This window comes from Allorhizobium sp. DMC15 (genome assembly GCF_056314065.1).
Map to the genome: position 1 here is coordinate 57,672 of NZ_JBQUZB010000007.1, position 82,547 is coordinate 140,218.

At 57.1% G+C, this 82,547-nt stretch carries 80 protein-coding genes and 3 pseudogenes (1 of these 83 only partly in view); 38 read left to right on the forward strand and 45 right to left on the reverse strand.

Going from position 1 to position 82,547, the window contains the following annotated elements; translation table 11 throughout:
- From ACT53S_RS22380 to ACT53S_RS22415, 8 genes and pseudogenes are all read right to left on the reverse strand, one after another.
- A protein-coding gene (locus ACT53S_RS22380) for an ABC transporter ATP-binding protein (RefSeq protein ID WP_476068647.1) crosses the window boundary here: on the reverse strand, positions 1 to 417 show its 5' portion. It extends 573 nt beyond the left edge of the window; only the first 417 of its 990 coding nucleotides appear in the window; the start codon lies at positions 415 to 417; its stop codon lies off the left edge, out of view.
- Between the two features lie 330 nt (positions 418 to 747).
- Positions 748 to 1,247 (reverse strand): annotated as a pseudogene (locus ACT53S_RS22385) (IS21 family transposase); the annotation flags it as partial.
- A 125-nt stretch (positions 1,248 to 1,372) separates the two neighbouring features.
- On the reverse strand, positions 1,373 to 2,365 hold the full coding sequence (locus tag ACT53S_RS22390; RefSeq protein WP_476068648.1) for a pyridoxal phosphate-dependent aminotransferase: 993 nt from the start codon (positions 2,363 to 2,365) through the stop codon (positions 1,373 to 1,375).
- Positions 2,349 to 3,515 carry a helix-turn-helix transcriptional regulator gene (locus ACT53S_RS22395; RefSeq protein ID WP_476068649.1) on the reverse strand — a complete coding sequence of 389 codons (1,167 nt, stop codon included), beginning with the start codon at positions 3,513 to 3,515 and terminating at the stop codon, positions 2,349 to 2,351. Before ACT53S_RS22395 ends, ACT53S_RS22390 begins: the two co-directional genes overlap by 17 nt.
- 842 nt (positions 3,516 to 4,357) lie before the next feature.
- On the reverse strand, positions 4,358 to 5,329 hold the full coding sequence (locus ACT53S_RS22400) for a hypothetical protein (protein WP_476068650.1): 972 nt from the start codon (positions 5,327 to 5,329) through the stop codon (positions 4,358 to 4,360).
- A 28-nt stretch (positions 5,330 to 5,357) separates the two neighbouring features.
- A complete protein-coding gene (locus ACT53S_RS22405) occupies positions 5,358 to 6,329 on the reverse strand; it encodes a hypothetical protein (protein WP_476068651.1) in 972 nt (323 codons plus the stop codon).
- 6 nt (positions 6,330 to 6,335) lie between these two features.
- On the reverse strand, positions 6,336 to 6,809 hold the full coding sequence (locus ACT53S_RS22410; protein ID WP_476068652.1) for a hypothetical protein: 474 nt from the start codon (positions 6,807 to 6,809) through the stop codon (positions 6,336 to 6,338).
- A 16-nt stretch (positions 6,810 to 6,825) separates the two neighbouring features.
- Complete coding sequence (locus tag ACT53S_RS22415; RefSeq protein WP_476068653.1) at positions 6,826 to 7,164, reverse strand: cupin domain-containing protein; 339 nt, start codon at positions 7,162 to 7,164, stop codon at positions 6,826 to 6,828.
- Between the two features lie 171 nt (positions 7,165 to 7,335).
- On the opposite strand from ACT53S_RS22415, the pseudogene ACT53S_RS22420 reads away from it, so the two are divergent.
- Positions 7,336 to 7,605, forward strand: a pseudogene (locus ACT53S_RS22420) (IS6 family transposase); the annotation flags it as partial.
- Positions 7,606 to 7,702: 97 nt separating this feature from the next.
- Here ACT53S_RS22420 and ACT53S_RS22425 read toward each other — a convergent pair.
- From ACT53S_RS22425 to ACT53S_RS22455, 7 genes and pseudogenes are all read right to left on the reverse strand, one after another.
- A pseudogene (locus ACT53S_RS22425) lies at positions 7,703 to 7,855 on the reverse strand (integrase core domain-containing protein); the annotation flags it as partial.
- A 181-nt stretch (positions 7,856 to 8,036) separates the two neighbouring features.
- Entirely contained in the window at positions 8,037 to 8,813 is a 777-nt protein-coding gene (locus tag ACT53S_RS22430) for an ABC transporter ATP-binding protein (protein WP_476068654.1), read from the reverse strand.
- Positions 8,814 to 8,903: 90 nt separating this feature from the next.
- A complete protein-coding gene (gene fhuB / locus ACT53S_RS22435) occupies positions 8,904 to 10,844 on the reverse strand; it encodes a Fe(3+)-hydroxamate ABC transporter permease FhuB (RefSeq protein WP_476068655.1) in 1,941 nt (646 codons plus the stop codon).
- Positions 10,841 to 11,722, reverse strand: a complete 882-nt coding sequence (locus ACT53S_RS22440) for an ABC transporter substrate-binding protein (RefSeq protein WP_120278078.1) — start codon at positions 11,720 to 11,722, stop codon at positions 10,841 to 10,843. The genes fhuB and ACT53S_RS22440 overlap by 4 nt, the downstream gene beginning before the upstream one ends.
- Before the next feature lie 44 nt (positions 11,723 to 11,766).
- Entirely contained in the window at positions 11,767 to 14,187 is a 2,421-nt protein-coding gene (locus ACT53S_RS22445; protein WP_476068656.1) for a TonB-dependent siderophore receptor, read from the reverse strand.
- Positions 14,188 to 14,299: 112 nt separating this feature from the next.
- The gene (locus ACT53S_RS22450; protein WP_476068657.1) at positions 14,300 to 15,292 is read right to left on the reverse strand and encodes a FecR family protein; all 993 of its coding nucleotides are present in this window, start codon (positions 15,290 to 15,292) and stop codon (positions 14,300 to 14,302) included.
- Between the two features lie 157 nt (positions 15,293 to 15,449).
- On the reverse strand, positions 15,450 to 15,905 hold the full coding sequence (locus tag ACT53S_RS22455) for an RNA polymerase sigma factor (protein WP_476068759.1): 456 nt from the start codon (positions 15,903 to 15,905) through the stop codon (positions 15,450 to 15,452).
- A 781-nt stretch (positions 15,906 to 16,686) separates the two neighbouring features.
- Here ACT53S_RS22455 and ACT53S_RS22460 point away from each other — a divergent pair.
- Both ACT53S_RS22460 and ACT53S_RS22465 read left to right on the forward strand, forming a co-directional pair.
- Positions 16,687 to 17,637, forward strand: coding sequence for an MFS transporter (locus ACT53S_RS22460; protein ID WP_476068658.1), 951 nt, complete (start codon positions 16,687 to 16,689; stop codon positions 17,635 to 17,637).
- On the forward strand, positions 17,634 to 18,695 hold the full coding sequence (locus ACT53S_RS22465; protein WP_476068659.1) for a siderophore-interacting protein: 1,062 nt from the start codon (positions 17,634 to 17,636) through the stop codon (positions 18,693 to 18,695). Before ACT53S_RS22460 ends, ACT53S_RS22465 begins: the two co-directional genes overlap by 4 nt.
- Before the next feature lie 163 nt (positions 18,696 to 18,858).
- Here the strand turns inward: ACT53S_RS22465 and ACT53S_RS22470 are convergent, their stop codons facing one another.
- From ACT53S_RS22470 to yhhA, 5 genes are read right to left on the reverse strand one after another with little or no spacing between them, the layout of a single operon-like run.
- Complete coding sequence (locus ACT53S_RS22470) at positions 18,859 to 19,917, reverse strand: glycosyltransferase family 2 protein (protein WP_476068660.1); 1,059 nt, start codon at positions 19,915 to 19,917, stop codon at positions 18,859 to 18,861.
- Between the two features lie 27 nt (positions 19,918 to 19,944).
- Positions 19,945 to 20,415: a GNAT family N-acetyltransferase gene (locus ACT53S_RS22475; protein WP_476068661.1), complete on the reverse strand. Its 471-nt coding sequence runs from the start codon at positions 20,413 to 20,415 to the stop codon at positions 19,945 to 19,947.
- Entirely contained in the window at positions 20,415 to 21,398 is a 984-nt protein-coding gene (locus ACT53S_RS22480) for a hypothetical protein (protein ID WP_476068662.1), read from the reverse strand. The genes ACT53S_RS22475 and ACT53S_RS22480 overlap by 1 nt, the downstream gene beginning before the upstream one ends.
- Before the next feature lies 1 nt (position 21,399).
- The gene (gene yhhB / locus ACT53S_RS22485) at positions 21,400 to 23,538 is read right to left on the reverse strand and encodes a cyclophane-forming radical SAM/SPASM peptide maturase YhhB (protein WP_476068663.1); all 2,139 of its coding nucleotides are present in this window, start codon (positions 23,536 to 23,538) and stop codon (positions 21,400 to 21,402) included.
- 16 nt (positions 23,539 to 23,554) lie between these two features.
- Positions 23,555 to 23,734 carry a YhhA family cyclophane-containing RiPP gene (yhhA, locus tag ACT53S_RS22490; protein ID WP_476068664.1) on the reverse strand — a complete coding sequence of 60 codons (180 nt, stop codon included), beginning with the start codon at positions 23,732 to 23,734 and terminating at the stop codon, positions 23,555 to 23,557.
- 497 nt (positions 23,735 to 24,231) lie between these two features.
- Between yhhA and ACT53S_RS22495 the strand changes: the two genes are divergently transcribed.
- Positions 24,232 to 25,314, forward strand: a complete 1,083-nt coding sequence (locus ACT53S_RS22495; RefSeq protein WP_476068665.1) for an AAA family ATPase — start codon at positions 24,232 to 24,234, stop codon at positions 25,312 to 25,314.
- A gap of 121 nt (positions 25,315 to 25,435) precedes the next feature.
- On the forward strand, positions 25,436 to 27,661 hold the full coding sequence (locus tag ACT53S_RS22500; protein ID WP_476068666.1) for a S8 family peptidase: 2,226 nt from the start codon (positions 25,436 to 25,438) through the stop codon (positions 27,659 to 27,661).
- Between the two features lie 343 nt (positions 27,662 to 28,004).
- On the opposite strand, the gene ACT53S_RS22505 is transcribed toward ACT53S_RS22500, so the two are convergent.
- Together ACT53S_RS22505 and ACT53S_RS22510 are read right to left on the reverse strand one after the other, a co-directional pair.
- Positions 28,005 to 28,967 carry a DUF4238 domain-containing protein gene (locus tag ACT53S_RS22505; RefSeq protein ID WP_476068667.1) on the reverse strand — a complete coding sequence of 321 codons (963 nt, stop codon included), beginning with the start codon at positions 28,965 to 28,967 and terminating at the stop codon, positions 28,005 to 28,007.
- Positions 28,967 to 29,740, reverse strand: coding sequence for a hypothetical protein (locus tag ACT53S_RS22510; protein ID WP_476068668.1), 774 nt, complete (start codon positions 29,738 to 29,740; stop codon positions 28,967 to 28,969). Before ACT53S_RS22510 ends, ACT53S_RS22505 begins: the two co-directional genes overlap by 1 nt.
- 68 nt (positions 29,741 to 29,808) lie before the next feature.
- Here ACT53S_RS22510 and ACT53S_RS22515 point away from each other — a divergent pair, with 68 nt between their 5' ends.
- On the forward strand, positions 29,809 to 30,069 hold the full coding sequence (locus ACT53S_RS22515; RefSeq protein WP_476068669.1) for a hypothetical protein: 261 nt from the start codon (positions 29,809 to 29,811) through the stop codon (positions 30,067 to 30,069).
- Between the two features lie 297 nt (positions 30,070 to 30,366).
- On the opposite strand, the gene ACT53S_RS22520 is transcribed toward ACT53S_RS22515, so the two are convergent.
- Genes ACT53S_RS22520 through ACT53S_RS22530 form a run of 3 tightly spaced genes read right to left on the reverse strand, consistent with a single transcriptional unit; the run spans position 30,367 to position 33,624 of the window.
- On the reverse strand, positions 30,367 to 30,831 hold the full coding sequence (locus ACT53S_RS22520) for a Mov34/MPN/PAD-1 family protein (protein ID WP_476068670.1): 465 nt from the start codon (positions 30,829 to 30,831) through the stop codon (positions 30,367 to 30,369).
- A complete protein-coding gene (locus ACT53S_RS22525) occupies positions 30,816 to 32,498 on the reverse strand; it encodes a ThiF family adenylyltransferase (RefSeq protein WP_476068671.1) in 1,683 nt (560 codons plus the stop codon). Before ACT53S_RS22525 ends, ACT53S_RS22520 begins: the two co-directional genes overlap by 16 nt.
- Positions 32,491 to 33,624 (reverse strand): CBASS cGAMP synthase, encoded by a 1,134-nt coding sequence (locus ACT53S_RS22530; protein WP_476068672.1) that lies wholly within the window; start codon positions 33,622 to 33,624, stop codon positions 32,491 to 32,493. The genes ACT53S_RS22525 and ACT53S_RS22530 overlap by 8 nt, the downstream gene beginning before the upstream one ends.
- Positions 33,625 to 33,750: 126 nt before the next feature.
- On the opposite strand from ACT53S_RS22530, the gene ACT53S_RS22535 reads away from it, so the two are divergent.
- Positions 33,751 to 34,746, forward strand: a complete 996-nt coding sequence (locus ACT53S_RS22535; RefSeq protein ID WP_476068673.1) for a CBASS cGAMP-activated phospholipase — start codon at positions 33,751 to 33,753, stop codon at positions 34,744 to 34,746.
- Between the two features lie 121 nt (positions 34,747 to 34,867).
- Here the strand turns inward: ACT53S_RS22535 and ACT53S_RS22540 are convergent, their stop codons facing one another.
- Complete coding sequence (locus ACT53S_RS22540; protein WP_476068674.1) at positions 34,868 to 36,010, reverse strand: RHE_PE00001 family protein; 1,143 nt, start codon at positions 36,008 to 36,010, stop codon at positions 34,868 to 34,870.
- Between the two features lie 187 nt (positions 36,011 to 36,197).
- Here ACT53S_RS22540 and ACT53S_RS22545 point away from each other — a divergent pair, with 187 nt between their 5' ends.
- Genes ACT53S_RS22545 through ACT53S_RS22555 form a run of 3 tightly spaced genes read left to right on the forward strand, consistent with a single transcriptional unit; the run spans position 36,198 to position 37,985 of the window.
- The gene (locus ACT53S_RS22545; RefSeq protein ID WP_148169330.1) at positions 36,198 to 36,437 is read left to right on the forward strand and encodes a type II toxin-antitoxin system prevent-host-death family antitoxin; all 240 of its coding nucleotides are present in this window, start codon (positions 36,198 to 36,200) and stop codon (positions 36,435 to 36,437) included.
- On the forward strand, positions 36,434 to 36,853 hold the full coding sequence (locus ACT53S_RS22550; RefSeq protein ID WP_476068675.1) for a type II toxin-antitoxin system VapC family toxin: 420 nt from the start codon (positions 36,434 to 36,436) through the stop codon (positions 36,851 to 36,853). Before ACT53S_RS22545 ends, ACT53S_RS22550 begins: the two co-directional genes overlap by 4 nt.
- Positions 36,837 to 37,985: a site-specific integrase gene (locus ACT53S_RS22555; protein WP_476068761.1), complete on the forward strand. Its 1,149-nt coding sequence runs from the start codon at positions 36,837 to 36,839 to the stop codon at positions 37,983 to 37,985. The genes ACT53S_RS22550 and ACT53S_RS22555 overlap by 17 nt, the downstream gene beginning before the upstream one ends.
- A gap of 183 nt (positions 37,986 to 38,168) precedes the next feature.
- Here the strand turns inward: ACT53S_RS22555 and ACT53S_RS22560 are convergent, their stop codons facing one another.
- The gene (locus ACT53S_RS22560; RefSeq protein ID WP_476068676.1) at positions 38,169 to 38,297 is read right to left on the reverse strand and encodes a hypothetical protein; all 129 of its coding nucleotides are present in this window, start codon (positions 38,295 to 38,297) and stop codon (positions 38,169 to 38,171) included.
- A gap of 334 nt (positions 38,298 to 38,631) precedes the next feature.
- On the opposite strand from ACT53S_RS22560, the gene ACT53S_RS22565 reads away from it, so the two are divergent.
- The 7 genes from ACT53S_RS22565 (at position 38,632) to ACT53S_RS22595 (ending at position 46,171) form a co-directional block, all read left to right on the forward strand.
- Positions 38,632 to 39,168 carry a hypothetical protein gene (locus ACT53S_RS22565; protein ID WP_476068678.1) on the forward strand — a complete coding sequence of 179 codons (537 nt, stop codon included), beginning with the start codon at positions 38,632 to 38,634 and terminating at the stop codon, positions 39,166 to 39,168.
- Between the two features lie 596 nt (positions 39,169 to 39,764).
- Positions 39,765 to 40,466, forward strand: coding sequence for an ABC transporter ATP-binding protein (locus ACT53S_RS22570; RefSeq protein WP_476068680.1), 702 nt, complete (start codon positions 39,765 to 39,767; stop codon positions 40,464 to 40,466).
- Entirely contained in the window at positions 40,463 to 41,662 is a 1,200-nt protein-coding gene (locus ACT53S_RS22575) for an ABC transporter permease (protein WP_476068682.1), read from the forward strand. The genes ACT53S_RS22570 and ACT53S_RS22575 overlap by 4 nt, the downstream gene beginning before the upstream one ends.
- A complete protein-coding gene (locus ACT53S_RS22580) occupies positions 41,662 to 43,155 on the forward strand; it encodes a TolC family protein (RefSeq protein WP_476068684.1) in 1,494 nt (497 codons plus the stop codon). Before ACT53S_RS22575 ends, ACT53S_RS22580 begins: the two co-directional genes overlap by 1 nt.
- Before the next feature lie 255 nt (positions 43,156 to 43,410).
- Positions 43,411 to 44,517 carry an efflux RND transporter periplasmic adaptor subunit gene (locus ACT53S_RS22585; RefSeq protein ID WP_476068686.1) on the forward strand — a complete coding sequence of 369 codons (1,107 nt, stop codon included), beginning with the start codon at positions 43,411 to 43,413 and terminating at the stop codon, positions 44,515 to 44,517.
- 188 nt (positions 44,518 to 44,705) lie between these two features.
- Positions 44,706 to 45,401, forward strand: a complete 696-nt coding sequence (locus ACT53S_RS22590; protein ID WP_476068688.1) for a hypothetical protein — start codon at positions 44,706 to 44,708, stop codon at positions 45,399 to 45,401.
- Between the two features lie 224 nt (positions 45,402 to 45,625).
- Positions 45,626 to 46,171: a recombinase family protein gene (locus ACT53S_RS22595; protein ID WP_476068690.1), complete on the forward strand. Its 546-nt coding sequence runs from the start codon at positions 45,626 to 45,628 to the stop codon at positions 46,169 to 46,171.
- A gap of 722 nt (positions 46,172 to 46,893) precedes the next feature.
- On the opposite strand, the gene ACT53S_RS22600 is transcribed toward ACT53S_RS22595, so the two are convergent.
- From ACT53S_RS22600 to ACT53S_RS22635, 8 genes are all read right to left on the reverse strand, one after another.
- Entirely contained in the window at positions 46,894 to 47,343 is a 450-nt protein-coding gene (locus ACT53S_RS22600) for a DUF411 domain-containing protein (RefSeq protein WP_476068692.1), read from the reverse strand.
- Positions 47,344 to 47,396: 53 nt separating this feature from the next.
- Complete coding sequence (locus tag ACT53S_RS22605; RefSeq protein ID WP_476068694.1) at positions 47,397 to 47,681, reverse strand: copper-binding protein; 285 nt, start codon at positions 47,679 to 47,681, stop codon at positions 47,397 to 47,399.
- 25 nt (positions 47,682 to 47,706) lie between these two features.
- The gene (locus tag ACT53S_RS22610) at positions 47,707 to 48,183 is read right to left on the reverse strand and encodes a cupredoxin domain-containing protein (RefSeq protein WP_476068696.1); all 477 of its coding nucleotides are present in this window, start codon (positions 48,181 to 48,183) and stop codon (positions 47,707 to 47,709) included.
- A 29-nt stretch (positions 48,184 to 48,212) separates the two neighbouring features.
- Positions 48,213 to 49,571 (reverse strand): multicopper oxidase family protein, encoded by a 1,359-nt coding sequence (locus tag ACT53S_RS22615; RefSeq protein WP_476068698.1) that lies wholly within the window; start codon positions 49,569 to 49,571, stop codon positions 48,213 to 48,215.
- Positions 49,572 to 49,584: 13 nt separating this feature from the next.
- Entirely contained in the window at positions 49,585 to 51,045 is a 1,461-nt protein-coding gene (locus ACT53S_RS22620; protein WP_476068700.1) for a TolC family protein, read from the reverse strand.
- Complete coding sequence (locus ACT53S_RS22625; RefSeq protein ID WP_476068702.1) at positions 51,045 to 51,266, reverse strand: hypothetical protein; 222 nt, start codon at positions 51,264 to 51,266, stop codon at positions 51,045 to 51,047. The genes ACT53S_RS22620 and ACT53S_RS22625 overlap by 1 nt, the downstream gene beginning before the upstream one ends.
- A gap of 87 nt (positions 51,267 to 51,353) precedes the next feature.
- Positions 51,354 to 51,749, reverse strand: a complete 396-nt coding sequence (locus ACT53S_RS22630) for a hypothetical protein (RefSeq protein WP_476068704.1) — start codon at positions 51,747 to 51,749, stop codon at positions 51,354 to 51,356.
- 109 nt (positions 51,750 to 51,858) lie between these two features.
- Positions 51,859 to 52,353: a hypothetical protein gene (locus tag ACT53S_RS22635; protein ID WP_476068706.1), complete on the reverse strand. Its 495-nt coding sequence runs from the start codon at positions 52,351 to 52,353 to the stop codon at positions 51,859 to 51,861.
- Between ACT53S_RS22635 and ACT53S_RS22640 the strand changes: the two genes are divergently transcribed.
- The 5 genes from ACT53S_RS22640 (at position 52,324) to ACT53S_RS22660 (ending at position 57,803) form a co-directional block, all read left to right on the forward strand.
- Positions 52,324 to 53,001 carry a response regulator gene (locus ACT53S_RS22640; RefSeq protein WP_476068708.1) on the forward strand — a complete coding sequence of 226 codons (678 nt, stop codon included), beginning with the start codon at positions 52,324 to 52,326 and terminating at the stop codon, positions 52,999 to 53,001. The two genes, ACT53S_RS22635 and ACT53S_RS22640, sit on opposite strands and share 30 nt — an antisense overlap.
- Positions 52,988 to 54,349, forward strand: a complete 1,362-nt coding sequence (locus ACT53S_RS22645) for a sensor histidine kinase (RefSeq protein ID WP_476068710.1) — start codon at positions 52,988 to 52,990, stop codon at positions 54,347 to 54,349. Before ACT53S_RS22640 ends, ACT53S_RS22645 begins: the two co-directional genes overlap by 14 nt.
- A 391-nt stretch (positions 54,350 to 54,740) precedes the next feature.
- A complete protein-coding gene (locus ACT53S_RS22650; protein ID WP_476068712.1) occupies positions 54,741 to 55,451 on the forward strand; it encodes a response regulator in 711 nt (236 codons plus the stop codon).
- A gap of 1,555 nt (positions 55,452 to 57,006) precedes the next feature.
- Entirely contained in the window at positions 57,007 to 57,471 is a 465-nt protein-coding gene (gene copM, locus ACT53S_RS22655) for a CopM family metallochaperone (RefSeq protein ID WP_476068714.1), read from the forward strand.
- Positions 57,471 to 57,803: a four-helix bundle copper-binding protein gene (locus tag ACT53S_RS22660; protein WP_476068716.1), complete on the forward strand. Its 333-nt coding sequence runs from the start codon at positions 57,471 to 57,473 to the stop codon at positions 57,801 to 57,803. Before copM ends, ACT53S_RS22660 begins: the two co-directional genes overlap by 1 nt.
- A 59-nt stretch (positions 57,804 to 57,862) precedes the next feature.
- On the opposite strand, the gene nirK is transcribed toward ACT53S_RS22660, so the two are convergent.
- From nirK to ACT53S_RS22680, 4 genes are all read right to left on the reverse strand, one after another.
- Complete coding sequence (gene nirK, locus ACT53S_RS22665) at positions 57,863 to 58,936, reverse strand: copper-containing nitrite reductase (protein ID WP_476068718.1); 1,074 nt, start codon at positions 58,934 to 58,936, stop codon at positions 57,863 to 57,865.
- 628 nt (positions 58,937 to 59,564) lie between these two features.
- Complete coding sequence (locus ACT53S_RS22670; protein WP_476068720.1) at positions 59,565 to 59,750, reverse strand: DUF2933 domain-containing protein; 186 nt, start codon at positions 59,748 to 59,750, stop codon at positions 59,565 to 59,567.
- Positions 59,747 to 61,954, reverse strand: a complete 2,208-nt coding sequence (locus ACT53S_RS22675) for a copper-transporting P-type ATPase (RefSeq protein ID WP_476068722.1) — start codon at positions 61,952 to 61,954, stop codon at positions 59,747 to 59,749. Before ACT53S_RS22675 ends, ACT53S_RS22670 begins: the two co-directional genes overlap by 4 nt.
- 11 nt (positions 61,955 to 61,965) lie before the next feature.
- Positions 61,966 to 63,414 carry a multicopper oxidase family protein gene (locus ACT53S_RS22680; RefSeq protein ID WP_476068763.1) on the reverse strand — a complete coding sequence of 483 codons (1,449 nt, stop codon included), beginning with the start codon at positions 63,412 to 63,414 and terminating at the stop codon, positions 61,966 to 61,968.
- A 578-nt stretch (positions 63,415 to 63,992) separates the two neighbouring features.
- On the opposite strand from ACT53S_RS22680, the gene ACT53S_RS22685 reads away from it, so the two are divergent.
- The 3 genes from ACT53S_RS22685 (at position 63,993) to ACT53S_RS22695 (ending at position 65,919) form a co-directional block, all read left to right on the forward strand.
- Entirely contained in the window at positions 63,993 to 64,271 is a 279-nt protein-coding gene (locus tag ACT53S_RS22685; protein WP_476068723.1) for a metal/formaldehyde-sensitive transcriptional repressor, read from the forward strand.
- Entirely contained in the window at positions 64,268 to 65,221 is a 954-nt protein-coding gene (gene dmeF / locus ACT53S_RS22690; RefSeq protein WP_476068724.1) for a CDF family Co(II)/Ni(II) efflux transporter DmeF, read from the forward strand. The genes ACT53S_RS22685 and dmeF overlap by 4 nt, the downstream gene beginning before the upstream one ends.
- A gap of 416 nt (positions 65,222 to 65,637) precedes the next feature.
- The gene (locus ACT53S_RS22695; RefSeq protein ID WP_476068725.1) at positions 65,638 to 65,919 is read left to right on the forward strand and encodes a hypothetical protein; all 282 of its coding nucleotides are present in this window, start codon (positions 65,638 to 65,640) and stop codon (positions 65,917 to 65,919) included.
- A gap of 24 nt (positions 65,920 to 65,943) precedes the next feature.
- Here the strand turns inward: ACT53S_RS22695 and ACT53S_RS22700 are convergent, their stop codons facing one another.
- From ACT53S_RS22700 to ACT53S_RS22725, 6 genes are all read right to left on the reverse strand, one after another.
- The gene (locus ACT53S_RS22700) at positions 65,944 to 66,366 is read right to left on the reverse strand and encodes a hypothetical protein (protein WP_476068726.1); all 423 of its coding nucleotides are present in this window, start codon (positions 66,364 to 66,366) and stop codon (positions 65,944 to 65,946) included.
- A gap of 9 nt (positions 66,367 to 66,375) precedes the next feature.
- A complete protein-coding gene (locus ACT53S_RS22705) occupies positions 66,376 to 66,786 on the reverse strand; it encodes a hypothetical protein (protein ID WP_476068727.1) in 411 nt (136 codons plus the stop codon).
- 178 nt (positions 66,787 to 66,964) lie between these two features.
- On the reverse strand, positions 66,965 to 67,369 hold the full coding sequence (locus ACT53S_RS22710; RefSeq protein WP_476068728.1) for a hypothetical protein: 405 nt from the start codon (positions 67,367 to 67,369) through the stop codon (positions 66,965 to 66,967).
- On the reverse strand, positions 67,370 to 68,074 hold the full coding sequence (locus tag ACT53S_RS22715) for a thermonuclease family protein (RefSeq protein WP_476068729.1): 705 nt from the start codon (positions 68,072 to 68,074) through the stop codon (positions 67,370 to 67,372).
- A complete protein-coding gene (locus ACT53S_RS22720; protein WP_476068730.1) occupies positions 68,071 to 68,607 on the reverse strand; it encodes a thermonuclease family protein in 537 nt (178 codons plus the stop codon). Before ACT53S_RS22720 ends, ACT53S_RS22715 begins: the two co-directional genes overlap by 4 nt.
- Positions 68,604 to 69,212: a hypothetical protein gene (locus ACT53S_RS22725; protein ID WP_476068731.1), complete on the reverse strand. Its 609-nt coding sequence runs from the start codon at positions 69,210 to 69,212 to the stop codon at positions 68,604 to 68,606. The genes ACT53S_RS22720 and ACT53S_RS22725 overlap by 4 nt, the downstream gene beginning before the upstream one ends.
- Positions 69,213 to 69,370: 158 nt before the next feature.
- Here ACT53S_RS22725 and ACT53S_RS22730 point away from each other — a divergent pair, with 158 nt between their 5' ends.
- The 13 genes from ACT53S_RS22730 to ACT53S_RS22790 are packed head-to-tail and all read left to right on the forward strand — an operon-like array spanning position 69,371 to position 82,361.
- Entirely contained in the window at positions 69,371 to 70,345 is a 975-nt protein-coding gene (locus ACT53S_RS22730; RefSeq protein WP_476068733.1) for a lytic transglycosylase domain-containing protein, read from the forward strand.
- 10 nt (positions 70,346 to 70,355) lie between these two features.
- Entirely contained in the window at positions 70,356 to 70,703 is a 348-nt protein-coding gene (locus ACT53S_RS22735; RefSeq protein ID WP_476068735.1) for a TrbC/VirB2 family type IV secretion system protein, read from the forward strand.
- On the forward strand, positions 70,703 to 71,002 hold the full coding sequence (locus ACT53S_RS22740) for a VirB3 family type IV secretion system protein (protein WP_081950740.1): 300 nt from the start codon (positions 70,703 to 70,705) through the stop codon (positions 71,000 to 71,002). The genes ACT53S_RS22735 and ACT53S_RS22740 overlap by 1 nt, the downstream gene beginning before the upstream one ends.
- 3 nt (positions 71,003 to 71,005) lie before the next feature.
- Entirely contained in the window at positions 71,006 to 73,465 is a 2,460-nt protein-coding gene (locus ACT53S_RS22745; RefSeq protein ID WP_476068739.1) for a VirB4 family type IV secretion/conjugal transfer ATPase, read from the forward strand.
- The gene (locus ACT53S_RS22750; protein ID WP_476068765.1) at positions 73,462 to 74,553 is read left to right on the forward strand and encodes a lytic transglycosylase domain-containing protein; all 1,092 of its coding nucleotides are present in this window, start codon (positions 73,462 to 73,464) and stop codon (positions 74,551 to 74,553) included. The genes ACT53S_RS22745 and ACT53S_RS22750 overlap by 4 nt, the downstream gene beginning before the upstream one ends.
- Positions 74,554 to 74,567: 14 nt before the next feature.
- Positions 74,568 to 75,266 (forward strand): type IV secretion system protein, encoded by a 699-nt coding sequence (locus tag ACT53S_RS22755; protein ID WP_476068741.1) that lies wholly within the window; start codon positions 74,568 to 74,570, stop codon positions 75,264 to 75,266.
- Between the two features lie 10 nt (positions 75,267 to 75,276).
- A complete protein-coding gene (locus ACT53S_RS22760) occupies positions 75,277 to 75,495 on the forward strand; it encodes a hypothetical protein (RefSeq protein WP_246251533.1) in 219 nt (72 codons plus the stop codon).
- A 4-nt stretch (positions 75,496 to 75,499) separates the two neighbouring features.
- Positions 75,500 to 76,528: a TrbL/VirB6 family protein gene (locus ACT53S_RS22765; RefSeq protein ID WP_476068743.1), complete on the forward strand. Its 1,029-nt coding sequence runs from the start codon at positions 75,500 to 75,502 to the stop codon at positions 76,526 to 76,528.
- A gap of 33 nt (positions 76,529 to 76,561) precedes the next feature.
- On the forward strand, positions 76,562 to 77,254 hold the full coding sequence (locus tag ACT53S_RS22770; protein ID WP_476068745.1) for a VirB8 family type IV secretion system protein: 693 nt from the start codon (positions 76,562 to 76,564) through the stop codon (positions 77,252 to 77,254).
- On the forward strand, positions 77,251 to 78,063 hold the full coding sequence (gene virB9 / locus ACT53S_RS22775; RefSeq protein ID WP_476068747.1) for a P-type conjugative transfer protein VirB9: 813 nt from the start codon (positions 77,251 to 77,253) through the stop codon (positions 78,061 to 78,063). The genes ACT53S_RS22770 and virB9 overlap by 4 nt, the downstream gene beginning before the upstream one ends.
- Positions 78,063 to 79,274 carry a type IV secretion system protein VirB10 gene (gene virB10 / locus ACT53S_RS22780; RefSeq protein ID WP_476068749.1) on the forward strand — a complete coding sequence of 404 codons (1,212 nt, stop codon included), beginning with the start codon at positions 78,063 to 78,065 and terminating at the stop codon, positions 79,272 to 79,274. The genes virB9 and virB10 overlap by 1 nt, the downstream gene beginning before the upstream one ends.
- Positions 79,255 to 80,277: a P-type DNA transfer ATPase VirB11 gene (gene virB11, locus ACT53S_RS22785; protein WP_476068751.1), complete on the forward strand. Its 1,023-nt coding sequence runs from the start codon at positions 79,255 to 79,257 to the stop codon at positions 80,275 to 80,277. The genes virB10 and virB11 overlap by 20 nt, the downstream gene beginning before the upstream one ends.
- On the forward strand, positions 80,274 to 82,361 hold the full coding sequence (locus ACT53S_RS22790) for a type IV secretory system conjugative DNA transfer family protein (RefSeq protein ID WP_476068753.1): 2,088 nt from the start codon (positions 80,274 to 80,276) through the stop codon (positions 82,359 to 82,361). Before virB11 ends, ACT53S_RS22790 begins: the two co-directional genes overlap by 4 nt.
- The last annotated feature ends 186 nt before the right edge of the window (positions 82,362 to 82,547 follow it).

Sequence of the window (82,547 nt, forward strand, 5' to 3'; positions counted from 1 at the left end):
GTTCAGATTCTTCTGAAAGCGCCTGTCATCGATTTGATAGATCGCTTTATGTAGCTTGAATGAATCAATGACTGGCAGATCCCACCAAAGTTGACTGCGCTGGCCGAACACCACACCAATTTCCTGAGCATTGCGCACTCTTTCAACGTACGGCGTACGCCCTAGCACCTTCACATCACCGGCTGTTGGGACCAAAACGCCTGTCAACATCTTGATCATGGTGGATTTTCCAGCGCCGTTGGCGCCGAGGTAGCCAACGGCCTCACCTTCCGCGAGTGAGAAAGAGGTGTCCTCAACAGCAACAACATCATCGTAGGAAGTGGTAATCAACGACTTCAATGCGCCACGAAATCCTGGATATCGGCGGTATTGCCGGAATTGCTTGGAAAGGCCGCTTACGTCGATGATCTTTTCCACTACGCCCACCCTACAGCTACCGCACCAGAAACTGGCACGTACCAGCGTCGTCTGATCTTCACACATCCGCCGGCGAGAACTTAACACGCCAAAACGCTGTCGCAGGGCAATTCACAGCCATAGCGAATATCAAAATTTCTGATTTAAATTGGCAATGCCTCATCTAAACGTACTCAAGATACGCACTAATATTGGTTTTGCAACCACGTTCTTCGTCTCATAGTTGCTTTCCCACGGAAAATCGACCTGAAACAGATCTATATCTATTTTACTGATATGGACCGCGCCGATAAAAATGCCGTCTTCTTCTCCGTGAAGGTGTCCCACCGGATGCTTACACAGAAGATAAGCCCGGACGATAAAGGCTCCCGAGTTGCTCAACTTCGTATGAGCGACTTGGAGCTTGGTGCGCTCATTGCCGATGATCTCCCAATCTGCCGACCAGTCGAGCTGGAAGGCTTCGCCAGGTTCGAACGCCGTGGAACGAAGGTGCCACGCAGCTCGTCTGCAGGTCTCGCTGTCGATCATCACTCCATTCCAGAGCAAATGCTGCCACGCGATTGTAGGCCCCCTCGTAGCCGAGGCTGACTAGTTCGGCGTGCAACTGCTTCATGTGCGCTTCTGCTTACGGCCCTTATTCCATTCCGTCTTCAGGCAGGCCGACACCCTATCCGCAAACAGATCAAGCTTGCTCGGTCTCTCCCGCACCTTGAAGGTTGGCTCTACGCCGCAGCACGCAGATTTTCTGGTATAGGCCGGTCCTGCGGCAAATCTCCCGGATCGATAGATGCTCTCGACAATTCCAGCGGGATCACGCTCAGTAACGCCATTTCGATCACTCCAGAGCCCACGCTGAAAACATGCGAGGGACGGTTAAAACATGGGTCAATTTTCAATGGAAATATGGGGCTGCGCTGGGTCAGCTTTCAGTGGGAATCACCAATTAAGGGCTCTATTAAATCACGGCATCGATCGCAGCTAGCAACCGTACCAGATCGGCCCGCGCCGGAACCGTGATACGCAACCAGTTCCTGGTCTCCGGGTAATCGAAGTAGCGGACGGCAACCTTGTGGCCTTCAAGCCCTAGCCTGATTGCCTGAGCCGGCTGTGTTGAGTGGCTGACGAGTAGAAAATTTCCATGAGGATCGAGGACTTTGAACCCGCGTTGCGTGAGACTTTCCTTCAAAACGGACCGGACTTCTATCATGGCGTCGGCGAACCGCCGGTAGTCCGTCGCGGCCTCCAGCGCCATAGCGGCAAAATGCTGCGCCACGGCATTGACGTTGTAGACCTCCTTGATCTGCTCAAGGGCGGAAACCATCGAGGCAGTGGAAATGCAGTAGCCGATCCGCAAACCCGCGAGCCCATAATATTTGGAGAAACTTCTGACCACGAAGCATCGTTCCAGTTTGCCAATGTCAAGGCTGGGTTGCTCGAAATCTCCGTAACAATTGTCCCAGACCACGACTGCATCCGGGTGCTCCGAGAGCCGGTGGATCAATTCGCTTGAAAAAAGCCGGCCGGTTATCGCGTTGGGGGAATCGATCAGCCAGACGCCTGCACCTGGAGTGACGTGTTCCGACCGAGCATCATAGCGTGAAACGCGAAACGGATAGCGTCGGGCGAGAATATCGTATACCTTGTAGCCGACGTCTGGCAGATGGACCGTATCATGCAACGGATGCAATGCGGTGAGGACGTCCGCCACAACGCCGTCGGAACCATTGCCTATGTAGATGTTCTTGGAGTCTACTCCGTATTGTCTTGCGAGGCGGCTTCGCAGTTCAATCGCCTGACTGTCGGGATAGCGCGCAAAGTTCTCTATGGCTTCGCCGCTATCGAACCTTGAGCGCAAATATTCCCTCGGCACAAAGTGGTTTTCATTCTTATGGAGACTAAGCCAGTCACTGCCTCCGAAAACAGCTCCTGCATCATAGATAGCGTTCATTATCCACCTCAAGATTTTGTCTATTATTCTCCGCGTTGCCGGGCTTCACGCCGCGCGACGCTGCCCCGACTTCTCGTATCGATGTGTCGAACAGGTAACTGACGAATTGGGAAAAGATCTCGCGCTCGGTTGTAATATCGAGCTTGCAATAAATCCGCTTGCGGTGGTTGCGGACTGTTCCCTCGCCAACCTTTAGAATTCCGCCAATCGCAGCAGATGGATAACCGAGCAGGATGAGCCGTACGATCTCTCGCTCGCGCGTTGTCAGGCATGAACCGAGGAAAGTCTCAATTGCCTCATGGAGACTAAGACGCGTACTAGACCTGTATCCGTGGTCGAACAGGAATACACGACCGCCTGCGCACAATGTGTAACTTTCATCCAGTGAGGCAACATGAAGTACTCCATGGGCCAGCCGGATAAAACTGCCATCCGCTGACTTGGCAAGATCCGCCAGCGCGCGGTGAAATCCGACCTCGGACCGAGTGATATTCCTAAGTTCCCGACTGCGGTACACTTCATGGCCATTTTCGTCGACAACGATCATCGATCGATGCCAATCATCCCGATTGAACCCCGTACTCATCCTGGTAAGCAATGCACTTTCATGCGAGCTATGGACGCCGGCAACGAGGGGTAGCAGTAGCTCGAGAAACTGCAACTCATGGCGAGTAAACTCACGCCGACTTTGGAACGAAATCACGACGGAGCCGTTGCCTTGACTCGGCAAAATGTAGGCTGCTTCGTCCACCATCCCGGTCCTGCTGTAAAACCGAGAAAAATAACCCTTCCGATCCTCCTGTTGTATGCGCTTCACGTCCAGATGCACCATGGCGGGCTCGTTGAGCTCCAACAGGTGAGTGAAGAGCGGATCGAACCGGTAATATCCGCCCCGATATAGTTCCTGATCATCGTTAGGGGTGTTGTGTGCGTGGAGATAAGTGGGCGCTGTGTGCCTGGAATAGCGCATCACCTGAACTGCATCGTAAGGAGCTGCCTCGTGCAAAGCGCTAAGTATCTTGACGTAGGCTGTTAAACTGCCTGCGCCCTTTGCGGCCGACCCGAGTTGGGCGAATACGGATTTGATCCGACTGCCCTGAAGCGGCAATTCCGCTTCTACGATACATCGCTTGGTTTCGGTATGGTCCATTCGCTGTCACGCCTCCAACGTGAGCAATAGCAGAGATGGTTCAGTGCACACGGAGTGTTTCCCGACACCCTCACACTTGGAACATCGAGATTGACGTCGTGAAGGGCCGCGATACGCCGAAAGTCATAGGTAACTTGTCTGCAACGATAAGGCGGGAAGCGTTGGCATTATCCACCTTGTCTTCGGCTTTGTTGGTGTCGCCTTCTCTCATCACCTGATCGCGCCCCTGCCCCTCAGCGCTTGACCCGAATTGCACGCTACAAGAAATCTATCCCCACTACGCTCCAGATGAACTTCACCTCGGAAGATCATCAGGGCCAAATCAAGCTAGCCGGCCAACTGGCGAAATGGGGGCGCTCCGGTACCCTATATGGCCATGCTGCCATCAGCAGCACTCTTCACCGCTAGTCTGGTGGAGGCCAGAGGCACTTCCCCCGGCTCAAGAATGTATAAATCGTATCCTCATATTAACCCATCGAGATGCGGCTCGCGAAAGGCGAACGATGATCGTGAATAGTGGTCTTCCCCTCGACCACAAGTGCGGCTGGCTTGAAATAAAGAAGCCGAATTCTAAAACCGTCTTCCAGATCTTAGTGAAGAATATATTTGCGCTGTCCTGGGTATGGGTCCTAAGTTTGAGGAAGAAATTCCGCAATCTTCTCCCTTCCCGAGACAAGTTTTCTGACCGCCGTCCTGATCATGCCGATTGGCTTTCAAGGTGCGTCAATATTTCGAGCTTGTCCGAGCCCTTTTCTGAAGAGGCACCGCCAAACCCATCTCGCTGCCAACCCTATGTGGGATCTGTCCCAGTTTTCCAAATCAGACGAGGTCATGACGGTCTCCTAGTAGATCTTCCATCGTTCCGCCAAGAGACGGAATTTGTCTTGCGACGTGCCGAATGATAGTCCTGAACCCATGCTGCCCGCGGCAAGCGCTAAGTCAGAGACGTGTGCCACCCGCTCCAGCACTCGTTCAGCTCCATAACGTTGGTCAGGTGCAGAATAGATTATGGCGTTTGCCAAGGGAGACATCCGCCTGATGTTGTGCACAACCTCTCGCACCGCTGCGTCGTCGTCGTGCCGAGCGCCTTCATCTAAAAGGGGATGGTGCACCACAATCGCGTCATTAGTTGCCAGCGTAGAAACAATCTTTGAAAGACCTGGCTTTTCAAAAATTAGTTGATCATAATCGAACGGGTGAGGAAATACGACGGCGCTCAGTTCGGGAAGCGAAATCCCGAGCGCAAACGCGGTTCTGCTTCCCTCGAATCGAAGGTTCCTGACGTGCTCGAATGCGGAAGCAACCCCGTCGAGCGGGGCAACTGCTGCGGCAACAGCAACATGTACGACGTTTTCTTTTTCAAGCGAGGAAAACGGACCTGGGTCCATATCTGCGGCACTTGAGATTGGAACATTCAATTCGGCGGCAAGCAACGCGATCTCACGTGGTGAATCTGACGAGTGAATAAAATTTTCGATGTCATGTGCATTTCTATGATACTTAGCCCTTATCAGGCGCTTTGCCCAACGAGCCCTGAAAATTGCATTAGACCCGCTAAGTACCACGAGATCGATTGGTTCCGATGTCATTAGATGGCATACTTCGGGAAGAACGGGTTCAAAAATTTTGTTATATAGTGCCGTGTTGAAGTGAATTTTGTAGGTCCGGGAAATAGTCAAAGCTTCACCGCGGACCATTTCGATGAATTCGTCGTAAATTTGGTCCGAACAACCAGGCTTCCTCAAGACAAATGTATCTTCCCTCAATTCACGAGAAAAGAGCTCCATCAATCCTAATTCTTGCATTACATTCATTGTTGCTCCAGTGTCCCGGCTTGCGAAACTACGAAATTACTTCATTCTGCGCCATGGCTCGCAGCTCAGATCTAGCATGGTCCAGCTGTCCTTTTGCGGTGTAATGAACCGCAGCAGAAATCCTCTCCCTTAGCGCAACATTGTACCAGTACTTCACAGCATGCATTGTTACGGCGACACTGGCGTGATCTTGCAAAGCTGCCAGCGCTGACATCCCGAACAGCGTTTTTAGCCTGTCAGCAGCGTAGTTCTTTGCAACAAGGTGGGCGTCGATTCTTTCAAGGGTTTCCCACGAAGTCCTATCTGATAGCGACCTTTGGCTTGTCAAGTACAAGAGCTCCAATGAATTCTTCCTAATTATTTCGTTGAGGTATTCCACGAATGCACCTGAGAAGAACTCACCCCCCCACTCCAGATCACAAAGAAGCGGCTGTCCCGATTCTCCAACTATATTACGAGGAGATACATCTAGTAGAAGAAGTCTATCTCTCCAGAAATTATTCGCAAGTGTAAAAGTCAGTCCTATAGATTCGCCAGGTGTAATTTTACAAGATGCAACCCTCTGCAAGAGGTTAGCACCTCGGTGCGGCCCTACAATCCATGATGTTTCTATGCCAAATAATATCATATACGGGAGAATTATATTTTGCTTTGTCGCGACAGCGGCAGTCGCCAGTGCCTTGATCTTCTCAATCCTTTGATAAATGCTGTCGATCTTCACGCCACTGTGCTGTATTGCAACGTACTTGTCTCCCGCCGCGTCCACTTCGAATACTCCAGAACGTCGGCTGAATGGTGTGATGTCACAACTGAATTGATTTGCGTTCAGCGTACGATCACAAAACGTTCTAAGGCAGTCGCTACCCTTGTCGCCGATAATGTAGGCGACTTGGCAGTCACCGTACTCGACATCAATGTCTCTGCAGTCAGCGATTTTTCGCACTAAGGACTTTTCAACTTCACTGCGTAAGACGGACATGGCGATGGAAGGATCGAACATACGGCCTCACATACCTTCGAGCTTTTCCAGATACCCAGAATTCGTCAGTGTATTGCGGATCGCTTCAAATGACTCGGTTGCCCTGCGCGGATCTGCCGCAGAATTCTTATCGTACCAGTGAGCTAGCCTGACGCTAATAGCGCGACCACAAAGACTAGTTCCGAAACTGCTTTCGTAGCTAGCGTTAAGGTCCGCTAGGGCATACTCGCCATTGCAACCCGGAGAAACAATAATATCGTTGTAGGCGCCGTGCGTGTTCAGTTCGTCAGCGAGCTGTGCTCGAGCATGGCCCCAATTAAAAAGGTTGAAGTTCGTCGTGCGATGATCGACTGCTTTGGACGCTTCCAGGAGAAGATGACAAACCTCGCGCAGCACTGAACTAGTTTGCTCCCCGGGAATACCTTTAGACCGACCAATCCGCTTCAGATGATAAGAAAGATCGCCAAAAAAATAGAGATGACTTAGAACTGATTCCGCCAACAATAATTTCCTCATCCTATTCAATATAGTCTTTGTAGTCAAATTTCGGCAAGCAAACAGAATATACAACCAAATTTTTATCGACCGAAAAACGGTGTTTATCTCCTTTCTTAACGAGAACGACCTCACCGCTGCTGAGCCTGCAGGGTTGATCATTTATGAATATTATTCCTTCCCCCGATACATGAAGGAAAATCTCCGTAAACGTTGAGTGAGCTTTGTTGGCCGTGCCAGTGGGGCCAAAATGTATTAGGTCAACGCAACAAGTGTGATGGTCGTCGAACGCAGTGTGCTTCAGCAACTCGACAACGATCTCGCCCTGCTCCATGACGTACGAACTACAACCATCAGCCATCACAAAACCAAATTTAACCTCACGAGGATGCAAGTTTATGCGTGTGACTATGGGGGCGATATACCCCTAGGTAGTTATACGCAGCGCCCTCGGAGGGTGGTTAAGGATACCGCGGCGTGAGTCGACCCCGGCGGATGATGTCAAGTTAACTTCACTGAAGGCGTTCGATGCTTGCTCGCTGGCGCGAGCCGGAATCTTGTCAGCTACAAAGGCCATCATTACCCTGCATCAGTGATCGCCTACGCGCTCTGGCAGTATTTCCGATTTCCGCTGAGCCTTCATCTGGTCGAAGAGAGGCTGCTGGAGCGCGGCATCATGGTTTCCTATGGGATGATCCGGTGTTGGGCGAAGAAGTACGGGCCGGATTATGCCGGCCGCTTGCGCCGCAAAGCGCCAAGCCCGAGCAACGTCTGGCATCTGGACGAGGTCGTGGTTGACCTGAGACCCGACTTCCCTCCAATTTTCGGGAGAGTCTTGGGTTTTCCTGCTCTGGGACCAAACTTTGGACCGCCGGAAGCTGGAGTTTTCCGGCTGCTGCTCACGATGGCTGGCCGGTTGCGCCACCGGGATTATGCAGGGCGACCGGGACGTTATAACCGATCGCTGAGTGAGGACGTTCCTCGTTGTAGTATCGACGCCAAGTCTCCAACTTTTCGCGGGAATCCGCAAGGGTCAGGAACCAGTGGGTGTTTCGGCGTGCAAAATTGACCCCACTAGCGGGGTAATCGGCGTCTGCGTACCGATTGACACTATCGAGTTTGACAATTCGGACGTCCGCCTTGAACGGATTCGAACAGGCGCCCCGCCTGAGTCCTGCTTCAGCGCCAGCTTTTTGCAATCGATGGCCGATTACGCATGCGCCCAACAGCTGATCAGCGAAGCAGTGCCGACGGCCGTCCACCATCATCTGGATGATGGATGTTGAAATCCACCCCGTAGATGCGCTTGAGGTGATCGGGCGTCATGATGTCACTTGGCGATCCTCTGGCGATGAGGCTACCGTCCCGGAGCGCAATGATCTCATCACAGTAGCGGCTCGCCATGTTGATATCGTGGAGAACCATGACGAGGGAGAGCCCCCTCACCTTGGTGAGTGTATGGACGAGATCGAGCACCGCGATCTGATGTGCAATGTCGAGTGCCGAAATGGGTTCGTCGAGCAGGAGACATTTCGTATCCTGTGCGATGAGCGCGGCGATCCAGGCGCGCTGCTGTTCGCCCCCGGACAGCGTTTCGACGGAACGCTCCGCAAGCGTCGTGGTTTGCGTGAGGTCGAGTGCTTCCTCCACCTTTTCTTCATCCAGCCTGCCAAAAGCGCCAAGAGGACCATGCCAGGGATAACGTCCGAACTTGACGAGCTCGCGGACGCTGGTTCCTGCGGGCACCGGCGTCTGTTGTGGGAGGTAAGCAAGGTGCCTGGCGAATTCGCGGTTCGACCAAGTTTCCAACCGGCGTCCATCCAACAGAATTTGTCCGGTGCTGGGCCTGATCTGCAGGGCCAGCAGCCGGACCAGAGTGGATTTGCCTGAGCCGTTGTGTCCGATGAGACCGATTGTTTTGCCCGCCGCAAGGTCCAGATCCAGCGGCTGCAGGATCGTGCGGCCGGTAACGCTGAAGGAAACTCCCTGCAAGGAGAACTTCGGCGCCATCTGTGCGGGGACCGGTGTTGGAAGCGGCATGGGAATATGTCTCCTGCTATCGCTGGAATAGAATGGTTTGCAATGACAAGGGCTATCTGCTCACTGTCTCTGCTGACGGCGCAGTTGCCAGAGGAACCAGGGTCCGGCGACGAGCGCGGCCAACAGGCTCGGCGAAAGCGCCCAGGGCCAGACAAGATTACGGCTTAGCCACTCCGCGAGCGTCATCAGCAATGCGCCGATGAGACCGCTTGCAACGCATGCCTCTGCTGCCTTGCGAAAACCCAGGATTGCGGCGGCATGGGGCAACATCAGGCCGAGGAAACTGATTGGACCGACAACCATGGTACCGGCGGCCGTCAGGATCGCGGCGAGAGCAATTCCGGCCCCGCGCACGACGGCCACCCGCAGACCGAACCCCGTGGAGGCCGCATCGCCCAGCGTTATCAGGTCCATCTGCCGATGGAGCAAAAGGCAGGCTAGGAGACCGGCACAACCCACCAGGCATGCAGCGACCGACGTTGCAAGATTCACGCCTGCGGTCATGCCTGAAAACCATCCGAGGAGTGCGGCGCCTCTTTGTCCGCCACCGGCAAGCGCGATGACGAGCATGGCATTCGCCATGCTTGCGAGGCCGACGCCGAGCAGCAGCATGCGCGTGGGCTCAAACCGCGCTCGAAGCCCGAGCAATGTCACGACCAACAGGGCGGCAATGGCGCCTAGAGAGGTGACTGCCAGTTTTGTTGCAACCCCGAGCGTCGGCAGGATGACGATAGCGACCGCAAGAGCGAGGCCGGCACCGTGGCTGATGCCAAGAAGATCGGGGCTGGCAAGGGGGTTGCGCAGCAAGCGCTGCAAAATGAAGCCCGCGACCGCGAGGCAGAGGCCAGCACCGCTTGCTGCCAGGAGCGGCGGAAGGCGCCATCGCCAGACCAGAGCCAGATCGTCCCACCCCGCCAGTGACCATCCTTCCGGTCCTCGTCCCACGAATGCGGCGATCCCGAATGCAGCCAACAGAAGCAATGCCAGAATCATGAGCTGCTTAACATTCCCATGCCCGCGTGCCGCGAAGGCGAGCGTGAACGGCCTAGACGCGTTGAGCGTGGCCTTTCGCGCAAGAAAAACCAGCAACGGTCCCGCCAGGAGCCCTGCAGCCGCGCCGACCGGCAGATCGCCCACCACGCTGGAGAGCAAACGCATGACCTGGTCCGTCAGAAGCAGAAGCAGAGCGCCCGTCACACCGCAGCGGATCAACCCCGCCTGCGTCTCGCGCCAGATCGCGCGTGCAAGCGCCGGGGCCGCCAGCCCCACGAGACCGATCTGGCCAAACTCTGCTGTGACGGACGCGGCCAGCAGCGAGGCGATGAGAAGCAGGATCAGCTTTACCGTGCGCACCGAAAGACCGAGGCTCGCGGCCGCACCATCCCCAAGAGAGAGCAGCCGTAGCGGTCGTTCCAGGAGAAGAATCGGACCGAGAGAGAGAGCGGCTAGCGCCGCCAGGCGAAGCGACGGAACCCAGCCACTCTGCTGCAGCGAACCGGCCTGCCAAGTCAGGAGATTGCTGAGAAAATCATGATTGAAAAGGACAAGGCCTGCATAGGCAGCGTTGCAGAAGAGATTGATCATCACACCGGCCAGCACCAGTGTCTGGGACGAAAGGTTAGGCCCCCAGGCAACGGCGAAAGCCGTTGCAAGTGCTATGAGCGCGCCGGCAAGTGCTACGATTTGATATCCGTGTGACCATAAGACCGGGGCAAAGACCAGCGATGCGGCGAGACAGAGTGCCGCTCCTCCGGAGATGCCGAGGAGGGACGGTTCGGCAAGCGGATTGTCGAAGGTTCTCTGAAACACACCGCCCGCCAACCCCAGAAGGCAGCCGGAAACCAGCGCGGCAACAATGCGCGGCAAAGTCGCGTAGAAGAGGACGGCCGGTTCTTTGACCTGGACGATGGCCAGCGCGGCAAGAGCAAGAGCCGGCAAAGCCAGCAGGGAGATCAGGACGAGGCCACGCGGTAGACCGCGTCGGGCAAGGGTGAAGTTCATGGTATACCAGCTCCGAAGGGATTTTGAAGCGCGCGCGCCAAAGCCTCGGCAAGATGAAGCGTCGAAATACATCCCCCGAACGGATAGAACTGCTGCATGCGCACCACGCGTCCTTCTCGAACCGCGGGAAGCCGATGCCAAAGCTGACTGTCGGCCAGGGCCCTGTTCGTCTGCGGAGCAAGTGACGGGATCTCGATCTGCATAAAAACGGCATCGTCCAGCGTCATCAGCTGATCGAACCCGACCTGAATGAAACCATTGGCGTTGGTTGGTCCCTGCCACGCATTTTTTAGACGAAGACGGGTGACCACCGAGCCGGGCATACTGCCATTGCCGTAAACCATGGCGCGGCTGCCGCTTTGATCCGGCAGCAAAATGCAAACCGGCCGCGCAGGTGAAACGCTGGCGGCAAGGCCCTGCATTCGCTGTTCTATGTTTGACAGGACGGCCTCGACTTGACTGGACGGAAGGCCCGCAGCACGTCCGCATTGACGCAGAATGGCTGCCGCCCGCCCGTAAGCCTTATCGCCGGTCATATCCTCGACCACCTCGACAGGCGCGATCTCGCTGAGACGCGGCGTCATGAACAGGCTAGCAGCGCCAATGAAAATGAGGTCCGGGCGGAGCCTGTCCAGCAGTTCCAGGTTGACTTCCCAGAAGGGCCCGATGTCGTGGGTCGCGACGGGCAGGAGTTGCGGCATGCGTTGGTTGTAGTAGCCAGTATCGGCAACGGCGAGCGGCGTGACCCCCAAGGCAAGAAGCGACTCGGCGGCAGCCCAATCCACGGCGGCAATGCGCGTTGCGTCCTCGGCCAGAACTGGCATCGAAGGCAGAAGAGCGGCAAGGCTACCGGTGATGAAAAAGCGTCTGTTCAACATGACCTTCGTGGAGGCGCGACCTTGCGGCCGCGCCTTCCCCAATCTCAAAAATCGACGGTCAGCTTGCCGATGACAGTACGTCGATCGCCCTGATAGCAGGAGTAGCTCGCCTCGCAGGTCGAAAAGTACTTCTTGTCGAACAGGTTGGTCGCATTCAATGAGACCTTCGCATGCTCGTTGATCCGGTAGCTTGCCCCAAGGTCAACCAGCGTCCGGCTGGGCACTGAGAACGTATTGGCATTGTTGCCGTAGACCTTGCCGACATAACGAACGCCGGCCCCGATCGATGCCCCTTCCAGAGGGCCCGTCTCAAACGTGTAGTTCAGCCAGGCCGAGGCCTGCTGTTCCGGCACGAGCATCGGGCGTTTTCCCACATTGCCGGTGGCATCGCGTGTGATCTCCGCATCGGTGTATGTGTAGGAACCGACAATATCCCAGCCGCCGCCCAGGCTGACCTTGCCCTCCAGCTCCAGACCGCGCGAAGCGATCTCGCCCGTTGCCACGGCAAATCCGTTGGAAAGGTAGTTCAAGACATTGGTTTTTTCGATGTCAAAATAGGAGATCGTGAACAGCCCATCGAAGCCATCAGGTTGATACTTCACGCCCGCTTCCCACTGGCGGCCCTTCGAGGGATCGAAGGTGTTGCCGCCTTGATCCACACCGCCGTTCGGGACGAAGGACTGCGAGTAGCTGACATAGGGAGCAAGACCGGAGGACGTGACGTAGCTCAGGCCGGCGCGACCGGAAAAGTTACCGATGTTGATATTGGTATCAGCATCCGTCAGACGATTATGCGTGTCCAGGTTGAGCCAGTCATAGCGCCCCCCCAGCGTTGCGATAAAGCCATTGCCGAACTTGATCTGGTCCTGGGCGTAGATGCCCGTCTGACTGTAGCGTTCCGCATAACTAATCATGGGCGTTTTGGGCGTCGGGACAGTGACGCCGTAGACAGGTGCGTAAGGATTCAGAGACGGCGCCGCCCCCTGGAAACGCCTGACATCGGCATCAGACCAGCTGTAATCAAGACCGAAAAGCGCTTGATGGGAGAGGGCACCCGTTTCGAACTCGGCTTGTGCCTGGTTGTCGATTGAAAAGGTATCAAAGCTCTCATCAAAATGCCGGGCAATACGGGTGAGGCCAGATGGGGCGAGCCCAGATAGAAAAAGGTTGTCGAGTGTGAAGTCGACGTGGCCGTAGCGCGCGTTCTGGCGGAATGTCCAGGTCTCGTCGAACCGATGCTCGAACTTATAGCCGATGCTCTGTTGCTCCTGGGTACTCTGATTGAAATTGGGGTCACCTAGGAGAATGTTCGTCGGCGTGAAGAGCATGATCGTGCCACCGCTCTTATCCTTCAGCGCCTGACCGGTCACCGTTAGCGTGGTATCCTCATCGGGCTTCCAGGTCACCGCCGGCTGAATCATCAGCCGGTCGTCCCCAATATCTGCGCCGTTGGAATACTCAAACTGAGTGTTCGCATTCCGAGCGACGCCAATGATCCGGTAAAGAACGCTCTCTTCCTGGTTGACCGCACCACCCAAATCGAATGCCACCTGTTTCCGGTCGTGACTTCCGTATTGCAGTTCAACCTGCCGAACCCTGTCTGCTGTCGGCTTCCGCGATGTCTTGTTGACAATGCCGCCAGCGTCACTTTGGCCGTAGAGCGAAGATGATGGGCCACGCAGAACCTCGACACTGTCCAGGGCGTACGGATCAGTACGGAAGAAACTGTAGCTGCTGGAAACCTGTCTCAGTCCATCGAGATAGGAACTTGTGGCTTGAGCGTTGAAGCCCCGCATCATGATCCAGTCATAACCCTTCGGATCCGGTCCGTAAGTTTCGATCGCAACACCTGGAACATAACGCAGGACCTCCGACACGCTTTGTGCGTTCTGCGCTTGAATCTGCTTGCGGCCGATCACCGACACCGATTGCGGGATTTCTATGAGAGGCGTATTTGTCTTGAGTGCCCCCGTGGAACTGGACGAGACAAAACTGTTGGCCCCGTCGTTGTCGCCGACAACCGTGATCGGATCGAGGACGGTGGAACCCTCGGCGGCCGCTACACCTGCATCTGCCGCTTGGGGGCCGACCAGAGCCGCCGAGCCTGCGCCGCTGATCCTGACCGTGATGCCGGTGCCCTTGACAATCTGCTGCAAAGCCGCAGACGTCTTCATGCTGCCGGAAACGGCCGTCGAGGTCTTGCCGGCGGCCAGCGCCGACGAATAGCTGATTTGCCAGCCACTCTGGCGGATGAAAGCATTGATGGCTGCCGACAACGGCTGGGCCGGGATCTGGAAGCTGATTGTTTCCGTGGCACCCGCGACAGACTGCGCCTGGGCAGACGCAATACTCGGAGCAAAACCGACCATGCAGGCGAGCATGGTGGATGCGAGAAGCACCGTTGTCTGGTGCCGACGACGCTCTTCAGTTGTGGTCTCAACGCGTTTTTTTTTGCCCCTTGCCATACTCGTCCTACCCTCGCTCAACACATATGAATCGGCCGCACAACAGGCGTTGCGACCCCTCTGTCAGCAAGGACGCAGCAGGGTTTCAAAACCGGCAAAAAAAGTTGAGATTTTATTGAAGGATTATCAGGCCGCCGGGAACGCGGTAGAATCCGGCCCCTGCCGCGTCGGCGAGAGTCCGAACCGCGCCCTCGACATCATCGAGGCGATAATTGCCGGTGACCTTCATCCGGTTCACCCGCTCATCTGCGACCAGAATCGCTCCACCGTGATAGCGACGCAGTTCGTCGAGAACATCACCAAGAGGCGCGTTTTCGAAGACGATCCGGCCCTCGCGCCAGGCAAGCGTCGCGGATGGATCGGCGGCATGAACCGGCGACACGGACGCTGCCGTTATGCTGACCGTCTCGCCCGGCTGCAGCACCGCGCTATCCTTGCCATCGCACAGACAGAGAACCTGGACACGGCCCCGCTCAAGCATGACCGCATCTTCGTTAGCGCCGGTTCTGATCGAAAAAGCCGTGCCCAGCACTTCGACCTCGCCATATTGGCCGCTGACGGTAAAAGGATGGGCGGCATCGTGTAGGACATCGAAAAAGGCTTCGCCGCGCAGCAGGCGGATGTGACGCCGGCCGGCAGCGAAGTCCAACGCCACCGCCGTATCGGTATTGAGCAACATCGTTGAGCCGTCCGGCAGCGGAACACGCCTCTGTGCCCCCGTCGCTGTAACGTAATCCGCCTGGAGCGCAATCGTCAGCGCCGGGAATTGCCAGATTCCCGCAGCAATCAGAACCGAGGCGGCCAAAGCAGTAGCCCTCAGTGGCCAGCGGGAGCCGTTCGGCCGCATCAGTACGGACCGGGTGACAGGCAGGGCTTTCACGGCTCCAAGAAAAGGTTCCGAGTTCCACACGATCTCAAGGCCTCGAAACTCCTCCTCATGTCGCGGATCCTTCGCCAGCCATGCACGAAAATCAGCGCGTGTCGCCGCATCCTGCTTGCCGTCGCGCAGCCGCAAGTGCCAGCCCAGGGCCTGATCCACCACAGGATCGGCATGGGTGAAGTCGCTGACCGTCCGGTCCTTGTCCTGCGCGTCCTGATGTCCCACTTAGCCGATCCACTCAAAGCGTGTTTGCGGGTTCCTGATACCTTGACGCATGAGCACCTCCAATCCCGCAAAATTCTTCATAGAGACGAACAGTCGGCCCGTATTCACAGTAATCACTGCGGGCGAGACCGTTAAAGAAAACGCCATCCTGTTGTCCTCACTTTCCGTCCAGACGCGCCATGGCGTCCCGGCAATGGGCCATGGCGAGTTTTAGATCATTGAAGACGGTCCGTTCGGAAATGCCGAGATGGTCTGCGATGCGGACATTCGACCACTCTTCGATGCGGCTGAGGACCAGAACCGTCTGCGCGCGCTTCGGTAAGGCAGCAAGCGCCTGCTGAAACACGCCGAACGCCTGCTTCTGGATCAAAGCCTGTTCGATAGAGGGGATGTCAGCCGAGATCCCAGCAAGCGAATGCTCGTCCAGACCCTGCACTTCGGCGCCCGCCCGTGTCCTGCGACGCCGCAGATGGTCCAGCGCCAGATTGCGGGCCGTCTGGTGGAGAAAGCCCTCGATATGCTCGACCCGTCCGCTCTCAACCGCCTTGTGAGCGCGCAGATAGGTCTCCTGCGCCAAGTCTTCCGCCGTCTGCGGGTCGCGCACAATACGCATGACGGTCCAGAGCAGGGAGCGCCGGTGGGCGGCAAAAATCGCGTTCAATATGGCAGGCACGCAATCTGCCCTCCGCATGCTTTTCGCACCACATCCGGGAGAGCAAAATCATCTCCTCGATGAAGCACCGTTCGCCATTTGATACGCACCAGGGGCATTTGGCACTCAAAACATCCGTTGGTCGCCGTCAGTGTTCCCTTCCTAAATCGGGGCACGGGACCACGCAACAGATAACTTGATTTGTAAATACAAGTTATTTCTTCATGACAGCCAGATGGATGCCATATTGAGCGTGAAACACCGTAGCTATGAGTCCTCCGTCTGATCATGCTTCGCCTTGAAGGGAATTAAACCCGCGACTTGCTATTCCTCCATGATCAGCGAGTAGAAAGCGAGCCAGGCGAATTTAACTGGCTGTCTATCGGTGCCCTCCCTGTCCTGCTGAACCTTCTGTCATCAGTTGACCGAACAAGGCTGCCCTCTTATTAAGAAAACGGCATCGACCCGACCAGCTTCCTTCACGTTTGTTGCCATATGAAGCCTCGTCAGACCTTCACCACAGACAATTTAAACGCCGCGACATCTCAGACTGGAGATCGCGATGTCGAGGTTCGCTCGAAGCGGGCCGGCGCGCTCGCAACCGGTGAGATCAGTGTCATTGCCCTCGGTTACGTTCGAGTGCTGGCTGGAAAGCTCTATGGACAGCACCCGTTTGAGGCGACGGTTAAGGCTGAGCCCGGCCTTGCAATTGAGGTCAGAATGAAGAGACAGAGCAGATCTAATGATGTTGCTCTGGGGCGATCCTGCCGATGACGGAATGCGCACTATTCTCATGTTGCCTCCGCTGCCCATCGCGCTCGGGACACCGCTTGTGGCGCTGGCTGAGATGACAACCACGTTGCTGCACTCTGAAGACTACGGCCGCGCAGCCTCTTTGCAAAGCGCGGCTGCGGGCCTCGCCGGGCTCCTTCTCGGGGCCGTAGGCCTCTATCTTTTGGGCAGTTTGGGCTGGCGCGCAGTTGTAGGTGCAGTTTTCCTTCAGTCAGCGCTGAGCCTTCTTCTGATGCTGCTCCACAAGCTGGACCAGAAGACAATCAAGAGCACGACAACCTCCGTCGCCCATACTTTCGCAGCCATCTTCTCCCTCTTTCGACGGAAGAACTTGGCTGCCTTATTCAAAGTTATCACTGTGACAACGGTGGGGATCGATATCGGTTATGGCATGAAGTGGCTGATCCTGTCAGACGCGGGCCTTGGAGTACAACAGGCAGGCCTTTGGGGCATCGTTGTCGCTAATCTCGCTGGAATGCTGGCGGCTTTAGCAGCCCGCAGCGTCATCACGCGCGTCGACGAACTGAAGGTCTTGTTGGTGCTCGGCGCCCTATCGGGTGTCTGGACTCTCACGTTCGCCACTGTGCTGACAGTGGATGACGAAGCCCGCCCGGCGATCGCTTTCATCGTCGGTGCGGTCGCACTGGTGTTCGCGGGAGCCGTGGTGTCTCAGTCATTGCTGATGCGCCTGGTTGATCATCGCACTGCGTCAACGGAGATTGCGGTCTTCGGCGCCCTTGGCGGCGTCGCCGCAGTCCTGATCAATGCAGTGGGATCCGCAGCGTTGGATCGACTTGGCTTGCCTTCCGTATTGCTAGTCGGGGGCACTGTTTCGCTGGCTGGTGCTGCGCTTGGAGCCTGGATAGCGCGAAATCAAAGACTTCTAAAGGAGGCGGCATGATCAAGGTTTCAACGTCCGTTGCGGCAACCTCGGCCGATAGCATCTTTCTGGCGTTGCAGGATCACATCGTTGAACACGGCTTTTCTCCATCGCATACAGATACGCGCCGACTGACCATAGAACATCAGGGGAACATGCTGTCGATAGAACTTGAGCCTGAGGCGCTAGTCGTGGACATAGAAGCGGTGAGTGCAAATGCCCTTTTCTTCTTGAAAGAGGCGGTTGCCCACCATCTCGAAGAATGCGACCCGGAGGTCGCAGCAAAGCTGCGATGGCCTGATCAAGACCGACAGATGTTCCCGCCAAACTTTCGCGAGCTTCGAGTCGTGGAGCGACTTCGGCCTATCCCGGGCATGACGCGATTGTGGCTTGAGGGCGAGGATCTTCAGCCGCTTACTCAAGATGGCATGCATGTAAAATTGATGCTTCCCGCTCAGCTTGGGCGCCCTCCGACATGGCCGGGCGTTCATCCAAACGGAGCAACGCGTTGGCCCAAGGGTGAGGACCGGCTGCATGTACGGTATTTCACGCTGCGGCATGTGAACCCGGAAGCGAGCAGGGTTGCTATAGACTTCATGGATCACACCGGTGGAAACATCTCAGACTGGACTGTGTCGGCGGCCGAAGGAGATGTGATTGGCGTGATGGGACCTGGAGGAGGCCTGCCTCTAAAGCATAATGGGCGACCTGCCATCATCGGAGGAGATATGACAGCACTCCCCGCGATCGCGAGGATGCTTGAGGAGCCGGATTGCCCGCTGGAGGGGCACCTGCTGGTCGAGATGCCTGAGGAAGTTGATGCTGCGACCTACCTACCTGCGAGCAGCCTTGAACTTCACAGATTTGGCTTGGGGCGCTTCAACCGTGAAGCACCATCAAAAATGCTCGAACTGGCCGCCGCTGGATGGCAAGGTTTAGTCTGGTTCGGCGCCGAACATAGTGCGGCAGAGGTTGTCAGGAACCACCTGAAATCGGTTGACTTCGACTATAGGACTGACGCTCAGGTGGTAGCCTATTGGCGCGCCGGTATCCGTGGGGGCGCACGTCAGGAAGATTGAAGACTTGAACATCGCCAGACCGAGGCCGCGCTTGATGCCGAGCGCGAGAATAGATTCACGCAGGTTGCCGCCTTGAAGGGATATGAACCTACAACAAGCCGATCTAAAAATCTAAATAACTGATAAATATAGACTTGGGCGGAGCGTTCTGGACAACAGATTGTTATGTGAGCTTTGCGGTCACGTCTATCCACTGTGTCGTGAATTCGAAGATCGCCGGAACAGCTAGCTCCTTCTGCCGGCTGGTAAATCCTTCGTAGGCTGAGTGCGTCCAAGGATGCTGGTGGACGGAAGGCGTTTCTTTCGAGATCAACTGGACCAGGGTTGGAAGTAGATTGAACATCCCAATCAGATGAGCGGTCCGAGTCGTGATAGGCGTCTTCAGGAGTGAAAGGGCGTTGGGGCTCTCAAATGCGTCTAGCGTTCGCGGACCATTGTAGCTCATGCTCCAATCGCGCCACCAGGCCTCGTTGCGAGGCAACCCTGCTGTCGCGAAATGCCGGATCGGGTTCCGCAGGATCTTACGGCGCGAAGGCGCCGCCGTTGCGGCTGTCACGCGCCTATATTTGGCCCCTGACAGCTTGCCGCGCAGATAAAGGCGTGAGGTTTCCGCATGAATTTCCCGGCCGAAGCTGTCGTACTCCCTTCTGTGGCCACCCCAAGAGAGGTAGCTTCGGTAGGAGAAGGCACTCACCTTGTCATCGATGATAATATTGCTGTAGTCGTCGGCCATCCAGAGGGCTAGTGCTGCGTCTGTCTCGTCGGCCAGCCTCTGAAATCCCGGATGTCCGCTTACGAAGCGATGTGGTGGACGGGTCACCCCTTCGAACAGAATATCTGAGGGAAAAGCGCCGGCAGATTCCTGAAACGCGCAGATATAACCAGGATCATAGTAGGTGTCGGCGTCGACCTGAAGAATAAGCAGCTCATCTGGCTGTAGCATACGAGATTCTGCGACATGGGCGGCGGCAGCGATGCCTTTCACCCGCGGTGGGACATAACCTCTTTCCATTTCATCGCATACGATCACGGCGCCAGGTGGCGATGCGCGCTGAATTTCCGCCATAATCGCACGGGTTTCGTCACGGGAGGCGTTGTCGACCATGATCAACACCGCATCCGGAGGGTCCTGCAGGTTGCCCAGGCCGAAGCCCAGAGACGCGGCGGACCGCCTTAAGGTAAGCTGCTCATTTAGGCATGGCATCACAACGGCCGTCATCATGGCAATGCACTCGCAAACGGAGTCATATCATTCCTGCGCAGGTGCGTTCCTGCGCCACACCATCACCTTCTGGCGGTGCGCATCAGGATCCAGTTCCACAAACCCGGCCTCTTCAGCGGCACGTGCGGAAGCGATATTCGCTTTCTGCATGTGCGCATAAATGGCGTCATACTTGCTGAGGGCAGCCGCTCGAGCATAGGCAAGCCTGCCGATCTTTCGGCCCTGGCTCGCCTTGTTCAGATAGATCTGCAGGGAAGCGTGCTTGCCGATCGGCGGCTCGTCGATCAGATTGATGAACACGGTCCCGCAGCGTTTGCCGTCCAGTTCGATCCGCCAGGCCTCTCCATCCGGCCCGCCGCCCCGTCCTTTCGTGCCCTTTGTCCTTACCAGCTGAATCCTTGCGGGATCAGCTGGTGCGCGCGGTTGAGAGCGCGTTTTGCGGGGTGCTGAAGACACGCGCCGCTTCGCATTTTTCGAGGGCGTAGCGCGTGCCACCATCAGGTTAGTCCCAGTCCGGCCACCAGCCTCGCATCCGCCTCTTTCCAAAATTCAGCCGGGAAGAAGCCGGGAGAGTAGGCAATGACAATGTCGTCAATGCGCCTGACCAGGTCCCGGCCGGTCAGAGCCCTCGTCAACGCATCGATTTTCTGAAGGATCGTATCGAGAGAGGGATCAAGCCTGGCCTCGTTGAATGCCCAGTCGCTGTCCCCGTCATATCGGTTGTTGAAATAATCCATGTCGACGTGCAGCAGCATGGGGCGATCTTCAATCTCATCCAGCCACTTGTCAGGATCGCAAGTGGCTAAATAGCGCAATCCATAGGTGCTTCCATCCGCGATGTGCCGCTCGATCGTTGGCCGGCGCCCCTGGCAGGCCAGTAAGTCGTCAGAGACCGTTTCCATCTGCAGAATCTGGATCAGGGTGCCAGTGGTTTTCGGAGGCTGGCACAAATGCCTGATTTCACAGCCCGGAATCTGGTGCAAGAATGGCGTCATAAAGCTGCCCATGCCGACCGCGCCGCTTACGATCGCGGCTTCCACCGATTGAGGATCGGCAAGCACGAACGGCCGGCCACTGATGAGGTCGCGCCAACCAGAGTCCGTCACCTCGAGACGAGGCGATCCGAAGTCGCGATGGTCATCCACATGCAGGATAACGGGTGCAGCACCCTTCCCATGCCCATCAGCAAGCCAGCGGCTCCAGCTGGCCAGAGTCCAGCTGTCGTAAAGACAGCGCAGGAGTTTGCCATGCCGGCGCTGGGCGCTGAACATGGTCTCATAGCGGACCCCCTCCCCCCACCAGGCAAGACCGTCGGCCAGACGAGGATCCACGTAACGTTCCGGATCGGCCGACCAGTGAAAGTCTAGCGTCCAGCTGTCAGCCCCCGCCGAAGCACGGGCATCCTTGTCGCAGAAATAGTCGCGAAGTCTGGCGTGCCGCTCAACCGAATCCAGAGGAAGACGATCGAGCGGGATCTCCATCCTATGCCGCCAACCGCGGTTTCGTGCGGACGCTATTAAGAAGGTCCGCAAGCGCACGCCCGATGGGGGTAAGCTCGCAGCCCTCCAGTGTCGCAAGCCCCAGTTCCAGATTTCGTTCAGTGTCGCGGAGCTGGTTAGCTGCCCGTTCCTTCATGTGCACCGGTCCGGTTTCCAGGACATGCGACCAGAACCGTTGCAGTTCCACAAACACAAAAACCGCATGCAGCAGCCCTGACGGTGGCCGAAGGTCGGCCCGCCAGGGCGAGACGACGCGGGGCGCGAACCGGCTGACCGTCGGTGCCATCCGCTCGAGCAGATACAGTTTCTGGTGCCGATGCTCGTGAACAAGCGAATCCGCAAGATCATACGGATCGATCAGGCCGTCACCCTGCATAACGGACACGAACAGCGCCCCTGGAACCGTGTCGTCACTGAACGAGACGATCTTGTCAGGATGAGCGGTGGGGTCGCGCACGAACTGGACTGCCTGGCAGGCCTGCAGCATCTCTTCGGCGAGGGCCGGGCGCCATCTTTGAACAATGGCAAGCGCTTCGGCGACCACTGCCTTGGCGCTTTCAGCGACATTGTCGCGTTCGAAGACGATCTGCTCCCCGAAAGGAAGGCGCAGCCACGGGTCCGATTTGCCGACCTCCCACTCCTGCTTGCCCAAATCCAGGCTAGAAACCAAATCCGCCAGATAAGAGGCTTCGGCCAGGAGAGGCTTACCATCTACATCGTGGATCTGCCGGCCGTCGCATTGGGCAAGGATCGCCCTGGTCCACGCGACCACCCCCGGCCGGTGAGCCAGCTGGTTAAAGGATGTTTCATCTAAAGCGGACAGTTGCTCTGCCAGGTCCTGGCGGCCGGCTGCTTTTAGGTGCGCCACGACAGCCGCCAGATTGGCGGCATAGGCTTGGTCTGCGTCAGCCAGCAACACTTCCAGTGCGTCCGGAGCAGTCTCCGCCCGTTCAAAAGCCGCGAGGTCGAAAGCGGCCGGGAGCCGGTTTTCCAGATCTTCCGCCTCACCAGAGAGGTCCTCGAGCAAGCGGCCTTTAACGTGGGTGATCAGGCTGGCCAGCTCACCACAGTAGATCGAGGGGTGATTGAAGCCGTCCGGTCCAAAGCGGTGCGGCACGGATCCGCCGCCACAGATATCGACGACCGTGCAGCTGAGACAGGTCTCGCTGAGACCTTCTTTACGAAGAAGGTTTCTGTGGCGCTCAATACCGGCCGACGCCGCGGCGGCCGAGATGGCCGTGTCACGAACCGAGCCTTTCAGGTCGGACGCGCCATCAGCAACGATTTTGAGGACGTCGAGGTCATGGTAGCTGCCATCGGTTTCGATCGACAAAAGGTTCACGTCGCCAAAACCGAAAGCATCAGTTGCTGAAGGCAGGCCTGCGGCCACATCAAGCAGCGCCTCGAACGTCCGGAGCGGAAGATGCGGATAGCGATCAAACCACAGGTCAAACGCCCGGATCAGCCAGTCCCTGTAGACGGACGGGTTTTCTGCCCGGCTTGGCGGAGGGCGAAGGTGGTGGGCATCAGGAAGGAGCAGGTCCAGTTTGGGTGGACCGAGTTTGTCAAAGAACTGGAAAAGATCCTCAGGATCGATACGTGGATCGATCACCGCGATGATCCCCGCGAAGATACCAGGCCGCGAGGCCAGACGCTGATAGCCTCCCATGACGGTCTCAAAGCTCGAGCGACCTTTTCGGCTGGTTCGGTGAAGGTCGTTGGCGGCTTTCGGACCATCGAGGCTTAGAGAGACCGAGATGTCGGCCTGCTCGAGCTGGTCGAGGACGGCATCCGTAAGAAGGATGCCGTTGGTCTGCAGGGCAAAGTCCAGGATGACTTCGGACCCGACCGCGGCTTTCAGGCTCTCCGCAAACCCCGTGATAGTGGCCGCCCCGGCAAGGAGCGGTTCGCCGCCATGAAAAATGATCACGGCACGGCGCAGGCCCTCTTCCCGTACATATTCGGCAAGACGGTCGGCAAACGATTTCTGTATATCGTCAGGCATGGTTTTAGGCATGGATCTCCAGCTCTGATCAGCGTGGTGATACACATAACAGTAATCGCAATCGAGATTGCACCGGGAAGCGATCTTGATCAGGAACGACGTGATCCGCGCCGCCACAGGTAGCTACCTGAGCTTAGGAGCGGTTATGCCGGTGATGCATCCGGTCGTAGCTGGTGATGACTTCGCTGGCCTCTGCGGTCGCGAGGATCCGGTTTTTGAGACGCTGGATCGCCGGATTTTCCGACTGGCTGCGCATGACCGTGGTCTTCAATGCCTGTTCAACGCCCGGGACTTCCTGCTGCACGTCTGACATGCTTACATCCTTTGATTGAGTGACAAATACTGAATAGCGTGTCCAGGTTTGAGTTTCAATAAGTTTCTATAAATCGAAAGCTTGTTCCCTGTTTCAGCACAGTTAGAATAAGTCCTCTACTTTCTGCTGTGCTTGGTGGCCGGATGGAGTGAGTTCAGGATAGCTCCCGAAATCAAATAAAGGTGCGAGGTCAATACCCCCCGGACGCAAGGCGATCGGAGAGCGCAACCGACGCCGGCGCGGAAGCCCTGTGATCATGTTCCTTCCCGCCGTTCTTCGCTTCGTCTCATTCTCCCTCAATCGGGTGGCGGCGACCGCCCCCTGCTGCTATCAGCCTGCGAACAACTGTCGGGGCGGAGCGTTATGCCTGTGGCTCCTTCTAGATCGTAAGGTCCGGGCGAGCCGGATCGGGCATGATTCAAGCAAATCTGTTCAGAAAGTTCCTGTATAACCGTTCCGGACTTCCTAAATCCGGCAACACGCTTAGAGTTAAGATCATGGCATCGGCACAACAGATCATAGGGCTCGTGAAGAGCCATGCTGAAGGTGACAAGGATCGTTTCTACGACCTTGCGATGCAGTTGGCTGCCGCCGAATCCCAGAAGGGCCACAGCCGTCTTGCCGAACAGCTTCGCCAGTGGGCCGAGGCCGGCGCCAGCGCGCCGGAACAGAAACGGCCCAACCTGACGCCCCTTGTCGCCCCGCGCGGTGAACTCTCGGGTTTCCTTGGCGCTAGCTATCCGACGGCTCGGATGGCCGATGTGATCGTGCCGCCTGTTATCGAAGACGAACTGCAGCATCTGGTCGTTGAGATCCACCATGCCGAAAAGCTCGAAGAGCGCGGCCTGCGGCCACGGCGGCGGGTGCTTCTGGCCGGCCCGCCGGGGACCGGCAAGACCCTGACGGCCGCGGCATTGTCTGCCGAACTTCGCTATCCACTCTTTACCGTTCTTCTGCACGGGCTAATCACGAAGTTCATGGGCGAGACTGCTCAGAAGCTTCGCATGGTTTTCGACGCGATCAAGACGACACGCGGCGTTTACCTCTTCGACGAAATCGATGCCCTGGCCTCAAGTCGCGGCAACGAGAACGATATCGGCGAGGCAAGACGCGTCTTGAACTCGTTCCTCCAGTTCCTCGACGAGGACACTGGTCCGTCGATCATCATCGCGACCACAAATCTTCCCGAACTGCTCGACCGCGCGGTTTTGCGCCGCTTCGATCTGGTCCTGTCTTACGATCTGCCGAACGAGGACGCGATCGAAAAGGCGATGCGCCGCCGGCTGCACGGCTTCGACGTCGGCGCGATCAACTGGAGTCAGATCACCGGCTGCGCCGATGGCCTGTCGACGGCCGACGTGATCGCGGCTGCTGAAGACGCGGCGCGCCGTGCTGTCATTCTCGATTCGGGCGCCGTCGAGACTTCAGCCGTGGTGGCATCGCTGGAGCGGAGGCGTTCGCTGCAAGGCATAGGAACAGACAAGCATGGCTCGAGATCGGCGCCACTTCACACTGAGCGGAATCGGAAAAGCACGCCCGTTCGCAGCAAAAACCGGCGGATCGTCAAAACATCCGAGTGATGTCAACCACCGTGAGGCGCATGCACAGGCGCTGCTGACCGCACTCGACCACCTTCCAAATATTGCTGCGAACAATCTTCCGGGTGTCTATCTTGCGATCGAAGGCCGACCGCATGAGGTGATGGTCACAAAGAGCCTGAACGCCAGCGGGCTGACGCTTCTCAAAGTCGAAAAGCAGCCTGGCGCACCGGCGGAAGCAACGGTGTTCGCGACCGAAAAGGGGATCGAGAAGCTTCGCAAGAAGATCGAGGATTTTGGCGGTGATCTCCCGGTCAACCAGGACGGACGCTTTAAGCCGCCGAAGAACGCCGATTTGGTGCAAAGCATCAGCGCGATTTCCGAGGCCGGGCTCCGGGCCTTATGGCGCAGTCCCGGTGGCCGGTTTCCGACCCAGCCCGGCAAGCAGGCTTGGGAAGTGTGGCTTGGAAGGTCGGACGCCCCTGGCTTTCTCGCCAGTGCCGCGGACTACGGTGTTGCGGTCGGAACCGACAGGCTGGAATTCCCGGAAGATGTGGTGGTGATCGCGGTTGCGACTGCCGTCGAACTGGCAGCCGCAGTCCGAAATCTTGGCGGTGTCCGGGCGCTGGCGACGCCAACCCGCACCGCGGACGATTTCGATGCTATGCCGATCGAGGAACAGCATGAATGGGTCGGTGACCTTGTCGGCCGCACGACATTTTCCGTCGACGCCGATCCGAGCTACATCACGCTCCTCGATCGCGGCGTGACCCGGTCCCATCCACTGATCCAGCCCGCACTGGCGGCAGCCGACCGGCATGCTGCGGAGGCGGCATGGGACGTCAACGATTTCGTCGGGCATGGCACACAGCTGGCCGGCCTGGCGCTGTTCGGCGATCTGAGCACGGCGTTGCAGACCACCTTGCCGATCACCATCGGTCACCGGCTGGAATCAGCAAAGATCATGCCGGATGCCGGTCACAATCCCCATCATCTGCTCGGAACCGTGACCCGCAAGGGCATCAATGCGGCGGAGGCGACTGCGGTCCGGCGGCGGACCTTCTGCCTGGCGAGCACCACGGAAGACGACACACCACATGACGGCGCTCCGACGTCCTGGTCGAGTGAAATCGATCAGCTCGCATCCGGCGCATCAGGATTGCAAAGACGCCAGCGACTTATTCTGGTCTCGGCGGGCAACAGCGACCAGAACGCTTTCACCGGTGGCGATTATCTCGCCGTCTCCGATCACCCCGACAACGAGCTGGAATCGCCAGCGCAAGCATGGAATGCAATCAGTGTTGGCGCCTATACGCAGAAGGTCACGCTTCCGCCGGGGGAGCCCGGTGTTTGCGTTGCTCCCATGGGCGATCTGGCGCCGTCATCGCGGACCGCAAGCTGGCAATCCTACTGGCCGATCAAGCCTGACGTCGTCTACGAGGGTGGCAACTGGTTTATGCACGGCGCGCCGCCGCCGATGAAACATCCGGCCCTTGCGCCACTCACCACCGATCACCAATATCCGGCGCGCGCGTTCACGACTTGCGGCGAAACCAGTGCGGCGACTGCACTTGCCTCGCGCGACATCACCGCGCTGTGGTCGGACTATCCGGAGCTCTGGCCGGAAACCGTGCGAGCAATCTTCGTGTCGTCGGCCCGATGGACCAACCAGATGCTCAGCCACGTTCCTCAGCAGCCGTCGAAGACGGATCTGGGGATCCTCTTCAGGCGTTATGGCTATGGCGTTCCGGATATGGAGCGGGCACGGCGCAGCGCATCGAATGCCTTGACGCTGATAGTCGAGGACGCGATCCAGCCCTACAAGAAGAGCGCCACGAAGAATGCCGAGCACATCCATAACGAGCTGAAGCTGTTCGAGCTTCCTTGGCCGATCCAAGAGCTGCGCCGGCTTGGCGCAACCGAGGTCAAGCTGCGTATCAGCCTCAGCACGTTTATGTTGCCAAACCCATCAGAACCGGCCCGCGGCAACAAATACCGTTATGCGTCGCACAATCTGCGCTTCAAGTTGAACAGGCCTAATGAAAAGCCGGGCGCCTTTATTAAGAGGATCAGCAAGATTGCGGAGCAAACAGACGAAGGAACGATCGAGGAACCGGATGGCTGGATGTTTGGGCCGAACCGGCGCGATGTCGGATCGCTGCAGATTGATCAGCTGACATGTGCTGCCTCTGATCTTGCACGCCGCAATCTGATTGCAGTACATCCCGTGACCGGATGGTGGAAAGCGAAGAGCATCTCCAATCCCCATAACCTTAATGCTCGCTTTGCGCTGGTCGTCGAAATTGACGCCGGTACTGTCCCGGCCGAGCTCTATGCCGAGGTACAGGCCGCTATCGACAACATGGCAGCGGCCGTGGTCGCGGTCTAAGCCGCAACCGAGTGACTGCGTATGGCGGTGGAGATGAAGAGCGGCGGTAGAAGGACTGACGCGCGATCGGTCCTCATTTCTTGTCCGCCTGCACAGAAGCGCAGACTGGGAAACGTGGGCTGCACCGCTGAGATTGCCGTAAAGTTTGGCCATGCTCTTCAGGACGCCGATCGTGGCGTGCGGCGTTTTCCCGCTTGTTGATCCCGAGCTCCTAGACAGCCGAGACAATCTCGTGCTCCTGGTGCAGTAGCGTCGCGGCCCGCGGATTAGCCTCTAAACGATCGCTTCATCGCAGAGATTGATGCATTGGGTCAGCTCTCAGTGGAAATCAACATTTTCTATCCTACTTGCCCTTTGCCTTTCCCTGCCTACCCAGCGCGGCCGCAAGATCCTTCCCGCGAGTGTATGGCTCCGTCCGAGTGTGCAGTTCAAACTCGCCGTCCCTAGCGTAGAGCTGCTTTGTGGCATTCTTCGCTATGCTCGTATTCATCCCGGCGACCTGGTCTCGGCGAAAGTCTCGGTTAGGCGGCTGCTTTACGAACAGGCCGATGAGACCGAGTTCCGGCGAGAGGGGGAACATGACAGTCGTGCCCTCCAGGCCGAAGCCCGGCGAGTATGGCCCTCGATCTTTTCCATCTGACCATGCCAGGACCACAGGGTCGTCGCATGTAGAAAATGTCGCCCCTTCTGGCGCCGAGACAAATGACCAGCTTCGTCGGGCGAGCTGCTCAACGCATGTCGGAACCGCCCCGAGTTCCAGGCCTATCAGATACGTCTGGTCGATCGCGATGTTGTAATTCCCACCATCAATGAAGGCCTTCATATCCTCATAGCTGATATCGTTACGGATAGGGGCACCGCCCTCCCGCGAGTGCTTGATCGAGTCCTGGTATCGCTCCTTGTCCTGGAGCGACGCCCTCATCATTCCGCCAGCCACTTTTATGTGGAAGTCCTCCAGCATCGATCGGAACCGCGGATTTCGGACAGCCACGTTTCCCATCAGCAGCATGACTGACGTGAAATGGTCGTCTGAAGGAAAGCTTTTTGTCGCGATGACCTCTGCCAAGCGTGGGGCGATCTCGCCCTCGATCTCTGCCATCCCGTCTTCGATATGATTCGGATCAAACCCTTCTGCCTCGATGCGGAAGAAATTTCGGCGAGCACCGATGTTTCTGACAAGCGTCCGGAACGACTTCTTTGTCGACTGATCGAACACGAAGACCTGCGCCTTCCGCCGGTCGGCCGCATCGCTGAAGCCCCGCAGGTAGAACTGCGGAATGAAGTGGTGATTTACGGTGCCTGACATTATTTCCCGCAGTGTTTGCAGACCTTCGGGGGCCTGACCTGTTCGATAACTGACGCAGCCGCGCCCAGAACCTGAACGACGAACGGTTCCTTTTCCGTGTGATAGGTAACGTCCATCGCCGCCCATATCAGGCCGAGCGTCAGAAACGTGTGCTCCCGCAAGCCTGCATCCAGCTGATCACTCGATAAAGCAGGACCTCCCTCATCTCCCGCATAGAGTGCTTTATCACGAAAGCTCGCCCTGTCGTGAACTCTGTCCACCATCGCCTCTAAGCTCGGAAACCAGCCGGAGAAAGCCTGGAATGCCGCAACTGAGGATGAGTCTTCCCGGTTCTCGTTGAACGAAAACAGCCGCAGACACAATGGGAAATAGCTATCCCTCCCGTCGATCTTGACCCTCGTCATCACCTCGTCTTTAGCCGGGTGATGAGCGACGGCCAGCTTCATCTCTTCTGCATGCCCCGCGATAATCTGGACGTATGCCGCCACCACAGCTTTCTGCGCATGATCATGGATATTCACTTTCCCTGCCAGCTTCCGGTAGCCATGAGATTTTGCCGAGGCGATGAAGGATGCGACGGCCTCTTCCGTGGCATGTGTCGCGCAGAAGTAGGCAATGGTGTTCGAGATCCCCTCGTCTGCGATTCGCTGCGCCCGAACCAGATGGTTTCGTGCGTTCACCGCGCACGCCAGTGCCCTGCCCTCAAGGCGTTCATTCGCGCGCCGATAGACCCAATCCGACACCGGATGGTCGATTATTGCCTTCACGACCACCAGTTTCCTCCCGGTTTTGAGCCCGAATCTCGCCTTGGTATCATCCGCATGAAACGTGGAGTTTGCCAATGCCCCGCACCATTCGCGAAAAGGAAAACCAGCGCATCGAGCGCAACGGTTTGGCTCTCGTCAGCCGCGCAGCTTCCGTCGTACCGACGACCGTCAATGACGAGATACGCATCGTCGATACTGGTCTGGACGACCGGCGCCGCGGTCGAGCGGTGGGATTGGTGCACCGAGCGGTTCTACACAAAAAGCTGGTCGCTAGCGGCGAAGCGATGCGGCTCGACCGCCTGAGTAACGGAGCAAGGACAATCATTCCGGATTGATTTCGGAATGATCTTGATCGGCACAAGCTTGCAACTCATCGCCGCGTGGCCGTGAATCTTGCCGGCAAAAACCAAAATCTCTGTTGCCAGAGCATCTTCCCCAGCCGACTTATCTCGGACATGCATTGTCAGTGCCGGAAGAATGCAAAAGCCATGGGCTGATGTCGTTTTGCACCTTTACGCCCGAACAGGCGACGATCTCGACCTAGTTTGCATCCCCCAACACTGCGACGTAACTACCAAGGATTTGCTGGCCACACAATGTAAGGAAGACCCCGTTAAAATATCAATCACAGCTCATTTAACAGCTGACATTCTCACGACCGTTCCGGTCGCACTCATGCCCGCCCAGATATCATTTCTGCCTACGATAACGAAAACCCTGGTGTCGGCGGACGTAGCGACTATGCCTTCCCAGGTGGCGCGGTCGATTCCGGACGGCGTTGGATAATCCTCCGGGTGGGTATGCCACTCGCCGACAAAACTCTTCCTGCCGAGGCTCTTCGTCCATGCGGCTATGGCGGCCACATGATGCCCGCGGTCTTTCCGGTCGAATAGATACGGTTTTCTGACGTCGCGGCGAAGCGGAGTGGTACAGTCAGTTATCTCGATGTGGTCGCCACGATGGCTACCGATCAGAATACCACCCGCTTCGGTCCGCGCCTCGTCTCCGACAGTGAAACGCCGCATAATGTCTGCGAGCGGGCTGGGAAGAAGGACGAAAGCGCCGGATTGTGTCGAGAAGATCAGATCCGGCTGCATGCGGGGCATTCTCGAGTTGGGTCCGGATTTCCATCCTTGACGTGGTAGGCCTGCGAGGCGTCGAAGAGGTGGGAGCGGAAGCGCTGGCCTATCGAACCTGCCGCCCATGCAAGCGCCATCTCGCAGACTAGAGAGGCGGCCACCACCGATCGGGTAACCGGGTAAGGGATGTAATTCGGATCCGCGCATTCCATGTTGCGTCCTCGGACCACCTCGACGCCTTGCCTGAGCGACGGAAAGCGTGAGGCGCCGGATAGCGCGGGCTTGAGACATTTGAGGCAGGCGTGCTCTCGGTCGTCGACCAGAATCGCCTGTGCGAGAGCGCCGTTTCCCAGAAGACATCCAAACAGGACAGGCGGCCAGCCGCTATCTGCACGGACGGCCCTCTCGTTGATCGCGAGCGACAGCGCCTCCTCGCCCGTGACGTCAATGATCAGGTCGTAGGGTAGATATGCGCCGGAGACGATCTTCAACGCGTCCTCGGGCCTAGCCTCCACGTCGAGCATAGGCAGCTGCTGTTTGATAAACGCTCGGCAACCCTCGGCCTTGTTGACGTTTATATATGGCAGCCCGAGGAGATGACGCCCGAGATTAGCGGTTCTCAGTTCGTCGGTGTCCACGATCGTCAAACGACCGCCGCCCTCTCCCGCCCCGGATTGCGCGAGCTGGTGCGCGAGGAAGCCGCCGATCGTGCCAGCCCCGATGAGCAGGATGCGCTTGCCTGCCAGGTTCTGCCTAGCACCCAGGTTGCGGCTGAAGATATAATCGGTATCCGCTGGCATGCCGATCGTCCGTCCTATTATTGTCTTTGCCGCAAACTTGCGAAGCGCGGACGGCAGGCCGGTCCGCCGCGACTTGAGGAATTCCTCCGTCTGCAACATCGGCGGAAGTGACGCGTCGATGATGAAAACACCGTTCGGAGCCCTGATTGCAACCCATCTCTTGGCTCCTTCACCCCGCACGAAACTTCGTTCGAGGACGCCGACGAGTGCGGGATCCAGCCAATTGAGCCAAGAATTGAGGTCAGAAAGCGAGGTCGGCGGCCAGTCTGCATCCGGATTGAGCGTTATCGCCTTGTCGGTCGATACGACAAGGCATTCGTCGCCCTTGGGGATCGGAGCACCGTTGGCGAGATGTGCGTCTAATAGCCACGAATGCTCCGTGCAAAGGGACCCCGTCGATGTATCTCCGGCCCGCAGGTCCAGATAACGGACTTTTGCTCGGCCAGTAAACCCGACAGGGAGATCGACGAGGACGAAGGAAGAAGACCAGTAGGCCTGCATCTCGTTGGCGAAATCGTCGTCAGATTTTCCGCTGACGGACTGGCGCATGACGTTGTCCGCCTGCTGCAGGCACTGGAGAACCGTTCCGCCCGGATTGTAGCGGTCGAGGACGACCGTTCCGGCAGCGTAGTAGCAGAAAGACCGGTTCTCATCGAGAAGATGCGGGAGCCGACGCCCCGCAGTATCATATCCCTCCCTTACCCTGATCGGTGGAGGTCGGACAAAATCCAGCTCGGTTACGTCTATGCTGACGGGAACCCGGAGCAGGTCGGGGTCAAGGACACCGAAATATATCACGCGCTCGCTGCACCAGTCGCGTTCGAACCCCCGTTGTGTGAGTGCGTCATGAACCCGCTGAGTTGCGGAGGCGTCGATGTCAACCACTCTGGGATCTGCCGACGACCGGGGCGGCGACTTCCTTGCGGGGCTGCGAAAGCACGGTAATCTTGGCTGTCTCGGCGACGCTGACGAGGTCTGGCCTATCGGGGACGCGGGGTCCGAGCGAGAGCTGGGTAGCGGTGACGGCCTTGGAGGTATCCGTGACAGCGTTTATCGTGTTGCGCAGGCTGGCCGCGAATTCCCGAGCGTACCGGGCCGCTGTCTTCCGGTCCTCGGACGACAGGCGGTTGATATCCTCGTCTTTGTCCGTCGGATTCGGTACCGCGTTTTCCAGGTAGCCAGGGAGCCTTTCGAGAACAGCCAGCAGTGTCTGGTCTTCCCGGTCGGGAATAAACGGTCGCCTGATCTCTTCAAACGCCTTCCAGGCGCAGACCATCAAGAGAATGGAGGAAACGCCGTTCAGGTGGGGTTTGTGGTGATCACGCCATGCCTTGAGATACCGGCAGATGCGACGCAGCTTTTCTCCGTAGACGCCGACCGCGGCGAGAAACCAGGTCCTGATTTTGCGCGGATCCGAGACCTTCCAGTCCTCCTTGCGATGAGCGAGCAGCACACTGTCCGACGGCAGAGCCTCCCAGGTGTCGGCACGGCGGTCCTCCGCGAAAGAGGCATTCGCGCTCATCGATTTTTCGAGCAGCAAGAACTCGCTATCCGGGATCGCGTAAAGGGGGATGTCAATATGCGCGATAGAGCTGATGACGATGCGGCAACAGGTGTCTTTCTCGGTAAAGTCCCAGCCTTCCTCGTCCGCGAGATCCTTGAGCACGCCGTCGACGAACTCGAAGAATAGGGCGGAAGCCTGCGACGGACGGGCACCCTTCACGAACGACAGGGGCAGATAGCAGCCGTCATCGAGGTCCATCTGCTGTTCCGGCGGCCACGCCGGATAGTTCAACGTCTTGTAGGAATGGCTACCCTGCGTGAAGAACCTCGGCTGGATGGCGCGCCCAAAAATCTCCTCGCTCTTTTCGGCGAAGGCTTCCTTGAGGCGAACGCGTATTTTTCTCTTGGCTTTAAGCAGCACGGCTTTCGCTTCGTCGTCGGGCTCGATCTCCAACAGAAAGGACATATCGGCCACCGTGGAGTATAGAAGCTTGGATACGTTTGCCATGTGTCCCGAGTCCCCCGGTGTGTCGGCAGCCAAATAAAGTCTAGAATCACTACTGGTAGTATGCGAATGGCAGCAATTGTGCGATATGTGGACATCACGTAGTTATTGCGAAGAGAGAGTTCAAGTATGGACTTCAGAATTTTGGCGCTCAGCGGCGGCGGCTATCGTGGGCTCTACACGATAGCCGTTCTCAAGCACCTCGAGCAGCAGGCCGGACGCCCGATCGGCCAATGTTTCGATATGATCGCTGGCACGTCGATCGGCGGGATAATCGCTATAGGGCTGGCGCTCGGCAAGAGCGCAGCGGACATTGAGCGGGTGTTCCTGGATCGCGGGGCGGATATCTTCCCCCGTGGCAACTCGATGGTCGGCAGGCTTCTTTCGAGGATCAAAAAGCCCTACGGAGCGAAATACCAGAATCTCGAACTTCGCAAGGCCATCGAACAGGTAATTGGTGGAAGTGCGCTCATCGGCGATGCGAAAACGAGACTGCTGGTCCCCGCCGTGAACATGAGTGCAGGGCAAGTGCAGATGTTCAAAACCCCGCATCACGAGAGCCTTGTCTGGGACAAAAATCTTCTCGCTGCCGATGTCGCGATGGCGACGTCGGCGGCCCCGTATTTTTTCCCGATGGCTGGAATCGGCAATTCCCGGTACGTCGACGGCGGCATCGTTGCCAACGCGCCGGACCTGTGCGCGCTGCATGAAGCCACCCATTTTTGCGGACAGGACGTCGCCGACGTACACGTCCTCAGTATTGGGACGACCTCCTCCAAGTTTTCTTTGCCGAATTCGCTCGGGTCCGATCTCGGCGCGATCTCCTGGTTTCGAAAGGACCGTCTTCTGTCTGCCGTCATGACGAGCCAGCAGCAGCTTGTTCGCTTCATGATGACGCAGCAGCTCAAGGATCGTTTCCTGCGAATAGACGAAGAGCCCTCGAACGAGCAAACGTCAGATCTCGGCCTCGACATAGCGGACGAAAAGAGACGGAAGACATTGCTCGGATTAGCTGAAAGCTCCTACAGGAACGTCGCCGCCCGGCCACAGATCCAAGCCTTCCTCAGCCATAAGCCAGTTCCGCCAGAGTTTGTTGCCAATCAGGCTGCGACAACCTCGCGGTAGCGATCGAATCGATCGTAAAGGCAGAGCATGAACGATGCGAGACTCAGCGAGTTTATCTATCGATCGCGCCCCGCTCAGCCTGTTCCCCAGTTCGTTCTTGGTGCGGACCCCATAGTATTTGTTACAAAATTCCCCACGCCCGAAACCTCCCCCTCCCGGTCATCTCCCTGAGGCCGAGCTCCAAAACGATCCGCCGCGCCGCCTGCGGCGTAACCTCCAGCGTCTTCGCCACCATCCCGGCCGACACAAGCGGTTTTGCCATGACCAGCTCGACCAGTTCCGGCAGTTTTGACGACGTTCGTCTTCCCGACAATTTGCGCTCCATCATCTGCCGAGCGAGTGTCAGCCGATCATGCTCTTTCATGCCGATCTCAGCGGCCGCCAGAAGGCCGTGGGCAATGGCGATCAGCCGTGTCTCGCGATCGCGGTGACGGCGTCGATCGACCGGAATGGTTTTGAGCCCGAGGTTGATCGCCGCGAGATGAGCACCCGACGTAATGCCGGCTTGGCGAAGGATCGACGCACAAAACAGCCGGCCGAGCCAAGGGGCGTGCTGAAGCACGGAAAGCTCGTTCCACGTATCCAAGGCGACGATGGCCTTCAGCGCTGCTGGAAGGTGTTCGGCCTGGCGCAGCACAACGCGCCATTCATCCAGCCGGGCATCCTCGTCCCAGTCCAGATCGTAGACCAGCGGATCCTTTTCGGCCGAACGGTTACCGCCGGCGTGCCCCGGCCGTGCGGCGCTCTCGATCGCCGCTTCTGACCGGGCGAGCACCGCATCGATGGCGGCATAGTCGACGCCGGGCAGATTTCTCGTGTCGTCACCATCGTCCCTCTCACCTTCTGGAGCGATGGAGACCGGAGGTCGCGTGACACCAGCGGGCTCCGCCACCCCGGTGGCGGAGCCCGGATTGATGTCCGACGTCTGCCGCAAAGTTCGGACACCCTCAGCCGACAGCGCCCAAGCGGGAAGCTGGCCGGCAATGCGTCGGCGGGTGCGGAGGACGTCGCGAGCGATTGTCAGTTCGTGGGTGGGTGTGCGGATATCGCGGGTGGCGTCGTGCAGGACGAGGTCTTCGAGATGAACGAGCTCGCCGTCAATCCACAGCGAGGCGCATGCATCTGTGAACTGCGACCGCTCAAGAAAGCCCGCGCCGACTGGCGAACGGGCGATGCGCTCGTCGAGACGGGTCATGGCGACGGCCGCGTCAAAGGCGGGCCCCATCAAGTTTGAAATGCTGATTTTCGCGAGATCGTAAGCCATTGAAATTATGGTAAATGACTTCTTATAGGAACTCTATATGAATTTTACGGTTCCTCACATGGTATGATCGCTGGCTGGGGCTCTAACAATCGATAAGTAACCCTTATCGGAGGTGATCGAGTCCGACAGGTTGACCAACCTCAAGACAGCGCCTAAGTTTTGGGAATCCGAGCTGGAGAAGGCGTCGATGAGCACCACCGTCAAGATTTCAGAGGCCAAGGCACATCTGTCGGAGTTGTTGGCGCGTGTCGAGGCCGGCGAAGAGGTCATCATCGCCCGGGGCAACGATCCGATTGTGCGGCTTTCGCGCGTTCGCAAGGAGACCGATCGGCAAATTCTGCTCGCAGAAGTCCGAGCCGCGCGCACCAAGATGCAGCCCGTAACGCATGAGGAGATCATGGCGTGGCGCGACGAGGGGCGCCGGTGACGGATTTTGTGATCGATGCATCGATGGCAATCGCCTGGTTGGTTCCAGAGGAATTCACCGATTCCGCCGATGCCTTGGTCGCGACGATATCGGATGCCTGCATCGCCCCTTCTCTATTCTGGTTCGAAGTTCGCAATATCCTTGCAATGGCCGAACGCCGAGGTCGCCTCGGAACGGGTGGTGCATTGATCTCCATGGAAAGGCTGCGCAGATTGCCGATCGACGATGCCGGGATTGGCAGCGACAGCTCGATCCTGCTCTTGGCCTCAAGCCATGTCATCAGCGCCTACGACGCAGCCTATCTCTCTTTGGCACTCAACAGGAATTTGCCTTTGGCAACTCTGGACCGGAAACTCGCCAATGCGGCTCGCAAAGAAGGTCTCACCGTCCTCGGGCCATATGCGCATGGGGACTGAACAGTCTCCGGTGACCAGGCGCGTCGCCGAACTCGATACCATCGCTGCAGTGCTTCCGATGGAGCGGCGCGACGAACTGGCGGAACTTCTAACCGACCAGGATGTCGAGACGCTGCGCCATCTGGTCAACCAGGGCATGGGCGAAAACACCCTGCGAGCGCTTGCCTCTGATCTGGCCTATCTACAGGCATGGTCCCTCGCCGCGACCGGACGATCGCTCCCCTGGCCCGCACCTGAAGCTCTGCTTCTCAAGTTTGTCGCCCACCATCTCTGGGATGCGCAAAAGCGTCTGACGGATCCGGATCATGGCATGCCAGATGACGTCGAGGACAAGCTCCGCATTCAAGGATTTCTACGATCGCCCGGTCCGCATGCGCCTGACACCGTGCGCCGGCGCCTTGCCACCTGGTCGACGCTGACGAAATGGCGCGGGCTCAATGGCTTTTTCAGCTCCCCTGCCCTCAGGTCCTCCATCCGGCTTGCCGTGCGCGCAACACCACGTCCCAAACGACGCAAGAGCGCCAAGGCGGTGACAGGCGATGTCCTGTCGAAGCTGATTGGCACATGCCTAACCGACAATCTGCGCGATGTCAGGGACAAGGCGATCCTGATGGTCGCTTTTGCCTCAGGTGGCCGGCGTCGCAGCGAGATCGCTGGCCTCCGAAAAGAGCAGTTGCAGCCGGAAGAGCCGATCCAGCTTGATGGCGCCCCTCCCCTACCCTCGCTGTCTATTCACCTGGGACGCACCAAGACCAGCGGCGCGGACAATGAAGAAGTCGTCTACCTCACCGGCCGGCCCGTCGACGCGCTGAATGCCTGGCTCGCACTTGCCAGGATCGAAAGCGGCAGTATTTTCCGGGCGATCGATCGGTGGGGCAATGTTTCGCGCCGGCCCTTGGATCCGAAGGCGATCAGCGACATTCTCAAGCAGCGCGTTGAGATGGCAGGGCTCGATCCTGCGGAGTTTTCTGCCCACGGACTGCGGTCCGGCTATCTCACTGAAGCCGCCAACCGAGGGATCCCGCTTCCGGAAGCCATGGAGCAATCACGTCATCGATCCGTTCAGCAGGCGTCGGAGTACTACAATCACGCACAACGGCGAAGCAGCAGAGCATCGCGCATGCTTGATTGATTGATTGAGAAATATCGGCCTCCAGAGCTTCATTCGAACTTCGACAACCGAGACGCCTAGCGAACGAAACTGATGGCGCCAGTTCAAAAAGGCTCTTGATGATAGATTTTCGCGTGAGTTGATGGCTTCAAAGGCAGCAGAGTGTCCGTCGCCGCATTCTGTCCTGCGGCGGCGATCGGCTGATCAGTCCCCAACAGTTTCCTGTTCTTGCTCATATCCCCGCCCGGGATTGCGCTCGGGCTCGTTGAGAAGAGTTACGCTCGTATCCGCCTCCTGCCCGTCGACCACGAGCGTCTTGACCACCTGTGCCATGGCGTTGATTTTCACCAGTTCGGGATCAGCCCATGCTTGCTGGCAAGCTTAAGGATCGAGCCCTGGCAACATGTTACTCTGAATTGCCGCTCACCTTCAGAATCCGATGGGGCGCCACTACTTGAAGTAGTGCAAAAGCCTCGCGCAAGGCTGCAACTTCATGCTGCACCTATCACTTCTGTTCGCGCAATTTTAGCTATTTTGAGGTTCAAGGATGCAGATACAATCTAGCTACTCGTCATCGTCTTATGTTGCCCCGACACGAGCCTCTAGGAATGAGGGCCAGACATCTAACCATGCAGCGCAATCAGAGCAGAAACCACTTCTTGAACAAATGCTCGAAAACCTGCGCGAAGACGCAACCGTAAGTGACCGAATTACTGAAAACGATGACGGCACTTATAGCTTTGACGTTCGCGCTAGTGGGTGGACAGATACTAGTTTTGCCGCGTATGCAATCGTGTTGGAGCTTAACGGAGGCAGTTTTAGCCTAGTTGGGAAGACCGATAGTGTTAATCCCACCAAAGCGGACACAGATTTATTCAAACAAATGACTGGATACAACATGCTCAGCTTAGGGGGTAGTTTAGTTGTACTGGACGATGATGGGTTTCCCCCTGCGAAGGCTGATCAATCTGCCGTAAATCAAGCGTTTGACTTCATAGTCGATGTCGCTAGTTTCCGGTCTTCAGGATACCTGGACGGCGAACTAACCGCTGAAAACGTGGGTGCGTTCCTTTCAGCGTTAAATATTGTGCCCGGTTCCAGCGCTTTCATAGACCAACTTCTCGAAGAGCTGAACAAGGCTGCTGCACCCACTGTAACTGAAGATGACACCGTGGCGGAACTTATGAACCTGGTTACGACCTGAGGCGCGCCGAACGCGCCTCAGGTCGGCTGCCTCAGGGGGTTGTATAATAGACTGTAGCGCAGCTTGACTTTCCTGATCGATTCACCAAGCGCGTGGCGTTGTATTCAACCCGGGCTTCCATTCTTACTGTGATGTTTGCATCTTGATTAAGAAAGAACGTCGTATCGAAATTCGGAGTTGTATACTCTTGCCACGGCGTGCATTTTTGCTGGTGACATATCCTCATTTTCAGCGTGCCAAACGAAGGAGCGTCATAGTTCATCTTTGCCGTTACTCGGTTGAGAGTGCTGCCGGCAGATTGGACGCCAGTGTTGTAGTTCGTGGTATATGTGACATTAGTCTGTGAGATGTACGGCGCAAAGCCACACGCAGAAAGGCTAGAATCGGCGGCCATTGCCCCTGTCGACAACAATGAGATGGCAGCAGCGATAACGTGAATTGATTTTCGCATAAAAGAACCCTCTAAAGTTACATGCGAAAGAATCCTGCTCGCTTGGCGAGCTTTAATCTACTGTGAATTGCCGTATGTGAGTTGATGCACTCGACTCTCTGCTCGCTTTCGGCGAGACATGTGTTTTTGCCCCGGAAACTCACAAGTGCTGACCATCCAGAACGTGCGAAAGGAATACAGCAACGGAGCAGTCGGCCGCCGCGTTGCTCTTGACTGTGTGAACTTGCACTTGGGTCAAGGTGAATTCTGCGCACTTACGGGGCCATCTGGCTCGGGAAAGACAACCCTGATGAATCTCATTGGGTTACTGGATCGTCCGACGGCCGGCACTATCCGCTTCGGTGGTCTTGTCACCGACGCTCTGGTCGCGGACCAAGTGGCAGAGCTACGCAATCATTTCCTCGGTTTCGTCTTTCAATCATTTCATCTGCTGCCCCGTTACACCGCGCTCGACAACGTATGCCTGCCACTCGTTTACCGCGGAATAGGCAAACAGGAGCGTCGCGCGATGGCCGCCGCCGCATTGGATCAAGTGGGGCTTGTCGATCGCATGATGCACCGCCCGGACGAACTCTCCGGTGGGCAACGTCAGCGTGTGGCAATCGCGCGTGCGTTGGTGGGTAAGCCGTCCCTACTGCTGGCCGATGAACCGACGGGCAATCTCGACAGTCGCTCCGCCGAGGCCATCATGTCCCTGTTTCTCAGACTAAACGAGGACCTCGGCCTGACTATCGTAATCGTGACGCACGACCCGCAGATCGCCACAACCTGCCCGCGTCGACTACTGATGCGAGACGGCCAGATCGTCGAGGATACTGCCGTTGCAGGACGCTTGGTGTGCGCATGATTCGGGCAGCATCGGGCATCACTGTGGAAATCATTCGAGAAACGATCGAAGATATCCGGCTGGTCAAAGGTCGTTGCATTTTGGCGCTCGTGGGGATCGCCATCGGCACCGCCGCCGTGGTCGCTATGCTGCATGTCGGACACAATGCAAGCCGGGAGGCGTTGAGGCAATTCGAGGCACTTGGAACTGATCTGGTACTGATGCAGCCGCAAGCCTCAGGGAATACTGGCGCAGAGGTGGGGCTAGTAGACGTGCTTGCCTTACCTCGACAGGGCATTGGGATTTCCGACGTTTCTGCCATGGTGCAGACCGGTGGAGACATACGAGCGAGACGGTCTGACGTTCAGGCAAACATATTGGCGGCGACAGACGGGATCTATGCGCTTGCTAAGGCAAAGCTTGCCTATGGGCGCCTCACATCAGACCTCGATGGCTTTTCTCCTTTCGCTGTCCTCGGCGCAGAAATTGCCTTCAGTCTCGAAGGACCCAACGAGGACAAAATTGCCGTGGGCGAACGGATCACTTTCAATGGCCAGAACCTCACGGTAATCGGTGTCCTTCAGGATGCACCGCCCAACGTTTTGCTAAACCTCGAACTCAACCGCTCCGTAATCATCCCGTTTGCGGCAGCGCGACGCGTCACTTCGCAAGTGGCCATCTCCCAAGTAGCAGGGCGACTGTCATCAGGTGCGAATGACGAACAAACGGCTGAGGCTGTTGCAAGATATTTCGAGCCATTGGTCACGAATGGGTTCATGCATGTCGCGACTGCCCGGCAATTGATTGCCAACATTGAGCAACAGATGAAGATCTACGCCACGTTGATCCTCGGGATCGGCGCAGTGTCACTGGTTGTCGGCGGCGTCGGCATCATGAACGTGATGCTGATGAGTGTGATGGAGCGACGACAGGAAATCGGCTTACGATTAGCACTCGGCGCAAGGCGTAAAGATATCCGCCTTATGTTCCTCGGCGAGACGCTCTTCCTGGCAGCGATTGGCAGTGCAATCGGGACTGCACTCGGCTACCTCGCTGGTTGGCTATTCGCCAGCGGTTCGGACTGGCAGTTCGAACCCGCACCACTCGCCGTCCCGCTCGGCGCCGGCATGGCGCTTGTCGTTGGACTGTTCTTCGGGATCTACCCGGCATTCCTTGCCTCGCGCCTCGACCCTGTCGCCGCCTTGAGGAGCGAGTAATGAAGTCTGTTCAATTACCTCTCACGGCGTTCTTGTGCGTATCGGCGATGACCTATTGTGCGGCCGCCGAAACGAACATCCCGATCCCTTCCCCTCGCCCGGACTTCATCCCGCAAACCGCCAGCCAACAGCAACTGACGCAGCGCACCAGGCTTGAAGGCGCACAGATGACGCTCGCCGATGCGGTGTTTCTCGGCCTTCGCAACAACCGAAGCATTAAAAGCGCCTATATCGATCGGGTCGCCCAAAAATTCGATCTACGTGTTGCCGAAGACCGGTTCAGCCCGCAGTTTTCGGTATCGGGTGAGATCGCACGTCAGCGTATTGGAAATGTTACCAGTACCACGATTGATGTCTCCCCTGGTGTGTCGTTGCAGACGAAGACCGGCGCCATCTTTGATTTCGGATGGGGCAACTCTGCCTCACTTGAAGATGGCGGCCGCACACTGACCTCCGCAGCCGAAGTTTCTTTGGAACAGCCATTGTTGCGTGGCGCAGGGGTGGAAGTGAACATGGCGCCGGTGCAACAAGCTCGGCAAGGAGAAAAGATCAATCAACTCCGACTGAAGGCTACGGTAGCCGAGACAATCGGCAGCATCATCTTCGCCCATCGCGAGCTCTTGCTGGCGCAGGAAGAACTGACACTCGCGGAGGACTCCGTTTCGCGTGGTGAGGAGTTACTGAACATCAACAGAGCTCTGATCGCCTCGGGCCGAATGGCTGCCATGGACTCGGTACAGACGGAAGCCGATTTGGAGAATCAACGGCTCAGGGTGCTGCAGGCGAGGCAACAGATCGAAGCGGCGAGGCTCGCGCTGCTGAACCTGCTCGGCCTGGATCTCGGAACGAAGATTGTTGCGAAGGAAGTCCTGGCACTGAAGTGGATCGACGCGAACCTTGACCGATTGATCCCCTTAGCTCTCTCGAAAAGGCAAGATTACCAGGGGCAGCTGCACGTAGTAGAACAAAATCGCCTTGGTATCACCGTTGCGAAGAATGAACAGCTTTGGGATATCTCACTGTTCGCAAGGGGTCGGTTCGGTGGAGAATTTGCAAGTGGCACCTCTACGCAGCCGATTTCAGACATAAGCGGTGGCCTGCGCTTCACCTTTCCAATCAACGACCTTTCGCGGCAACAGCGGCTCGTTCAGGCCGACACAACCTATCTTGGTTCAGAGCTGCAATTGGAGGAAATCCGTGCAGGGATAGAAACGCAGATCCGCGGAAGCGCTGCAGAAGTACGACTGTTGTGGCAGCAACTTGCAACCGCCGAGAAATCACGTGATCTGGCCGCACATGCCATCGACATCGAAAAGGTGAAATTGAACGCCGGTCGCTCTACCACCTTCCAGATTCGATCCTTGGAAGACAATCTTCGAAATGCGGAAAACCAGCTTCTTGCCGCCAGGATCGGCTATCTCAATGCCCTGACACGGCTTGACCTTCAACTGGGCACAACGCTGGACACCTGGCGCGTTGCTCTGAAAAACTGACCCATGACGAAACTGACAAGCGACCCAATGCCCGAAACGTCAACAACGTACGGCGATCACGAAAATTCTTCTCGGCCCGTCCGATCAGATCAGACAAGCCGATCGATCCTTTGGTCAGCTATTGCTGCTGGAAGTGTAGCGTCCGTGCTAGCTGCCGGTGCCTTCTCCTGGGGGCTAGACAGCGCCCCCCCTGCAAGCGCTCTGGAGACAGCAGTTCCGACAGAGCGAGAGTTTATCGTCCAGCCACAGTCCGTAGTGCAACACCTCGACATCACCGGGACTATTAGCGCCGGCAAGGCAATCGCGATCGTGGCCCCATTCGATGGAGTGATCCGAGAAAAGCGGTTTCAACTCGGGGATCACGTCGACGTCGGTGATGTGGTGGTTGTCATGGACACCAGCGAGATCGCAAGCCGCTACCGGGATGCGCAGTCGTCCTATATCAAGGCAGCCATTGCTGCCGAGGCACTGAGCAAATGGGACAGCAGCCCGGACGTGCTGCGTGCGCGCCGATCGCTTGAAGCGGCAGAACTCTCATTATCGATGCTTGATCGGCAAGTCAGCGAACTGAAGTCCCTTCTGGATCAGGGGATAGTGTCCCGAAATGAATACGAAGGGCTGGTTCAGCAGCGCGATGCGCAGCGTAACACAGTCGCTGGCGCAAAGGACGATCTGACCGCAACGCTGATGCGCGGCAACGACGACAATCGCCAACTTGTCATGTTGGAACTTGAAAATGCGCAGAGCCGACTCAATGATCTGAAGCAGCAGATGGCTGGCGCGAAGGTTGCCACAGCCGTGGCAGGCATACTGACAAGGACGCCGATTAACGAGAGCGGAGACGCCCCACTCGCAACAGAGCCCGGGGCAAGCGTCACTCGAGGAGCGGCACTCTTTTCCGTCGCAGACACCAGCACCTTTCTCGTGACTGGCTCGGTTGACGAAATAGACGTCAATCGGGTGAAGCTGGGCCAAAGGGTTAGCATTACCAGTGACGCCTTCCCCGATCATGCGATCAATGGGCAGGTTGTCAATGTCAGTGCAGAAGCGGCAGGATCAGCTAACAGCGGTCGTCCACCTTCCTTCGACATCAGAGCGTCGTTCGTGGTCGAAGACAAAGAACTGCGCCGAGCAATCCGCATCGGTATGTCGGCCCGAATGACAATCGAGACCTATTCGAACGAGGCAGCGCTTATCATACCACCATCAGTGATAATTCGGAGCGAGGCTGGACCTCAAGTCAAGCTGCTGCGACACGGTCAGATTGATTTTCAGCCGGTTGTACTTGGCGCAACATTCCCATCTGGCGTAGAAGTTGTGTCAGGGTTGTCTGCTGGTGACGTTGTTTTTTCACCACCATGAATCTGCTGCTTTCCAGAAGGTCAGGCCAGCTGCGGAAATTATCTCAGCCCCCCGAAGTGCCCGGGCTTAACCTACTGTTCGATTCCATTGATTACGGAATATGCCATCTGACGCCTAGCCTTCATCCAAATCCAACCAACACGGATCGAATAATTTTACCTACTCAAAAATAAAGGAACGATATTAAGGTGCGTATTTTAGATGAAGCCATTGTAGAGCTGTGCTCGTTTAAAGACGCGCTCGATCAATATTTAGAGGTCAAAGATGCTGTTGCCTTAGGTGACGTAAATTTGGAAATAACCCCCACTGACAGCGGTCAGATTCTTAGATTACCTCGCGAAGCGATACCCCCGGGATTTTTTATGGAGCAGGTGCTGCCTTTCAGTTCGCCGAAATTCGAATTGGGGAATGTAGCTTGTGACACGTTGAGCCCAAGGCAAGTCATTGGCGGTACTTTTGGTCGCTATGGATTGGTTGAACCGTCCATAGTTATGGATACATCAGACAAACTTGTAGCTGACAACCGTTTGAACCATCCTCAATCCGCAAGAGTAACACAGGTGGGCGAGTTAAAATTGTTTGTCGCGTACGAAGGCAAGAACAGGATCGAGCTGTTTAAAAAATTCCGACGTACGATGAAAGCTTTCGTCAGCCCTTCGCCGTTTCCGAAGTCGGGAGATTTGGCGCTGGTAAGGTTTACCTTCACCGAGCACTGGGGTGTAGAGTTCAAAGGCGAGCTTCGGGTTTTGCCATACCCTAAGCCCGTAGTACGTCTTCTCGAAGCTTATGGTGTCACCACTCACAGAAGTTCGTTTGACCCTTTCATTGCAAGCAAAGTCAAAAAGTTGAGAAGGGAGATTTTGAGCCAGCGAATGACTGGCTGACGCAATGCTACCTGGGGATGCGGTGACATTGTACTGCTCCGGCCGCCAAACGATAATCACAAGCGATGGTGACCCTAGCCCCATTTGATCGTAATCGATCGCGTTCCAGTAGGCTATACCTCCTGAGACAATGTCCGTGAGACACAAATCAGTGTATCATTTGGGTTGATTTTGCAGTTATGAGACGCTATCCACTGAAGGTCTAGAACCTAATGAGACGTTTCATGGCAATTTATGGATATGCGCGGGTCAGCACCATCGATCAGGATCTGGCGATTCAAGAGGCGGCTCTGAAGGCGGCGGGGTGCACGGTCATCCGGGCGGAAAAGAAATCCGGATCGACCAAGCAGGATCGGAAGGAGCTTAACACGCTTCTGGAATTCATGCGCGAGGGTGACAGCCTGGTCGTAACGCGGGTCGATCGGCTGGCGCGGTCAGTTGGGGATCTGCAGGACATCGTACGGCTGCTCAAGCAAAGAGGGGTGACGCTGAAAGCGACGGAACAACCAATCGACACCAGCTCGGCGGCCGGCAAGGCTTTCCTTGATATGCTCGGCGTATTTGCTGAGTTCGAGACGAACCTTCGTAGAGAACGACAGATGGAAGGAATCGCCGCAGCAAAAAGCAGAGGGGTCTACAAAGGCAGGAAGCCCCATGTTGATGTTGCTGAGATCCGCCGACTTAAATCCAACGGGATGGGACCAACAGAAATTGCCAAGACCCTGAACATAGGTCGGGCGAGCGTGTATCGGGCCCTTAGAGACGCATGATCAAAGGGCGAGATGGCGACATAGCGCCGGAAGCAGGCGTTGCGGTTTCACCGCGAGTGTTTACGTTACGTAATACCATAACGCATCATTCGAATTGTGGAACTCAGCTCCCGAATTACTCGCCGATTGGGCCTCATTCAGCTGCATCCAATAGTTCGGGGCATTATCGGCTGGCCTGCCGCTCTCATTAGTTCCGGCTAGCAGAACCATATGTGCCACTAGGTGAGTGGACACGCCGCGGACTGCTTCAAGAGCGGTCCCATTCCAAATGCGAGGGTCGCTAAAGCAACGAATGTCGCGATCGAGAATATGGCCAGCTCAGCCAAAGCAAATACCGAAGTGAGTTCGGAACTGAACCCTCGGCCGTAACCTTCGCCTCTGCCGCCTGCAGTTACCGTTTCGGGTCACGCGGACCGTTACAACAAAGCTGCATTCCATCCACGACTAGTATATAGACGATGAAGCGCCTTGTACATCTCGTGGGGGCCCATCTCGCCAGCGTAACAGGATTGACGCCAACCCTATGGGTTCAAGAGCGTCCGTGCCACCAGAATTAAGCTGTACAACAAGCCCACCGAAAGACCGACAAGGGCTACAGCCTTGTTCGCTTTAGATGCCAACCTTGTCGATCTACGTGTTGATCGCCGACCGTATGGCGTCATGATGCACCCCGCACAAGGTATATGATCGCATACCACTATGACTCGTATTAGCCGACTCTACTACGACAGCCGTACCTCAAAATAAACATAGGGCTTCGATCCATTTTTAGGAACTGCCATGACATCGTAAGAGGCGGCACGATCTGAGCCCATCCCGAGGGATCCCCTGGGCATCCCTGCTACCGCCAATCCCGCGATGAGTGGCCGCTCCTTCAGAAGCCTTTCGGCAGCTGCCAGGGGCACGTGTCCCTCGAGATAGTAGCCATCGACTGTTGCCGTGTGGCAGCCCCAGACGTCAGTGGGAATGGCAAGCTTTTCCTTTACTGCATCGATATTCTCTACATTTCGAACCTGCACCTGGTAGCCCGCGTCTTCGAAGGCCTCGGCCCATGCCTCGCAACATGGACATTCCGGATCCTTCTGAACCACCAAAGTCGTGCCTTGTGCCATTGCCAACGTCGGCAAGATGCTGGCCACGACTGCCGAACATAAGAACTGTCTTCGTTTCATTTGACCGTCCGCTAAAAATGGCCGCCTCCGGGTTTCCGGCGGCGGCCTTCACGTCACTTTACTTGGGTAACGGTCAGCTTTCCGTTGACCCGATCGGCGATGAACTCGACAGTCGCTCCCTGCTTCATTTTGGCGAGCACATTATCGTCGGCAACGCTGAAGACCATGGTCATTGCCGGCATCTCAAGGTTCTTCAGCTCCTCATGGATGAGCGTCACTTTCTTGGCTTTTTCATCGACCTTCTTCACGGTACCCTTCGTGAATTCCTGCGCGGCGACACCCACGGCGGACGCGATCACGATCGCAGCGACGGTAGCGAATTTCAGCAGAATTTTCATGTTACTGTTCCTAGATTGACTTTGACTACTTTTGGGCGACCGTTACGTCCCCGTGCATCCCGGCGTCATAATGGCCTGGAACGAGGCAGGCGACCTTGAACACACCATCGTTTGTGAAGGTCCACACGATCTCGCCGGACTTGCCCGGTGCAAGTCTGATGGCATTCGGGTCGTCATGTTCCATATCTGGAAACTTTTCCATGACAGCCTTGTGCTCCATCACCTTGTCTTCCTGGTCGAGGACGAATTCATGATCGAGTTCGCCAGCGTTCTTGATCGCGAAGACTATGGTTTGCCCTTTTCTGACCTTGAAGTTGTTCGGGGTGAAAATCATTTTCCCGTCATCTGTCTCCTTCATGGTCACGCGAATGGTCTGCGTTGCCTTAGACTTGTCGCCGGGCTGTCCGACAACCATTTCACCGTGCCCGCCTGCGTGTTCGCCTGAAGCAAACACCGGTGACGCGAAAGTTGCCAGCAAGAGGCCGATAAGTGCAGTTTTCATGTTTTTTTCCTTGTGTTGGATTGGGATCGTCAGCCGTTATCTGACGGCTTCGGAGTGAGTTTGGTTTGAGCGTCTTTTGCTTTGGGGGCTTCCGGTAGCGATCCAGTCCACTCCCAGGCTTGGGTACCGGGCGGGTTCTCGTACCAACCCGGATCGCTGTAATCTCCTGCTGAGATACCCTCCCGGACCTTTACAACGGAAAACATCCCGCCCATTTCGATCGGACCGTGGGGACCCCACCCGGTCATCATTGGCACGGTGTTTTCCGGTATTTCCATTGACATCTCACCCATGTCTGCCATGCCCGCGGTACCCATGGGCATGAACTCCGGCTGGAACTGCCGGATCTTTTTCGCAACCTCTTTCTTGTCCACGCCGATAAAGGTTGGAATGTCATGTCCCATCGCATTCATAGTATGGTGCGACTTGTGGCAGTGAATTGCCCAGTCACCGACATACTTAGCGTCGAACTCGTACGCTCGCATCGCACCTACCGGGATGTCGATGCTGACCTCCGGCCAGCGTGCTTCCGGCCGGACCCAGCCGCCATCTGTGCACGTCACCTCGAAATCGTATCCGTGCATATGGATCGGATGGTTGGTCATCGTCAGGTTGCCGACACGCACCCGGACCCTGTCGTCCTTTGAGACGACCAACGGATCGATGCCTGGAAATACCCGGCTGTTCCACGTCCACAAATTGAAATCGGTCATTTCCATGACACGCGGAACGTAGGTTCCCGGATCGATGTCGTAACCGCTCAGCAGAAACACAAAATCCCGGTCAACTGGCATGAAGGTCGGATCTTTCGGATGAATGACGAAAAATCCCATCATGCCCATCGCCATCTGCACCATTTCGTCCGAGTGCGGGTGGTACATGAAAGTGCCCGATTTTACGAGATCGAACTCGTAGACAAACGTTTTGCCGACCGGAATGTGGGGCTGTGACAACCCACCAACACCATCCATGCCGGACGGCAATATCATGCCGTGCCAATGGATGGTGGTATGCTCCGGGAGCTTGTTGGTTACGAAAATTCGAACGCGGTCGCCCTCTACGGCTTCAATTGTAGGCCCAGGAGACTGGCCATTGTAACCCCAGAGATATGCGGTCATTCCTTCCGCCATTTCTCTCTCAACCGGCTCGGCGACCAAGTGGAACTCCTTCACGCCGTTGTTCATCCGGAACGGCAGCGTCCATCCATTCAGGGTCACGACCGGATTGTAATCGGGCCCGGTGGAGGGTCGGACTGGAATCTGGGTGGCTGCCGAATCCATGAGGGCAGCTTCTGGCAGTCCCATGTTAGACGTCTGGCCCCAAGCCTGCGATGAAACCAAGGCCGCACCCGCGGCGCCAGCTCCCAAAAGTTGTCTTCTGCTGAACATAGTCTGTCCTTTCTCAGTGACCGCCGGCCGGCGCGTCTTCGGCTGAAGCAACCTCAGCCTCGGCTGTAGCCGAGCCCATGGTTCCGCCGTAAATGACGGGCGCAAGATTTGCTTCTGCAAGCCAGAAATCACGTTTCGCGTTGACGGCAAGCATTGTAGAATCGATCTTTTCTCGAGTATCCGCGATCAGCTCGAACGTGCTGGTGATCATGCCGTTATATGTCAGCAGCGACTGCTCCTCGATGGCGCTACGAAGCGGCAAGACACTATTTCGGTAGTGGCGAGCTATGTCGTAAGTCGAGCGGTACGCCAGATATGCAGACCGCGCCTCAGAGCGTACGTTCACCGCTTTCTCTGCGAGCTGGTTGGCTGCGCGCATATAGGCGAGTTCGCCTTTGCGCAACCGCGCTTGTCCGGTATCAAAGATAGGGATGGTGAACTCGAGAGAGCCTGTCTTCGAGATACTCCGGTGAATTGCCCCATCTTCAAGCTCACGTTCTTGTTCTATCATTCCTACAAGCTCAATGTCCGTAACGAACCGGGTGACGTCCTCCAGCTTGTAAGAACGAGCGGTAGATTCAAGCTCGAGCCGGGCAATCTGAAGGTCCATTCGCTTTTGAATGGCTTCAGCTTCGATGTCATCGCGCTTGATGAGGGACTTGGGCAAGGACGGAAGTCTGTTGGGAACCTGGAAATCGATATCCGTTCCGTACAGACCCATGAGCCGGATCAATTCCTCCTTGGCCAGCTTTGCCTCTAGGCGCGCCTTCGCCGTTTCGCCAGCAAGTTCGGCGTAGAAAACATGCTCACGCGCCTGATCGGCCTTCGTCAGCGACCCGGCTTCACCTAGCTTCTTTGCCAGTTCAGATGCCGAGTCAGCGGTTGCCTTCGCCTGGTTCAAGTAGGCAACGTTTTCCCAAGCTGCAACAGCGTTAATCCATGCCCGGCGAGTTTCGGCCGCAAGCGAAATCGACGCCAAGGCCGCATTAAGCTGCGCCTGCCTGAACCGCATTTCCGCCAATTTGATGTTTTTGTCATATGTCGCCAGAGCAACGATGTTTGCAGCAATGGCACCTTCAAGGACGCGGTATGCTTCCAGGCCCGGTGTGCCGATTCCGGACAAGCCGACCGAGAACGAGGGGAGCACAGCCAGCTGTGTCTGCCAGGCATCCGCGGCGCTATCACCTAAATCTGCATAAGATGCCTGAAGTCCTTTGTTGTTGAGCAAAGCGACTTGCACCGCGGTCTCAACATCAATGGTCTTTTTCGCCATCAGTGCTCGCACCCGTTCGCGAACCTGCGCAGATTGCTGTTGATTTTGGACCCAAGCAGTTTGCTTCCCGGTCACTTCCGAACTTTTCGCCGCAACATCGGTGAAGCCCGCATCTTTCATGGAATACATTGTGCCAACACAGCCGCTGGCGAAAACTGGCAGCACCAAGGCCGACATCAATTTGAGTTTACGCAGTCCCATTATGCACCTCCGTTCGGAGCCTGAGCGTCATTCAGACCGCGCCAAGGCTTAGGGTCAACGGGCTCGCGGTGCGAGTAGGAACCCAGCGGGCTTTGATAGGCACTCGGCACGACGGCGACTGCCGCGTCCGGATTGTCAGAAGAGGCTACCACCTCGGGCAGCGTGGATGCGCATCCACTCACGAAGAGTGGCAGAACAGCCATCAGGAACATACGTTTCATGGCGGGAATCCGAAAATAGATGAAAGGCGCGTCAAAGCACGTCGAGGCGCAAGGACACAGCAAAGCCCAAAGAAGGTTATCTATCGTTCAGATGTTGGGAGGCAGATGCAGCCGCGGCGCCAAACCCGAGCTATCTGCGTCATCGACGATGACCCGGACAATCTCGACGCGACGGTGGTCGGCCGCCTGAACATTGCAGTCAATGGCAGCCACTGAGCAGTAGTCTTGACAACACTGTTTATCTGATCCGCCGGAACCCGCATGATCGTGTCCATCGTCGGAGGCAACAGTGTCGTCCATGGCGGCGTCACCACCGCCATGGGACATCGAATGGTCAACATCGACATCTTGAGAGCTGAGCGGCAGTTCCAGATGCATCGCCGCATTGACCGCAGACAAGCTATACCCTGCGAGTGACACGATAATCACCGCACGAAGGGCCAGCGCAAACGCTGCGGATGCGAATCGACGAATTCCGCTCATGCCCGATAGAGCCTCCAACTTCTGACCATTGTCAAGCAACTCGCTCTCAACTCCGCCTAGGGGGGAGCGTGTGCAGCAATTTAGTCACACATGCAATCCCGAACGGGCATCAGCGGCTGCGGCTATTACGAAGATACTCCGCCTGCGGGTCGATAATCGCTACAGAGCCATAACGGCTGTTCGTACGTTCAACCCAGCCGTTATCGAGAACACGGAAAGTCACGTCTGGATCAGACTTCGACGTCGCCGAGTCTCCCGGATTTCCATGTCCCTGGATGATCTTTGAGATTGGCGGAGCAGACTCGCTCAGCAGAGTGTAGGCGAATGCGCCAGAGTTCGCGGAGATCAGGGCAACTGCGGCGATTACGGTTCGTTTCATCATAACTTTTTCCTCGTTTAGCACTGCTTTCGTGCAGCGTCCCAAACCTAAAGCGCCTGTTTGTCCGCCACCTGTCGCTGAATTTACAAATTTGTAAGCTGCGACGGTGATCACCGCCGCAAGTTTGCCTAATTCGGCGTGCGTCGAGAGTGGGCTTTGGCTCTGTGAGAAGCCGTGTTGGAAAGAATGTTTCAGATGAAGATACTCCTCGTAGAAGACGATCAAGTTACAGGGAGCTACCTGGAAAAGGGTTTGAGTTCGGCGGGGCACACAGTTGATTGGCTGAAAGACGGCCGTGACGCGCTGGCGGCCGGATTGGACGCGACGTACGAGGTAATCGTAGTAGATCGTATGATCCCGGGGCTCGATGGCTTGAACCTGGTAAAATCCCTGCGTGCCGCATCAGTACGAACAGCAGTGCTTTTCTTAACAGCTATGAGTAGCGTGGACGATAGAGTAGAGGGACTAGACGCAGGGGCTGACGATTACCTAGTGAAGCCCTTTGCCTTCTCCGAGCTGACGGCCCGGATAAATGCGCTGGTTCGACGCCCGCCAATTGTATCTGAAACGACAAAGTTGCGAGTCGGTGACCTCGAAGTGTGCCTGGTGACGAGAACGGCATCTAGGTCAGGTCAGCGCCTGGAACTCCTGCCACGCGAGTTCTCGCTTCTAGAACTGCTTATGCGAAATGAAGGCAGAATCCTTACAAAGACGATGCTGCTCGAGAAAATCTGGAACTTTAACTTCGACCCTCAAAGTTCGGTGGTGGAAACACACATCAGCCGCCTAAGGGCAAAAATCGACAAGCCATTCGAGAGGCCTCTTCTGCACACCGTGAAATACACCGGTTACACGCTCCATGCTCGCGGGTAATCTATACAAGAGCACCGCCGTCCGCCTGGCCGCAATATACATTGCTCTATTTAGCGTTGCTCATTCCGCAGCGACGATCTCGGCCTATCAGATGGTTTTGCGGTTCCTGGATACGCGACTGGATGCGAACGTCACGGAACGGTACCGAGAGATCTCCTCTGCCTACGAAGCCCGCGGTCTAGGCGGCGCAATCCAGATGATCGAGAGCCACGGTCCCGCCATTGAAGGCGAAGAAACCTTGTACACTTTGCGCGGACCCGCTGGAGAGCAAATCGCTGGGAACGCCAGCCTGGCTCAGGTGCCGCTCGGCTTCTCGGTTTTGTTTCCCAAGGACCAGCAGGCGAACACATATCACTACAAGGTCTTCCGGGGTCGCCTCGGAGAATTTGATCTGACCGTTGGCATCAGCTACGGCGACACTGACCACTTGGCGGGAGCCGTGTTGACGAGCTTTGGTTGGGCAACAGTGATCATCATGACCCTTGGCATGAGTGGCGCGGCATTCTTGGCCTATCGAACTAGACAGCGCATCCTCGATCTCTCACGCGCAGCACATCAAATTGGACACGGTGAGCTGGCCAAACGACTGCCGGTCTCTTCCCGTATGGACGATATCGACGTGCTCTCATCCGAGGTCAACGTTGCTTTGCAGAGATTGGAAGCCAGCGTGACCGGAATGAAGCAGATTACCACCAACATCGCACACGACCTCAAAACTCCGATCGGCCGAACGTTTCTCCTATTAGACGACATACTAGCCTGCGAGCGTTTGGATGAGGCCAAGCATGGAGTATCGTCAGCTTTAGCCGAGCTAAAGACTATCGCAGACACTTTCGATGCCCTCCTTCGTATCGCGCAGATTGAAGCGCGGAACCGCAGCATCAATTTTCGCGAATTCGATTTGAGGCCCCTGATCAGCGAACTCTACGAAATTTACGAACCTATCGCCGCAGATGGCGGATACGAAATAGCGCTACAGGTCGTCGAGAACGGTGCATATTCGGTGGAAGGCGATCCCGATCTGATCAGGCAGATGATTGTTAATCTCTTGACCAACTCGCTACGTCATACTCCCAGCGGGTCTAGAATCACAATTGAACTCTCGCGCCGGCTGGCACATATCGAGCTTTGCGTTTCAGACGACGGAAGCGGCATTCCTCAAGACGAACACGACAAAGTTTTCGACCGTTTTTATCGTTTAGACAAAAGTCGGACTACCCCGGGTTCGGGGCTTGGCCTCGCCATGGTTAAAGCGATCGCGGAGCTACATGGTACTAAACCTCGACTTCAGGACAACGGCCCAGGGCTCAAAGTGGTCATCGAACTGCCAATAGCCGTGCCTCGATAGCGGTCATCGCTCTAATGTTAAATTTCTGCGCGCAGGTTGCCATCGCTCTTTGCGCGGCCCAACAGGAGGCGACTAAACGCTCGGCGTCCGTGCTGCAACTATCACCGCTAGGGCATTTCTCAATTCTCCCGATGAACCGGGTGACCTGTTCCCTTGACAGAGAAAAAAACTCCCGCCCCGCGCGTCCGCTGTAAGGGTCATTGTCAGCAAATCGGCTTTGCATCGCCCGAAGCATTTTCGAGCCTGAATGCAACTTAGATGCGTTGCTGACCACGACGATCGAGGCAAGTTCTATTGAAACAATCTGTTACCTTTGCGACACAAACTGCAGCACATCCCCGTGATACACGGCGAGGCTGCACTGTTGATCAACTCTACGGAGAGAACACAATTGGATGCTCCGGCCGAAATCCTGATCGTTGAACCAGATATTCAAATACTGATGTTGGTGGCCAAATTCCTAAGGGAGAACGGGTTTCACGTGCATATTGCGGGGAACCCATTCGTGATGGCCGAGATATTGGAGGGGATCTCGGTCGATCTCATTGTCCTTGACCTCCTGCTCCCGGGTAAGCGCGGGCTAGAAATCTGTCGTGAATTGCGCCGCACCTCCTCAGTGCCGATCATCATGCTCACCGCCGCGTGCGACGAGACCGACCGCGTGATCTGTCTTGAGGCCGGTGCCGACGACTGTTTGCCGAAAGCCTTCAATCCGCGCGATTTGCTGGAATGCGTTGGGGCGGTGCTGCGGCGAAACCGAATTACTGGGAATTCCGCAGCTGAGCGCGCCATCCGACGGTTTGTGTTCGCCGGATGGTCGCTTGACACGATGAAGCGCGAACTTACCGCACCTAATGGTGTCGTCGTAGATCTGTCGAGCGGTGAATACAACCTTTTGCTCGCGTTTCTCGAAGCGCCGCAACGAATGCTGAGTCGCGAGTTCCTGTTGAATGCGTCGCGCGATCGTGCGATCGAGGGCGGTGATCGATCAATCGACGTCCAGGTGAGGCGTCTGCGCCGCAAGCTCGACGGGCACGAAGAGCTCATCAAGACGATACATCTCAGCGGTTATCTCTTTGCCCCACACGTCGTTTGTGCATGATTGGTGGCTGCCGATTGAAGGTATCAACAGTGCTGCTGGTGTGACGAAGCCTCAGCTCGACGATAGCTAGTAATTTATTCGCACAACGCTAGAGTCTGCCGCGATATCAGGCTCGCAGATCACCTATCCCCTTACCACCTCCATGCTGACCGCACCTAAGTCGAAGGCGACTTCATCCAAGTTCTAGTGCAGGGGAACCAGGCGGCGCTCCCTTCAAATCATTGCACATCGGCTTAACGTGCAGCACCCCGGTTTGCCGGATCCGCGAACAACATCCGCTGCACATCCCATTGATTTAGTGATATCATCATATCTCGCTAGCCTTCGGAGGCATCAATGTGGAATCGAATGACTTTGATTCTTCCATTCATGATAGTCGTTTCCACCGTCCAGGCCGGGTCGATAGAATGACAACCATTTCATGTGTCCCACTTCCGCGGTGACGTTACCGTCAGTCTGACTGTGACCTCGCTTAGGACCTCACGTATTCTAGACTATGACTTCGATGTCACCATCAGCCTCACACAAGTCGACGGTAACGGTACGATCGAATACATCGACCAGGGAGTTCACACCGTCCATGTAGAATGTGACGAGCGCGGAAAGGTCATGGTTGGCGGAGCGGTTTACGGACCATTCGGCGGTGTTTACGGAAACGACTGGAAAGTAGACCTTTGGAGATCGGTCTGCATGTCACCGATGTTATGAAGGCGCAGACTTTTTGGCGGCCACCATATTGAGCAGTGTAAGACATTCTCGTGCTGACCTTGACCGAAGATATCCTGAGATCCTGAGATCCTGAACTCACTTCAGAATTCGGTCGAGGCCGTCGTCTGAAGGAGACTGACGATGACATGTACTCGGTTCACGGAAGAACAGATCGTGGTTCGTCCAACGGTGCTCTTGCAGGTATCGGCGGAAAACCTGCAGAAAGGAGGGGACTGGAAGCGTCAACGACGTGGCGAATGATAATGGGCGCGTTGCCCTGGTCCACCGAGGGCTAAGGCGTTGGCGTGGCTGACAGGATTTCTGGTCCGCAGTGAAGCTCGGCAGCCAGTGGTTCAGCGATTGGCCAGTCTCACTGTCATGAGAACAGATGGTAGCCGACCGGGAACATAGGGCAGAATCCGGAACCTTTTCAAGAGCGCGGTGTTACGACAGGCAATCCGGAGGAATAAGGATGTCCCTATCGGACGGCATCAAATCAAGTCTGTTGATGGTAGCTGCCGCGATGATTGTCATCGGTATCTTCGTCAAGGCCACCGCCGTCGCAGCGCCGATCCAGCACTGCGACACTTACTTGGCTGTTCACCACGTCCCGATAAGTTCCCAGGACGGAGCGACAGATAGCAACAACAGTGCTTGCTGTACTCAGATAAGCTGCTGTGTGTTCCCTTCCGAACAGCCCCTCATACTGCCAAACCCGCCCTTCAACTCACCGCGGCCCACTGTCGATTGCCAGCGTCCCCTGCACCTTGGAGCCGCGATTGATCCGCCTCCCAGACGTCGCTCCATGTGAGTGCATTACAGTGTAACCCAGATACAGGAGTTCAAGATGAACACGTTTGTCAAGAATACAGCCGCAGCTCTCGCACTATCCTGCGCCATGTGGGGCTCTGCAGGGGCCGCCGCAGCGCAACCGACCTTCCCCGAAAAATGCAAGGGCGACGCGCCCATGTCTGAAATGTCCATGCCCGGTATGCCGATGACGGGAGGTCACATGGCGATGGAAGGGAGCGGGTCAGATCAGATGGCCAATCTCAGCGATCATCAGAAAGCCTCCATGGAAGGAATGATGTCCATGCATCAGAATATGATGCAGGGCATGATGCAGGAGGATGCCGACGTCGCCTTTGCTTGCGGCATGATTGCCCACCACATAGGCGCGATCAGCATGGCTGAGGTTGAACTGAAGTACGGCGACAACGAAGAAATGAAAACCACGGCTCAGGAGATCATCGATGCCCAGACAAAGGAGATCGAAGAACTAACCGCCTGGGTCGAGCGGGAGGCCAAGTGATGCACCACATGTCCTCCGAGATGAAGGCCTGTATCGATAACTGCCTGGCTTGCTACCGCGAGTGCCTATCGATGGCGATGGGACACTGCCTGGAAACGGGTGGCGAGCATACGGAGCCGAAGCACTTCAAGCTCATGATGGCGTGCGCCGAAATCTGCCGCACCTCGGCGCATTTCATGTTGCTGGGTACCGAGCACCACAAGCACACCTGCCGTGAATGCGCTAAGATATGCCGTCAGTGTGCCGAGGACTGTGAACGCCTGGGCGATATGCAGGCCTGCGTCGATGCCTGTCGCAAGTGTGCTGAAAGCTGCGAGCGCATGGCCGGATAACAAAGTGGCGGGATAAGGATCGAACCTTGTCCCGCCTCTTCCTACCCCGTCATAGAATTTCAGTGGGTTTCGTGTCCGCCGTTCCCGGCTTTCGCCGTGCTAGCCGGTTGAACCTTGAAGACCTCCTTCCGCTCGTGCCCCTCGACGATCAGCTTGCCCACGAGTCCACGCGCTGCGCGTGAAAGAGCGTGGTCCACCAGCACATACTCACCGGGAACGTCCATGGTCATGTCGACCACCGCAGCGCCGCCGGGAGGAACGGTGATGGTCTGCACATCCGTCAGTGGCTCGGTTGTCAGAGATGCCAGTTGATAGGCCCTGTCGAAGATTTCCCCGATGACGTGGAAGCTCGACGTCTTGTTGGGGCCGCCGACACCGAAGTAGATGCGAACAGTCTCGCCGACCTTTGCGGTCAACGCATTGTCACCGGTCAGCGCGTTCGCTGCACCGTTGAACACATAGTATTCCGGCGTCTCGTCCATCAGCCTGTCGAGGCTCTCAGTCAGTTTGCCCTTGGTTCCATAGGCCTGTTTCGTGTAAACCTCGCCTTGCATCACGTAGAATTCCCTGTCGACCGGAGGAAGGCCAGCTTCAGGTTCCACCAAGATCAGGCCGTACATCCCGTTGGCAATATGGTGGGCGGCCATCGGCACAGCGCAGTGGTAAACGTAAAGGCCCGGCTTCATTGCTTTGAAGGTGAAGCCCTTAGTCTCGCCGGGTGCGGCGTCCGTCGCCTCAGCTCCGCCTCCCGGTCCCGTGACGGCATGGAAGTCCACGCTGTGGCGTTCACTGCTATCGGCAAGGTTGCTTAGTTCAACTTCGACGGTGTCGCCGACCCTTGCCCGAACGAAAGGACCCGGAACCTTCTTGTTGAAGGTCAAGTAGTGGTAGGTCGCGCCGTCCGCTAGGACGCCAGTAACTTCGACCGTGTCGAGCTTCACCTTGATCGTTTCCGGTCCCCTCGCACCTAGTGGCGGAGCAAGGTCTGTCGCCGCCCGTACGATATCAAGGGGAGCGACAGCGGTCCCGTTCGCCGCCGGATGATTGTGGGTGGCGTCGGCCAGCGCCGGCATTGCCGTCGCCGACAAGAGTGCGACGGCAATGCCGGCGCGGAAGAGTGTTCTGCTGGTCATAATTCTGGTCATGCTAGTATTGTCTGCGTTGCCCGTTATTGGGCACCGCGTCCTTCGAAGCGTCATTGCCATACCGCAAAGAGAACGTTCGCTCGCATCTTCGTGATGGCCTGCAGGTGTCGGCTCCAGGTTACCGCGTCGTCTGAACGGCACGGAAATGCGCAATCGCTCCGACGGTCATCTTCGTCACGACCAGTTGGCGTAGAACCCACCCCGCAAGCGCCCCAGCAGCCTATCGGGTAGACGGGTGGGCAGGTTGTACTCGATCCTTACGCTCAGGCTGCATCCCGATCTGGCGGGACCGATCCTGAATCCCATATGGTAGGAACCGATGACGTGGGAGACGCACCGTTCCGCGCGCCTCCCACGTCTTTGAGAGCGGAGGATGCCGTTCTGTCACGACTTCCTGCACGTAGAGCGCCCGCCGAGTATCAGCCCCGTCATTTTGACGACAGAGACGACGGCACGTCCCTCCGCATTGTCGATTTTGTGCGTCATGGAAGCCCCCAGCATCTTGACTGAGGGCTCTTCCATGTGCGCACCGAGGACGGCCGGATTGTCGAGCAAATCGAAGACCCGTTCGCCCAATGCCCACAGGGCTACAGTGCCGATGCAGACCGCTGGCAGGTCACGATAGGTGATCCTTGTTGCCGTGACCGCCATGTCGATGAAACAGGTGCATCAGCGGGCAGGCCAACAGGATCAGGTAAGGGGCGTAGCCCAGAACGTGCCCCCAGTGCTCACGAAGGATGTAGAATACCAGGATCAGGGCCAGGGATGAGCCCATCAGCAGGAGCGTGCGTTTGGCGGTCATATCTTCATGCTCCTCAACCTGAGAGAGTTGGCGATAACACTGACCGAAGACAATGCCATTGCCGCCGCCGCGATGATCGGTGAGAGCAACAGACCGAAGATGGGATAAAGGACGCCTGCCGCGACAGGTACGCCTGCCGCATTGTAGATGAAGGCGAAGAAGAGGTTCTGCCGGATGTTGCTCATTGTTGCCCGGCTCAACTGCCGTGCCCGGACGATGCCCTGAAGGTCTCCCTGCAGAAGGGTGACTCCTGCGCTCTCAATGGCAACATCGGTTCCCGTGCCCATGGCGACACCGACATCGGCTGCAGCAAGCGCGGGAGCATCGTTCACACCATCGCCCGCCATGGCGACGATCCTGCCTTCACTGCGCAGCCGCGAGACGATCTTGCTCTTGTCCTCAGGCAGAACCTCCGCTTCCACCTCCGAGATGCCGAGGCGGCGCGCTACGGCAAGAGCGGTCGTCTTGTTGTCGCCCGTCAGCATGACGACGCGAATACCGTCATCGATGAGCGCCTTCACCGCATCCGGTGTCGTCGCCTTGATGGGATCGGCAATGGCAAATAAACCTGCCAAGCGGCCGTCGATGGCAGTGAAGATGACCGTTGCGCCGTCATTACGAAGCTCTTCTGCCTTCGCAGTCATCGCGGTAACGTCGACACCTTCTTCCTCCATGATGCGGTGGCTGCCGAGGATCAGCCGCTTGCCTTCGACCACGCCCGTCGCGCCTTTGCCTACAGGACTGTCAAAGTCGGTAGCATCTCCCAGAGCGATGCCACGCTCACTGGCCGCATTGACAATCGCTAGCGCCAACGGATGTTCGCTTGCCCGCTCAATAGTTGCAGCGAGTCGGAGCAGTTCGGCTTCGGATACCCCTTCGACGGGGACGATGGCAGTGACCTTGGGCCGTCCCTCCGTCAGGGTCCCCGTCTTGTCGATGACAAGCGTGTCGACCTTCTCGAAGCGCTCCAGGGCCTCTGCGTTTTTGATCAACACGCCAAGACTTGCTCCGCGACCGACGCCAACCATGATCGACATCGGTGTTGCCAGCCCCAGGGCACAGGGGCAGGCGATGATAAGAACGGCAACAGCCGCCACTAAGGCATGGGCGAAACGAGGCTCCGGCCCGTAGATCATCCAGACAGCGAATGCGACGAGTGCCACTCCGATGACGACCGGAACGAACCAGCCCGAGACTTCATCGGCGAGGCGCTGGATGGGGGCGCGCGAGCGTTGGGCCTCTGCGACCATGCGGACGATCCGTGAGAGCATGGTGTCGCTCCCAACCTTGCCAGCCTCCATGACGAAACCACCGGTCTGGTTCATGGTCCCGCCGATCAGCTTCGACCCGACATCCTTGGTCACGGGCATCGATTCACCCGTAATCATGGATTCGTCGACGGAACTTCGGCCCTCCAGAAGCAAGCCGTCAACTGGCACCTTCTCTCCCGGTCGAACGCGCAGGCGGTCGCCAACAGCCACGGCGTCAAGACCGACATCTTCATCTATACCATCGGCGCGCACGCGCCGTGCGGTCTTCGGTGCCAGATCGAGAAGTGCGCGGATGGCACCGCCCGTCTGTTCGCGCGCCCTTAGCTCCAGAACCTGACCAAGCAGGACCAGGACCGTGATGACGGCAGCAGCCTCGAAATAGACGGCGACCGAACCTCCCGCTGCGCGGAACGTGACCGGAAACAGTCCCGGCGCAACGGTCGCGACAACGCTGTAAATCCAGGCGGCACCCGTTCCCATCGCGATCAGCGTGAACATGTTCAGATGACGCGTCACCAAGGATTTCCAGCCGCGCTCGAAGAAGGGCCAGCCCGCCCACAGGACAACAGGTGTCGCCAGCACCAACTGCAGCCAGTTCGAAGTCTGTGGCCCCAGTAGCATGTGCAGGTTTGTCAGATGGCCGCCCATCTCCAGGGCGAGCACCGGGATGCTGAGAACCAAGCCAATCCAGAACCGTCTGGACATGTCCGCCAGTTCTGGACTTGGACCCATTTCCAGCGTCGCCACTTCCGGTTCAAGCGCCATTCCGCAGATGGGGCAATTGCCGGGCCCCGTTTGGCGGATTTGGGGATGCATGGGGCAGGTGTAGACCTGAGCGTTGACCATGCCCGGACCACCAGGCTTGGATGAAGAAGCTGCCGGATCTTGGGAATGTCCGTGGTGGTGGTGATGCGCGTGATTTGCGTTGTTCATCTCGCTCTCCCTCAGCCCTGCTGGCCATAGTCGACGAATGTCATCATGCCCGTCGCCATATGATAGAGATGATGACAATGTAGCGGCCAACGGCCTGGATTATCTGCGTCGAACTCGATCGATACCCGCGCCATGGGCGGCAGCATCACAGTGTCACGCATAGCACCGGAAATGTTCTTGCCGTTGATTTCCGCGACTTGGAAATGATGACCATGCAGATGCATCGGATGGGCCATCATCGACATGTTGTGCATGGAAATCCGGATCCGCTGTCCGCTGCTGACTTCGATCGGGCCGTCGGTATCGATGGACCACCGATAGGTAGCCATATCGCCGCCCAGCATCAGAGCAAACTGCCGATCGACAGGGCGGCGTGCCAGTGGTGTGATGCCTTGAAGGCTTTGCTCCAGCGAAAGGTCGAGAACCGGGCCCTTGGCTGCCGCAGTGGTTTCAAGCTTGTGCACTCGTGCGGAGGCGGTGGCAAGGATCACGCCAGTGCGCTCGACGGCCCCTTCCCGAAGGGCCAGTATAGGATATGCGCCTTCGCCAAGTGGCAAGGCCAGACGGATATCGGCCCGCTGGCCCATCGACAAAGGAAACTGTCGGCCACGAACCGGGACGACGTCCATCCCGTCGACAGCGATCAGTTCGCCCTCGATCTCGCCCGTATCGATCGTGAACGCGGTTGCCGTCGCGCCATTGATGATGCGCAGCCTGACGCGGCCGCCGCGTTCGACCTTGGCAATCTCGGGGTCATCAAGCGTCCGATCGTTGGCGAGATATGCGTCATACTCGATATCGTTCAGGTCCATACCCATCATCATATGAGGCGCAGCCGAAGCTTCAGCGGAGCCCATCTGATGTCCACCGTGAGAGTTCATCATGGTGGACATGTTCCCGTGTCCGGAGGGCATGGCATGACCGCCGCCGCCCTGAAGGCCGGCAAGTAGCTCCTCGGGCGACTTGAAAGAGAAATCATGCAGGAGCACGGTCACCTCCTGCTCGTCGCGGGCGAGGTCATCGGCAGTTCGTATGATCAGCGGTGCCGCGAGCAGGTTCTGCTCCTGCAGCGTGTGGGCATGCATCCAATGGGTGCCGCCTCTCGGCAAGGGAAACTTGTAGGCCCGGCTTTCCTTAGGCGGAAGCAGTGCAGCCGGATTGCCCGGCACCCCGTCCAAATCCCAAGGCGGCGTAAGCCCATGCCAGTGGATCAGCGTTTCCTCGTCGCTTTCGTTGCGAAGAAGAACGTCGAAGTCCGAAGGCGCGTTGAGGACCAGCCCGGCGTTCCCGGCCTTGTCGGTCAGTCCGAAGACTGAGGCGGCCTTGCCGTTGACGTCCAGGGTCCGTTTACCAATCACAAGCTCGTTCGTTAGTGCTCCTGGGTTTGCCCAGGCATGGCCGAGGGGGGACAGGGCCACGGAACCCAAGGCGAGCGTTTTCAGAAAGTCTCTGCGATACATGATGTTTCTCTCGATCCGGCCGTTATGACGACCTTGCTGTTGACAGGATATTGCGCATTGGGCGCCTTTGTCAGGCAGCAGATCGAGGGGGGTGGCGTCCGGGAGTTGGGATCTGACCTTGAAGCGGTGAGGACGGCCGGATACGGACTGGCGCGCCCACGAATATTTCAGGTATCTGCAGCATCGTCGACGACGACGGGACACACACGGTGCAGGCACGCTGACAGCAGGTATCGACCAAAGGGTCGACGATAATCGAGCCGCCGGTCCGAACGTTACTTTCACCGCCAGCATGGACAGTTCGAGTCCAGCAGTGCTGTGGACCGGCATGCGACTGGCTAAGCGCGAACAGAAACACCATCGCCAAGGTGGCGATGGTCAGCATGACCCATTTCAATAGCCTGACGGTACCGCTCATCGTCCCCTCTCTGTCGCTAACACCACAATAGGAGCTTCTGAGGCCTTGCGGATTGATTTCAGTCAACCGCAAATCAGCGTGCACCTTCCTATCATGGTAAGGTCAAGTGCTCGGGACGCAGGCTTGCGAGACTACTCAATATAGGTTACCCCCCTATGTTATGAGCCACACAACGAAACACAAAGACAAGCTTCTCGCACGCGTCCGACGTCTTCGGGGGCAAATCGAGGCCGTGGAGAAGTGTCTCGAAGCGGATGCGCCATGCGGCGAGGTCTTGAACCTCGTGGCTTCCATTCGGGGTGCGGTGACAGGTTTGACCGGGGAACTGATCGAAGATCACATCCGGGAACATGTTTCGAACCCTCAAACTGATCCAGACCAGGCTAGAGCAAGGGGCACGGCTGAACTCATCGATGCCATCAGGACCTATCTGAAATGACCACGAGCGCGCGACTTCAATCTCCTCACGACCATGTCTTCCTTGGCGACAACCACGCACGCAATGAGCGCCGTACCTGGCTCGTGATTATGGTTACCGCGACCATGATGGTGATCGAGATCGCTGCCGGCTCGCTCTACGGCTCGATGGCGCTGGTGGCCGACGGTTGGCACATGTCAACGCATGCGGCCGCAATGCTGATTGCAGCCCTTGCCTACATGTTCGCGCGCAAGAATGCGCGTAACCCCAGGTTCACCTTTGGCACAGGCAAGCTTGGTGACCTTGCGGCATTCGGCAGTGCTGTGGTCCTAGCGCTGATTGCTCTGTTAATCGGCTGGGAGAGCTTGATGCGCCTCTATAGTCCGGTGGCAATCGATTTCCCGCAGGCGATCACGGTGGCGGTGGTTGGCCTCGGCGTGAATCTGCTCTGTGCGTGGCTTCTGCGCGACGATCACACGCATCACCACCACGGACATGACCATTATCACGCCCACGATCACGATAACCATGGGCACCATCATGACGCTGCCACCGACAACAATCTCCGTGCTGCCTATCTTCACGTCCTCGCAGACGCTTTAACATCCGTCCTTGCCATTGCGGCGCTCATTCTCGGAAGCCTTTACGGCTGGAACTGGATGGACCCAGCTATGGGGATCGTCGGGGGCTTGGTCATTGCGCGCTGGTCGTGGGGGTTGATGCGGGATACGGGCGCTGTCCTGCTTGACTACCTTCCGCCGCATGAGGACCTGCCACAAGAAATCCGGGACATCATCGAAGGCGACGGTGACGAAATTGTCGATCTTCATGTCTGGCAGCTTGGCCCAGGACATCATGGCGCCATCGTCTCTGTCCGGTCCCCGGCACCGCTCACCGTGGCCGCCTACAAAGCAAAACTTTCCTCTATTCATGATCTCTCCCACGTCACGGTCGAAGTGCAGGCAGCTTAGACAAAGGCGCAGCGATCGAATATCCTCAGGACGTCGGCTTTCGTGCTGATAAAGTTGAAAGCGAACGACCGAAATGACGGGGCCAAGCTGCCCTCCCGGCATTCTGCCTCCAATGACCGTTTGGGCCGACAGGCGACTTGATTCAACGCACTGCCAAGGAAGAAAGGCGCTCTGCCCTCTCTCCCCCAAAAGCACTAAACCGGTCTCCCCATGCTTCGGCCTGCGGCCTGCAGCACCGGCCGCATTTCCATGAAATCCGTCTCGGTCCTCCGGATGGGTGATCCCCCTCCGGTTTAGCGCTTGTCCCCCTCTCTCCAGCTGTTCCGCACGAGCTCGGGAGCAGGAGCGGAGCTCCTGCCCTCCCTTCGATTTCGGGAGGTCAAGGAGTGATCGCTTGCGCTTGTGGAGAGGGAAAGATGACAGAAAAGCTTGAGCTGCAACCCAACGAGCCATTGTCCGTGAAGGTTGAACGTCACCGAGCCGTCTACCTGGCGGCCATCAACGGCGACGGCGGCGCTAACATGGATCAAGAAGCGAAGGCACGTATGGAAATCATCAGGCACGCGCCGTCAGATCCGGGTGAGAGAGATCAGAAGATGCTTTACGTGGCAGGGTATCTGATTGCCTCCAAGGGAAGCCTAAACCCTGAGGAAATGGAGCTTCTTCTTTCAGGCTCCATCTCACTGCCGGGCCATTGACGAGCAACGGGCATCTGGCTGAAATCAGTAGTTGGTAGCAACCCACTCGCCGGATGCAGACTTGGCAAAACCGATGACGTGATCGAGAGGAGCTGCATTAGGATTCCTCTTGATGGCCGCAACGCATGATACGCCTGGACCGGTGGCGTTCTTGTCACACTCTCCCAAAGCAAGGGTTACATCGGCTTCACTGCGGCCGGCTCTCAGAGGATTGCGGGCATAAGCCTTGCGGTATGCGGCAAGGGCCTCTTCCTCTGTCGGCACATCGAGCACAGGGGCCGGAGGTTCGGGAATCAGGGAGGGATCGGCTGCGATGAGGGCGGCGATCTCCGCGTCAGTAGGAGCTCGAACAACCGGCTCGGGCTCCGGCATGATGAGGTAAGTACCGCCTGCACCTGCGAGAATGCCGATGCCGGCGGCGGCTACGATGAGAATGTTGCTGTTCATGTCATCCACTCAGTCATTCAGGTTGAACCAAGCACGCTGCTTGACGCCCTTATCGTTCGGAATGTCGAAATAATAAGGATCGGCGCGGCGAGGGCGAGGCTGAGTGATCTGCACCATGCAACCATTGTCTCGGTTGAAAACATCATTGTCGTTGTTCTCGTTGATCTGCCGGATCGTAACACCCTTGCGCTCGTTTTCTTGGCTGTCACCAAATTGGGTACGGAAGGCGGCACGGTTGCTGCACTGGTTGACGGTCTTCGTGCACTGATCCTTGTCGTCTCGGCCCAAGAACGACCGATCCCCATCGGTGCGGGAGGAAACGGCGGTCATGCCGGCAGGGCATTCCTCGTAAGGTTCGAAGCCGGGTTTTCCGGCTTTAGCTTCATGGCAAATTGGCCAGGAGAAGCCGGGCTTCGCCATAGCCGATATGAGCCTTTTCATCGGGGGAACGCAGTAGGGGACGCCATGCCAGGACGGGCTTTGCGAGGCTGCGCACAAAAGAATCTGGCAACCCCATGAGGCATCCTCGGCCTTGGCAGACGCCGGAGACATGGCAAGAGCCGCGAGACCGGCTACGGCAAAAATCACTGGTTTCATATCAGGTGTCCCTCTTGATCAATGCTGCTGAAATTGCCGGCTCGGAAACAGGTCTTTCGAGCGGAGTCCTCTGTCGGATGCGTTCGCCTGCAGCGTAGATGACGGCCGAGATCAAGGCGAAGCATGCAAACCAGGAAATGCCGATGCGATAGAGCAGTGGCTGATTGGGAATGTCCCGAGAAACCGCGGCGAAGGTGAAGAGCCCGACCAGGTAGCTGTCGAAGGACAAGTGCCGCTTGTCGTGGAAAGCCAGCGACAGGATGAGAAGGAAGGCCGCTAGTAGCGCGTGGATCCACCAGAGTTTCTGCGCCGGGATTATGAGGGCGATGGAGAGCGAGATGGCAAGCAGCAAGCCAGCCAAGGGATCGGTTGCGAGAGAGGTCGCAATATGTGCGAGGTCTGGCAACTATCGGTCTGTCCTCTTCGGCTTGTTTCGGGCATCAGCAAAAGGAGGAGAGATCTCGCTTTTCCTCTCGGCCAATAGATTGAAGTCGGCGATCGGATGCCGATCTAGCGTCTTGTCGACAGCTTTGCGGCGCCATTCGTTCATGTCCAACACGTAGGTTCCCCACATCCCATACCGGGCGGCCATCGCGTTGGTCTGATAGGCGTAATATTGGGCGTTGATGTAGGGGGAATCGAGACGAGCCCAACCGACGCGCAGCATTTCTGCGGCGAGATCCACACCGCTGGTCGTGCATTGCGCGACGGGTATCCCATCGTTTGCGTAGGCCAGACCGACGCAAGTCGTGGGTCTGTTTCCGATTGTCCTCTTCAGCCAAGCTTTGGCGAAGGGTCCGCATGGGACGGGGGTTGGAGCCTGTTGCTTGTCCCGGTTGATCCACTTTGGGTTCAAAGCCCATTGAGGAAGCTCACAAGTGTCGATGCCGGCCAACCTTACTTTATAGCCCTTGCCAAGCGTGCCGAACCATAGCGTGCGGCCGTCGAGAACGGTTACCGGGCCTTTGAACGTCCGCAACCGAACAGCAGCAGCAACGGGAGGCGCAGCCTGACCGCGTAGGGCGTGCCAGTTCTGATAGATCGGATCGGCGGCTAACGCCGGCAGGGCCAAAGAGCTTGCGGCGATAGCAAGGATAAGGCGGTTTCTCATGGCTGGGCGCTCCTCGATCGCTGGTTCGCCTCACGACTAAGCAGGATGGAAGGATGCTGAACGTCGGAGAATTGCCAAAGGCCGGCCTTCTTTTGCTGAGCAAGCTGCTCGGCTATGGCGTAGGGGGCATGATAAGGGAGACCATCGGTCTTTAAGGCGGCGAATGCATAGCCGCTTGTCACCATGATCTGCGCGAGGTCGAGCCTTTGACTGCCAACCGTGGCGTAACAAACGACATATGAGATGCCATTAAGCTTCGCCACGGGGGCACAGATCGGCTTAGTGTCCTTGATGTAGGCAGCCAACATCGCAAGCGATGCCTCACCGCAGTCTTGTCTATTGCCCTGACCATCCGTGTAGGCAGTGCCGCGCAAGCAAGACTGTATGCCATAGAGACGAAACCGCTCACCGTCAGAGATCCAGGTGTCCCCCGTTTCCAAGGTGATGCCTGGAGCAAGATCGAAGTACCCTTCAGGTGCGGCATTGGCCGCAAACGGCAGCAGAGCCGCGACGAGTCCAGCAGCAAGTCTCATTGCGCCTTCACCCGAGGATCGGCCCACATCCCGAAGGAGCCCTTCTGCCCGATCTCCTGAGCTTCCGCGAGATCCGGACGATCGAATGAGCCATCGGCCTTCTTTGTGAGACGAACCGCTCCCAACGACAGAAGCTGCTCCTCAAGATTATCAACCGTGTCCATTGCTCCAGGATAGTTGTAGTAGCCGTAGCAAGTGACATCCTGAACGGGGGCGGTCTGCTCACTGATGAAGGCCCTGCAGAACAGGACCTTGGGGCTTTGCAGCATCGTTTGCAGCTGCTGCGTGCCAAACTCCTCGCAAGTCCCGGAATAGTCCTCGGCGCGATTGACCAGATCGCCGCTGCAAGGCTGAACGCCATACAGATGCAACGTTGTCAATTCATCGACGCGAAACTCAGTCGCCGAGATAGCTTTGAAGCCATTGGCCGTGGCGTAACCTTTGCGATCAGCGACTTTGCCGGTCCCGTCGTAATACTCGACGACAAGAACCGTCTTGCCCGGCGCCGCCAGCGACCTGATGTAGTCCTTGTTCACCGCAGGAGCGGCAAGCGCTTGTGTTGCCAATGCGCAACTTAGAAGCGCGGGAATGATGGCCTGTTTCATAATCTAGCCCTAACCACCCTGAGTCCGATTGTTGACCTGCAAAATAGGGTTTAACACCGATCAGAAAACTTGTAAGAGTGCATCAAATCGGTATCATGTGTGCATTAACTCTAGTCGGTTTTCATGGCGATCACAACACCGTTTGACGGGCGGGTGCGATGGATAAAAACACTGTTTATGCAGGGTATCTAGGCCCGCGAACCCTGACTAGCACAGCATTATCCGTGCTGCTCGCTGCCAATACAGCTGCGTCACAAGACCTAGCCACATCAGGGCGTAATTCCAGCAATTACAACGGTTCTGTGACAATCAACGAAGAATCTCTTGTCACAAACTTCGAAGATCGCTGGAGCGGTGGCGAGACATCAGAGAAGGAATTCGTCCTTGGTGCAAACGGTGTTGTCACGAAGGGCGGAGCCGAAGGTTTTGGCGTAGCATCGCCGAAAGACGCGCGTGCCAAAGGGCATCACATTGATGCGTCTGTCAGCGCGTATTTTGATGTCTCAGAGCGCGCCACAGGCCGCATTAATCCTGTCCAAACTCCAACTCTAGATACTACATCGAGTAATACCACCGAAAATCTAGGGGCCGGAACTCCCGTTGAAGAGTGCGGGCCGTCGCCCCTACCACCTGACGAGATTAAAGCGCTGGTTGCATCTACCGCGCGTCGATACAGCGTCGATGAGAGCTTCGCGGTTGCGATTGCCTGGGCCGAAAGCCGCTTCGATGAGATCCGCAATTCACCGAAAGGCGCACGCGGACCAATGCAGCTTATCCCCGCAACCGCGGCTCGCTTCGGTGTTCAGGATATCTGCGACCCTGCCCAGAACATCGAGGGCGGGGTGAAGTACCTGCGCTTCCTCCTGGATGAGTTCCAGAACCCGCTTCTCGTAGCGGCTGCCTACAACAGCGGCGAGGGGCGCATCTACGAGTATGGCGGCGTCCCTCCGTTCCAAGAAACCGTCGGCTATGTCGCAAAGGTCGTGAATTTCCAGCTTGGCCTACCGATGCCAACGGGCAAACGGAAGGCGGCCGGGATCGTCCGTGACATGGCGGCAAAGAACACCAGCGATGCCGGAGTCATCGCTGTGGAGAAGACCGGCAAATTCGTCGGCGGCGTGATGCACTTTTAAGGAGAGAACTATGAGACATGTCATTTCCCGGCAATCCGGGGCATTGAAGGCAATGGCCGTGATTGGTTTGGTGGCAGCGCTGCAAGTCGCCGGCGCTGATCAAGCGCTTGCACAGGCAGGCGGTGGCGGTGGCGGTGCATTCGCCCCCCTTCAGACAGCCGTGCAGATGATCGTTGACTTCATCACCGGCCCATTTGGTCGTCTCATGGCAATCATCGCCGTTATCGGCCTTGGCTTTCTTGCCTTTGCCGGCAGGCTATCGTGGTTCACGGCCGGAGCCGTCGTCATTGGTATCGGTCTCGTATTCGGTGCCCCTGCCATCGTTGACCAGATGATCTCGTCGGTAGGCGGCGGCTGATGAGCGATTTTCAGGACGAGAAGCCAGCTTTGACGCCGTTGGTGATCGGTTTGACCCGTTCACCGACGCTATGGGGCGTACCCTACATGGCGGTCGTCCTGATCATCGGTGTGACCATCATTGGGTGGTTGGTGACGAACCATCTGGCGGCACTGCTTATCGCGCCAGCCGCCTACCTTGTCCTTTTCTCGCTTTGCGCCTGGGACAGCAAGATTCTCGACGTTCTGCAGGTCACCTCACGCAAGACGCCACGGACGCCCAACAAGCGCTTTTGGGGCACCAACTCATACGGACCATAGTAGATGCTGAGAGTCGTCAAGGAAGAGCTTGGGTTTGGGAAGGTCGCCGGCAACGAGCGGCCTATGTCCGTTCACATCCCCTATATGAGGCATGTGTCCGATACGGTCATCGGGCTCGAAAATGGAACCCTAATCAGCGTCATCAAGCTCGATGGCCTGTTCTTCCAGACGGAGGACCAGGCCGAGTTGAACATGCGCTCTGTCGTCCAGAACACGATGATCCGGGCTCTGGGTTCAAGCCGCTACTCCCTTTGGTCGACTGTAATTCGGCGTGAGGTCGAGACCGAGATCGGCGGTTCGTTCGATTCATCCTTCTGCGAGATCCTGAACGATCGCTACATGGACCAGCTCCGCAAGAAGCGGATGTTCACGAACGAAATCTATCTGACGATCGTGCGTTCGGGCATGAAAGGGGCGCTTGGTCTCGGTGACTCCTTGAAGCGGATATTTGAACGCTCGAACAAAGAGGCCAGGGCTCAAGCGACCCGTGAAGATGTGACCGACCTCGAAGAGTTGGTTGGGAACATCGTGAAGGAGTTGCACAAGTACGGCGCTAAGCCGCTTGGCATCACTTATCGCAAGAAATCCGACGATACCGCGAAGAAGGACATCGATGGAGAAGAGGGCAAGGGCGATCCGTATTCTGAGCCCTGCGAGTTCTTCAACACGATCCTGACTTGCGGTGTGCCGCGAAAGATGCGGCTTCCGCGCATGGGTATCCGCAACTACGTCGGCACTTCACGGCTGCATTTTTCAAAGCGGACGATGCAGGCACAAGCGGCGGTGGAAGAAGATAGCCGCTATGCCACCCTCCTATCGATCAAGGAATACCCTCCATTCACCGGTCCCGGCATGTTGGACGGGTTGCTGCAGGTGAACCATGAGTTCATTCTGACACAGTCTTTCACCCTTGCAGACAAGCCTATCGCACAAGAGCGGATCAGCCGCCTCCAGCGCCAGATCAAGGCTTCCGACGAAGCGGGTAGCTCGGTCGAATCCGATATTGACTATGCGTTAAACAGCCTCCTCAATCAGGAGGCTGTATTCGGCTTCCATCATTTTTCGCTTCTGTGCATTTCGCGGGACCTCGACGGATTGAGCCGTTGCGTGTCGGAACTTGGCGCTTGCCTCACCGACATGAACATCAATTGGCTTCGGGAAGATCTCAACCTTGAAGCAGCGTTTTGGGCGCAGCTGCCGGGAAACCGCTCCTATATCTCCCGCATCGCCATGCTGTCGAGCGCCAACTTCTCTGGCCTTTCCTCGATGCATAATTTCGCGACTGGACAAGCGGATCGCACCCATTGGGGCCTGCCGATCACCATTCTGGAAACGACCTCACAAACCCCCTACTGGTTCAACTTCCACCGTCGAGATATCGGGCACTTCACGGTGACTGGTCCTACAGGATCCGGCAAGACCGTGGGTTTGACCTTCCTCCTGGCTCAAGCGATGCGAGTTTCACCCACGCCTCGCGCCGTGTTCTTCGACAAGGACCGTGGGGCTGAGATCTTCGTCAGGGCGATCGGCGGAGCCTACGAAGTTTTGTCTCCGGGAACGCCCACGGGCTTTAACCCGCTGCAACTGGAAAACACCGGCGAGAACCGGGAATTTCTGGTCCGTCTGCTCAAGGCCATGCTGCGCGGCGATCGTCGCACCGACTTCACGCAAGAGGACGAGGACACGCTGGAAAAGGCAATCGTCCGGATCATGCAGGAGCCGGCAGCTCAGCGGAACCTCCCAAATCTTGCCGGCCTCTTGATGGGGCGGTCCAAGGCCGATGCCAACGATCTATACTCGCGGCTTCGCCCTTGGATCGAAGGCGAAAAAGCCTGGCTGTTCAACGCGCCCCATGACGTCCTTTCCTTCTCGGGTCACAGCGTCTTTGGCTTTGATATGACCAACATCCTCGGAAACGAGGAGCTAAGAACCCCTGCGCTGATGTATCTTTACCATCGGATGGACGAGCTGCTGGACGGTAACCCCGCCATGTTCTTCATGGATGAAGGCTGGCAGCTACTGATGGATGACACTTTCAGCGCCTTCATCGTCGACAAGATGAAGACGATCCGAAAGCTCAACGGCATCGTGGGCTTTGGTACGCAGTCGGCTGCTGACATTACCAAATCCAAAGCGTCGCACACGCTCATTGAGCAATCGGCGACCAACATCCACTTCCCGAATCCACGGGCTGACGAAGAGAGCTACATCAAGCGCTTCGGCCTGACGGTGAAGGAGTTCAAGTTCATCAAGAACACGCCTCCTGAAAAGAGAACCTTCCTGATTAAGCATGGCAACGACTCTGTCATTGCGCGTCTCGATCTGTCGACAATGCCGGATCTCGTGAAGGTGCTTTCAGGACGCAAGGAGACGATCGAGGAGTGCGCGGCACTTCGCGAGCAGTACGGAGACGAACCCGAAAACTGGTTGGCGAAATTCTGCGGATGGGAGAAGGCCGAATGAGGAACAGTTGGACTCTAACGCTGCTGGTTGCAGCCTTGGCTTGTGGAACAGCGCCCCCCGCCTCCTCGCAGGTTCCTGTTACGGATGGCGCCCTCACTTCAACAGATGCTGTGCGCAATGAAACGACGAAGCAGATCGAAGAAACAGACAGTCGCCGGCACTCCGTGAGCAAGAGCGTCACCTGCTCGATGTACCGGCCGGGGCGCGGAGGTGACGCCCCCTCGGCAGCACAAGCCAATCCGGAGATTGTCGGGCTCGTGAAGCGCGTGGCGCGCGAGGAAGGGGTAGACGAAACCCTCTTCATGTCTCTCGTCTACCAGGAGAGCCGGTTCAATCCCTGCGCAAAGTCGCCGGTCGGCGCTATGGGCTTGTCGCAGCTGATGCCGGGCACAGCCAAGGATCTTGGCGTCAATCCTCACGATATCGAGGATAACCTTCGCGGCGGCGCGCGCTACCTGAAGCAGCAGCTCCGTACCTTCAACGGCAATACCAACCTTGCGCTCGCCGCATACAACGCGGGGCCAGCCAACGTTCGTAAGTATGGCGGCATCCCTCCGTTCAAGGAGACGCAGGGGTATGTAGCCGCGATCAAAGGGAAGTGGATGCCCCAGTTCGGAGGCTCCGATGTGTCGAACATCCCCGAAAATTTCGGAGGAGGCACGTCGGGCTTTTCAGGTGCGAGAGACGCGACCATCAACTCGATGGCGACCAGCCAGTCGATTTCCGAAAACAGCGGGAACGTCGCGTCATGGCTTCAGCAACTCGGCCAGATGGAAAGCGGCACGATCCAAGACAGCTGGGACCACAATTCCGGCGCCCGTAATGCGAACCTTGAGATGATGAACCAGGTCATCCGCCTCGGAACAACGATGGCCGAGCTTATGAATTCTCAAAATGCACTCGATCTGGGCGGGCTCTCGGGGTCTTCGCGGTCCAGCGACTACAGCCAAGACGAGAGGCAAGACGATCGCGAGGTAGCCGACCTCTGCGACAAGGAACTGCAGCTTGAGTGGAATCCGGAGGAACAGGCCTGCGTTCGAAAACTCGAACCAGAGGCTGACATGAAGCTGATGTTGAGCGCCGAATGACAAGGAGAACGGCCATGAAAAGAGCATTTCTGACTGCGTTTTCGCTAGCGATGGCGTCTACCGCGCATGCACAGGTTCCCGTGATCGACAGCGCCAACCTGAAGATCGCAACGGAAACCTCTCAGACGACTGATCAGATCCTGGATACGAACAGGCAAGTTCTGAAGACGGTCGAAGAGACCCTTAAAGCCGTCACGGGGGATCGCGGGAGCGTTTCCAATTCCATGCAGAACCTCGCCGTTGGTCAAGGGTTCAGCGTTTCTCAGATGCCGTCACTCGACAGCCTCATGCAGGGCGGTGTCCCGAACTTCGGCAGCATGGGCGGTGACATCGGCCAGATTGCCACCACCTTCATCAACGGTCTCCAGCTCGTGAAGAACTTGTCTGGCAAGGCGGACAGTACGTTCTCAGGCGACAAGTCCTACGAAGAAATGATGAAGACCGTCCTTGGAGTTGCTGCCCTAGTCACCGGCTCGCAACAAGCCGTTCAGTCGCGAACACAAGCGTTCCAGCAGGCGGGCCAGCAGATCGGTCAGGCTCAGGACATCAAGGGGTCCATCGATCAGAACACGCAGCTGCAGGTTCAAACGGGCCTGACGATCAACGAGATGATTGGCGTCATGAATGGTGCCGTCGGCTCCCTGCAGGCTCAAAACCAGCGCCGCCTTGTCGACATCTCCAATACCAAGAAGGCGCTGACCTACGGTGACTAAGACATTTCGAGTGAAAGGCTTTGTGCTCCTCTCCGTCCTGGTTGCTGCCGGCGTAACCGGCTGCGCCGGCGCCCCGAAAGAGAAGACCGCACCATGCAAGAGGCCGGCAAACCTCACATCCTACGCCGAGGATCCGCGACAGGAATGCGGCCCAATGACCAGCGTGAACGGCAACCCATCGGAAGCGCTGGCGGCGATCGACGCTTTCGCTGCAAGCGGAGAGCAGTGACCCCATGAACTTTCTAGGCGGCCTGCTTGAGGCTCTTGAAGATGCAGGGCGGAATTTCTCGGAGCGGGCTTATGAGGTCGTTGGCGACGAGATCATGCCCTTGCTGTCGATCATGCTTATTGCATACGTCGCCTATTACGGACTTCAACTCGTCATGGGGACCGCGCGAGTGAGCGTCGGCGAGATCGTCGGCCGGGTCGTGCGAATGATGATTATCGTCGCCTTCATTGATCAGTGGGGCAATTTCCAACTCTTCTTTTATGACTGGCTGAACAACACGCCGGAAGACGTGGGGCGGGCGCTCCTGACAGCTAGCAGTACCGGGATAACTGAGCCAACAGACGGCCTCTCCACGATTTGGGAGACGGCGAATGAGGCAGCAGCAGCATTCGCGGAGCAGTCAGGCTACTTCGCCATTCTCCCGGGCCTCATCGGGTTCCTGATCATGCTGGCGGTTGGGCTGTTCATTGCCGTTGCGCTTGCCATCCTCGTGCTTGCGAAGGTGATGATGTGGGTGCTGCTTGGCACTGCACCGATCTTCATCGCCTGCCTATTGTTTGATTCGACCCGTCAGTACGGAATGGCTTGGTTCCAGCAGGTTTTGACGTACGCGATCATTCCGCTCTTCGTCTATGTCGTCGCCGCCTTTCTCATCACCACCATGGACGCTGAGCTGCAGAAGGTCGCAGCGGCAGCATCCGCGAACGAGATCCAGCTAGACGATATCTCGGCTTTCGTCCTGATCTGTGCGGCTGGCGCTTTTGTCCTCTTCAACATTCAGACGCTCGCCCAGGGAATTACCGGGGGCGTGGCAACGGGCGTTGGGCAGATCGCTCGATCGGTGGGCTACGCGACCGGTGTTGCACTGCCGGCACGAGCTTTGACCGCGACACGTTCTGTAGCCGGCAGGGCTGGAGAATTAGGAATGGCCGCACGCGCCAGAACCCATGCCGGCATGAGGGAAAACATCCAAAACGCCGGTGCAGCAGAAGCGATGCAGAACAGAATTACCAACAACAGTCTGCCCAACTAGGCAACTGGTGGCGGGAATTAAGGGCTAGGATACATGGCAGAGAATAACGATGCTCTCCGGAGCTATTTTCAGGATGGGGACCGTTGGGAACAAGAGATCGTCAAAAAGGCCAAACGGTCCAAGACGTTCGCTTGGCTGATTACGCTGATCTTCGGCGGCATCACGATCCTGTCGCTCTCCGCATTGGTGATGCTCGTGCCCCTCAAGAGCTTCGAGCCGTACATTGTCGAGGTCGACAAGAACACTGGCTATATTGAGGTCAAGACAGGGCTGACCCGAACAGCGAACATCACCGATCAGCAGGCGGTCACTCAGGCGAATGTCGTCCGTTACATTCGATCCCGCGAGGGCTATGATCCTTTTGCCATTGAGCAGAACTTTGGAATTGCAGCTTTGCTCTCCACCGGCGACGCAGCGCGCGACCTCCAGGCCCAATGGAGTGCCGCGAACCCTGACAATCCAGCTCGCCGGCTCGGCAAAAATAAGTCGATCACCGTCGACATAAAGTCTGTCACCTTCCCCAACACGACAACGGCACTCGTCCGGTTCTCGACGCATGAGCGCTCTGATTCAGATGTCATTACGCGCCACTTCATCTCTATCGTTCGCTATCGCTACACGGATACGCCTGAGCGCAACGAATGGCGCTTCGAAAACCCGTTGGGCTTCCAGGTTTATGACTACCGCCGTGATCAGGAAACGGTGACCTCGGGAGGTCAGCAGTGAAATATGGCTTGCCTTTGGCGGCGTCGATCGCCGCTCTCACGATGGTCCAAGCCTATGCGGCGCAACAGCCCCGCCCTGGCAGTCTGGATGCGCGTGTGACCAGTGTTGTCTATCAGCCGAACAACGTCGTGAAAGTATCTGCAACCTACGGCATCTCAACGATGATCATCTTCGACGAAGATGAGAAGTTCGAGACGATCTCGCTTGGCGACACCGACAGTTGGCAGGTTGCCCCCTCCGAAAAGGGCAACATCCTTTTCGTCAAGCCAATAGCCAAGGACGTCTCCACAAACATGAACGTGGTGACCTCAAAGAGGATCTACTTCCTTGAGCTCAACGACTATGCACCGGAAGCAGGGAAAAAGGTCTTCGGCATTCGGTTCGTTTATCCGGAGAAGAACCTGAACGAGTCTCTGCGGAAGGAGGCAGAGTTTCGGGCAGCCAACCCGAACATTTCGAGCATCGACAAAGCGAACGTCAACATTGACTACTCTTTCTCGGGCGACGCCGCGCTGAAGCCGACAATGGTGTTCGATGACGGTAAGAAGACCTTTTTCAAGTTCGGCCGAGGGACCGTGCCGGCCATTTTTGCCGTTCAATCCGACTTCTCCGAGACCCTGCGAAACTTTCGCAAGGAAGGCGATTACATCGTCGTTGACGGCGTAGCGACGCAATACACGCTCCGGGACGGAAACCAGTGGACGTGCATTTTCAACCTCCGCAAGCCGGACTTTGCAGCACCTGATCCTGACATCGTGGCTCCGAAACCGGATCCTGATGTCAGCAAACGCAGGAGGAGCGGCAACTAATGAAGCGCAGCCCTGAACTCGACGCTATGGCGGCGGCCGACGAGGCCGAAATCAGCAATCGAAACGTGAAGCGCAATCAGACGGTCGGCATGGCCGCTCTGTTGCTCGCTGGTGTCTTCGCCGCGTACCTGGTGCTGGCCACGTCCGGCGAAAACCCGCCTGAGAGCCCGCAAAGTGAAGAGGAATTTCGGACAACGACTTTCCGGCCGCCTGGCTTCGTGCGCGATGGGGAGCCCACTCCCCCACCACCAGAACAGCCGGTTTTAGAACTCCCGCCTCCACCGCCTCCGCCGCCAGCTCCGCCGGTCGACGTTACAGAATTTAACGTGCCTCCCCCGCCCGAGGTAGCTCAACCGGCAAGCGCTCCCCCGCCCGCCGAAGAGCTATTTCCGGAGCGGTTTCGGTCGAAGCTAATTACGCTTGACCAGAACTTAGGCGGCGCCGCGAATGGTTCGCCGGATGGCTCGAACAGCGGCACGCCTTTGACCGTCGCTGGCGAGGATCGCAACAGCCAATACCTGTCGTCAGCGAGCGCGATCGGGGACCGTTCCGCAAAGGCGCGAAAGATTGAGCGGATCGACGCGATGATTCCGGAGGGCACGCTGATCCCCGGCATCTTGGAAACGGCGATCGTCAGTGACCTTCCGGGGCAGGTCCGGGCCATCACATCCAAGGATGTCTACTCCTTCGATGGCCGGCGTGTGCTGATCCCGACAGGTACACGGTTGATCGGGGAATATCAGTCCGAAGTTACGCGGGGGCAGAAGCGGGTCTTTGTCGTGTGGACGAGGCTCATCCGCGATGACGGCGTGTCGGTGCGCCTGAATTCCATCGGAACGGACAGCCTCGGTCGATCGGGTCTGACTGGTCATGTCGACAACAAGTTCCGTGAGCGCTTTGGTGCATCGATCCTGCTATCTATTGTCGGGGGTGGTGCAAGCTATCTCACCGGATACGGTAGCGACTCCAGCTCCGGAAACGATGACGCCGATAGAGGCGCAGAATTGGCGCGCGAGACGATCGCGCAAACCTTCAGCGACATGGCGAACACGGTCCTGGCCGAAAATCTGAGGATCCCGCCAACGATCAGCGTACCTCAAGGCGAGCGGATCTTCGTGTATGTTCGCCAGGACCTCGATTTCAGCGCCATGTACGACGATCCTGTCACGGAAGCGATGAAGGAGATCAAACGTGAACGTTACGGTAGGTAACACGACGGCTCATGATCCCCACTATTTCCTGAACCGGTCTTTGGAGCCCATCAGGCAATTTCTCGATGACCCAAAGGTAGTTGAGATTGCAGTGAACCGGCCGGGCCAGGTCTATGTCGAGCGCTTTGGTGCTGATCACATGGAGCATCATGAAATCGATGCTCTGACGGCACGCGAGATCGAGAACATTGGCGAGCGGGTTGCCGCAGCGACAAAGCAGTTCCTCAACGCCGCTAATCCGATCCTGAGCGCAGCGCTGCCGACCGGCGAACGTATCCAGGTCGTCTTGCCGCCCGCGGCACCTGACGGTGGGTCGATCACGATCCGTAAGCAGGTTGTGCAGAACTTCTCTCTGCAGGACTACCGTGACAATGGCTCTCTCGACAAAGTCTCGGTTGCTGTCGGGGGCCTAAGCGACGTGGATCGGGAGCTGATCGCCTATCTACGCGCGGAGAAGATCTACGACTTCATTCACACGGCCATCACGAAGCGGGTTTCGATCCTGATCAGTGGCGGCACGTCGTCGGGAAAAACCACGTTTCTGAATGCGTGCCTGAACTCTGTAGACCTGAATGAGCGGATCCTGACGCTTGAAGACACCCGTGAGCTATTCCCACCACAGAAGAACGCGGTCCACCTGATCGCCTCCAAGGGTGGGCAAGGCACCGCAAACGTGACGATTCAGAACCTCCTTGAATCGGCGCTTCGAATGCGGCCGGATCGCCTCTTTGTTGGCGAAATTCGTGGAGCTGAGGCCTTTTCCTTCCTTCGTGCCATCAACACCGGCCATCCAGGCAGCATGTCAACAGTTCACGCCGATACGCCGCTCGGCGCGTACGAGCAGCTTGCCATGATGATGCAGCAGTCCGGCATGTCCGCCGGCTACTCAAAGCAGGATCTGATGTCCTACATCAAAATGGTCATTCCGATCGTGATCCAGCTCAGGCGTGAAGGCGGCAAGCGCGGGGTTTCCGAAATCTACTTCGCACGGGATGCATCATGAGCAAAGGTCTACAGGCCTTCTATCTGTTCTTCTGCCTGTTGATCGCATTTGCAGTCTGGATGCTGGCGTACGGGGCGGGGCTTCAGCTCTTCTACGGCGACGGTAGGATCCTCGAGGCGACAATTACCTCAAACCCATTCGCGCCAATTCAGCAGTTCTGGGCCTATAGCTCCTCCCCTTCCCTTCAAAAGGTCGCGCTCGGCTCCGTAGTCCCGGCGCTGCTCGTATCAGGCCTTATTGCTTACCTTGGGCTCAAACCTACCAGCAATCCATTGGGGGATGCGGCCTTTCAGGACCTTCCAACCCTTCGGCGCGGGAAGTGGTTTGGCAAGAAAGGTCACATATTCGGCCGTATCGGGAGCAACGTCCTCCGCGCGTATGACGATCGCCACCACCTCATTATTGGCCCGACTCGATCCGGTAAGGGCGCGGGCTACGTCATCCCTAACGCTCTCATGCACGAAGGCTCTATGATCGTCACGGATCTGAAGGGCGAGGTCTACAAGGCAACCGCCGGCTATCGGAAGCGCAACGGCAGCCAGGTCTTCTTGTTCGCGCCGGGTTCCGAGACGACCAACAGCTATAATCCATTGGATTTCGTTCGTCCGGAGCGAGGTAATCGCACGACCGACATTCAAAATATCGGCAGCATTCTTGTGCCGGAAAACACCGAATCCGAGAATTCAGTTTGGCAGGCCACGGCTCAACAGGTTCTCGCCGGCGCCATCAGCTATGTTCTCGAAAGCCCCTTCTACAAAGGGCGCAGGAACCTCGGCGAGATCAACTCCTTCTTCAACAGCGGGACCGATCTGCAGGCCTTGATGAAGTACATCAAGGAGAAGGAGCCATATCTGTCGAAGTTCACGATGGAGAGCTTCAACTCATACCTGTCTCTCTCGGATAGGGCCGCGGCCTCGGCACTGCTTGACATCCAGAAGGCGATGAGGCCGTTCAAGAACGAACGCGTTGTGGCCGCAACGAACATGACCGACATGGACCTTCGATCCATGAAGCGTCGCCCCATCACAATCTACCTTGCCCCGAACATCACCGACATCACGCTTCTTAGGCCGCTGCTGACGCTATTCGTTCAACAGGTGATGGACATACTCACCCTTGAGCATGATCCCAACTCCGTGCCGGTCTATTTCCTGCTGGATGAGTTTCGCCAGCTGAAGCGCATGGACGAGATCATGACGAAGCTGCCCTATGTGGCCGGCTATAAGATCAAGCTCGCCTTCATCATCCAGGATCTGAAGAACCTGGATGAGATCTATGGTGAGACGTCCCGACATTCGCTTCTTGGCAACTGCGGTTATCAGCTAATTCTTGGTGCCAATGACCAGGCCACGGCTGAGTACGCCTCCCGGGCGCTTGGCAAGAGAACCATCCGTTATCAGTCTGAATCGCGCACCATTGAGCTTATGGGCCTCCCGCGCCGAACAAAGGTTGAGCAAATTCGCGATCGGGACCTGATGATGCCGCAGGAAGTGCGCCAGATGCCCGAGAACAAGATGATCTTGTTGGTGGAGGGTCAGCGGCCGATCTTTGGGGAAAAGCTGCGATTCTTCAAAACGCAGCCCTTCAAGGAGGCCGAGGCCTATTCTCAGACGCACATTCCGACTGTCCCGACTGTCGATTACCTGCCACCCAAACCCGTACCAGCGACCACGCCGGCCTATGCCAATGCAGGCCAGGAACAGACTGAAGAAGCGGAGGCGGTAAAGCCCGCAACGGAGGCCAAAGCTGATGCACTGCAGGCGCCAGCGCAGAAGGAAACTCCGAAGGAGCAACCAGCCTCCACCCCACCCCCTCGCGTCGTGAACCCCTCTGCTTTGACAAGCAAGAAGGCCAGCGCCGGTGGCACCGTGGAACCTGCAAAAGCAGCTGCGCCCGCTCGCGAAAAGCGCGCGATGCCTATCTCAGAGGACGAAATTGAGAAAGCGCACAATGATCGAGTTAGCCGCCTCAAGGAGGTGGTCGATCGGGAGGCAGAGGGGAAATCACCGCGCAAAAGGAAAAGCTTGGAAGAGCTATTCGCGGCGACCGTTCCTGATCCAATCATTGAACAGGCCGGCCGCTAATCCAGGGTCAGAAGGGCCAGAAGCTCGCTGCGTACTGACCCGCCTCTGTTAGCCAAGCCGCAGAAGCATGATACCAGCCGATCACGATCCCATAGACCTTGATCAGGATCGCGAGGATCCCAACGGAGACCATGCCCCACACCATCATCTTGCCGACGATGTCGGCAGACTTGGGGTCGTTTACTT

Bases quoted from the DNA above. Each gene is read 5' to 3' on its own strand.
- ACT53S_RS22500 (WP_476068666.1), top strand. From the start codon at position 25,436: ATGGTCACAAAGAGCCTGAACGCCAGCGGGCTGACGCTTCTCAAAGTC.
- ACT53S_RS22405 (WP_476068651.1), bottom strand. From the start codon at position 6,329: ATGTTCGATCCTTCCATCGCCATGTCCGTCTTACGCAGTGAAGTTGAA.
- yhhA (WP_476068664.1), bottom strand. From the start codon at position 23,734: ATGTCAGACGTGCAGCAGGAAGTCCCGGGCGTTGAACAGGCATTGAAG.
- ACT53S_RS22465 (WP_476068659.1), top strand. From the start codon at position 17,634: ATGATCAAGGTTTCAACGTCCGTTGCGGCAACCTCGGCCGATAGCATC.
- ACT53S_RS22480 (WP_476068662.1), bottom strand. From the start codon at position 21,398: ATGGAGATCCCGCTCGATCGTCTTCCTCTGGATTCGGTTGAGCGGCAC.
- ACT53S_RS22755 (WP_476068741.1), top strand. From the start codon at position 74,568: ATGAAAAGAGCATTTCTGACTGCGTTTTCGCTAGCGATGGCGTCTACC.
- ACT53S_RS22555 (WP_476068761.1), top strand. From the start codon at position 36,837: ATGCGCATGGGGACTGAACAGTCTCCGGTGACCAGGCGCGTCGCCGAA.
- ACT53S_RS22390 (WP_476068648.1), bottom strand. From the start codon at position 2,365: ATGAACGCTATCTATGATGCAGGAGCTGTTTTCGGAGGCAGTGACTGG.
- ACT53S_RS22505 (WP_476068667.1), bottom strand. From the start codon at position 28,967: ATGTCAGGCACCGTAAATCACCACTTCATTCCGCAGTTCTACCTGCGG.
- ACT53S_RS22675 (WP_476068722.1), bottom strand. From the start codon at position 61,954: ATGAACAACGCAAATCACGCGCATCACCACCACCACGGACATTCCCAA.
- ACT53S_RS22595 (WP_476068690.1), top strand. From the start codon at position 45,626: ATGGCAATTTATGGATATGCGCGGGTCAGCACCATCGATCAGGATCTG.
- ACT53S_RS22695 (WP_476068725.1), top strand. From the start codon at position 65,638: ATGACAGAAAAGCTTGAGCTGCAACCCAACGAGCCATTGTCCGTGAAG.
- virB10 (WP_476068749.1), top strand. From the start codon at position 78,063: ATGAAGCGCAGCCCTGAACTCGACGCTATGGCGGCGGCCGACGAGGCC.
- ACT53S_RS22475 (WP_476068661.1), bottom strand. From the start codon at position 20,415: ATGGTGGCACGCGCTACGCCCTCGAAAAATGCGAAGCGGCGCGTGTCT.
- ACT53S_RS22715 (WP_476068729.1), bottom strand. From the start codon at position 68,074: ATGAGAAACCGCCTTATCCTTGCTATCGCCGCAAGCTCTTTGGCCCTG.
- ACT53S_RS22395 (WP_476068649.1), bottom strand. From the start codon at position 3,515: ATGGACCATACCGAAACCAAGCGATGTATCGTAGAAGCGGAATTGCCG.
- ACT53S_RS22605 (WP_476068694.1), bottom strand. From the start codon at position 47,681: ATGAAAATTCTGCTGAAATTCGCTACCGTCGCTGCGATCGTGATCGCG.
- ACT53S_RS22750 (WP_476068765.1), top strand. From the start codon at position 73,462: ATGAGGAACAGTTGGACTCTAACGCTGCTGGTTGCAGCCTTGGCTTGT.
- ACT53S_RS22720 (WP_476068730.1), bottom strand. From the start codon at position 68,607: ATGAGACTTGCTGCTGGACTCGTCGCGGCTCTGCTGCCGTTTGCGGCC.
- ACT53S_RS22530 (WP_476068672.1), bottom strand. From the start codon at position 33,624: ATGGCAAACGTATCCAAGCTTCTATACTCCACGGTGGCCGATATGTCC.
- ACT53S_RS22770 (WP_476068745.1), top strand. From the start codon at position 76,562: ATGGCAGAGAATAACGATGCTCTCCGGAGCTATTTTCAGGATGGGGAC.
- ACT53S_RS22765 (WP_476068743.1), top strand. From the start codon at position 75,500: ATGAACTTTCTAGGCGGCCTGCTTGAGGCTCTTGAAGATGCAGGGCGG.
- ACT53S_RS22415 (WP_476068653.1), bottom strand. From the start codon at position 7,164: ATGGCTGATGGTTGTAGTTCGTACGTCATGGAGCAGGGCGAGATCGTT.
- ACT53S_RS22400 (WP_476068650.1), bottom strand. From the start codon at position 5,329: ATGAATGTAATGCAAGAATTAGGATTGATGGAGCTCTTTTCTCGTGAA.
- ACT53S_RS22740 (WP_081950740.1), top strand. From the start codon at position 70,703: ATGAGCGATTTTCAGGACGAGAAGCCAGCTTTGACGCCGTTGGTGATC.
- ACT53S_RS22790 (WP_476068753.1), top strand. From the start codon at position 80,274: ATGAGCAAAGGTCTACAGGCCTTCTATCTGTTCTTCTGCCTGTTGATC.
- copM (WP_476068714.1), top strand. From the start codon at position 57,007: ATGAACACGTTTGTCAAGAATACAGCCGCAGCTCTCGCACTATCCTGC.
- fhuB (WP_476068655.1), bottom strand. From the start codon at position 10,844: ATGAACTTCACCCTTGCCCGACGCGGTCTACCGCGTGGCCTCGTCCTG.
- ACT53S_RS22685 (WP_476068723.1), top strand. From the start codon at position 63,993: ATGAGCCACACAACGAAACACAAAGACAAGCTTCTCGCACGCGTCCGA.
- ACT53S_RS22620 (WP_476068700.1), bottom strand. From the start codon at position 51,045: ATGGGACTGCGTAAACTCAAATTGATGTCGGCCTTGGTGCTGCCAGTT.
- ACT53S_RS22470 (WP_476068660.1), bottom strand. From the start codon at position 19,917: ATGATGACGGCCGTTGTGATGCCATGCCTAAATGAGCAGCTTACCTTA.
- ACT53S_RS22445 (WP_476068656.1), bottom strand. From the start codon at position 14,187: ATGGCAAGGGGCAAAAAAAAACGCGTTGAGACCACAACTGAAGAGCGT.
- nirK (WP_476068718.1), bottom strand. From the start codon at position 58,936: ATGACCAGCAGAACACTCTTCCGCGCCGGCATTGCCGTCGCACTCTTG.
- ACT53S_RS22680 (WP_476068763.1), bottom strand. From the start codon at position 63,414: ATGTATCGCAGAGACTTTCTGAAAACGCTCGCCTTGGGTTCCGTGGCC.
- ACT53S_RS22625 (WP_476068702.1), bottom strand. From the start codon at position 51,266: ATGAAACGTATGTTCCTGATGGCTGTTCTGCCACTCTTCGTGAGTGGA.
- ACT53S_RS22615 (WP_476068698.1), bottom strand. From the start codon at position 49,571: ATGTTCAGCAGAAGACAACTTTTGGGAGCTGGCGCCGCGGGTGCGGCC.
- ACT53S_RS22645 (WP_476068710.1), top strand. From the start codon at position 52,988: ATGCTCGCGGGTAATCTATACAAGAGCACCGCCGTCCGCCTGGCCGCA.
- ACT53S_RS22580 (WP_476068684.1), top strand. From the start codon at position 41,662: ATGAAGTCTGTTCAATTACCTCTCACGGCGTTCTTGTGCGTATCGGCG.
- ACT53S_RS22575 (WP_476068682.1), top strand. From the start codon at position 40,463: ATGATTCGGGCAGCATCGGGCATCACTGTGGAAATCATTCGAGAAACG.
- ACT53S_RS22545 (WP_148169330.1), top strand. From the start codon at position 36,198: ATGAGCACCACCGTCAAGATTTCAGAGGCCAAGGCACATCTGTCGGAG.
- ACT53S_RS22630 (WP_476068704.1), bottom strand. From the start codon at position 51,749: ATGAGCGGAATTCGTCGATTCGCATCCGCAGCGTTTGCGCTGGCCCTT.
- ACT53S_RS22705 (WP_476068727.1), bottom strand. From the start codon at position 66,786: ATGGCGAAGCCCGGCTTCTCCTGGCCAATTTGCCATGAAGCTAAAGCC.
- dmeF (WP_476068724.1), top strand. From the start codon at position 64,268: ATGACCACGAGCGCGCGACTTCAATCTCCTCACGACCATGTCTTCCTT.
- ACT53S_RS22610 (WP_476068696.1), bottom strand. From the start codon at position 48,183: ATGAAAACTGCACTTATCGGCCTCTTGCTGGCAACTTTCGCGTCACCG.
- ACT53S_RS22535 (WP_476068673.1), top strand. From the start codon at position 33,751: ATGGACTTCAGAATTTTGGCGCTCAGCGGCGGCGGCTATCGTGGGCTC.
- ACT53S_RS22660 (WP_476068716.1), top strand. From the start codon at position 57,471: ATGCACCACATGTCCTCCGAGATGAAGGCCTGTATCGATAACTGCCTG.
- ACT53S_RS22520 (WP_476068670.1), bottom strand. From the start codon at position 30,831: ATGCAGCCGGATCTGATCTTCTCGACACAATCCGGCGCTTTCGTCCTT.
- ACT53S_RS22600 (WP_476068692.1), bottom strand. From the start codon at position 47,343: ATGAAACGAAGACAGTTCTTATGTTCGGCAGTCGTGGCCAGCATCTTG.
- ACT53S_RS22460 (WP_476068658.1), top strand. From the start codon at position 16,687: ATGATGTTGCTCTGGGGCGATCCTGCCGATGACGGAATGCGCACTATT.
- ACT53S_RS22455 (WP_476068759.1), bottom strand. From the start codon at position 15,905: ATGCGTATTGTGCGCGACCCGCAGACGGCGGAAGACTTGGCGCAGGAG.
- ACT53S_RS22565 (WP_476068678.1), top strand. From the start codon at position 38,632: ATGCTCGAAAACCTGCGCGAAGACGCAACCGTAAGTGACCGAATTACT.
- ACT53S_RS22440 (WP_120278078.1), bottom strand. From the start codon at position 11,722: ATGTTGAACAGACGCTTTTTCATCACCGGTAGCCTTGCCGCTCTTCTG.
- ACT53S_RS22560 (WP_476068676.1), bottom strand. From the start codon at position 38,297: ATGGCACAGGTGGTCAAGACGCTCGTGGTCGACGGGCAGGAGGCGGAT.
- ACT53S_RS22735 (WP_476068735.1), top strand. From the start codon at position 70,356: ATGAGACATGTCATTTCCCGGCAATCCGGGGCATTGAAGGCAATGGCC.
- ACT53S_RS22515 (WP_476068669.1), top strand. From the start codon at position 29,809: ATGCCCCGCACCATTCGCGAAAAGGAAAACCAGCGCATCGAGCGCAAC.
- ACT53S_RS22540 (WP_476068674.1), bottom strand. From the start codon at position 36,010: ATGGCTTACGATCTCGCGAAAATCAGCATTTCAAACTTGATGGGGCCC.
- ACT53S_RS22670 (WP_476068720.1), bottom strand. From the start codon at position 59,750: ATGACCGCCAAACGCACGCTCCTGCTGATGGGCTCATCCCTGGCCCTG.
- ACT53S_RS22640 (WP_476068708.1), top strand. From the start codon at position 52,324: ATGAAGATACTCCTCGTAGAAGACGATCAAGTTACAGGGAGCTACCTG.
- ACT53S_RS22730 (WP_476068733.1), top strand. From the start codon at position 69,371: ATGGATAAAAACACTGTTTATGCAGGGTATCTAGGCCCGCGAACCCTG.
- ACT53S_RS22700 (WP_476068726.1), bottom strand. From the start codon at position 66,366: ATGAACAGCAACATTCTCATCGTAGCCGCCGCCGGCATCGGCATTCTC.
- ACT53S_RS22495 (WP_476068665.1), top strand. From the start codon at position 24,232: ATGGCATCGGCACAACAGATCATAGGGCTCGTGAAGAGCCATGCTGAA.
- ACT53S_RS22745 (WP_476068739.1), top strand. From the start codon at position 71,006: ATGCTGAGAGTCGTCAAGGAAGAGCTTGGGTTTGGGAAGGTCGCCGGC.
- ACT53S_RS22430 (WP_476068654.1), bottom strand. From the start codon at position 8,813: ATGGCGCCGAAGTTCTCCTTGCAGGGAGTTTCCTTCAGCGTTACCGGC.
- ACT53S_RS22725 (WP_476068731.1), bottom strand. From the start codon at position 69,212: ATGAAACAGGCCATCATTCCCGCGCTTCTAAGTTGCGCATTGGCAACA.